Genomic DNA, 113,908 nt, shown 5'->3' on the forward strand with positions numbered 1-113,908 from the left:
TGCTCAATGTCGGCAATGCCGCCTGTGAGCCCTGCAAGGCGCTGGACGAGTTGATGGGCGGCGATGCGGAGCTGCGCAGCTTCCGCGACGCGCACTTCGTGGTGGTCAAGGTCAATCGCGATGCAGCCAACGAGAACGCTGCCTTCCTGTCGGCGTTCGCCCAGCTCAACGACGCCCCGTCGCTGCTGGTGCTGGACAGCGACGGCAAGCTGCTGACCACGCAGTCCGGCCCGGAGTTGCGCAAGGGCGAGGGTTTCGACCGCAAGAAGCTGTTCGATTTCCTCAAGCAGTGGGCGCCACCGCAGGCCTGACGTTGCGCGAACGCGTCACACAAAAACCCCCGCATTGCTGCGGGGGTTTTTATTTGCATCGTGCCGATGGCTATCGCCCGGCGCGAACTCAGCCTGTGACTTCCACGCGCGCAGCCCTGGCGCGATGTGATGAGGCCTTGCTGGCGACGGCAGCCACACCGGCATGCGATGCGCTGCGTCAATGCGTGATTTGCGAGCCAGCGAACAGTCGTTTCCGAGCGCGCCGACAATCTATCGAAATCACGCGAGGGCGCCGCGGCACGGCATCCAGGCCAGTGCTGCGCCAGCGCCGATTGCAACCGGATCCGATCCTGTGCGGCGCCAAGGCACCACGCATTGGCTCCCGGCGTAGCGCTGCTCAGTCCTTGCTGGCCATGCGCGGCAGCCCGTCCTTGGCCAGCCGGTCGATCAGCGTTTCCAGGACCTGCTGTTCTTCGGCGCTGAACACCGACATCAGCCGTTGTTCCATCTCGTTGACCAGCGGCGCGACGGTCTCGTAGACCTGCCGCCCGGCCGGCGACAACGCCAGCATCGAGCGGCGGCGATCGTCGCCATGGGTCTCGCGGCGGATGAAGCCGCGCTCCAGCAGGCGCGCCACGGCGCGGCTGACTGCCACCTTGTCCATCGCCGTGCGGTCGGAGACCTCGCTGGCCGAGGAACCCGGATACAGCGCCAGGATCGTGATCACCCGCCACTCGGGAATCGCCATGCCGTAACGATCGCCGTATACCTTGGCGATGTTGCTGCTGATCCGGTTGGACAGCACGCTCAGGCGATACGGCAGGAACTGCTCGAGGTTGAGCAGCACGGGATATTGCGGCGGGTGGGGGCTGTCGAGATCGCTCATGTTGCACTGTGTCTTGATTTTGGTTTCATTTGCAACTACAAACCGAGGGTGGCCTGCGCATTCTCGCGGGTCTTCTGCTACTCCGCATAGCCCTGCGGCCCCCCAAGCGTGGAGAAACGAAGATGAGCGCACAACCGAACACCACCGCAACCCGCCCCGATCCTGGCATGCAGGTCACCACCTTCGACAATCCGATGGGCATCGACGGCTTCGAGTTCGTCGAATTCGCCGCACCGGCCGGCCAGGGGGAACAGCTGCACGATTATTTCCGCAAGATGGGCTTCAGCGCGGTGCTGCGTCACCGCAGCCGCCCCATTACCGTCTATCGCCAGGGCGGGGTCAACTTCCTGCTCAACGAAGATCCCGATTCGTTCGCTGCCGATTTCGCCGCCGCGCACGGCCCCTGCGCCTGCGGCTTTGCCATCCGCTTCCGCACCCCGTCCGAGACCGTGCTGCAGACGGTGCTGGGCAACGGCGGTGAAGCCGTGCAGAACAAGCCCGACACCCGCGCGGTTCCGGCGCCGGTGGTCAAGGGAATCGGCGATTGCATGCTGTACCTGGTGGACCGTTACGGTGAGGCCGGCAGTATCTACGACGCCGATTTCGAGCCGATCGACGGTGCCGACCAGCACCCGGCCGGCTTCGGACTGACCTTCATCGACCACCTGACCCACAACCTGTATTTCGGCAACATGCAGCGCTGGTCGGACTATTACGAGCGCCTGTTCAACTTCCGCGAGATCCGCTATTTCGACATCAAGGGCGCCAAGACCGGCCTGGTGTCCAAGGCGATGACCGCGCCGGACGGCATCGTGCGCATCCCGCTCAACGAATCCTCCGACCCCAAGAGCCAGATCAACGAGTATCTGGACGCGTATCAGGGCGAAGGCATCCAGCACATCGCCTGCTTTACCGACGACATCTACACCAGCGTGGAAAAGATGCGCGCCGCCGGCGTGAGTTTCCTGGATACGCCGGACACGTATTTCGATGTGGTGGACCTGCGCATCCCCGCGCATGGCGAAGATGTCGAACGCCTGCGCCGCAACAAGATCCTGATCGACGCCGACCCCGATACCAAGCAGCGCAAGCTGCTGCAGATCTTCACCACCAACTGCATCGGCCCGATCTTCTTCGAGATCATCCAGCGCAAGGGCAACGAAGGCTTTGGCGAAGGCAATTTCCAGGCGTTGTTCGAAAGCATCGAGCGCGATCAGATCAAGCGCGGGGTGCTTTGAGGGCGGGGATTGGGTATTGGTGATTCGGGATTCGGGATTCGGGATTCGCTTGGAGCAAGACCCTCGAGCGCCACCTCAGCAAGACCAGGCTGTCTGATAAGAAAAGCCCATGAAAACGGACGTGCTTGAAGCCCCTCTCCCCACGGGAGAGGGGTTGGGGTGAGGGTACGGTGGAGCGATGAAAATCAAACCGCCATTGCCTACCGTCACCCGTGCCCACGCCCGTGCATCGCGTCGCCACATGACCGAGGCAGAGCGTGCACTTTGGCGCCGTCCGCGTGGGAATCAGCTCCAAGGCTTCAAGTTCCGAAGGCAGCATCCGATTCCACCGTACATCGCAGACTTTTGTTGCATTGAAGCTAAGGTGATTGTTGAGTTGGACGGATCGCAGCATCAGGCATCCTTCGATCAGGCAAGGACGCGGTGGCTTCAATCGAAAGGCTGGATCGTGCTGCGCTTTTGGAACAACGATGTGCTGCTTTCACTCGATGCTGTGGTTGAGGCGATCTTCACGATAGTCGCGACGCCGTACCCTCACCCCAACCCCTCTCCCGGTGGGAGAGGGGCTTGAACATTGCGTTTCTCTAACATCGCACCTCCCTGCAATCATCGCACCTCCCTGCAACGGTGGTGCCGCAACCAAAGAGCCCACGCCCATGCATGACCAGACTTCCTACATGACCGGCTTCGGCAATGAGTTCGCAACCGAGGCGGTGGCCGGCAGTCTGCCGGTCGGGCAGAACTCACCGCAGCGCGTGGCGCATGGCCTGTACGCCGAGCAGTTGTCCGGCACCGCCTTCACCGCGCCACGCGGCGAGAACCGGCGCAGCTGGCTGTACCGCATTCGTCCTGCAGCGGTGCATGGGCGTTTCTCGCTGATCGAGCAGTCTCGGCTCCACAACGACTTCGGCGGCGGCCCGGTGCCGCCGGACCAGATGCGCTGGAGTCCGTTGCCGTTGCCGTTGCCGGCCACGCGCACCGATTTCGTCGATGGCCTGTACACCATGGCCGGCAATGGCAGCCCGGAGGCGATGACCGGCGTGGCCGTGCATCTGTATGCGGCCAACGCCTCCATGCGCGATCGTTTCTTCTACGACGCCGACGGCGAGCTGCTGCTGGTGCCGCAGCTTGGCCGGTTGCGGGTCTGCACCGAACTGGGCGTGCTTGAACTGGAGCCGCAACAGATCGGCGTGATACCGCGCGGTGTGCGTTTCCGGGTGGAACTGCTCGATAGTGAAGCGCGTGGCTACGTCTGCGAAAACTTCGGCGGCCTGCTGCGCCTGCCGGACCTGGGGCCGATCGGCGCCAATGGCCTGGCCAATCCGCGCGATTTCCAGACCCCTCGCGCCGCCTTCGAACAACGCGAAGGCAGGTTCGAACTGGTGGCCAAATTCCAGGGCCATCTCTGGCGTGCCGACATCGGTCACTCGCCGCTGGATGTCGTCGCCTGGCACGGCAATTACGCGCCTTATCGTTACGACCTGCGTCGCTTCAACACCATCGGCTCGATCAGTTTCGATCATCCCGATCCCAGCATCTTCACCGTGCTGACCTCGCCCAGCGACACGCACGGGACGGCAAACATGGATTTTGCGATTTTCCCGCCGCGTTGGCTGGTGGCACAGCACACCTTCCGCCCGCCGTGGTTCCATCGCAACGTCGCCAGCGAATTCATGGGCCTGGTGCATGGCGTCTACGATGCCAAGGCCGAAGGCTTCGCGCCCGGTGGCGCCTCGTTGCATAACTGCATGAGCGGGCACGGCCCGGATGCGGCCACCTTCGACAAGGCGTCACAGGCAGATCTCACGCGCCCGGACGTGATCGCCGACACCATGGCCTTCATGTTCGAAACGCGCGCGGTGTTGCGCCCTACGCAGCAGGCATTGAACGCCGCCCATCGGCAAGCCGATTACCAGCAGTGCTGGTCCGGATTGCGCGCTGCGTTTCAACCGCCGACAACGGAAGACGCAACCTAGCGCGTGGTCAAGACCTCGCAAGCAATTGGCAGATGGTGCGGACGATGCTCAGGCACACGGTGCCTGGAGTGGATGACGGCCAGATGCCTGCCCCGAGTACCAGCCGGCTGCACCTGGCGGCTGAGCGGCAGGTTGTCCGACGCTCTCAAGCCGGACTGCAGCTGCTCTGTCAGCGCGCCAGCGATGTGATGCGAGCGGTGGGTGCGCGAGCGCGGCCGTTGCGGTGATGCGGCGCTCGGCTCCAGCCCCTGCGCATGTTGAGCGACTCGGCACGAGCCGGTCGGCGCGCGCTGGCCACCACTGCCAGATCACGCGGATGTATCACGCGGCTTGCAAGGTCTCCGGCAGCAGCTCGCCGATCCGTGTACGGACACGTTCGGCGTAGCTCGCCGAGGTGATCTGCGGCAGCGCGTGCAACGCCTCGGCGATGGTCGTGCGGATCTGATCGTCGTCGCGCGCGGCGTGCAGTTGCCGATGCAGCGCAGCGGCAAGGGCATTGCGTTGCAACTGCAGGATATCGAGCAAATACAGGCGTGCATTGGTCGCTGCACGGCGACGCAGGCGCCGCAGCTCTTCTTCGCTGGGCCCTGCGTCCGGTAGGGCCACGGGTGCTTCGTGCACATCGGGCAGCGCGGCAGTGGCTGCCGTGCGCGTTTGACCCGCAGCACCGCCTGCAGCGGGTCCAAGATCCAGATACCCCATCGCGCACAGGCTCTGCACCAAGCCGGTGCCGTCGCCGCCCAGCAGCATGGCGAGCGTGGCCAGATCGCGCTGGCCGTCGGCCAGGATCAACGCGCGCCGTTGCAGCAGCGTCAGCGGGCTGCGGTGCGATTGCAACGTGGTTAAGGCGAGCTCGGTCTTGCGTGGGATCATGGCGGCGGTCCTGCGAAGCCAATAGCGTGACGCCCGCCAATGAAGCGCCGATGACATGGCGGCGACGGTGTGTGGCCACGCTCTGCACATGGTCGCGATGGTGGCTGTGTACGCTGTACTGCAACTCTAGGAAACGCGCAGATGACATACAGACTATTGGGCCTGATGAGCGCATTGCTCGTACTGACCAGCTGCAACCGCGCCGACCAATCGCCCGCGCCGGCCGCGCCCGCCAACGCCGAGCACGTACCGGTTGCGGCCGCTGACGATCAACCGGCGGCCACTGTCCCGCCGGCCACGGCGCCAGCTGGCACATTTCCTCCGCGCACCCAGCAGGACCCCGCTGCGCTTGCGCGCATGGATGGCTATGCCGACTTGCGCTTTGGGATGGATGCCGGCCAGGCGCGGGCTGCCTGGGGTGGCGATTTGCAGGGCGAGGCGGCACCCGATAATGGCTGTTACCTGCTGCGCCCACGGTGGGCCAGCGATGCGCGTCGCTTGGGCTTCATGTTCGAAGGCGGGCAATTGGTGCGCTTGCAGACCAACGAAGCGAAAGAGACGGCGCCGGGCGGCGGCAAGGTCGGCATGACATTGGCGCAGCTGCATGCGTTGTACCCCGACGGCCTGACCGAGCAGCCGCATAAGTACATTCCAGGCGCGCTGACGCTGCGTCTCCCCGACGCTGCCACGCAGACCGCGCTGGTATTCGAGACCGATGCAGACGGCAAAGTCACCAGCTGGCGCGTGGGCAAGCCGCCGCAGGTGGATTACGTCGAAGGCTGCGGCTGACATGCAAGGTGCGATGGCGGTGTCGTCTTGCGCAGGCGTTTGTATCCTGCGCTAGCGGAGGGTGTGTCATTCCTGCTGCGGCCCATGCGTCGCGCCGGTGGGCGATGGTGGGCGGTCGCAGAATCGCTCTGCGCAACGGTGGCACAGCGCTGCGCGTGGTTGTTGAGTCGCGCCACACTGCAGTTGCATGCCCATCTGTGGTTGGCGAACGCACGAAGTGAGCGCTCGTGAGTCGATACCCCATGTGCCGGCGACCGGCTCAGCCAGTTGCGCCGTTGAGAAGGTTCTGGGCAGCAACCGGACCTGATCGGCAAACAATCCACGCCGGGCAGCAACGCCTCAGCCACCCTCGGACGCAGGCCCCGGATGCTGCTTCTCGGTTTCTTCGTTCTCGCCAAGATCGCCTTTGACCTGCGGCAATCCTTCCTGCTGCGCGTCGCCGTGGTTCGGTACTTCCGGGCGGTTTTCCATCATCAGCGACAGCGCTGCCTTGGCCATCAAGTGCGCGCTGATCGGTGCGGTGATGAACAGGAATACGGTGATCAGCAATTCGCGCGGCTGCGGGTCCACGCCGAGAAACAGGTGGTATCCCACCGAAGCCAGCAACACGCAGCCCACGCCCAGCGTGCTGGCCTTGGTCGGTGCATGCAGGCGCTTGAAAAAGTCCGACAGCTTCACCAGGCCGAAAGCGCCGATCAGGATGAAAAACGTGCCCGCCAGCAGCAAGGCGCTGAGCAAGTATTCGGTGAGGGCGATCATTCGACGATACTCCGCCGCAACACGTACTTGCTCAGTACCACGGTGCTGCCGAAGCCGAGCATCGCAATGACCAGGGCCGCCTCGAAGTAGATCGGCGAATCCAGGTACATGCCCAGCAGCATCAATTCGGCAATGGCGGTGACCGAGAGCGTGTCCAGCGCCAGGATGCGGTCTGGCACGGTCGGCCCGCGCAGCAGCCGCCACAAGGCCATCAGGATGGCCAGGCCCACCGCGTGCATGCAGATCACGATGGTTGATTCGATGAACATGTGGCCGGTCATGGAAAGATCTCCATCAGGGGCTTTTCGTAGCGGGTCTTGATCTCGGCAATCAAGGCCTGCGGATCGTCCAGATGCAGTACGTGCACCAGCAGATATTTGCGGTCGTCCGACAGCGCGGCCGAGACGGTCCCCGGGGTCAGCGTGATCATGCTGGTCAAGGCGGCAATGCCGTGGATGTTGGCGATGTCCAGCGGCACCCAGATGAAACCGGGATGGATACGCGATTCTGGCCCGAGCACCTGCGCAGCGACCTTGATGTTGGAGCGCACGATGTCGCCCGCGGCCACCAGCAGCATGCGTGGCACCGAGCGCAGCGAGCCGATCTGTGCGAACTCGCGGTCCAGCCGCGCTGCAAAGATCGGTACCACCACGCCCAGCAGCATGCCCAAGACCCATTGCTGCGGGCCGAAGCTATCGCTGAGCAGCAGCCAGAACACGAAGACCGTCACGCTCAAGGGCGGCGAGGGAAACAGGCGGCGACGCAGTGGCAGACGCGTGTTCATGGCTGCCTCCGTTGCGGCGTGGTGGCGCGGACCTGGTCAACATACGCGCCGGGGTCGCGCAACTGCGCAGCGGCCGCATCGGTGTAATGCATCAGGGGACCTGCGGCGCCGGTCATCGCAACCAGCCCGCTCAGCAACAGCACCGTGGCGGCGGTCTCCACCGGACGCATGCGGCCACGCCGCGGCGGCTGCAGTTCCGGCGCATTTTCCGCCGCCGCCGGCACCCGCCAGAACAAGCGTACGCCGGCGCGGGTGAGGCCGATCACGATCAGCAGGCTACTGCCGAGCACCGCGATCCACACCGGCCCGACCAGCCCTTCAGGCACGTGTTGCAGCAATGCGGCCTTGGCCAGAAATCCGGAGAGTGGCGGCAACCCGGCCACCGCCACCGCGGCAATCATGAACATCGTGCCCGGAATGGCCCGCCCCGGCAGCGGCGCCACTACTTCCTTGCGGTCGCTGGCACTGCCGCGGCGACGGCGGATCAGGTCAGAGACCATGAACAACGCAGCGGCGACAAAGCTGCTGTGCGGCAGGTAATACAGCCCCGCGCCCAGTGCGCCGGCATCGTCCAGCGAAAACGCGATGAACAAGGTCGCTGCCGAAAACACCACCAGGTACGACACCATCACCCGCAGCCGCGATGCGGCCATCACCCCGAACGCGGCCATCAGCAGCGTCGCGATGCCCAGCCACAACAGCGCGTGGCTACCGAAGCCGTGCAGCGCGCCGGCACCGGCGCCGAACCACAACGACGATACCCGCAGCGCTGCGTACAACCCCACCTTGGTCATGATGGCGAACAATGCAGCCACCGCCGCCGGCGCACGCGAATAGGTTTCCGGTAGCCACAGATACAGCGGCAGCAGCGCGGCCTTGCTGCAGAACACCAGCAGCAACAAGCCCAGCGTGGCCTTTGCCAACGGCACGTCCTGCGCCGGCAGATCGGCAATGCGCTGCGACAGCTCGGCCATGTTGAGCGTGCCGAACACACCGAACAGCAGGCCCAGCGCAATCAGGAACAACGTCGACGCACACACGTTGAACACCACGTAATGCAGGCCCACCCGCATCTGCAACCCGCGCCCGCCGCTGAGCAGCAGGCCGTAGGAGGCGATGAGCATCACCTCGAAGAACACGAACAGGTTGAAGATGTCGCCGGTCAGGAATGCGCCGTTCAAGCCCATCAACTGGAACTGGAACAATGCATGGAAATGCGGTGCGCGCCGGTCCCAGCCTGCGCATGCATGTAGCAGGCACGCAGAGCCCAGGATCAAGGTCGTCAGCAGCATCCATGCCGACAAGCGGTCGCCCATCAGCACGATGCCGATGCGCGCCGGCCAGTCGCCGAGCAGATAGACCAGGATCTGGCCGTCGGCCGCGCGTGCGAACAGGGCGATGACCGCCGCAGCCAACAAGGCGATGCTGACCCACGCCACGCTGCGCTGCACGCGCGGCCCATAGCGGCGGTGCTCGACGAACAACGATGCCGACGCGCCCAGCATCGGGATCAGGATGGGCAGGATCAGCAGATGGTTCATCGCCGGGCCTGCCGCGTATCCGTGCCGGTCGCGGCATCTTCGTGCGCATCCACATGGTCGCTGCCATTGTCGCTACGGCTGCGGATCGCCAGCACCAGGCTCACCGCGGTCATCGCAAACGCGATCACGATGGCGGTCAGCACCAGGGCCTGCGGGAGCGGATCGGTGTGATGCATCAGCTCGGCCGGCACGCCGTCGCGCAACACCGGCGCCTGGCCACTGCGCAGGCGCCCACCGGCAAAGATCAGCAGATTGGTCGCATACGACAGGAAGGTCATGCCCAGGATCACATCGAAGCTGCGCGCGCGCAGCAGCAGATAGATCGCCAGTGCGGTGAGGACGCCGATCGCGCTTGCCATTGCCAATTCCATCAATGCTGCTCCGCGGTGCGTGTCGAACGTTGGGTGGGGTCGATCTCGCCGCGCTGCGAACTGCGCGTACGCGAGGGCTTGATCGTGCCCATCATCGACAGCATCAACATCGCCGCACCGAACACCACCAGGTACACGCCGGTATCGAAGCCCAGCGCACTGGCCAGTTCCAGCTCGCCCAACAGCGGCAGCGGAATTTCCAGATGTCCGCTGCTCAGGAACGGCAGCCCGAACACCAGCGAGCCGGCACCGCTGACCAGCGCGCACAACAAGCCGATGCCGATCAGGCGGATGTAGTCGAAACCAAAGCGCGACTCCACCGAAGCCGTCCCCTGAATCACGTACTGCATCAGCAATGGCACCGCCAGCACCAGCCCGGCAATGAAGCCGCCTCCCGGCGCGTTGTGCCCGCGCAGGAACAGGAACAGCGACACCGTCAATGTCAGCGGAAACATGATCTGCGCCAGATCGGCCGGCACCGGCAACTTGATCGGCGGCCCCGGCATGGTGCGCTCCGGTGCCATGCGCGCGCGGCGCAGCAAGGCGTGCACCACCAGCCCGGCGATGGCGAAGACGGTGATCTCGCCAAAGGTATCGAAGCCCCGGAAATCCACCAAAATCACGTTGACCACATTGCGCCCATACGCTTCGGGCAAGGCGCGCTGCAGCAGTTCGCCGGCGACCGAATGGCTGGGTTGCGTCATCAAGGTATACGCCAACGCCGCAAGACCGGCGCCGCCGGCAATGGCAATTGCGGCATCACGCATCTTGCGCAGCCGCGCACGTTCGGGCAACGAGCGCTCGGGCAGGTAGTTCATCGCCAGCAGCATCAGCACCAGCGTGACCATTTCCACCAGCAACTGCGTCAGCGCCAGATCCGGCGCCGACAAGAACACGAACGTCAGGCTGACCGCCAGCCCGGTGCCGCCGAGCACCAGCACCGCCAACAGGCGCTGCTTGTACAGGAACAGGCTGCCCAGGGCGCATGCGATCATCAACAGCCACACCATCCACCCCAGCGCCGGCATTGGCATGGGTGCAGGCCATTGCGGCAATGCACCGCCTTGCAGGAACGGCACCAGCGCCACCACGACCGCGCTTAGCACCAGCAGCATCAACATGCGCTGCAGGTTGCCGTTGGTGACGGCGTCGGTCATGCGTGCGGTGGCACTGAACAAGGCACGCAGGTTCCATTGGAACAGTGCCTTGCCCGGCGAACGGTTCTGGATCGCATACAGATCCAGCGTGCGGCGCAGCGCGATGTACAACAACGCACCGCCGACGATGCCGGCAACGCTCATCGCCAGCGGCAAATTGACGCCATGCCACAGCGCCAGGCTGTAGTCGGGCAGCCGGTCGCCCAAGATCGCGGTGGCACCGGCGCGCAATACGGGCGTCACTGTCCATGCCGGCACGATGCCCACCGCCACGCAGGTAAGTACCAGCACGTCGACCGGAATCCGCATCCAGCGCGGCGGCTCGTGCGGCGTGGTGTCCAGCGCGCGCGGGCCTTCGCCGAAGAAGGTGTCGTGCACGAAGCGCAGGCTGTACGCCACGCCCAGCAGGCCGGCCAGCAGCGCAGCGGTGCTGGCCAGGATGCGCATCAGTTGCGGCGCTTCGGTATCCAGCGCAACCGCGAAGAACATTTCCTTCGACAAGAAGCCGTTGAGCAGCGGAATGCCGGCCATGGCCAGCGAAGCGGTGATGGCCAGCGCGCTGGTCACCGGCATCAACCGGCGCAGATTGCCCAGCTTGCGCATGTCGCGCGTGCCGGTCTCATGGTCGATGATGCCGGCGGCCATGAACAACGACGCTTTGAAGACCGCATGGTTGATGAGGTGAAACACGCCGGCCACCACCGCCATCGGCGTGGACAGGCCGAACAGCATCGTGATCAGGCCCAGATGCGAAATGGTCGAGTACGCCAGCACGCCCTTGAGATCGTGCTGAAAGATAGCGTGCCATGCGCCCAACAGCACCGTGATCGCGCCGATGCTGGTCACCGTATAGAAAAACAGATCGGTACCGGCCAGCGCCGGATGCAAACGCGCCAGCAAAAATACGCCGGCCTTCACCATCGTGGCCGAATGCAGATACGCCGACACCGGCGTGGGCGCCGCCATTGCGTGCGGCAACCAGAAGTGGAACGGGAACTGCGCGCTCTTGGTGAAGATGCCCAGCAACACCAGGCCCAGCGCGTACGGATACAGCGGGCTGGCGCGGATCACATCGCCGGCGGCCAGGACGGCATCGAGCTGAAAACTGCCCACGATGCGGCCGATCATCAACACGCCGCCCAATAACGACAGGCCGCCGCCGGCAGTCAGCACAAAGGCCATGCGTGCGCCTTCGCGCGCGTCCTTGCGGTGCGACCAGAAACCGATCAACAGGAACGAGCTGATGCTGGTGAGTTCCCAGAACACCATCAGCAAGAGCAGGTTGCCCGACAGCACCATGCCGAGCATCGCGCCCATGAACAGCAAGAGATAGGCAAAAAAACGCGACGCGCTATCGCGTGGGCTCAAATAGTAATGCGCGTACAGCACCACCAGCGCACCGATGCCCAGCACCAGCAGTGCGAACATCCAGGCCAGGCCATCGAGCCGCAGCGAGAACATCAGGCCAATCTGCGGCAGCCACGCGTGATCGCTGGCAATCACCTCGCCGCGCAGCACCGCGGGCGTCAACAGCGCCAGCACCAGCAGCCCGGCCAACGGCGCGGCCGCAGCCAACCACGCAGTGATCGAACGGGAGGCGCGCCAGAGCAGCGCAGCGGCAGCGGCCATGACAAATGGCAGCGCCAGCAGAATTTCCAACGAGAAAGGCATGCAGGGAACACAAGATTCGCGAGCAGGCCCGAGAGCTTAACAAACCGTTGACTGACGTCCGCGTCAACGCCGCCAGCGCACATGGCCTGCCATCGGCCCCACTGGGCTGCACATCGCAATGCCGCACTCGCTATGCTGCAGGCATGCATGCATCGATAATTGCCCCGTGACTGCCGCCAATCCCGCTCCGTCCACCGCTGCATCTGCGCCGCGCGCCCTGGTCTTCGGCGGCAGCGGGCAAATCGGCGAGCGCTTGCTGATCCGCCTGCTGAGCAGCCGATGGCAGGTGACGGCGTGGTCGCGCCAGCCGCGCGCAGCGCGCTCCGGTCTGATCTGGCGGCAGGGCGATCTGGCTGTGCCGGCAGCTGCCGGCGAGGCGTTCGAGGTGATCTTCAGCTGTGGTCCGCTGGACCACTTCGCACGCTGGTATGCCGAAAACCCGGTGGTAGCGCCGCGTATCGTGGCGTTCGGTTCCACCAGCGTTGAGGTCAAGGAACACTCCATCGACGCGGCCGAGCGCGACGTGGCCCAGCGTCTGGCCACTGCCGAACAGGCGCTGTTTTCCGCCGCGCGTGCGCGTGGCGCTAGTGCCACCGTGCTGCGGCCGACCCTGGTCTACGGCGCGGGACGCGACAAAACCTTGACCCAGATCGCCGGGCTGGCGCAGCGCACCGGCGCGTTCGTACTGCCCGCCAACGCCACTGGCCTTCGCCAGCCCGTGCATGTGGAAGATCTGGCCAGCGCCGCTCTGGCGGTGGTTGGCCAGCCGGCCACCCAGCAGCGCAGTTATGCCGTGGGCGGCGGCGAAGTGCTGGCGTACACGCAGATGGTAGAGCGCGTACTGGAAGCGCTGCCACGGCCTGCACGTCTGTACCAGGTGCCGCCGAGCCTGTTCGGTCTTGCACTCACCGCAGCGCAACGCCTGGGCCGCCTGCGGGGCTTGAATGCCGCCGCGCTACAGCGCATGCGCGAGGACCTGGTATTCGATCTGGAGCCGGCACGCCGCGATTTCGGCTATGCGCCGCGTGCGTTTCGCCCACTGCCCGAAGAGCTCGGGATCGGCGCGTGAGGCCTGGCTGGTCTGTCGGCGACGCTCAGTAACGCCAACCCAGCTGGCGATACGCCTTGGCCAGCACCCAGATCGGCCCGATCAGCAGATAGGTCAGATCGGTCAGGAAGCTCGGTTTGCGGCCTTCGATCTTGTGGCCGACGAACTGCGCAATCCATGCCAGCACGAACACCGTCAGCGCGGTGGTGAACAGGCCGCCAAGCCCGATGCGGCCTTCGATCAACCGGCACAGACAGCCGAAGAAGAAAAAGATCCCCAGCATGCCCAGCCCCAGCGGGCGCGACAGCCGGTTGTAGTACGACCACGTCGCAAACATCGACAGCGCGGCCCACACGCCGCTGCTGAACCAGCTACCGCCGACCGGGATGCACCACAACAGCGCCACCACCGACCACAGGATGGCAGGCACCGCCAGCACGTGGATCTGCTGATTGGTCGCGTTTTGATGATCGTCGGAATAGCTGGCGAAATAGCGCTCGATCGGTCGCGCGGTCGTGGTGCTTTGGCTCATGTTCCCTCCCAGGAATGATCCAAGCATACGCGCGCGGATGGCGCCATGGCAGATGTGCCCTCGCCACGCCTTGGTGGCGTGGCGAGGGACGCACCGTCAGTTCACCGAGACCGCGCTCCACGCCGCCGCTACCGCGCGGTATTGCGTGGACGTGCTGCCGTACAGATCGGTGGCCGCGCTCAGCGTGGCCCGACGGGCCGCCGCGTAGTTGGTGGACGAGGTCATGTAGACCGTCAGTGCGCGATACCAGATGCGGCTGGCCGCGGCGCGGCCGATCGCGGTGAGCGCCGTGGAGCCGCTGCAGACCAGACTGGTCGGGGTCAGGTTGTAGCTGGTGCCCGAGCCGAACCCGCTCGGCACCACCGCCCCTTCGGCCAGCAGATAGTAGAAGTGATTGGCCACGCCCGAGCTGTAGTGCACATTGAGCGAGCCCAGGCTGCTGCTGTAGCAATCGGGCGATTTGCCATCCAGGCTTGGCTTGAACATGTAACGCAACGCCAGTGTGCCGGTGCTGTTGTTGGGGATGATCTTCTCGCCAATCAGATAATTGCCCGGCTCGGCGCTGTTGGCAGCGGAGTACTCCACCATGGTGCCCATGATGTCGGACGTGGCTTCATTCAAACCGCCCGATTCGCCCGAGTAGGTCAGCGCGGCGGTGCGGCTGGTCACACCGTGGGTCATCTCGTGACCGGCCACATCCACCGACACCAGCGGCGTGAACGTGCTGCCATCGCCATCGCCGAAGGTCATGCAGAAACAGCTGTCCTGCCAGAAGGCATTGTTGTAGCGGCTACCGTAATGCACCCGGCTCCGTGCACCGGCCCCATCGTTTGCAATGCCTGTGCGCGAATGCGTGGTGCGGTAATAGTCCCAGGTCAACGCCACGCCGTAATGCGCATCGACCGCTGCGGTGACCGTATCGCCGGTGGTGCCGCTGCCCCAGGCATTGTCGGCATCGGTGACCAGCGTGCCATTGCCGGAGGTGCTGTTGCGCATGTTGTAGGTCGCACCGCTGCCGCGACTGAGATCGGTCATTTCGTAGCTGGTGCTGCTGCAGCGCGTCGTGTTCACCGTCACGCTGCCCGCATACAACGAACGTCCTGTGCCAGCGGCGCTGGTGCCGCCGCTACATGCGGTATGCACGGTATCCCAGGATTCGAGGATGCGCTGGTTCACCGCATCGACGATGTAATGCATCTCGGTCGGTGTCTGGTCGGGTTTGACGCCGCTGTAAATTACCTCGTACACCAGGCGCGGCGCGCCCTGGCGTGCATACAGCGCCAGACTCGCACGCGGCGCGGCATCCTGCGCCACATCGAAGTGCGAACCGGCCACACGCAACGCGGTTGCCGCATCGATTCCCGGCACCAGGCTCGGACGCACCGTGGTGTCCATGGTCTGGCTCAATTCACGCATCACCCCGCGACGCGAGTGCACCACCACGTCGCCGCCGATCACCGGCAGGCCCTGATAGGTGCGATCGAAACGCACATGTTCGGTACCGTCGGCATCGACGATGCTGTCGCGTGCGATGAAGGCGTCGGCCGGCGCGCGATTGGCCAATGCAGACGCGTTGTTCCCCAATAACGATTGCGCGCGCGAAACAGCGGCATTTGCCGACACATCGGCAGCATTCGCGGCAGCAGAAAACGAGAGCGCGCAGCAGATTGCCGCGCCCAGGACATGGAATTGCATGACGACTCTCTCCAGAAAACGTGCAATGCAAAGACCGGCAGCCCCCCGACAGCCGGTCGCCGATGGCACCTTGGGTGCCGGCAGTTACGCTTGCACAGTCACGAACTGGACAGTAGTAAAAATTACGGATGTGTTGCGTTCTGTGCGCCCGGCCACTTTCCGCTGTGGCGCACATCGCAGAGGCGCAGCGGATGCATGGTGTCATTGGCCGCTGCGGCCAAGCATGCGCGCAATGCAGTGGTGTCAGGCAGGGTTGCGCCGTATCGTTGCGCCAGCGCGGGGTGTTGCGGTGTCCCATCACCACGCGCGCTGGCCGTTGAATGACGATCAGCTTGCGCGATGTGTCGTGACTCCCACGGTGCATCTGGAAACAAGAACGCCGGCCAATCTCCTGGCCGGCGTCTTCTTGATCTATCGCTGAAAGATCAGCGACCTCCCATCGCAACCTTCTGCTGTTCTTGCTGGGCCTGTTGCTGCTGCGAGTGACCAGCCAGCAACTGCGCGCTGGTTTGCTCAAGTGTCGGAGCAGGTTGGTTCAGGTCCACCGCCGCACGGAAGCCCGGCGTGGTGCCCATGACGAATGCCTTGCCGTCCTGCACTGTCACGTTCTGCAACTTGTCCGCGCTGTCGATCCCATTCTGCTTCGCCTGCAGCGTGACATGTGCCGCCGTCTCGTTGGAGATCATGCTTGGCAGCCTGCTGCGGATTGCGTTATGTAGCGCGTGGTCGGGATGCGATGCATCGTTGAGCGAAGGCCCTTTCGGCCCAGCAACCTGCGCCTCGCGGGTCTGCGCCGGTTGTGCAGCCAATGCTGCACGCGTATCGCGGCCGACAACACCGTCCTGCTGCAGCCCATGCTGCTTCTGGAACGCCATTACCGCCTCACGCGTGTTGTCGCCGAAGCGCCCGTCTTCGGCCAGGCGGTTGCCTTGTGCATCGCGTACACCGAGACGGTTGAGGTCCTGCTGCAGCTTGCCCACATCCTGACTGTTGTCGCCATGCCGCAGGGCACCTGTGCCGCTTGCCGCTGCTGCCTGGGTGTGGCGCGCACCCGCTTCGTGTTGGTGACCCTGATTCCAGAAGGTCTCGGGGCTGGTCAATTTGCCGTTGGCATCGCGCAATTGGTAATGCACATGCTGCGCATATTGGCTTGCGCCATTGGGCCCACGTCCCCCCATCGTGCCGATCGCGTCGCCTGCCGACAGCGTTTGCCCTTCTTTGACCTTGACGCCATCCAGATGCAGGATCTCGTGCGAGTTGCCTTGTGCATCGCGAATCTTGACGGTGCCGTAGCTTCCGCCGGCAAAGGTCACCGTTCCGGCGACCGGCGAATGCACGGTTGGATGCTGCAAATTGCGTCCTGCCTGACCGCCCTGATAATTGAAGTCGGTGCCGCCGTGGTCGCGCGCGCTGCGGTGCTCGCCGTAATGTCCGGTGATATGCGGCGCGGTGCCGTTCTGCGGCGGAAGCATGCGCTCCATGGTGGCCTGGAACGAATGCGCGTTCGAACCGGCATGCGGTGCTTGCGTCGGTGCCGAATGCTGCGCGGGCGCGACGGTCTGTCCGAGTTGACCGTGTTCGAGCTTGTGCATCACATCGGGCGTGAGGTCGCGCTGCCAGCGCGCGAAGCGGCTTTCGCGGTCAGCCAGTCCATTGGGCGGATCGCCGCCGTTGATCGCAACGCCTGCTGCATGCGCATCCTGCCTGGCCGCTTGCGGCACATTGTGCTGCCAGTACCAGGTTGCGATCCGCGACGCGTTTTCCGGTTGCGCGGCCAGTTCGGGGTGCGCGACCAGGTCGAGTTTCAGCGCTTCGCCGGCCTCGCGATACTGATCTTTGCCGGTGAGCTGGATGTAGCCGCGACCACGGTAAAGATAGCCATCGCCGGGCTCGTTGTTGCCCATGCGCCCGCCATACATCAATTCGGCGAGTTTCTCCGGCTGGCCGCGCAATGCCTCAAGGCGCGCTTCTTCCAGCGCCTCCGGTCCTTCGCGCAGTGCAGAACGCACTTTCGAGCTCACTTGCGAGAGGCCGCGGGTATAGCGGAACCCTTCTTCCAGGCGATTGAGTCCGCCCGATTCGTGGCCTACCTGGGCCATGAAATTCGCCAATTCGTTGGGCCGGGTGATTCCCGCTGCATAGGCTGCCTGCAGCAGCCCAGTTTCGCGATCGGTTGCCATGGTGTAACTCCTCATTTCTCAGCAACATGAAAAGACGGACCCATCCTTGTCCGCGTCAGCCATTACTTCCCTTTAATTTTGTTTCTGGGCTCCAGCCTCATCCAGCGCCGCGACTTTCTTGAGCGTGGCGGGGTCGAAGTCCTGGAACGTCACCGTCCCAAAATCCTTGTCGGTTAATTCCAGGGTGTTGTGTTGTTCGGTCTCGGTATCGGAAAGATCGCGCACGACCTTGTCCAGCAACCAGGTCTGCTTGTCTGCCGAATACTTGAACGTGAAGTCGTCGGCCCAGCGCTCGCGCGAGCCGCCTGAGATGGAGATGGTGAATTGCCCGGGCTGGACGCGCGAAAACGCATACGGGTCGCCTGCCAGACCGCCGCAGCGGGCACAGGGCACGATGCGATTATTTTCAGCGGCCTTTTGCAGGCTGCCATCGGCGTTCTGGGTCAGCAGCAGGACGCGACGTGGCTGCCCTTCGCCGAGCTTTTCGTTGCCGGTTGCCGGCGGAGAAATCACGACAAGTGCGTCCGAATGTCCGGCGCCAGTCAGGTCGCCGCGTTGGGTATCCAGCGCCTTCGATCCTGCTGGAACGAAGGAGTCGATCGTTGCCATGGGTACAGTCCCTTGTGTCGGTGTGGCAGGAGGTGTCGCGGCCGGTGCGGGTGGGCCAGCCGCGGCTGCGGGTGCATTGGCCGGCGTTTCAGGCGCATCGGCTGCCTGCGGACCGTTACACGCGGCAAGCGCTACTGCCAGCACGGGGATGAGCACTCTGAAGGGGGGCACGGCCGTCTCCTGATTTGGGTTTTTGCGTGGCGCGGTGTTGGCCGCGCCGTTACTTGCCCGCGCCGTTACAGCGACTGGTCGTCGACCTTGACCAAGGTCCAGCATGGGCGCTGGGCGAAGTGGTAGACCTGTTGGTCGCCGCTGTCAGGTGTACGCACCAGCACCTGGCGACCGCCTGCGTTCTCGGACACCACGACCTCGCGGCCCGCGGAGCGGGCCACGTCCAGGTTCGGGATAACCGGCCATTTGACGTCGGCCAGCGCAACCTCGCGAGTGACTGGCGCCGGTTCCGGCTGCGCATCCGGATCGATCCGGATCATGGTCAGCGGGTCGGCCGTGGCTTTCTCCTGGGCCGCGATGTCTGCACTGAAGCTTTTTAGAAATGCAGAGAAGTCGGCGGTCGGGCAGGTCGTCGGCTGAGCGGGCGTGGCCGACGCCGTAGCAGGGGTTGAGGCGGCAGGCGCGGTACCCGCTGCCTCTGCTGTCGCCGCGGGCATTGCTGCGCCTGCTGGCTCTGCTTGCGGTTTGCAGGCAACCAGCGCCAGGCTCAGTGCGAGGGCATGCAGAGATGTTCGTAAAAGGGCCAACGGATCCTCCTGATCGTATCGGGCGATGTGCGAGCGCGCAGGATGGTATCTGCGCGCTGTGTGCAAATGCGTGAAGGCTTGTGGGGCCAGAGTGCGGCGAGCCGGCCGGACGCAGCAGGCCCGCACCCTGGGAGCGTGACCGGAATGACGGTGGCCGATTGCTCAAACGATGCCAAGGCCGGTGAGTGTCCTCAACACGGGCCGGGTACCTCATCTGGATCCATTGCAGCAATCGTCATGCAGTGATGGATGGGTTGCCTGCAAATCACCCGTTTGGTGCGCGCAACTAGATTCCGTTGGAAAATACTTCGAGTGCGTCCGCACTCACCCATCCTTGCGCGCAATTGCCAGTGGATTGTCCTGGTGCTGCGGCGTGGCAGTGCTCGCCACTTGCAGGCTTGATCTGCTTGATCGGCCTGTCGCCGTAGGTTTTGCACAATGCGGTGTTCTCGCACCTTGCAACGGTGCTCGCTGGAATTGCGGCGACGTAGTAATACCGCGGGTTCTGTCCGGCGCGGCCGATCGCCTGGACGCAGACGAGCTGGCCTTGGGCAAGATTGGCTGTAGCCGTTGCGCTGCTGCCGGTGACGGGAACGGCATCCAACAGATCTGCTCCGTTCGCCTGGGCGACGCCGGCGAAGAAGCCCTTATCGCCACAATCGGGCAAAAACTCCACATCGTAAAAATCACCCGTGTCGACATTGCCTGCTGTGCATCCTGTTGCAGTCATTGCATCCGTGCAGGTTGCGCCAGCGGCCTGTATCAGCGCGCCAAGTCTGGCGTTGACCTGCAATGCTGCGGGTGCGTTGTTCTTCGCAGGTGCTGCCGGTGCTGATGAGGGAACGGCGTGGGGTGCAGATTCGCCGGCAGTGCAGGCGCTCAGTGCGAGCGCTAGACCGGGAATTAGTGCGCTGCGCAAGGCAGGCAGCACGCGACACAAGTGACTTGACATGGTCATTGCGGCCTTGCTGGGCAAGAGAACACACCATCGCAGTGGGCGCGGTGGGGATGCTGGTGGGCGAGTGTGTGCGATAGCCGTCATGAAGCTTCACGCTTGATCACCAACCTGGCCTTCAGTCGGTAGTCGAGAAATCGACGCGCCGAGAATGTCGGCGCTCGCAGGCATAGGCGTCTGCGTACTGCGCCGCCTCGCCCTTTCACCGGGCGCGTGCAATCAATCCACCGAAATATCCGCCAGCCGCTGCAGCGCTTCGGCATATTTCGCACGCGTGCGATCGATGACGTCGGCCGGCAGGCGCGGGCCGGGCGCGGTCTTGCCCCAGTCCAGGGTTTCCAGATAATCGCGCACGAACTGCTTGTCGTAGCTCGGCGGGCTGGTGCCCGGTTCGTATTGGTCGGCCGGCCAATAACGCGAGGAATCCGGAGTCAGCATCTCGTCCATGATGTACAGGCGGCCATCGGCATCGGTACCGAATTCGAACTTGGTATCGGCCAGTAATATGCCGCGTTCGGCAGCAAAATCGGCTGCGAACCGGTAGATGCGCAAGGTGGCATCGCGCACGCGTTCGGCCAGCTCGGCGCCGACCGTCTTGACCATTGCATCGAAGTCGATGTTTTCGTCGTGGTCGCCAACCGCTGCCTTGGTCGAAGGAGTGAAAATCGGCTCGGGCAGTTTCTCGGCCTGACGCAGGCCGTCGGGCAATTCGATACCGCTGATCTTGCCGGTGCGCTGGTAATCCTTCCAGCCGCTGCCGATCACATAGCCGCGGGCGATGGCTTCCACCGGCACCGGCTTGAGCTTGCGCGTGACCACGGCGCGTTTGGCGTACAAGGCCGGATCGACACCCTCGGGCAATACCTGCTCCACGCGGATGTCCACCAGGTGGTTGGGCATCAGGTGTTCGGTCTTGTGGAACCAGAAGTTGGATACCTGGCACAGCATCTCGCCCTTGCCGGGAATCGGGTCGGGCAGCACCACGTCGAACGCAGACAGGCGGTCGGTGGCCACCATCAACAGATAGTCGCCCGGGGGCGCATCGGCGGGCAGGCGGTCGCGGGGAAGATCGAAGACATCGCGGACCTTGCCACGGTGACGCAACGGCAGGCCGGGCAGATCGGATTGCAACAGCGTGGTCGACACAGGCACTCCTAAGGACGTCGCTATGACGCTGTCCCCGGGACCCGGCGGGCCCGCGGGTAGGCAGCGGGCCGCGTAGTGTACGGCGCTTCGCCGCCTCCCGCAGAATTTATTGGAAGCCCGCGCGGTGGGGCTTGTGCAGGAGCCGTCAGCCAGGCCGGGCGGGCGTTCGGGTAAGATCGCCAGCCCGCCTCCCGCCCCCGATCGCCCCCATGTCCTGGTACGGAAAACTGCTCGGCGCATTGGCCGGTGCCTTGCTGTTTCGCGGGGCGCCGGTGGTGGGGCTGCTGATCGGGCTGGCGATCGGCCACGCGGTCGACGCCGGCTGGTTCAAACGGCGCGCGGAAAATCCGTACGAGGCGCTGGGCCTGGAGCCGGACGCCACCACTGCCGAGATCGACCTGGCCTATCGCCGGCTGATGTCCCGCTACCACCCGGACAAGGTCGCCAACGCCGACCCGGAAGCCCGCCGCCAGGCCGAAAAGAAGGCCAGCCAGATCAACGCCGCCTACGACCGGATTCAACGGCAGCGCAAGCACTGAAGCCAAGGCTGCACGCCGAAAACCGCTGTGTTACGCAGTGCCGGGCGTCGACGCAGCGCGCTGTACATCGAAAGCCCCAGCGCCCAGCGGCATCCGGCTTTCCTCGCCGGGCCACGGTTGCGACAATGGCGCTCCTGCATTTTTCCGAGCTGCCCATGCAACCGACGGCGATCGCCCCGTCCATCCTGTCCGCCGATTTCGCCCGTCTGGGCGAGGAAGTGAACAACGTCCTCAAGGCTGGTGCCGACTGGGTGCACTTCGACGTGATGGACAACCACTACGTGCCCAACCTCACCATCGGCCCCATGGTGTGCCAGGCGCTGCGCAAGCACGGCATCACCGCGCCGATCGACGTGCACCTGATGGTCGAGCCGGTGGACCGCATCGTGCCGGATTTCGCCGACGCCGGTGCCACCACCATCAGCTTCCACCCCGAAGCCAGCCGCCACGTGCACCGCACGATCCAGCTGATCAAGTCGCACGGCTGCCAGGCCGGACTGGTGCTCAACCCGGCCACGCCGGTGGACATCCTGGATTGGGTGCTACCCGAGCTGGACCTGGTATTGGTGATGTCGGTCAACCCGGGCTTTGGCGGGCAGGCCTTCATCCCGTCCGCACTGGACAAGCTGCGCGCCATCCGCCGCAAGATCGACGCGACGGGCAAGCCGATCCGGCTGGAGATCGATGGCGGGGTCAAGGCCGACAACATCGGTGCGATTGCCGCGGCCGGCGCCGACACCTTCGTCGCCGGCTCGGCCATTTTCAATGCGCCCGACTATGCGCAGGTGATTGCGCAGATGCGCGCGGCGGTGGATGCGGTGCGATGAGCCGGCCCGCACCGCAGATCCGCAGCGCCACGCCTGAGGATGTGCCGCTGCTGCATGAACTCATCACCGCGCTGGCGGTGTACGAGCGCGAGCCGGACGCAGTCAAGGCCGGCCTGGAGGAGTTGCGCGCCAGTCTGTTCGGCGACGGCGCCACCGCGCATGCGCTGATCTGCGAGCAGGACGGTCAGGCGCTGGGCTTTGCGGTGTATTTCTTCAACTACTCCACCTGGCTGGGCCGCAACGGCCTGTACCTGGAAGACCTGTTCGTCCGGCCGGAAGCGCGCGGCAAGGGTGCGGGCCTTGCGCTGTTGCGGCACCTGGCGCAGCTGGCCGTGCAGCGCGGCTGCGGGCGGTTCGAATGGTCGGTGCTGGACTGGAACCAGCCGGCCATCGACTTCTACAAGGCAGTCGGTGCGCACCCGATGGACGGCTGGACCGTGTACCGGCTCGACGGCGAACGGTTGGCCGCATTTGCGGCAGGCGCCTGAGCCAGGCACGCCGCGCAATCCAGCCTCATGCAAAAGGAAGGCCGCTCCTATCGGGGCGGCCTTCAAGAAAATTGGAGGCTGATCCTGCCTCCGCCCGTCGTCCCTGCTATGGCCTTCCACTCTCCGGGTCATCGATGACACCGCAATGACAGTGCGCAGCCAGCGCCTATTCACGATCTGCCCATTGGCCCGCTGCTAGCCTGCGGCCATTACCCTCACAGCATCGGCAGCGCGCATGGCCCCGTCCCACTGGCGTGTGATCCTCAACGGCAAGTCCACCGACAACATGGACCTGCGTGAGGCGGTGGGAACGCTGCGCAAGCGCGGCATCCAGCTCGATGTGCGGGTCACCTGGGAAGACGGCGATGCCGAGCGTTACGTGGGCGAGGCGGTGGCCGATGGCGTGCACACGGTGGTGGCCGCCGGTGGCGACGGCACCCTGAGCGAAGTGGCCGCCGCCCTGGCGCACCACGAGGGCGATGCGGCCTCGCTGCCGTCGCTGGGCCTGGTGCCGCTGGGCACCGCCAACGACTTCGCCACCGCCGCCAATCTGCCGATCGCCCCGCTGGAGGCGTTGACCCTGATCGCCGAGCGCGTCGCGCAGCCGGTCGACCTGTTGCGGATCGACGCCGACCACGGCCCACACTGGTGCGCCAACGTGGCCAGCGGCGGCTTCGGCACCCAGGTCACGGTGGAAACCGACGAAGGCCTGAAGAAGATGCTCGGTGGCCTGGCCTATCTCATCACCGGCATGTCGCGGCTGGGCCGCATCGACCCGATCAGCGCCCGCTTCAGCGGCCCGGAGTTCAGCTGGGAAGGCGAATTCATCGCACTTGGCCTGGGGAACGGGCGCCAGGCCGGTGGCGGCCAGGCGCTGTGCCCGGAGGCACTGATCGACGACGGCCTGCTGGATGTCACCATCGTCCCTGACCTCGACGGGGAAGTGGCCGCCACGCTCGGCACCCTGGTCACTGGCGGCAAACAGGCCGCGCTCGAACGCGTGGCCGTGCGCGCCCGCGTGCCGTGGCTGGAAATCGTTTCCCAGCAACCGCTGACTTTGAACCTGGACGGCGAACCGGAAACCTCGCGGCACTTCCGCATCGAATGCGTCCCGGCGCGTCTGCGAATGCACTTGCCGGGTGAGTGCCCTTTGCTTGGCCGGTGAGAATCGGGAATCGGGGATGGGGGGATCGGGAAAGCTTCGCATGCGTTTCGGGTGGGCCAGGCAATCGCCACAGCCCACCTTCGCCGTTGTTGAACGACGTTCGCCCCCGGCTGCTGCCCTGGGCCAGCAGTTGCGCTACAGTAGCCGCGTGTCCCGCCTGACGACCCCACGCTCCTTCTCTTTCGCTCGCCGCTGGTGGCGATGGTGGCCCGTTGCCGTCGTCCGCCCCGCCACAGAGTCCCGGAAGGAAAGTCGTCTTGATCACTGCAGAGCAGTTCCAGCGCCAGGCCGCTGAAGGCCACACCCGTATTCCCGTTGTCCGCGAAGTGCTGTCCGACCTGGACACGCCACTGTCGGTCTATCTGAAGCTCGCCGACGGCGCCTACACCTATCTGTTCGAATCGGTCGAAGGCGGGGAGCGCTTCGGGCGCTACTCCATCATCGGCCTGCCGGCGCGGCGCGTGTACAGCTTTCGGCGCCACACGCTGGAGGTCAGCGAACACGGCGAAGTCGTCGAGACCCGTGAGGTCGCCGACCCGTTGGCTGAAGTCGATGCGTTGCGCGCCGAACATTCGGTGCCGCAACTCGATGGCCTGCCCGGCTTCACCGGCGGGCTGGTCGGCTGGTTCGGTTTCGAATGCATCCAATACATCGAACCGCGCCTGGGCAGTGGCGACAAACCCGACGAACTCGGCACGCCCGACATCCTGCTGATGCTCTCCGAAGAGCTGGCGGTGTTCGACAACCTCAAGGGCCGTCTGTACCTGATCGTGCATGCCGACCCGCGCCAGCCGCAAGCCTATGTGCGCGCCAATCGGCGCCTGGACGAGCTGGCGCATCGCCTGCGTCAGGGCGGCGCCGGTTATCCGCGGGCGCAGATTTCCGATGCGATCGACGAAGCGGACTTCCATTCCTCGTTCACCCGCGAGGAGTACCACGCCGTGGTGCGCAAGGCGCAGGAATACGTGCGCGCCGGCGACATCTTCCAGGTGGTGCCATCGCAACGCTTGCGCGTGCCGTTCCGCGCGCGCCCGGTGGACGTGTATCGCGCGTTGCGTGCGTTGAACCCGTCGCCGTACATGTATTTTCTCGATGTCGGCGGTACCCAGGTGGTTGGTTCGTCGCCGGAAATTCTGGCGCGCCTGCGCGATGGCGTGGTCACTGTGCGCCCGATCGCCGGCACCCGCCCACGCGGCGCCACGCCCGAACTGGACAAGGCACTGGAAGCCGAACTGCTGGCCGACCCGAAGGAACGCGCCGAGCACGTGATGCTGATCGATCTGGGGCGCAACGATGTCGGCCGCGTGGCCGAACCGGGCACGGTCAAGGTCGGCGAGCAGTTCGTGATCGAACGCTATAGCCATGTCATGCATATCGTCAGCGAAGTGACCGGCACCCTGAAGGCCGGTCTGAATTACAGCGATGTGCTGCGCGCCACCTTCCCGGCCGGCACCGTCAGCGGCGCGCCGAAGATCCGCGCGCTGGAAATCATTCGCGAGCTGGAGCCGGTCAAACGCAATGTCTATTCCGGCGCGGTGGGCTATATCGGCTGGCATGGCGATGCCGACACCGCCATCGCCATCCGCACTGCCGTCATCCAGGACGGCTACCTGTATGTGCAGGCCGGCGGCGGCGTGGTCTACGACTCCGACCCCGACCTGGAGTGGCAGGAGACCATGAACAAGGGGCGCGCGCTGTTTCGCGCAGTTGCCCAGGCGGCCAAGGGCCTGTGATGGACGGGCAGGGCAGCACGACGCGCATCAGCTTTCGCAACGACTACAGCGAAGGCGCGCATCCGCGGCTGTTGCAGGCGTTGGCGCAGGCCAGCGCCGATCAGCACCCCGGCTACGGCACCGATCGGCACACAGCGCATGCGGTTGCCTTGATCCGCCATGCCGTCGCGCAGCCGCAGGCCGACGTGCATCTGCTGGTCGGCGGCACGCAGACCAATCTGATTGCGATCAGCGCGTTCTTGCGCCCGCATCAGGCCGTCATCGCGGTGGACGCGGCGCATATCGCCACGCACGAGACCGGCGCCATCGAAGCGACCGGCCACAAGGTGCTCACTGTCCCGGCGCTGCACGACAAGCTGACGCCTGCGTTGATCCGGCCGGTGCTGGCTATGCATGGCAACGAACACATGGTGCAGCCGCGCCTGGTCTACATTTCCAACAGCACCGAAAGCGGCACCCTCTATACACGTGCAGAACTCGAAGAATTGTCTGGCTTCTGTCGCGCGAACGATCTGCTGCTGTACCTGGATGGCGCGCGCCTGGGGGCGGCGCTGACCGCCGACGGCAACGATCTGGATCTGCCCACCATTGCCGCGCTGACCGATGCGTTCTATATCGGCGGCACCAAGAATGGTGCGCTGCTCGGCGAAGCGCTGGTCATCGTCAATCCGGCGCTGCAGCCCGATTTGCGTTACCTGATCAAGCAGCGTGGCGCGCTACTGGCCAAGGGCATGGTGCTTGGCGCGCAATTTGCGGCGTTGTTCGAAGATGGTCTGTTCTTCGAACTGGCCGCGCATGCCAATGCCATGGCGCAACGCCTGCGCGCCGGCCTGCTTGCGGCAGGCGCGCATTTCACCAGCGACTCGCCGACCAACCAGCAGTTCATCGCCGTCAGCGCGCAGCAGGCCGCGCAGCTGGCGCAAGGCTACGACTTCGAGCGCTGGGAAGTGCGCACCGATGGCAGTCAGGTGATCCGCTTCGTGACCTCGTGGGCGACCACGGCCACGGCGGTCGATCGGCTGTGTGCGGACGTGGCGGCCCTTTTGCAGCAGCACGCAGTGCAGGGCCATGACTAGACCTCAAGGACGACAACGATGAACACAATCGCTGGTTGGATGCTCGCCGCTGTGCTGACGCTGCCCACTGTTGGAATGGCGCAGATCAATGCCCTGCCGTCGCAGCCGCATTTGTTGGTCAAAGGCCAGGCGTTTCGCACGGTCGATCCAGACCGCTTTATCGTTGACCTCAAGATCAGCAAGACGGAATTACAGCCCGACTTGGCGCGGAAGTTTGTCGAAGGCCGTGCCAGGTTGGTTCTGGATGGATTACAGCGCGATCACGTTCTCAAGGACTCCCTTTACGCCTCTGCACTCTCGATTTCTCCGCAATCGCGTTATGAGGCGGGCAAATCCGTCTTCGAGGGGACCCGGGTGGAGCGCAGGATTCGTGGCGCCTTTACTTCATTGAAAGATGTGCGTGCCTTCCTCGGCGACTTGGACGCCAACGAGAATGTGCAGGTGTTATCGATGCAAACGGCCTACGCCGATGCTGCCGCGTTACGTGCGGAACTCAAGCGTGAAGCCGCGACGCAGTCACGCCAGTCCGCTCAGGGGCTTGCCGCTGCGTACGGCGTCCGGCTCGGCGGCATTTACAGCATTTCGGATGTCGCTCCCAATTTTGCCTATGGCGTCGAAGCAGGCACCTGGTCGGCCGCCACAGCGGCAACGCCAGGCTCGATCGTGTCTCCGCCTTCGCCGCCGGCTCCACCGTCGTCGCCTGCGCCAAGCGCAGTGGGCCAGGGAGTCGGCGAGAGCCTGATGACCGGCACTATCACTTATACCGAAAACATCTATGCGGTCTTCCTGATCGCGCAATGAGTCCTTTGCCATGCTGCTGATGCTCGACAACTACGACAGCTTCACCTACAACCTCGTGCAGTACCTGCAGGCGCTGGGCGCCGAGGTTATTGTGGTGCGCAACGACGCCATGAGCGTCGACCAGATCGCCGCGCTCAAGCCCGAGCGCATCGTCATCTCGCCCGGTCCGTGCACGCCCAACGAAGCCGGAATCTCGCTGCAATTGATCGAGCAGCTGGGTCAGACCACGCCGATCCTGGGCGTGTGCCTGGGCCATCAAAGCATTGGCCAGGTCTACGGTGGCGATGTGATCCGCGCCGGCAACATCATGCACGGCAAGACCTCGCCGATTCGTCATCAGGGCAAGGGCGTGTTTGCCGGCCTTCCGGACAGCTACGAGGCCACGCGCTACCACTCGCTGGTGGTGGACAAGACCACCTTGCCGGACGCACTGGAGGTCACCGCCTGGACCGAAAATCCGGATGGCTCGATGGAAGAGATCATGGGCCTGCGCCATCGCCAGTTTCCGGTCGAAGGCGTGCAGTTCCATCCCGAATCGATCCTGACCCAGCACGGACATGCCTTGCTGAAAAACTTTCTGCAGCGTTGATTGCGATGTGCCTGTGTCATCGTGACGTATCGCATTGCGGCATCGGTGCAGCGACGATGCGACATCGCGACATCGCCCGACGCGCGCCGTACTGTGCTACGTGTTCAAACACCGCGCCGCCTTCCACTGCATTCGGATCACGATGAGCACACCCGACGACAGCATCCATTTCTACGAGCCGACGCAGGGTCACGGGCTGCCGCACGATCCGTTCAACGCCATCGTCGGCCCGCGTCCCATCGGTTGGATCGGCTCGCGCAGCGCCGAGGGCATCGCCAATCTGGCGCCGTACAGCTTTTTCAATGCATTCAACTACATCCCGCCGATCGTCGGCTTTGCCAGCATCGGTCGCAAGGACAGCCTGCGCAACATCGAAGCCACCGGCGAATTCACCTGGAATCTGGCCACCCGGCCGTTGGCAGAAGCAATGAACGCCAGCGCGGCGATGGTGCCTGCGGAGGTCGATGAATTCGGTCTGGCCGGCCTGCAGGTGGCGCCATCGCGGCTGATCGCTGCGCCACGGGTCGCTGCCAGTCCGGTCAGTTTCGAATGCCGGCTCAGCCAGCTGCTGCCGCTGCAAACCGCTGCCGGTCACGCCATCCAGACCTGGTTGGTGCTGGGCGAAGTGGTCGGCGTGCACCTGGCCAGGTCGGCGCTGCACGAGGGCATCTATGATCCGGGCGCAGTGCAGACGATTCTGCGCGCGGGCGGGCCGGCCGATTATTACGAAGTGCAGCCGCAGGCGCGTTATCGCATGACGCGTCCAGGCCAGTGATCGTCGCAGCTGCCACGGCAGTCGCGTCGCCTGGCGCTTGCGCTTTCCTGCATTGATCGCGCGCGTCGCAAGCCGCCTGCGTCTCCATCCATCACGTTCTGCCACGGTTGTTTCCATGCCCATCACGCCGCAAGAAGCCCTGCAACGCACCATCGAACACCGCGAAATCTTCCACGACGAAATGGTCGAGTTGATGCGGCAGATCATGCGCGGCGAGGTCTCCGACATGATGGTCGCGGCCATCCTCACCGGGCTACGGGTCAAGAAAGAGACCATCGGCGAAATCGCCGGTGCGGCCACGGTGATGCGCGAGTTCTCGCGCCGCGTGGACGTGGCCGATCGCCAGCACATGGTGGACATCGTCGGTACCGGCGGGGACGGTTCGGATACCTTCAACATCTCCACCTGCGCCATGTTCGTCGCCGCAGCCGGCGGTGCCAAGGTGGCCAAGCACGGCAATCGCAGCGTCTCGTCCAAATCCGGCAGTGCCGATGCACTGGAAGCATTGGGCGCGGTGATCGAGCTGCAGCCCGAACAGGTTGCCAGCGCGTTGGCGCACACCGGCATCGGCTTCATGTATGCACCAGTGCATCACCCGGCCATGAAGGTGGTGGCACCGGTGCGGCGCGAAATGGGGGTGCGCACCATCTTCAATATCCTGGGTCCGCTGACCAATCCGGCCGGCTCGCCGAACATCCTGATGGGCGTGTTCCACCCCGACCTTGTCGGTATCCAGGCGCGTGTCTTGCACGAACTCGGCGCCGAACGCGCGTTGGTGGTGTGGGGGCGCGACGGCATGGACGAACTTTCGCTTGGCGCTGGCACGCTGGTTGGCGAATTGCGCGATGGCCAAGTGCGCGAATACGAAGTGCACCCGGAAGATTTCGGCATCGCCATGTCGGCCAGCCGTAACCTCAAGGTGGCCGATGCTGCGCAATCGCGCGCGATGTTGCTGCAGGTATTGGACAACGTGCCCGGCCCCGCGCTGGATATCGTGGCGCTCAACGCCGGTGCTGCGTTGTACGTGGCCGGCGTGGCCCACAGCATTGCCGATGGCGTGCTGCGCGCACGCGCGGTCATCGCCGACGGCTCGGCGCGCGCGCGGGTGCACGCCTATGTCGCCTATACCCGCCAGCTTGCCGGGCAGGCCTGAGCCATGCCGGCAACCGCCACGCAGCGGCCATCACCCGCCGGCGTCCCCACCGTGGCGCTGGCATGCTGCGTGATGGCGCGCAGCCGCGCTGCAGTACGCCCGTCTTGACCGATAATGCCCGCCCGCCAGGACCCGATACGATGAGCGACATCCTCAACACCATTCTTGCCCGCAAGGCCGACGAAATCGCCGAGCGCAGTGCGCGCGTGCCGCTGGCCGAGTTGATCGCGCGCAGCGCCGACCTGCCGCTCACGCGCGGATTTGCAGCTGCCATGCAGGCCAGCATCGCCGCAGGCGACCCGGCCGTGATTGCCGAAGTGAAGAAGGCCAGCCCGTCCAAGGGTGTCATCCGGCCGGACTTCCAGCCGGCCGATATCGCGGTCAGCTACGAATTCGGTGGCGCGACATGCCTGTCGGTGCTGACCGATGTGGATTTCTTCCAGGGATCGGATGCCTATCTGCGCCAGGCGCGCGACGCCTGCACGCTGCCGGTGCTGCGCAAGGATTTCACCGTCGACCCGTATCAGGTCTACGAAGCCCGCGTGCTCGGCGCCGACTGCATCCTGCTGATCGTGTCCGCGCTGGAAGACGCCCAACTGGCCGATCTATCGGGCCTGGCCATGCAGCTGGGCCTGGACGTGCTGGTGGAAGTACACGACATCGACGAGCTCGAGCGTGCGGTGCAGGTGCCGGTGCCCTTGATCGGCATCAACAATCGCAACCTGCGCACCTTCGAAGTGACGCTGCAGACCACGTTGGACATGCGCGCGGCGGTGCCGCGCGATCGCGTGCTGGTCACCGAGAGCGGCATCGTCACCCAGGCCGATGTGCAACTGATGCGCAGTCACGATGTGAACGCATTTCTGGTCGGCGAGACCTTCATGCGCGCGGCCGAACCCGGCGAGTCGCTGCGTCAGCTATTCTTCGCGCATGACTGAGCCGTATCCCGTTCCGCGCGAAGACGCACCGCTGGTGGTCTTCGACTTCGACCACACGTTGTACGACGGCGATTCCGGCAGTCATCTGTTTGCCTGGCTGATCAAGCGCAACCCGTTGCGCTTGCTGGTTGCGCTGTTGGCCTCGCCAATTCTCGGTCCGATGGTGGCGATGCTGCCAACCCGGCGGCGCGGCGTGTCCGGCTATGTGTGGATCGCCACGTTCGGCCTGCACCGCGCGCGCGAGTTCAACCGTTTCATCGACGCATACGTGCTCAAGCATGAAGCGCAGATCCGCCAGCGCCTGCTCCCGCATGCCTTGAAGGTCTTCACCCAACACCGCGCCGCCGGCGACCGTGTGGTGGTCGCCACCGGCGCACCGCCGGAGTTGGCGCGCGCCATTCTCGGTTTCGTGGCCCACCAGGACGTGCCGGTCATTGGCAGCCTGGTCGGCCCGCGCCTGGGCGCAGTCACTGCGCGACGTCACTGCCATAACGAAGAAAAGATGCGCATGCTGCGCGAGCGCGGCTACGCCGATATCGCCATCGCCTACTCGGACAGCACCGCAGATCTGCCGCTCTTGAAGGCCGCGCGCGCGCCGGTGGTGGTCAATCCCAAGGCCAACCGCGAAGCGCTGTTCCGCCAGGTACTGCCGACAGGCACGCCCATCCTCAACTGGGGTTGCCGCGACCGCGGCGGCAAGGCGCTGTAGGCGAGCGCAACATTCAGGCAGCTAGGTCGTTTCGCGCGGAGCGCAACGATTGCGCAGTCCAGCTTGCGATGGCGCATTAGGGCTGCGGATCGCTCGGGCAGGCGGATGCGATCTGCAGCGCAACGAATCTTCAGGATCGTGACGCAGTCGCGATGCAGAGCGTGCGGTTCGACGGCGCGAAGACTCTCTTATAAGAGGTATCGCGCAAAAGTGCCGCTGCAGAGGGCATGAAGTGCCGATGTTGGCACCGTCGCAATCGAATCCATCGGAGCCGAAACCGGCATGCAGCCAGTGCACAAGGCACTGGCTGCACAGCGCCGTCAGCGGGTGCCGTACAGCACGACGGTCTTGCCGCGTGCATGCAGCAGGCCGTCGGCCTGCAGCTTCTTGAGCACGCGGCCGGCCATTTCGCGCGAGCACCCGACCAGGCGTGCCAGCTCCTGGCGCGAGACACGCAGCTGGGTGCCCTGCGGGTGGCTCATCGCTTCCGGCTCCTTGGCCAGGTCGTGCAGCGTGCGCACGATGCGGTCGGTCACGTCGAGGAAGGCCAGGCGGCTGGCTTTCCTTGTGGTATCGAGCAGCCGTTTTGAAAGCTGAACACCGATCGCATACAGGATCTTCGGCGCATCCGGCGACAGGCTGGTCTGGAACAGCTGCTGCAGCCGCTCGTAGCTGATCTCGGCAAGCTCGCACTGGGTGCGGGTGCGCAGGATCACCTCACGGGTATCGGATTCGATGAACAACCCCATCTCGCCGACGAATTCGCCGCTGCCGAAGTAGCCCAGCACCAACTCACGGTCGTCATCTTCCTCGGCGATGATGCTCACCGAGCCGCTGATCACGTAGTAGAGGGTGCCGGCCGGGTCTCCTGGCCGGAACACATCGGTCCGGGTCGGATAGCGCCTTCGATGGCTGTGCGCCAGGAAACGCTCGATGGTGCCCGCGTCCAGCGCCAGGGAAGGGGTAGCGTTACGTACCGTCGTAGTGACAACCGTCGTATTTCCTGGGCTCATGGTAGTTCCGCGTGTGATTCCTGAAGCTTAACGGCATGAGTCATGCAAGGTAAACCACTCTTAACATCGGCATTTCGTTGCTGGGATCTTTGGCTCATAATTGACTCCTTTCCCGCTTTCCATAAGGACAGACCGACGTGGTCAAGCCGTTGCCTCGTCTGAGGCTACAGGGGTTCAACAACCTCACCAAGGCGTTGAGCTTCAACATCTACGACGTCTGTTATGCGCGTACCGAAGAGGAGCGTCAGCGCTACATCGAGTATATCGATGAGCAATACGACGCCGATCGTCTGACGCAGATCCTGACCGATGTGGCCGAGATCATTGGCGCCAACATCCTCAATATCGCACGTCAGGACTACGATCCGCAGGGCGCATCGGTGACGATCCTGATCTCCGAAGAACCGGTGATCGACAAGAAGCAGGCCGGCAAGGAGTTGATCTCCGATGCCGTGGTTGCTCATATGGATAAGAGTCATATCACTGTCCATACATATCCGGAAACGCACCCGCAGGAAGGCATCGCCACGTTCCGCGCCGACATCGACGTCGCGACCTGCGGCGTGATTTCGCCGTTGAAGGCGCTCAACTACCTGATCGAGAGTCTGGAATCGGACATCGTGATCATGGATTACCGCGTGCGTGGCTTCACGCGCGATGTGAAGGGCAAGAAGCATTACATCGATCACAAGATCAACTCGATCCAGCAATTTCTCGCCAAGAACGTGAAGTCGCGCTACGAGATGTTCGACGTCAACGTCTACCAGGAAAATATCTTCCACACGAAGATGCACCTGAAGGACTTCGACCTGGATCAGTACCTGTTCGAAGAGCGCGCCAAGAACCTGTCGTTCAAGGAGCGCATGAAGATCGAAACGCTGCTCAAGCGCGAAATCGAAGAACTGTTTCACGGACGCAACCTGAGCGAATAAGCGCAGGCGCATCCTGTCGCGTGCTTGCTCGCAAGCGCGCAAACGCCTTAAGGCGGGACGGCCCGCCACGCGACGACCTCGCGTTCCACAGCCGACGGCGGCCCAGTGTGCAGACACTGGGTCGCTTTTTTTTTGTCCGTTTTTTCTGTGAGGAGTACTGCAATGCCCTGGATCTATCTGTTGCTGGCCGGCCTGTTCGAAATCGGCTTTGCCATGGGACTGAAATACAGCGACGGGTTCACTCGCCTGTGGCCGACCGTGCTGACAATCGGCCTTGCCGGCATCAGCCTGTGGTTTCTGACGCAGGCGCTGAAGACCATTCCGGTGGGCACCGGCTATGCGATCTGGACCGGCATCGGCGCCCTGGGCGTGACCATTGCCGGTATCGCGCTATTTGGCGATAGCGCCTCGTGGTCGCGATTGGCATGCATCGGTCTGATCGTGGCCGGCGTGATCGGGCTGAAGCTGGTCGGGTAGTCAGTCCTCCAGCGTTTGCTGCGCAAACGCTGGGCTCCGACTGGAGGCTGCCTATCCCCGCGCATTCGGCCGTAGCTGCACGCGCAATGCGGGCACAGCCCCAGGTTTGCGGCGCAAACCTTGGGACCCCGACTCAGAGGCTGCCTATCCCCACGCCTTAGGCGCGCCCCCCCTCAACAAGGGGGGGCTGTGCTTCAGTGGTGTGCCGGCCAGCGGTTGATCGCCGTGTCGGGTGTACTCGGGTACGGGCTAGATTCTGGTCGTCAGTCCCCAATCCCCGATTCCCAATTTCCAATTTCCAATTCCCAACTAGAGGCGGTAAGCAACCGTCTTCATCAGCTTGGAGGCCAGGGCCATCGCGCTTGGGATCGGAGCCGGGAGCGGGCGGGCGCCAGCCTGCTCGGCCTGGTCGGCATGGCGGGCCTCGTCGATCTTCATCACGCGCAGGATGGCGCGGCTGCGTTGGTCGTTCTGGGGCAGGGTTTCCAGATGCTCGTCCAGGTGCGCTTCGACCTGGCGTTCGGTTTCGACCACGAATCCCAGGCTCCAGTCGTCGCCGCGCAGCCCGGCCAGCGCGCCGAGCGCGTAGCTGCCGGCGTACCACACGGGGTTGAACAGGCTGGGGCGGCTGTCCAGCTCGTGCAGGCGGTCGGCGCACCAGGCCAGGTGATCCGTTTCTTCCTGGGCAGCTTCCAGCAGATGGTGCTGGGTGTGTGCGTCGCGGGCGACGGCGGCCTGGCCGAAATACAGGCCCTGCGCGCACACCTCGCCAACATGGTTGATGCGCATCAGGCCGGCCGCATGGCGACGCTGCTCCGGGTCCAGGACGACGTCGGGCGTGTCGGCGGCGGGATTGGGACGCTCGGCCGGCGGATTGCCGAAGACGGTGTCCAGCGCGCGCTGGGCTTCGACCAGCAGCCGGTCGAGCGGGCTATGCAGGCGGGTGGGGGGGATCTGGGTCATACGGCGATTCTGGCCCCGCTCCGCCGTGCTGCCAACCGCCATGGCGCGGTTGTTGCTGCAACTTGCGCCGCCGCCGAACGTCCCGTACAATCCCGCCTCTTCTGTTTCGCCTTCACAACGCGTGGCAAAGTTCCAGTGGTCATCGGCCGCTGCAATCCGCCCGACCACTCAAGAGTTTTCTCATGACTACGTTCACCGCCAAGTCCGAGACCGTCCAGCGCGACTGGTATCTCGTTGACGCCGCCGGCAAGACGCTCGGCCGTCTGTCCACCGAACTGGCCCGCCGCCTGCGCGGCAAGCACAAGCCGGTTTATACCCCTCACGTCGATACTGGCGATTACCTGGTGGTAATCAACGCCGAGAAGATCGTCGTCACGGGCAACAAGCTGAAAGACAAGAAGTATCACCGCTTCACCGGCTACATCGGTAACTTGAAGACCGAGAGCCTGGAGCAGGCGCTGCAGCGCCACCCGGAGCGCGTGATCGAAATCGCCGTCAAGGGCATGCTGCCGAAGGGCCCACTGGGTCGCACCATGTACCGCAAGCTCAAGGTCTATTCGGGTGCCGAGCATCCGCACGCCGCCCAGCAGCCGCAAGTTCTGGATATCTAATCATGGCTATCACGCAAAACTACGGCACTGGCCGCCGCAAGTCCTCCACCGCTCGCGTTTTCCTGCGCAAGGGCACCGGCAACATCACCGTCAACGATCGTCCGCTGGACGAATTCTTTGGTCGTGAGACTGCGCGCATGATCGTGCGCCAGCCGCTGGAACTGACCAAGAACACCGAAAGCTTCGACATCATGGTCACCGCCTCCGGCGGCGGCACCACCGGCCAGGCCGGTGCGATCCGTCTGGGCATCGCCCGTGCGCTGGTCGAGTACGACGAAACCCTGAAGTCCGAGCTGCGCAAGGCTGGCTTCATGACCCGCGACGCTCGCGAAGTCGAGCGCAAGAAGGTCGGTCTGCACAAGGCCCGTCGCGCCACCCAGTTCTCCAAGCGCTGATCCAAGGCGTTTGGTGCATCCCGGTTCGCCGGATGCCTGCTTCAAGAGCCCGGCCATGCCGGGCTTTTGTCGTTTTGGGTCCTGGTGTGTGCCCTGTACGAGCGCGTGGCCAGGATCGCCCTGGAGGCCGAACGCGATATGCATGAACGCAGATGCGCCATGCGTCGCCGCCGGACGCCGGGCAACAAAAAAGGCCCGATCTTTCGATCGGACCTTTTGAGTTTGGCTGCCCCGGATGGATTCGAACCACCGAATGCCTGAGTCAGAGTCAGGTGCCTTACCGCTTGGCGACGGGGCAATAAAACGCGTTGGCCCAAGATTATTGCATGCCGGTGAGGGCGTGAACACCTTGGTGGCTATGGGTGGACTCGAACCACCGACCCCAGCATTATGAGTGCTGTGCTCTAACCGGCTGAGCTACATAGCCTAGGGAGCCGGCAATTCTCACGATGCGTCGTGCTGTTGTCAAGCATTTCGTTTTCAGCTTGTGAGCCGGGCGTCGCCGTGGCAGAGTCGGTGGCAGTAGATTTTCAGGAGTCCGCATCGTGATCGATCCGGACGGTTTCCGGCCAAACGTCGGCATTGTGCTGATGCGGCAGGACGGTCAGGTGTTCTGGGCACGACGCGTGCGCAGGGACGGCTGGCAGTTCCCGCAGGGTGGCATGAACACCGATGAGACGCCCGTTGAAGCCATGTACCGCGAGTTGCGCGAAGAAACCGGGTTGTTGCCCGAGCATGTGGAATTGCTCGGCGCCACGCCTGGCTGGCTACGCTATCGGCTGCCCAGCAGGGCAGTGCGCCTCAATGAGCGGCAGGTGTGTATCGGGCAGAAGCAGGTCTGGTTCCTGCTGCAGTTCACCGGCGATGAATCCCATCTCAAGCTCGACCATACCGACACCCCGGAGTTCGACCACTGGCGCTGGGTGGATTTCTGGTATCCGGTCGAGCACGTGGTGATGTTCAAGCGCGGCGTCTATGCGCGCGCGCTGCGTCATCTGGCGCCGCTTGCGCAAAGCCTGGCCGGCCCGGCGGCAGTCGGTGCGATGCCCCAACGTGCGCTGGAGGCGTGGCTGCCGGGCAGCAGCGCGGCGGGGCACGACAGCCCACGCAAGCGGCCACGCAAGCGCAGCGGGGCTCGCGCGATGCGGATTAATAATGATTAACGGATGGAATTGACACCTATTCTCGTTTGCGGTGCAATCAGCGCCGGTCCTTTCCGGATCGCCAACACCCGACCGATACTGTGTACGTCTGCATCTGTAATGGGGTCACCGACCACCAGATCCGCGAAGCGGCCGAGAATGGCTGCGCCAGCCTTGCCGAACTGACCATGCGTACCGGCTGTGGCTCCAATTGCGGCTCATGCCTGGAGATGGCGGGCGATCTGTTGAACCAGGCACATGCCACCCGCGCATTGCCGTTGCCGCTCCTGGGGCTGGCTAGCGCTGCCTGAGGCAGGCGCTCGGGGCCGATGTCCCGACGATGGCTGTTCCGGGATTCCCACGCGGTACCTGATGCCAGATGCATCTGCCGGCCCGCGCCGCGAATGCCAGTTCCATCCTGCCTCGCCGGCGCCACCTGCGGCAAAGTGGTCGCCCGTTGATAGCCGGCACAAGACTGCGGCCTTCCACGCCTGATTCGCGATTGCAGCTGGCAGCTGCCCGCGGCGCGTCCCGCAACTGATCACGATTCGCGTTCCTTCATGTGCCGCGCCAACGCGCTAGAGTGCGGCCGGCTCACTGTCTCGGAGACATCGCATGAAGGGCGATACCAAGGTCATCGAGTACCTCAACAAGGTGCTCTACAACGAACTCACTGCGATCAACCAGTACTTCCTGCACGCCAAGATGCTGAAGAACTGGGGCCTGAAAGAACTGGCCGAGCATGAGTACAAGGAATCCATCGACGAGATGAAGCATGCGGACAAGCTGTCCGACCGCATTCTGTTTCTCGAAGGACTGCCCAATTTCCAGGCCTTGGGCAAGCTGCGCATCGGCGAGAACCCCACCGAGATGTTCCGCTGCGATCTGACCCTGGAGCGCGAGGCGGTTGTCGTGCTGCGCGAGGCGGTGGCGTATGCGGAGACCGTCAAGGACTACGTGAGCCGCCAGTTGCTGGTGGACATCCTGGAGTCCGAAGAAGAGCACATCGACTGGCTGGAAACCCAGCTGGACCTGGTGGCGCGCATCGGCGAGCCGAATTACCTGTTGACCAAGCTGGACGACTGAACGCGCATGGTCAGGGCTGTCTTGTTTGGCCCTGAATTTGCGGATGCGCGGTACTGCTGCCGGTCGGGGTTCTCAGCGATTGTTCGCTGATGATTTGCTTCTACAGATTCTGTTGCCGGGTGAGAGTGCGCGGCTTCGTCCTTACCCTCGCCCCAACCCCTCTCCCGCAGGAGAGGGGCTCTGGTGTCCTTTCGGAACCAGGATCCCGGGCCGCTCACCGCGCTGTCAGGGCAGCGGCCGAATAACGTTCGTGGTTAGGGCGGCTCTACCCGAGCGTGTTCGCGGCCGGGATGGCATCCCTCAGCAGTTCGATGCAGGTGGCGGCGCCAGGCGTCTGCTGCTGCTTCGACAGCGCTGATGCGACTACGGATTTGTGGCGCTGGCAGCGGCTTGCAGGCGGGCGACCTGGCCTAGCAGCGCCAGGCGGGCGCGGGCGTATTCGGCGATGACCAGGGCGACCATGACTGAGGGGCGTTCGATAGTGCCGGTGCGGGCGGCCAGTTCGATGCGCCGGGCCGCGTTGGACACCGCCTGCGCACCGACGTTGGCGCTGGAGGACTTGAGGGTGTGGGCGAGGTCGCGCAGCTGCATGCTGTCGCGGTTGGCGGCGGCCGCTTCCAGTTGCTCGATGATCAGCGGTGCGTCTTCCAGGAACAGCTGCAGGATGGTGATGGTGTCCGCGCCGGCCACTTCGTACAGCTCGTCGATGACGTTGTTGTCCAGGATCGGCAGTGCGCGTGCCTGGGCAGCGGCGCTGGCGCTTTCGGGGTCGTGGGTCGCCTGGCCGGCGCTGCTTGGGCCGGGCAGCAGCGCCTGACGCGGCAGCCAGCGCTGCAGACAGGCGTCGAGCTGTTCGCGTGCGACCGGCTTGGACAGATAGTCGTCCATGCCGGCGGCCAGGCAGCGTTCGCGATCGCCGGCCATGGCGTTGGCGGTCATGGCCACGATCGGAATCGGGCGGCCGCCGCTCTCGGTTTCCATCGCGCGCCAGCGGCGGGTGGCGGCATAGCCATCCAGCACCGGCATCTGGCAATCCATGAAGACCATGTCGTAGCGGGTGGATTCCATGCTGGCCAGTGCGGCTTCACCGTCGGTGGCGGTGTCGGCCTCGAAGCCAAGCACGGCCAGCAGCTTCTGCGCGACCAGCAGGTTCACCGGGTTGTCTTCGACCAGCAGGATGCGCACCTCGCGCGCATTGGCCATCGGCGGCGGCAATGGCTCGGGGATCATCGCCGAGGCCAGCGTGGTGACGTGGGCGGGCTTGGGTTCGGGCGGCAGCACCAGGGCGCGCAGGGTTTCGTCCGGGCTCTGGCGCGGCACCAGGGTGGCGTGATCCTGCAGTTCGGCCGGCACCGGTTCTTCGCCGTACAGCCAGATCAGCCGCGCGCTGTTGGCGTTTTCCGGGCGGGCGAGCGCGCGGTGCACCGCGCGCGCGCTGTAGCGCAACGTGTCGTGGTCGGCGATGACGCAGCGGAAGCCCTCGCTGTCGTTGTGCCGGCGCACGCGTTCGAGCGCTTCCTGGGTGGTTTCCATGAGCACGTGCGACACCCCCCAGCTGTCGAGCAGGCGCTTGAGGCGTTGCGACAGGCGCGCATCGGAGCTGATCACCATCACCCGTGCGGCATCGGCGCCGGTGGCCTGCTGGAGATCGCCGATGACCTTGAGCAGCGGGATTTCGAACCAGAAGGTGGAGCCGCGCCCGGGTTCGGATTCCACCCCGATGCGGCCGCCCATCAGGTCGATGATGCGCTTGCAGATCGCCAGGCCCAGGCCGGTGCCGCCGTACAGCCGCGTGGTGGAGGCATCGGCTTGTGCGAAGGAGCGGAACAGGCGTGCCTGCTGGTCCGGGGCGATGCCGATGCCGGTGTCGCGCACCTGGAAGCGCAGCAGGTGTTGGGCGCGCGTTTCGCCCAGGCGGCGCAGCTGGATGTCGACGCTGCCGCGTTCGGTGAACTTGATGGCGTTGCCGATCAGGTTGCCCAGCACCTGGCGCAGGCGGATCGGGTCGCCGCGCACCAGCAGCCGTACCGACGGTTCGATATCCAGGCTCAGGCGCAGTTGGCGGCCTTCGGCGGTGCGCTGCAGCAACTGGATGACGCCGTCGAGCAGCTCGCGCAGGTTGAAGGTGGTGATTTCCAGTTCGAGCTTGTTGGCCTCGAGCTTGGAGTAATCGAGGATGTCGTCGACGATGCGCAGCAGCTGCAGCGAGCTGCCGGTGGCGGTCTGCAGCATGTCGCGCTGGTCAACGCTGAGCTGGCCGCTGGAGATCAGCTCCAGCATCGGAATGATGCCGTTGAGCGGGGTGCGGATCTCGTGGCTCATGGTGGCCAGGAATTCGCCCTTGGCCAGGGTGGCGGCCTCGGCGGCCTGCTTGGCGCGCAACAGTTCCTGTTCGAGTTCGCCGTGGCGCCGCAGTTCCTGCTGCAAGCGTTCGCGGGCCAGGTCGGCCTCTTCCAGGCGCTGTGCCAACGCATGCTGCGCCTGGGCAGCCCGGTGGGCCGCAAGTGCGGCGCACAGCCCGCAGACCACCGCCAGTACTGCCGACGCCGCGCTGACGGCGCGCCAGGGGCCTTGCAGCGACGACCATTGCAGGCCTGCGCCGAGTGCGGCCGCCAGCGCGGCCAGCACTGCCAAGATGCTCCAGGCGCGAAGACCTGCTGCCCGCTCTCTCACTCAGAGCACCGCGCTCGTGAAGTCGAAGTCCAGTTCCTTGCCGACCGTCTGCACCAGGTTGCCCTGGATGAAATCCACGCCGCTCATCCACATCGCAGCCGCGGCCTGCGGATCTTCGATGCGTTGGCCGATGATCAGCAGGCCGCGCTGGTGGGCGATGTCGATGACGCCGCGCAGTTCGTCGCGCACCGCCGCGTTGCCGTGCGCATCGGCGAAGCGGTTGGCCATGCGCACGAAGCTCAGCGGCAGCTGGGCCAGCAGTGCGTTGGCTTCGTCGCCGGGTTCGAACTGGCTGAGGCAGAACTGCACGCCGGCCGGCATCAACTTGGCGCAGAACTGCTGCACGGTGACGGCATGGATCAATGCATCGTCCAGGCGCAGATCCACGATCAGCGACTGGCCGGCCACGCCACGTTCGACCAGCGCCTTGAGCAGCCAGTCGGCGAACGCGTCGCGGGCCAGCGTGCGCGGCGATTGCGAGACGAACAGGCGCAGCGGCGGGCTGGCGTGCTGGTACAGGTGCAGCAGGCCCAGCGCGTGGTCCATGACCTGCTGGTCCAGATCGGCGATGCGCCCGGCGGCTTCTGCGGCAGGAATGACCTGGCCTGCCGAGAGCAAGGTGCCGTCAGCCTGGCGCAGCCGCAGCAGTACCTGGTACTGCGCGGTGTCGCCGCCGGCCACGGCCACGATCGGCTGATAGGCCAGTTCGAGCTGGCCTTCGACCAGCCGCAGTTGTTCCTGCTGTTCGGCCTGGCTGGGCGCCAGGTAGGTCTGCACGCCGTCGCTGCGCAGGCGTGCCTGCAGCGCGGTGCGTTCGACCGCTTCCAGCGCGCTGCCGGTGTCATCGAAGCCCACGCCCAGCGGTGCCACGCCGATGGCGCAGCGCACGTGCACGGATTCTTCTTCGCGCACCGGGAAGGCGTTGGCAGACAGCCGCTGGCGGATCTCCAGTGCCTGCTGTTCCAGGCTGGCTTCGGGCATGTCGACGGCCAGCAGCAGGAAGCTGTTGTCGTTCAGGCGCGCCAGCGGGTAGGGCTGGGCAGCGCTGGCCAGGCGGTGCCCGGCCTGGGTCATCAGGCGCTCGTAGGCGGCATAGCCGTAGCGCTCGCGCAGGCCGAGCGCGCTGGCGATCTCGATGAAGAACAGGCCGCCGGACTGCTTGCGCTCCAGCGCATCGGCGAGCAGGTCCATCACGTGGCCGCGGGTGGGCAGGCCGGTTTCCGGATTGCTGCGCGCGCTGACCTGTTCGCCGGCTTGCTGCAGCGCCTGTTGGCGTGCGCGCCGGATGCGGTTGGACACCGCAGCGATCAGATGGCGCGGGCGGATCGGCTTGGTGAGGAAGTCGTCTGCGCCGCTGTCGAGCACTTCGAACTGGCGCTCCGGGTCCGGGTCGCCGGTCAGGAACACGATCGGCAGCAACTGCTGACCGGGCTGCTGGCGGATCAGCGTGGTCAGGCGGATGCCGTCCAGCTCGGGCATGTGCAGATCCATCAGGATCAGATCCGGGTGATAGTCCTGGATCGCCTGCGGCACGCTGGCGGCGGTCATTTCGACCTGCGCATGCATGCCGGCGCCGTGCAGCACGCTCTGCGCAAACAAGGCCTGCGAGCGGTCGTCCTCGACGATGAGGACGCGGTACGGCGCATCGGCGGCGACATTGTCCTCGCCGTCGTGCGGCGCGGTGGCCGCTGCCGATGTGGGTAACGCCGTGGGCGCCGATGCTGCGGCAACACGCGCGCTGCCGCTGGCCGCCGACGCGCGCGGCGCCGACACGGCCGCGGCCGGGCTGGGCACCGCTGCAGTGGCAGGCGCAGGAATGATCGCCGCGCTCACCGGCACAGCGGTGTCGACCGGCGACGCAACCTCATCGGCCCAGCGACGCCAGTGGTCGGCCGGCGGCGTCTCGGCGCGAAGTGGACGATTACGCGTGGCGGTGTCGTCACGTGTGGTGGAAGAAACCGGATCTCGGGCGGCCATCGATACTCCCTACAGTCGCTGTGATTATGCGATGAACTTCACGGTAGCGGGGAGCTGCGTGCAGTTGGCGTAGCGGCGGGGCGCATCGGCGCAACCAGCCGACGCATGCCCCGCCACAGCAATCGCCAGACCCACCACACCACCAGCCCCGCCAGCAGGCTGGAACCCACCGCAAGACCCAGTGCCAGCCAGGGGTGCGCCAGTGCCAGTGCCAAGGCCGTGGTGGCGATGGTGTCCTCGGCCAGCGAGGCGATCCAGTTGCTGGCCGGTTCGGGCGAGGTGTTGAGCAATGCGCGCGTGCCGGCCTTGAGCGTGTGGCTGGTCAGCGCCACGCCGGCACCGGCCGCCAGGGCGCCCGCGCCCAGGTCGCCGTCGGGCGAGAGCGTTGCCGCGGCCAGGAAGGCGCCGGCGGGCACGCGGGCCAGCGTCTGTAGCAGGTCCCAGCCCGAATCCACCCCCGGGATCTTGTCGGCGAAGAACTCGGCCACTGCCAGCGCGCCGGAGGTGCCCAGGACCCACCACGACTGCGCCGGATGCAGCGCCGGCGGCAAGTCGATCCAGCCCAGCAGGCCGGCCAGGCCGACGCCGAACACGGTGAGATAGACCCGGATGCCGGCCAGCCAGGCCAGCAGGATGCCGATCACGAACAGATGCGCTTCGCTCATGGCGTGGTTCCCTGCAAACAATTGCAGAACTATCGCAGAACTTTGGGATAACCGCCGGTCCAACGCCAGCGCGACCATTGTCTGGGCTCTGGCACACTACGCCGCCCATGATTGCGCCGGCCCGTCCGGACCCGATGCCCATGAGACCAGCCGCACGCGTGCAGATCGTCCAACGTGCCTCCGGCGGCGGCCGGCCCGGTCGCCGCTGGTTGTGGCTGCTGCTGGCCATCGTGTGGCTGGCTTCGCTGGGCGGGGTGTGGTGGATGGCCACGCGCACGGCTGCACCGCGGCTGGTGAAGGCCGAGGCAGCGCTGCAGCAGGCGCAACGCAGCCAGGCCCAGCAACGTCGGCAGATCGAGCAGTTGCAGCAGCGCCAGGTCAATCTGGCGATGTCCGACAAGATCAGCCGCGCGGCCAATACCGAAGTGCAGGCCTCGCTGGCCGAGCGCGACGAGCAGATCGCCGCGCTGCGCGCCGACGTGGCGTTCTACGAGCGGCTGGTGGGCTCCACCGCGCAGCGCAAGGGGCTCAACGCGCACTCGGTGCAATTCACTGCCGAAGCCGGCGGCACCTGGAATTACAGCGTGGTGCTGACCCAGAACCTCAACCGCGGCGCGATCAGCCAGGGCCAACTGCGCTTTGCGGTGGAAGGCGTGCGCGCCGGCAAGCTGGTGACGGTGAGCTGGAACGAATTGCACCAGAAGCCCGATGCCGCCGGGCAGCCGTACTCGTTCCGCTATTTCCAGCAGCTGGACGGTAGCGTGATCCTGCCGAAGGATTTCACCCCGCAACGTGTCAAGATCTCCCTGAGCGGCGATGGGGCGCCGGTCAGTCAGACATTCGATTGGAAAGTCGCCGGCAATGGCGCGGGGGAGTAGCTCATGTTCGGAAACAAGTCCAACCGTGGTGCGCAGACCGTGGTCGATACCTTGATCGGGCCGCAGGTGGTCATCCGCGGCGACCTGATGTTCAGCGGCGGGCTGTATGTGGAAGGCCGCATCCTGGGCAAGGTGATCGCCGAAGACGGCGCCAGCGCGACCCTCACGGTGGCCGAGCAGGGCAGCATCGAAGGCGAGGTGCGTGCGCCGGTGGTGATCATCAACGGCCAGCTGACCGGCGATGTGCATGCGGCCGAGCGGGTCGAACTGGCCGCCAATGCGCGCGTGCAGGGCAATGTGCACTACCAGGTGGTGGAAATGAGCGCCGGCGCGCAGCTCACCGGGCGGCTGATCCATGCCGCGACGGCCGGTGCAACCGCGGCGCTGCCGGCGCCGGAAGCCGGCCGTGCCGAGCCGGCCACGGCGTTGCAGGCCGAAACCGCCGACGCCTGAGTGCGGCATGCGCGGTGAATGCCGCGGCAGCCGATGCGGCGGCCTGGCTTGAAGTAGGACCGTCTGGCCCCCATGCTGGCGCCATGAGTACGCTCGTTTCGCTTCCTACTGTCGCCCCGGCGCCGGACTACCAGTCCATCGACCGGCCACTGAACTTCTCCGTGGCCGCTGCCGCCAAGGTGCGCGAGCTGATCCAGGAAGAAGGCAACGCCGACCTGGCATTGCGCGTGTACATCCAGGGCGGAGGGTGTTCCGGTTTCCAGTACGGTTTCGAGTTCGACGAGAACCGCGCCGAGGACGACCTGGCCGTGGCCACCGATGGCGTGACGCTGCTGGTGGATCCCCTGAGCCTGCAATACCTGATGGGCGCCGAGGTGGATTACACCGAAAGCCTGACCGGCGCGCAGTTCGTCATCCGCAATCCCAATGCGAAGACCACCTGCGGGTGCGGAAGCAGCTTCAGCGTCTGATTGCCTCTGGATAGATGCGGATTGTTCGATGCATCTGGGCAAATGCGAATTGCTGGCGCGTAGCGCCTATTCCTGCAGGCACCTGCGTTGATGCCAAGGCGATTGCCGAACGTGTGATCGATTGCGGTACGGCTGCGCGCTGTTTGCGCGAGATGTTGACCGGCTCGCGATGAGGTGGGCGTTGCAGGTGGCGGGACTGGCCGGTATGCCTCGCTCGCCTTGCAGTGCGCGCTGTGATGAGGGTGGTGCATCGCTTGTTGTGCGGCTGCGGCTCGTCGGGCGACCGCCGGCCGCCATCACGATGAGGCGGCCAACCCGAGCTGCGCAGTGCGTACATGGCCGCCACTGGTCAGGCATGCGTGTGAGTGCTTCCACGTTGCGCAATGACTGCGGCAATGCTTCAAGACGATGACAGCGCTGTGCGCCACGTGGAGACGAGCGAACCGCGCGCGTCGTTGCGAGCCACGTGCGTAGTTGAAAATGCCTGCGTCATGCGCGGCGCTGCAGGGTGCTTCAGCACGACGGCAGGAATGCAGCGAGTCGCTGGCGGTCGATCGCCGGGCACGCACCCGATTGCTTGGGCTGCGCCCGCAAGGCGGGTGATCTGCACGCGCGCGTAACGCGCCACGCCACTTTCTGCGCTGCAGGTTTCGCGGCGCGCGCGCCAGCTTCGTGCGTGCGCGATGGCGCGCAGATCCGGATGACCATACTGCGTGCGTGCTTACCGCTGGCGCCACGATATGCGCGTTTTTTTCAGGCATTGCCGCTTGTCCACGCTGATCCACCGCAGTCGTGTGCGACACCGTGCTGATGCGCATGCCATGCCTTGTGTCGATTCCACGCCGTGGTGCAGTGAGCGTTCCCGCTCGTTCCGCACCTGGATCGGGCACCGGCACCGATCCGGTGTCGGCTGATTGCTGCGCGTCTGTTCCGTCCTTCCCCAAGAGAGCATTACTTCATGTTGCAGATCAACTCCCGATCGGCGTTTGGCCTGGCGGCCATGTTGGGCATCGCCAGCGCAGTGCTTGCACCCGCCGCGCAGGCCGCGCCCGCGCGCGGTACCTTGCTTACCAGCAATTTCCTGACCAGCTACAGCCGTGACGCGATCGGCGCGATGCTGGCCTCCGAGCCGCAGGCCGAACAGCCCAAATGCAATGTCCGTGTCGCCGAATTCACCTATGCAACCGTCGGTGTCGAAGGCGAACCTGCAACCGCATCTGGCGTGCTGCTGGTTCCAGATGGCGAGCGGTGCGTAGGGCCGTATCCGTTGCTCGGCTGGGGACGTCCGACCGGAACGGTTCGCACTGAGGAGCAGGCCAAGGACATCCGCGATGCCAAGGGCAACGACCCACTGGTCACGCGCCTGGCCAGCCAGGGGTATGTCGTGGTCAGCAGTGATTATCTGGGGCTCGGGAAGTCCAACTACGGTTATCACCCGTATTTGCACAGCGCGACCGAGGCGAGTGCGACCATCGATGCGATGCGTGCGGCGCGCAATGTGTTGCAGCGCTTGAACACGCCGCTGTCCGGCAAGGTGATGCTGTCGGGTTATTCGCAGGGCGGCCACACGGCGATGGCCACCCAGCGTGAGATAGAGACGCATCTGTCCAAGGAATTCCATCTGGTGGCCAGTGCGCCGATCTCCGGGCCTTACGCGCTGCAGCAGACATTTTTGGACAGCTGGAGCGGCAGCAATGCGGTAGGCGAAAGCAGCTTCGGCATCATTCTGGGCAGCTATGCCATCGTCGCGATGGAGCACACCTACAAGAACATCTATCTGGAGCCCGGACAGGTGTTTCAGGAGCCGTGGACTGCCAAAGTGGAGCCCTTGTTCCCGGGCAAGCAAAGCCTGACCGATCTGTTTCTCGGCGACACCTTGCCAGGCATCGATCAAATCAAGGCGTATTTCCAGCCTGGCTTCTACCGCGACTTTGCCAGCAACCCCGCCAACCCGTTCCGCCAGGATCTGGCGCGCAACGATCTGCTGGCGTGGGCGCCGCAAACCCCGACCTTGCTGTGCGGTTCGTCCAACGATGCCACCATTCCGCTCAAGAACGCGCAGACCGCCATCGCCAGCTTCAAGCGGCGTGGCAGCAACCAGGTGGCGTTGGTGGATATCGGCACCGGCAACTCCAGCGACAACTCGGCCTTCGCCCATCTGTTGACGAACGAGCCGTGCATCGTGGCGGTGCGGCATCAGCTGTTGGACAAGCAGCGCTGATACAGCGCTCGTTGCTTGACCCTGCCGAAAGAACCGTGCAGGTGCGGGCGTATCCCAAGCCCGCACCTGCACGGTTCTTCACTGCAGCCGGTGCAGCGCACTGCCGTGACCATTGGCGAACGTGCGTGTACTGGCATGGCCGCGCCTGCGCGCGGTCCCGTGATGGGGGCCGCGCGACCAGGCGTGAACCACGTTCCAAGCCGGTGGCCAGCGCGGGCGGCGCCCGCGTCTGAACACGCACCGCAGGCGCGCTCGGTCGAGTGCGTACGATGGTTGCAGGCGCTGCCGATTATCGGCAGGCTTGCGCCGATGTCAGAGTCTCTTTTTTCATCTTCCGGTTTTGCCTTCACCCACGCGCCGCTCGATCGCGGCGATATGTTGCGTGACGATCCCGACGCCCTGGCGCGTCTGTGGCCGCAGGGCCGTGTGCTGTTGATCGACGCCAAAGGCGCGGCGCTGGCCGATGCCGATGGCCAGCCATTGTTGCTGGATGGCGCCGAACTGGGCGACGGGCCGGAGGCTGCGATCTTCCTGGGTCTGCGCGATGCGGTGGGCTGGTTTTGTGTGCCGGCCGACATTGTCGCGGTGCAGGCGCCGCAGCGGATCGATCTGCGCCAGGCCGCCGCCGACTGGCCTGCCGAGATCGCTACCGCCTTCGCCTATGCACGCGCCATGTTGCACTGGCAATCGCGCACGCGCTTTTGCGGTGTCTGCGGCGGTGCGATCGCGTTCCGGCGCGCCGGCTTCATCGCGCACTGCACGCAATGCCAGACCGAGCATTACCCGCGCGTGGACCCGGCCATCATCGTGGCGGTCAGCGATGGAGCGCGCTTGCTGCTTGGTCGCCAGGCTAGCTGGGCCCCAGGACGTTATTCGGTGATTGCCGGGTTTGTCGAACCGGGCGAGTCGCTGGAGCAGACCGTGGCGCGCGAGGTGTTCGAGGAAACCCGCGTGCATGTACAGGACTGCCGCTACCTGGGCGCGCAGCCGTGGCCCTTCCCGGGCGCGCTGATGCTGGGCTTCACCGCGCGTGCCGCAGCGACCGAGGTGCCGCAGGTCACCGGTGAGCTGGAAGACGCGCGCTGGGTCAGCCATGCGCAGGTCAGCGCTGCGCTGGCCGGCGAGGGCGACATCGGGTTGCCGCCGCGCATTTCCATTGCGCGTGCGTTGATCGAGCATTGGCATCGTGCGCATGGCTGAGCCAGGCCGGCTTTTGCAGTGTTGCAGCGGCGCTCGCGTCCGCTCGGCTAGACTCGGCTGAGGAGGCCTGCCCATGTTCACCACCTTGGTTGCCGTCGTCGTCGCGCTCACGCTGGGCCATCTGGTACCGGCGCAGGTAGCCAGGCTGCGCAATTTCGCCTGGTTCGGCCAATGGCTGCGCCGGCTGGACGGTTACGCGGCCGGGCGCGGTGCGTGGCAAGGGCGCTATGGCGTGCTGCTGGCGGTGCTGCCGGCGCTGGTGGTGCTGCTGGTGCAGTGGCTGCTGGACGATGTCTGGCACGGTTTTCTGGACTTGCTGTTCGGCGTGGCGGTGCTGGCCTGGACCTGGGGCCCGCGCGATCTGGATCGCGATGTGGAAGCGGTCATCGACGCCGACGAGCCGCACACGCGACGCGAAGCGATTTCGCACCTGCAGGCCGCCGGCGGCAGCGTGCATGAAGATGCGCCATCGCTGGTGGAAGCGGTGGTGGTCAACGGCCTGCGGCGCTGGTTCGCGGTGCTGTGGTGGTTTCTGCTGCTGGGGCCGTTCGGCGCGGTGCTGTATCGGCTCACTGCGCTGGCGGTGGAAAGCCCGCTGGCCGTGTTGCTGCCGCCCCGCAATCTGGCTGGCGCGCGCTGGTTGCTGGCGGTGCTGGAATGGCCGGTGGCGCAGTTGATGACGATATCGATGGCGCTGGTGGGTAACTTCGATACGGTGTTCCGCGCCTGGCGCGAGGCGCACGGCAATCGCTGGTCGCTGGAGCCGCATTTTCTCGGCGCGGTGGCGCGCGCCAGCGTCAGCGCCGAGCTGCGCGAGGAAGCGCACGACTACACCGATTCGGGCCTGGTACCGGTGTGGCGCCGCCTGCCGGAAGTCCGCGATGCGATGAGCCTGGTGTGGCGCGTGCTGCTGCTGTGGTTGGTGGTGCTGGCGTTGTTGGTGATTGCGGGATGGGTGCGGTAGCGCCGCGCATGATGTCGTGCGAAAGGATGTGTAGCGCGCGTCCGCGTGGGAACCTCGGCGCATCGCGCTTGTTTGCGGTCTAACCCGGCGCCAGCAGCGTAAACGGGTACCACGGCAGATTCCTTGCGATCCAATACATCGGCAAGGCCCATAACCAGAACTTCGGTTCGGACATCACGGCCACCACCGGGGCAAACCAGCGTGCGCGCCAGCCGGCTTTCCAGGCGATCAGGCCGGGCAGGGTGAACAGGCCGAGCACGGCGGCCGGATTCATTGCGAAGGCGCCGGGCAGGTCGAAGTGGACCAGCGCATACAGTGCGCGGGTCATGCCGCAGCCGGGGCAATAGCAGCCGGTGACGGCGCGGAACACGCAGGGCGGGAACGGGCTGTTGCCCGCATTCGGATCGAAGCGATACAGCAACGACACGCCAAGGGCGGCCACGCTGGTGGCCGCCCCCAGTCCAAGCCAGTGGCGTGGACGCAGTTCCATTACTGCATGTGCTGCAACTGCTGCATGTAGTCCATGTAGCCCTGCATGCCGCCGGTGGCCACCATGCCGATGTTGATCAGCAGGCCGATCGCGGCCAGCACGCTGGTCACGATGCACCAGGTCTTGGCGGTGTTGGAGGCGCGACGTGCGCCGTCGATGTCGCCCTGGTTGAGCAGGCCGTTGACCTTGCTGGAAAACACGATCGCCACGATGCCGGAGATCAGCGCCGGGCAGCACAGGCAAAAGCCCAGCACGGTGGAAACGATCGCCCAGATCAGGTGATTCGGTACCGGGCCGGGCGCGGCGCTGGACGAGGGATGGATCGGCGGTGGCATGGCACTCATGGTGAAGCTCCTTGGGTGGTAAACAACAGCGAACTGATGGGTGAGTGGGGTGGATTATCGGGCGCCATGCGCGGCGGCGATGCGCCCGGTGTGCGCTGACGACGGCCGAGTGACTCTCATGCGCGCTTTGGCGCGCGTGGGAGCCGGGGCCCGCGTTCGGTCGCGGCAGCGGCGAGTAGCGTTGCGCGGTGCCGGAGGGCTGCTCGCGCTAGCGAACGGGCGCTCCACGCCTGCGCAGCGAACGAACGCGGTGGCATGCCCATCGCTGCCGGCACAGCCAGCCGCTGGAATGCGTCACGCCCGCCGGTTACGGCAGACGCCTCAGGCGCGATGATGTTGAGCACAACGACGTCCCCCCGGTACGACCGGCCGCGTCCGCTTGGCGGCTGCGACGGCAAAGCGTGCAATGGCGCACAGGCTACTCGCGGCGCGCCATGGACGCAAAGCCTGCACCGGCCGGGCTCAGGGCTGATCCTGCCGCAGCGCGCGCACCTGTTGTTCGAGCAGCGCGGCACTGGCCTGATCGCCGGCCACTGCTGCCCCTGCCACCACGTCGATCTGCGCGCGCATCCGCCGCGGCACCCGCATGCGGCCCAGGCGCGTGTCGCGCCGGCTCCACATGCTCGACCACATGCCGCGCAGCGCCATCGGAATGACCGGCACGTTGCGGCGCTGCAGAACCTTTTCCACGCCGGATTTGAAGGGGGCGATTTCGCCATCCTTGGTCAACGCGCCCTCGGGGAAGATGCACACCAGCTCGCCATCGGCCAATGCGGCATCGATGCGGTCGAAGGCCTGCTGCATCAATGCGGGGTCTTCGCGCGCGCCGGCGATCGGGATGGCCTTGGCGGTGCGGAAGATCCAGCGCATGACCGGGATGCGGAAGATCTTGTAGTACATGACAAAGCGCACCGGACGCGGGATCACCGCCGACAGGATCAGCGCGTCCATGTAGCTGACGTGGTTGCACACCAGCAGGGCGGCACCCTCGTCGGGCACGTGCGCGTCGATGTTGCGCGCGCGCAGGCGGTACAACACGCTCACCAGCACCCAGCTGAGGAAGCGCATCAGGAATTCGGGCACCAGGGTGAAGATCCACAGTGCCACCAGCGTGTTGGCGATCGCCAGCGCCAGGAACACTTGCGGAATGCTCAGGCCCGGCAGCGGAATCCGCACCCCGAACAGCACCACCTGCGGCAACTGCAGCGCGATACCGATGACCGCCGCAGCCACGATGAACAACGAGTTCTGGATATTGAGCCCGGCGATCACGCGCGAGAGCTCGGCCTTGGGCGTGCGGCTCTGGATCAGCGCAAACAACGGCACCACGAACAGGCCGGTGAACAGGCCGATGCCGACCAGGTCGATGATCAGCCGCACGCTGCCGGGCTGCTGCACGAACTGGCCGATCGACAGGCCGGTGGCCGGCGCCGCGCCAGGCCGGGCGAAGTACAGGTCCAGCAGGAAGGCGCTGATGCCGAACGCGCCCAGCGGCACCAGGCCGATTTCCACGGTGCGGCCAGACAGGCGTTCGCACAGCAGCGAGCCGGCGCCGGTGCCGATCGAAAACAGCGCCAGCGCGAACACGTACAGGTCCTGCTGGCCGCCCAGGTTGAGCTGCGCATAGGTGGGCAGCTGCGCGGTCAGCACGGTGCCGACAAACCAGAACCACGACACGCCCAGCACCGCGTTGCGCACCGCCAGCGTGCGGCGGGTCAGGCGCATGATGGCGCGCGATTCGGGAATGGGGTTCCAGTTGATCTTCAGCTCGGGCGCGCCGGCGTCCACGCGCGGTACCAGCCGCGCCACCAGGTTGCCAGTGACGGCAATCGCGATCACCGCTGTGGCGGCAGCCTCCGGCCCATGACTGCCGGCGATCTGGAAGATCAGCCCGCCGAAGATCATGCCGCACAGGATCGAGATCGAGGTGCCCATCTCGACCAGGCCGTTGCCGCCGGTGAGTTCTTCCGGCTTCAGCACCGACGGCAGGATCGAATATTTCACTGGCCCGAACAGCGTGGACTGCAGGCCGGTGCAGAACAGCGCAATCAGCAGGATCACCATGTTCTCGGTGATGAAGCCGACGGCAGCCAGCGACATGATCGCAATCTCCATCGTGGTGGTGATCACGATGAGCTTCTGCTTTTCCAGCTTCTCGGCAATCTGCCCGGCCAGCGCGGAGAACAGGAAGTACGGCAGGATGAACAATGCCGGCGCCAGGTTGGTATACAGCGTGCGCTGGGCGGCATCGATGCCGAGATAGAACAACAGGCCGATGATGGCCTGCCGATAGACGTTGTCGTTGAACGCGCCCAGCGCCTGGACAGCGAAGAACGGCAAGAAGCGGCGCTGCCTGAGCAGGGCGAACTGACTGTGACCGGACATGCAGTTTCCTTTGCGAACGCGCGCAGCCTAGCAGGCTTCCACGGCGTGCTGGTGGATGGCGGCTGCGTTCAGCGGCTTCTAGGTGCCGGCGGCCTGCGTTGCGCGTGCTGGGCGCGCAGCAAGGCCACGAAGGCGCGTGCGGCCGGGCTGGGATCGGGCCGCCACACCGCGTAGGTCAGAAAGCGGTAACGCTCCTTCAAGGCCACCGCGACCACGCCGTGCATGGCCCCGGCCATGGTCTGCGGGACGATGCCCACGCCCAGGTTGGCGGCGACCAGTTCGCGCACCAGATCGGCGTGGGTGACTTCGTACTGCTGGCGTTGCCGCAGGCCCCCCTGCGCAAACGCAGCATCGATGATGCCGCGCACGCCGGCACCGGGAACCAGCCCGGCCATCGGTTCGTCGTCAAGCTCGGCCAGTGCCACCCGTTTGCGTGCGGCAAAGCGGTGGCCCGGTGCCACGATCAAGGCCAAGGCCTCTTCATGCAGCAGCAGGCGCTGCGCCGGCACCGCAAGCTGCGGGCCGACCCCCACCAGGGCGACATCCAGCCGGCCTTCGCCCAGATCGTGCAGCAAGGCCTCGCTCATGGCGGTGCGCAGATGCACGTCCACCCGCGCATGCGCGCTGCGGAACTGCTGCAGCAACGCCGGCAGTTGCACGGTGGTGAGCGAGGAAATCTGCCCCAACGCCAGCCGCCCGCGCACGGTACCCAGGGCCTGTGCCATTTCCTCGTGCAGGCGCTCGGCAGCGCGCAGGGTCTGGCGGGCATTGTGCAGGAACACCTCGCCGGCGGCGGTGGGCCGCACCTGGCGGGTGCCGCGTTCGAACAGGCGTGCGCCGAAGGTCTCTTCGATCTTGGCGACCTGGTGGCTGAGCGCCGATTGCACGGTGTTGCAGCGGCGCGCAGCAGCGGTGAAGCCGCCTTCTTCGGCCACGGCAATGGCAAATTCCAGTTGGCGCAAGGTCAGCATGCAATCTCGAAAAAAGATGGCGATGGTGAAAACAATACATTGGAAAGATGCGTGCCGGCTGCCCACACTGTGCACATTCCTTGACCAGGCAGCAGCCATGCAGACCGAGCCCACCTCCCACCCGCCCTTGCCCCGTCGCCTGGTGCTGCTGATGGCTGCCGCCACCGGGTTGGCGGTGGCGAGCAATTACTACGCCCAGCCTCTGCTGGAAACGCTGGCGCAGGCGTTCGGCATCCAGGTGCGCAGTGCCGGTGCGGTGGTCACCGCGGCGCAGCTGGCTTACGCGGCAGGGTTGCTGTTGCTGGTGCCGCTTGGCGACCGGCTGGAGCGCCGCGGCCTGATCGTGGGCCTGTTCGTGCTGAGCGCGCTCGGGCTGCTGGTGAGCGCCAGTTCGCACAGTTTTGCGATGTTGCTGGTCGGCACCATCGTGACCGGCGCCAGCTCGGTGGCGGCGCAGATCCTGGTGCCGTTCGCCGCCACGCTGGCGGCGCCCCACGAGCGTGGCCGGGTGATCGGCACGGTGATGAGCGGGTTGCTGCTGGGGATCTTGCTGGCGCGCACCGCGGCCGGCGTGCTGGCCGGTGTCGGCGGCTGGCATACGGTGTACTGGATCGCCTCGGTCGCGTTGTTGCTCACCGCCGGGCTGTTGTGGCGCGGGCTGCCGCGCCATCCCGGCAACGCGCAACTGGCGTATCCGCAGTTGGTGGGCTCGGTGCTGGCGCTGCTGCGCGACGATGCGGTGCTGCGTTCGCGCGCGGTGCTGGGCGGGCTGATCTTTGCAGGATTCAGCATGTTCTGGACCACGCTGGCGTTTTTGTTGTCCGGGCCGAGTTATGGCTATGGCACTGCGGTGATCGGCTTGTTCGGCCTGATCGGTGCGGCCGGTGCACTGGCGGCCAATCGTTCCGGGCATTGGTCCGATCACGGCCATGGCGACCGCGTGAGCTGGGGCGGGCTGGCGATGTTGCTGCTGTCGTGGGGCTTGCTCGCGTTTGCGCCGCAGTCGATCGGGCTGCTGATCGTCGGCGTGCTGCTGCTGGATATCGCAGTGCAGGGCGTGCATATCGCCAACCAGAGCGTGATCTATCAGCGCAACCCGGCGGCGCGCAATCGCATCACCTCGGCCTACATCACCTGCTATTTCATCGGTGGTGCCGTGGGGTCGACGTTGGGCACGGCCGCGTATGCGCAGGCCGGGTGGATGGGTGTGGTGATCGGCGGCGCGGTACTGGCTGCAGCGGCACTGGGTTGGGTGGGGCTGAGCGTGGCGCGCAGGCAGTGGAAGTGAGCGTGGCCGGTGGGGCGACGACGCAGCGGTTGCACGCAGTGGCGAATACGCGGCATGGCCGTGTTCGACATCGCTTACCGCATCGAGGCTGCATGTACGGCGCGGCGCCCATGCCTGTCGACCGCTGGCGGCTAGGTCTTGCTGGCCGCCAGACGCGGCGTGTTCTCCGCCGGCGCCGTTGTCACCGCCAGCGCTGCAGCGCGGAGCTTGGGCAGCAGGCGCAGCGTCAATGCCAGTTGGTCGCGCACCAGGCGTTGCTTGGGCGGTAGTTGCACCGGATGGTGTTCCAGCGCTTCGGCGGTGGCCAGTTCTTCGCTTTCGTCGTGCGCCGGCAGCGGTTGGCGTTGGCCAAGGGCGCTGGCGATCTCGCTCAGTGCGCGCTGCAGATATTCGCCGGCTTGCGCGATGGTGGCGTCGTGTTCGCCCTCCAGTGCGGCGCGGTGCGCGCCCAGTGCCGACAGATAGCCGAGCAAGGTGTTGGACAGCGCCAGGAAGCGAAAGCCCGCATCCAGATTGCGCCGATAGCGGCCGGGTTCGCGCAGCATGTTGGATAAGGCCACCGACAACGCAGCATCGGCGTTGTGCATGTCGCGGCGCGCAATGCGGTAGGGCAGGTCGTCGCGCTTGCCGCTGGCGTACTGCTCCAGCACCTGGGCCAGATAACGCGCGCAGCTGGCCAGCACCGTGGCCATCACCTGGTTCAGCCGGCGGCCCTGCCAGTCCGGCAGGATCAGGAACGAGGCGGCCGCGGCAATCGCGCAACCGATCAGGGTGTCGATCAGGCGCGGCCAGATCAGCACGAAGCCATCGCCCAGCAGGTTGAAGCAGAACAGCGCCATCACCGTGATGCCGGCGGTGGCCAGCATGTAGCGATCGGTGCGGGTGATGAAGAACACCAGCGCGCCGGCCAGCGCCAGCAGCAGCTGCACTTCGGTGGTGGGGAACAGCTGCATCAGCGCCCAGGTGGCGACCAGGCCGATCAAGGTGCCGGCAATGCGCTGCACCAGCCGCAGGCGCGTGGCGCCGTAGTTGGGCCGGCACACGAATGCGGTGGTGAGCAGGATCCAGTACCCGTTGTCGGCGTGGATGGATTGCATGATGGCGTAGCCCACCAGCAGCGCGATGGCCATGCGCAGGCCATGGCGGAACAGCACCGAGCCGGGCGTGAGTTGTTGCGCCAGCCGCGCGCCCATTTCGCGCAAGGTGTGCGGCGAGGAATCGCGTAGCCGGGTGTCGAGGTTGTCGCTGGTGGAATCGGATTGCGCCGCTTCCGACAACCTGCGTTCGATGCTCTGCAGATTGGTCACCAGCAGCTCCAGCGCGCCAAGCAGGCGGGCCAGTGCGGGGTCGGCGCGCGCGTGCAGATAATCCAGCGATTGGCGCAGGTCTTCGGTGGCCAGGCGGCTGCTGTCGCCGTAATCGAACGGGTGGCGCAGGCGAATTGCCTCGCCCAACGCCGCGCACGCCTTGCCTTGCAGGGCGAGCAGGCGCTGGCAGCGATACAGCACGTCGCTGTGGAAGAACGCGTCGGTGAGCGCCTCGTAGGGATAGTGCGAGGAGCTGGCGCGCTCGTGGAAGTCCTGCGCCATGTAATACAGCCGGAAATACAGGCCCGATTGCACGCCCGGCCGCCCCGAGCGGCCGAAGCGGCTCATGATGGCGGTCTTGGCCGCATTGAGCGCGCCGACCACCTTGGCGTTCTGTTCGGCCAAGGCCAGCCGGCGTGCATGCAGGTCGCTCTGGCGCACCGGTTCGAACAGATCGGCCTTGAGCTTGAGGTAGCGGCCCAATTCGAAAAACAGCCGCGACAGCCGCTCGCGCACCGGGCGATTGGCGAACAGGATGGTCCACAGGATCGACAGCACGCCGTACCAGGTGGCGCCGATCAGCAGCAGCGCCGCGCCGTGCCAGGCGACCAGCGGATCGCGGCTGCCATGCTGGTCCATGCCGATCATGGCGTAAATCGACAAGGCCACCGTGGCCTGCGCGATCGAGGCATAGCGCTCGCCCAGCGCGCCGAGCAGGGTCAGCGAGAACGTAGCCAACGCCATGCCCAGCACGAACGGCAGCGGATACGGAAACAGCACCACCACTGCGGCGGCGGCGGCGGCGAAACACAGCAGCGAGAGCAGCACCGATTTGATGCGGCCCAGCCAGTTGTCGTCGGTTTCGGCAATGGCGCTGGCGATCGCGCCCAGAAACAGCGCCGGCACCGCAGTGAGCTGTTGCCAGTGCCAGCACACGCCCATCGCCACCGCCAGCGCGATGAACACACGCAGGCCATAGCTGGCCTTTTCATGGGCCCACAAGCGGCTTAAGCGGGTTTCGAAGGAGGGAGTGGCCACAGTCTCTACAAGGCAGGGAGCCCGGGCATTATTGCCGCAGCCACGCGCCGCCGGTGTGGATGGCGGCTAGTTCTTTGTCAGTAGCCGCACGGTGCCAGGCGCCGCAGGTGGCCCGCGCCGGTATCGGCAGGATGCCTGGTGGTGCGCAGGAACCTGCAACCACCGCGTGGCGACAGCGCGCAACGCGGTGGTTGCAGGCGCGAGGCGCTTAGCCCTGCGCCGCCTGCTCGCGGGCGATGGCCCGCCAGCCGATGTCGCTGCGCTGGAAGGCGTTGGGCCAGTGGATCGGCTCGAGGCCAGCATAGGCGTTGCGCTGGGCGTCCTGCACGCTGTCGCCGAGCGCCGCAACGCACAGCACGCGGCCACCGGCGCTGATGACCTCGCCGGCAGCATTCAGCGCAGTGCCGGCATGGAAAACCTTGGCGCTGGCCGGCACCGCGTCCAGCCCGGTGATGACCTCACCGGTGACCGGGGTGTCCGGGTAAGGCTTGGCGGCGATGACCACGCCCAGCGACGGGCGCGGGTCCCACTGCGCGTGCGCGCCATCGAGCTTGCCGTCGATGGCCGCGTCGAGCAGATCGACCAGATCCGACTGCAGGCGCAGCATCACCGGCTGGGTTTCCGGGTCGCCGAAACGCACGTTGAATTCGATCACCTTCGGCGCGCCGTGCGCGTCGATCATCAGCCCGGCATACAGAAAGCCGGTGAACGGCACGCCATCGGCGATCATGCCCTGCACGGTCGGCTCGACCACCTCGCGCATGACCCGCGCATGCACCTGGGGCGTGACCACCGGCGCCGGCGAGTAGGCGCCCATGCCGCCGGTATTGGGGCCGGTGTCGCCGTCGCCGACGCGCTTGTGGTCCTGGCTGGTGGCCATCGGCAAGGCGTGTTTGCCATCGACCATGGAGATGAAGCTGGCCTCTTCGCCGTCGAGGAATTCTTCGATGACCACGCGTGCGCCGGCATCGCCGAACGCATTGCCCGAGAGCATGTCGCGCACCGCGTCTTCGGCCTCGGCCAGGGTCATCGCCACGATCACGCCCTTGCCGGCAGCCAGGCCATCGGCCTTGACCACGATCGGCGCGCCTTTCTCGCGCACATACGCCAGCGCGGCGTCGACTTCGGTGTGCACGGCGTAATACGCGGTGGGAATGCCGTGGCGGGCGAGGAAATCCTTGGCGAAGGCCTTGCTGCCTTCCAGCTGCGCGGCCTTGGCGGTGGGGCCGAAGATGCGCAGGCCGGCGGCATGGAAGCGGTCGACCACGCCCAGCACCAGCGGCACTTCCGGGCCGACCACGGTCAGCGCGACGGCTTCGCGCTGCGCCAGCGCGAGCAGGCCGTCCAGATCATTGACCTTGATCGCGACATTGCGGCATTTGGCTTCGGTGGCGGTGCCGGCATTGCCCGGTGCCACCAGCACCTCGCGCACGCGCGCGGACTGCGCGATCTTCCAGGCCAGGGCATGTTCACGGCCGCCGGAGCCGATGACGAGGATTTTCAAGGCAGTTGCTCGCTAGTACGGGGGAAGGGGCGTTACCTGCAGCCTTCGCGCTGCAGTGCATTGGGAAACGGGTAGGTCCAGGTCTTGGTGTCGAGCGCGAACACGTGGGTCTTGTCCAGGGCCACCCCGCAATCGCTGCCGTGCTCGCGGATGCGCAGCGGCCAGGTGCGCGCCTGCGGCGCGCTGTTGTCCACCTCCAGCGCGAAATCCACGTCGAAGGCCTCGGCAAGGCATTGCGCCTGGGTCTGGTCCGGCTCGCGCGCGTCGTCGTCGCAGGCCAGTGCGCCGCTGTTGTCGATGTGCGCCCGCAGCGAGCCGGCATTGACCAGGCCCTTGGGCCCGGGCACGACCAGATCCTGCGATTCGAGGATCAGGCCCTGGCCCATCCAGAAACTGTGCACGGCAAAGCCGTAGAAATCGCTGCCCAGGCGCAGGACGTCCACGCTGCCTGGCTGGCCGGCGCTGCCGTAGCCGTCGGCGAGCCGTTCGGCCACGACCTTGAAACCGTCGCCATCGCCGCGCAGCACGAAGAAATCGATGAGCCCCGGATTGCCGTGGCCGGCATCGCTGAGGCTGTGGCAGACCGCCAGCAGTTGCTGTACCTGGTCGCCCACCACCACCGGCTGTTCGGCGCAGACTGCGCTGTCGGCCTTGAAGCCGTCGGCTTCGCCGCTCCACTGCGCGGCCAGGCCGGCCTTGCCGCCGTAGCGCGTGCGCAAGAACCCGTCCAGCCGCTCGGTGCGGCTCAGACGGGGGCCGTCGCTGGATGCGGCAGGTGCCGCGGCGCCCGGCGCCGCAGCAGGCGCAGGCGCCTGCCTGCAAGCGCTCAACAGCGCGGCGGTGGCAAGAAACGCGGCAAAACAACGCAGACGCTGCATCGACCTATCCCTGTGCCGGTGACATCAATGCCGGAAGTGGCGCACACCGGTGAACACCATCGCGATGCCGTGTTCGTCGGCGGCGGCGATCACCTCGCCATCGCGCATCGAACCGCCCGGCTGGATCACCGCCTTGATGCCGGCCGCAGCCGCCGCATCGATGCCGTCGCGGAACGGGAAGAACGCATCGGACGCCATCACCGAGCCGGCCACGGTGAGCTTGGCTTCTTCGGCCTTGAGCGCGGCGATCTTGGCGCTGACCACGCGGCTCATCTGCCCGGCGCCCACGCCAATGGTGCGGCTGTCCTTGGCATAGACGATCGCGTTGGATTTGACGTACTTGGCCACGCGCCAGGCAAACAGCAAATCGCCCAGTTCTGCCTCGTTGGGCGCACGTTGGGTGACCACGCTCAACTCGCCCAGCGACATGCTGCGGTTGTCGGCCGACTGCATCAACAGGCCCGAGCCGATCCGCTTGGTGTCGTAGTTGTTCAAGCCATTGCCGTGCGGAATCTTGAGCACGCGCACGTTGGCCTTCCTGGTGGCGTATTCCAGCGCGCCGGCCTCGTAGTCGGGCGCGATCAGCACTTCGACGAACTGGCGGTCCAGAATGGCCTTTGCCGTCGCTGCGTCCAGGGTCTTGTTGAACGCCAGGATGCCGCCGAACGCGCTGGTGGGGTCGGTGGCGTAGGCCAGTTCATAGGCATCGCCGCAGCCCGCGCCCACCGCCACGCCGCAGGGGTTGGCGTGCTTGACGATCACGCAGGCCGGCGCGTCGAACTGGCGCACGCATTCCCACGCTGCATCAGCATCGGCCAGGTTGTTGTAGCTCAGTTCCTTGCCCTGCAACTGCTGGAAGGTGGCCAGCGTGCCCGGCACCGGATACAGGTCGCGGTAGAACGCGCCGGACTGGTGCGGGTTCTCACCGTAACGCAGGTCCATCACCTTGACGAAGTTGGAATTGATCTGCGCCGGGAACGGGCTGCGCGTGGGCACCGCCTCGCTGCTGTCGGCCACTGCCGAGAGATAGTTACTGATCGCCGCGTCGTACTGGGCCACGCGATTGAACGCAGCCACCGACAGCGCAAAGCGCTTGGCCGCCGACAGCTGCCCGTCGTTGGCTTCCAGCTCGGCCAGCAGGTCGGCGTACTGCGCCGGGTCGGTGGCCACGGCCACGCGCGCGAAATTCTTGGCCGCGCTGCGCAACATCGCCGGGCCGCCGATGTCGATGTTTTCCACCGCATCGGCCAGGGTGCAATCGGCTTTCACCGTGACCGACTCGAATGGATACAGGTTCAATACCAGCAGGTCGATCGGCACGATGCCGTGCTCGGCCATCACCGCTTCGTCGACACCGGCGCGCCCGAGCAGGCCGCCATGCACCAGCGGGTGCAGGGTCTTGACGCGGCCATCCATCATTTCCGGGAAACCGGTCAGCTCGGCAACGTCCTTCACCGGCAGGCCGGCCTCGCGGATCGCCTTGGCGGTGCCGCCGGTGGACAGCAGCTCGACGTTGCGCGCCACCAGCGCGCGGGCCAGGTCGATCAGGCCGGTCTTGTCGGAAACGGAGAGCAGGGCCCGGCGCACGGGCAGGAAATCAGAGGCCATCGGTGGGGGATGTCGTTGCGGAGCAGCCGATATTGTAGGCTGCGCCAGCGCTCGAATGGACTCAACACCCCGTATGGCCTCGATCTACGCATTGAAGGGACGCTTCCAGGCGCTGCTGCGGCCGATGGTGGGCGCGCTGTATCGCGGTGGCATCACCGCCAATCAGGTCACGCTGGGCGCAGCGGCGGTGTCGCTGATGGTGGCGGCGGTGGTGTTGCGCGGCGGCCCCAGCTGGCCGCTGCTGTATCTGCTGCTGCCGGTGTGGATGCTGCTGCGCATGGCGCTCAATGCGGTGGACGGCATGCTGGCGCGCGAATTCGGCCAGCAGTCGCGGCTGGGCGCTTACCTCAACGAGCTGTGCGACGTGGTGGCCGATGCGGCCTTGTACTTGAGCCTGCTTGGCGTGCCCGGTGTGAGTGCGCCCTGGCTGTGGATCTTCGCGCTGCTGGCCGCGCTGACCGAGTACGCCGGCGTGCTCGGCCTGATGGTCGGCGCCAGCCGCCGCTACGACGGGCCGATGGGCAAGAGCGACCGCGCCTTCGTCATCGGCGTGCTGGGCGTGGGCCTGGCTTGTGGCTGGCTGGGTGCGCGCGGCGTCACCTGGGTCGCCATTGCCGTGAGCCTGGCCTGCGCGGTCACGGTGTGGCGGCGGGTGCGCGCCGGCCTGGCGCAGGCGCCCGCAGGCACCTAGCGATCCATTCCCGCAGCAACGCCGCTGGCCGCTGCGCTGTGGTGATCTCTGCGATTCAACCTTTCGACTTTTCAGGATGCTTCGATGCGCACAGTGCTAGAGCGCGAGTTCGTCAGTTTCGATGGTGTGCCGCTGTTCTACCGGCACTGGCCGTTGCACGATGCCGCTGCCACCGGCACGCCGAAGGCGGTGGTGCTGCTGCATCGCGGCCATGAGCACTCTGGCCGTGTGATGCATCTGGCCGAAGAACTCGACATGCCCGACGCCCAGTTCTTCGCCTGGGACGCACGCGGCAACGGCCGCTCGCCGGGCGTGCGTGGCGATGCGCCGGGCTTCGAAGCGCTGGTGCGCGATCTGGACAGCTTCATCGCGCATCTTCGCGCCACCCACGGCATTGCGGTGCAGGACATCGTGGTGATTGCGCAGAGTGTGGGCGCGGTGGTGGCCGCCACCTGGGTGCACGATTACGCCCCGCCGCTGCGCGCGCTGGTGCTGGCATCGCCGGCGTTCAAGGTGAAGTTGTATGTGCCGTTTGCACGCCCCGGGTTGGCGTTGCTGCATGCGCTGCGCGGCAACTTTTTCGTCAACAGCTACGTCAAGCCGCAATGGCTGACGCATGATCCGGCGCGCGTGGAAAGCTATCGCACCGATCCGTTGATCACCCGTCCGATTTCGGTGCGCGTATTGCTCGGTCTGTATGCGGCAGCCGATCGCGTGGTGGACGATGCACAGGCCATTACCGTGCCGACCCAGTTGCTGGTCTCCGGTGAGGATTTTGTGGTGCATCGCGGCCCGCAGGACCGCTTCTACGAAAACCTGCGCTCGCCGATCAAGCAGCGCCACTGGTTGCCGGGGTTCTTCCACGACACTTTGGGCGAGCGCGATCGCGCGATGGCCATCGCGCACATTCGCCAGTTCGTCCAGGCGCGTTTTGCGCAACCGCCGGTGCGCGCCGCGCTGGGCGATGCACACCGTGCCGGGCCCAGTTTCGAAGAGGCCGAACGGCTGGCCTGGCCGCCGCAGCGCAATAGCCTGCAGGACCTGCGCTGGCGTGGCGTGCGTGCCGGCCTGCGCCTGGGTGGCAGGCTCTCCGAGGGCATCGCGCTTGGTCTGCAGACCGGTTTCGATTCCGGCAGCACATTGGATTACATCTACCGCAATCAGGCGCGTGGTCGCGGGCCGTTGGGGCGCATGATCGACCGCACGTATCTCAACGCGATCGGCTGGCGTGGCATCCGCATCCGCGGCAGCCATCTGGGCGAATTGCTGCGCGATGCGGCGGCGCGCTTGCGTGGCGCCGGCAAGCCGGTGCGCGTGCTGGATGTCGCTGCCGGGCACGGCCGCTATGTGCTCCAAGCGCTGGGCAGCGGCGCACAGCGTGCCGATGCGATCGTGCTGCGCGACTTCAGCCCGCTCAACGTGACCCAGGGCACGGCGCTGATCCAGACGTTGGGCGCAGGCGATATCGCCCGCTTCGAACAAGGCGATGCGTTCGACCCGGCAGCGCTGGCCACAGTGCAACCGGCACCGACGCTGGCGGTGGTGTCGGGCCTGTACGAGCTGTTTGCCGACAACGACCAGGTCGCGCGTTCGCTGGCCGGCCTGGCCGCGGCGGTGCAGCCGGGCGGTTATCTGCTTTACACCGGCCAGCCCTGGCATCCGCAACTGGAATTCATTGCGCGCGCGCTGACCAGTCACCGCGATGGCGTGGCCTGGGTGATGCGCCGGCGGAGCCAGCAGGAGATGGATGGCCTGGTGGAAGCGGCGGGCTTTCGCAAGGTGGCGCAACGCATCGATGCGTTCGGCATCTTCACCGTCTCGATGGCGCAGCGAATCGACGCATGAGCCACGTTGCCCGCCCATCCGGCCGTGCCGCGCTGTGGCTGGCGTTGCTGGGACCGTTTTTCTTCCTCAGCTACGGCCTGGCCAACACGCTGGCCGGGCGGGCGACGCATGTGCCATCGGTGGTGTTCGGCTGGGAACACGGCATGCCGTTCTGGCCGTGGACCATCGTGCCGTACTGGTCGATCGATGTGTTCTACGCGGTCTCGTTCTTTGTCTGCCGCAACCGCCGCGAGCTGGACACGCATGCACTGCGCTTGCTCAGCGCCCAGCTGATCTGCGTGGCGTGTTTCGTGTTGTGGCCGCTGCGCTACAGCTCCGTACGGCCGCAGACCGAGGGCGTGTTCGGCTGGTTGTTCGCGGTGCTGCTGGGCTTCGACAAACCCTTCAATCAGGCGCCGTCGCTGCACATCGTGCTGCTGGTGGTGCTGTGGGTGCGCTATGGGCAGCATCTTTGCGGGGTGTGGCGCTGGTTGCTGCATGCCTGGTTCGCATTGATCGGTGTGTCGGTGCTGACCACGTATCAGCATCACTTTCTCGATATTCCTACCGGACTCGCGGTGGGCTGGCTCTGCGTGTGGCTATGGCCGGAGCGGGTCGCCGCACCATTTGCGCAGGCACGGTGTGCACGCGACCTGCGCCGTTGGCGCCTGGCCGCGATGTATCTGGCCGGCGCGCTGGTCAGCGCTGCGCTGGCGCTGTGGAGCGGCGGTGCAGCACTGTGGTTGCTGTGGATCACCCTGGCCTTGCTGCTGGTTGCCTTGAATTACGCGCTGCTCGGGCCGGGCGGATTCCAGAAGCGCAGCGATGGGCGCCTGAGTCTTGCAGCCCATTGGTTGTATGCGCCGTATCTGTTGGCGGCATGGTGCAACTCCCGGCTCTGGACACGGCGTGCGCCGTTGCCGCGCGCGGTGTGCGATGGCGTGTGGCTGGGGCGGATTCCGTTGCCCGGCCAGCGCGACAAGCGTGCCGCCGTGGTGGACGTGTCTGCAGAGCTCTCGTTGTACGCCGCGCAGGCGCAGGACCGTGTGGTGCCGATGCTCGATCTGGTCGCGCCGTCGCCGGCGCAGCTGCGCGAGGCCGCGCAGGCGATCGCGCAGGCGCAGGCGATCGGGCCGGTGCTGGTGTGTTGTGCATTGGGCTATTCGCGCAGTGCTGCCAGTGTGGCCACCTGGCTGGTGCGCAGCGGTCGCGCCCAGGACGTGGATGCGGCCATCGCACAGTTACGCGCCGTGCGGCCGTCGATCGTGCTCGGGCATGCGCATCGCGCGGCGATCGTGACGGCATGCGACGGTCATGACGGTGGCGACGACATCCCCGAACGGAGAGCGCAATGAATATCGCCCCGCTGACCTTGGCGGCCATGCGCGCAGTGCTGCGGCAAGGTGCAGCATTGGACCGCCTCTCACTCCTGCTGCTGGCAGCGGCCATCGGCTTGCTTGGTGTTGCGCAGGCGCCGCCGTTGATGCAGTTGAGCTATGCCATCAGCATGCTTGCGGGCGTGCTGCAGCGCTATTGGGCGTTTCGCGTGGGCCTGGATGCCGACCTGCTGGCAGCCTCCATCGCGCATCTCGAACGCTGCGGTGGCACCGGGCAAGACGCCGCGCACCAGCTCGATGCGGCGATGCATGCGATTGGCCTGATACCAAAGCTTTCGCCCACCCGCGACTGGGCATCGCGCTGGACCGGCATGCGCCGCCTGCTGCGTTGGCAGCTGGCAAGCGTGGTGGTGCAACTGCTGTTGGTGGCTGCCGCGCTCGCTCTCAGGATATTCGGATGAGCAACCAACCCGATTTTGCTCGGCGCGAACCGCGCCATGCCACGCCAGCGCAGCGAGCGCTGTGGCAACGGCTGCAGGGCTATCGTTTTGGCCAGGACGAAGCAGCGTTTGCCGCCTTCGTTCGGCGCGTGGCCAAGCAGGCACAGTGCAGCACCGAACAAGCGCAGGCGTTGGTGGAGGAGTACCGCCGGTTCTGTTTTCTTGCCTGCACCGACACCGTCGACGTCACCCCCAGCCCGTTGGTCGACCAGGTCTGGCACACGCATCTGACCGACACCCGCGAGTACTGGCAGCAGTTCTGCCCGCACGTGCTGCAGACTACGCTGCATCATCAACCCGGACGCGGCGATGCCGGCGAAGAGGCGCGTTTCCAGGCGCAGTACCGCCAGACGCTGGAGCGTTACCGCACGCAGTTCGGCGAGCCGCCGGCGCAATGGTGGCCTGTGGCGCGACCGCCGCAATCGACGCTGGATCCGCTGCACGGCCACACTGCCGAACAGACCTTGCAAGCCTTGCGTGGAGCGCCGCGGTCAGCTGGGCCGCAGCGCGGTGTGCCGTATGCCGTGGTTGTGTGGGCAATCATCGCGGTGGCAGTGGGCATGGTCTGTCACTCAGCCAATGGCGGGGCGCTGTCGCCGCTGCACTGGCGCGGTGTCTATTTCCTGCCGCTGTTCATCGCGCTGATCGGTCTGGCCTGGTCGATGGCGGCATGGTTGCGGCGGGTGCTGCGACGCGGTCGCACCGCAGCAGCAGTGGATGCCAGCGAGCTTGCATATCTGGGCGGCGGTGCCGATCGCGTGGCCGACCTGTGGTTCACCGAATTGCTGGTGCGCAATGCGGTGTATCTGGAGCGCGACGCAACCGAACCGGCACGTCGCTGGGTACGTTGCCACCGGCAGATTGCAGTCCCGCCTGCGCTGGAGCCGGCACTGGAAGCGGTGCGCACCACCGAAGACCCGGTGTGGGCCTTACGCGCGTTGCGCGCGCTGGCCGCACCGCTGGAGCAGCGCTTGATCGACAAGGGCCTGTGGCTGAGCCAGGCGCAGGCACGCGCGGTGCGCCTGGCATGTACCGTGCCGGTGGCGCTGGTATGGGGGCTTGGCCTGTGCAAGCTGGTCATCGGCGTGCAGGGCAACCATCCGGTGGGCTACCTGCTGTGTCTGATGGTGCTGACCACATTGCTGGTGCTGGGCTTTGCGCTGGTGCCCGTGCGGCGCACGCTCGGCGGCGAGGCCCGCCTTGCGACACTGCGTCAGACACGGCGACGCGATGCGGCGCGCACCGGCGGTGATCCAGGCGAGGCGGTGGCGCTGTACGGCACTGCGGCACTGATCGGAACCGCTTGGGCCGACTACCACAGCCTGCGTGCGCCGCATGGCCACGCCGGTGGCAGTGGCAGCAGCTGCGGCGGGGGTGGCGGCGACTGCGGCGGCGATGGTGGTAGCAGCGATGGTGGCGGCGGCTGTGGCGGCTGCGGCGGAGGAGGCGACTGATGCAACACGGACAGCGACAGCGGCAGTTGCTTTGGGCGCGCGTGCTGCGCGGACGTGGCGCCACGCCCAATGGCGTGTCGTGGGTGGGCATCGCATGTGCGGCGTTGGCCGGGCTGATGTTCTACATCGGGTTGAGCGCGCCTGCGCGCGAAGGGGCCATGCCGCTGCTGCTGGCGGTGCTCGGGATGCAGGGGCGGCTGTGGTGCAACCGCATGGATGGCGTGCTGGCGCGCCAGGCGCGCATGGTCGCGCGCGCCGGTGAGGTCTACAACGACGCGCCCGATCGGTTGTCCGATGTGCTGGTCTGCGTGGGCCTGGGCTATGGACTGCAGGCCGGTTTGCCGTGGGCTGCGCAACTGGGGTGGGCGGCGGCGCTGTGCTGCGTGACCACCGCATACGTGCGCATGCTGGGCCTGGCCTGCGGCACGCCAGAGCCGCGGCAGGGGCCGATGAGCCGCGTGCAACGCATGCAGTGGTTGTCGCTGGCAGGCGCGCTGGCCTTGCCGCTGCAATGGATGGGCCAGCCGCGTCTTGCGGCCTGGCTGCTGATCGGAGCACTGGCGGTGTTGATCGCCGGTGCCTTGCTGACGGTGGCAGTACGACTGCGCACGATCGTGCGCACCCTGGAGCAGAAATGATTGCCCGTTTGATCGCGCGCGCTTGCAGCGGCGCCATTCGTACCTTGACCGGCGCGCGTGCGCTATGGCGCGGTTGCGCGCCCTCCAACGAGCGTCGCGTGTATTACGGCAACCATGCAAGCCACGGCGATTTCGTGCTGATCTGGTCATCGCTGCCAGCCAGCCTGCGGCATGAAGTGCGCCCGGTGGCGGCGGCCGACTACTGGCAGCGTACCGCCCTGCGGCGCTACCTGATCCACGCGGTCTTCAACGGCGTGTTGATCGAACGCGACCCGGCGCAGCGCACGCGCGACCCGATCCAATGCCTGTGCGATGCGGTGGACGCCGGCGATTCGTTGATCCTGTTTCCCGAAGGCACGCGCAACCCGGACGACGGCGTGCTGCCGTTCAAGAGCGGGCTGTATCACCTGGCACGGCAACGCCCGGAACTGGAGTTCGTGCCGGTGTGGATCGATAACCTCAAGCGCGTGATGCCCAAGGGCAAGTGGTTGCCGTTGCCGCTGCTGTGCACCACCACCTTTGGTGCGCCATTACGCCTGGATGCGGACGAAACCAAGGATGCGTTTCTGGCGCGTGCACGTGCGGCGTTGCTGGCGTTGTCGCCCGATCAGTTGGAGGCGCGCGCATGAGCCTATATGTGTACAGCGGGCAGCTGCAGCAGTCTTCGATGCATCAGCAGACGCTGTGGCTGTTCAGCGGTATCGCGCTGGTGCTGGTCATCGCCACGCTGATTTCCGAAACCCTGCGTTGGCGCGCACGCGAACGCCCCAGCGCAGTGCTGGACAACCTGGTCGCCCGTATCCGTGCGTGGTGGGTGATGGCTGCGGTGGTCGGCCTTGCGTTCGTGTTTGGCCGCGCCGGCGTCATCGGCTTGTTCGCGCTGGTGTCGTTGTTTGCGCTGCGCGAGTTCATCACCTTGACCCCGACCCGGCGCGGCGATTACTACGCGTTGCTGGCCGCGTTCTACATCGTGCTGCCGTGGCAATACGGCCTGGTGTGGACCGGCTGGTACGGCATGTACACCTTGCTGATTCCGGTCTACGCGTTCTTGGTGTTGCCCATCCTGGCCACCATCGGCGGCGACACCACGCGCTATCTGGAACGCACCGCCAAAGTGCAGTGGGGCCTGATGATCTGCGTGTTCTGCATTTCGCATGTGCCGGCGCTGTTGAACCTGGACATTCCCGGCTATGCCGGGCGCAATCTGCTGTTGATCGCCTTCCTGGTGATCGTGGTGCAGTCTTCGGATGTGCTGCAGTACGTGTGGGGCAAACTTGCCGGCCGCCATTTGATCGCGCCGAAATTGTCGCCGTCCAAAACGGTGGAAGGATTCATCGGCGGCGTGTTGTCGGCCAGCCTGCTCGGGATGGCGCTGTGGTGGATCACCCCGTTCGCGCCGTGGCATGCCTTCGGCCTGGCGTTGGTGGCCAACCTGATGGGATTTTTCGGCGGGCTGGTGATGTCGGCGATCAAGCGCGATCGCGGCATCAAGGACTGGGGCCATATGATCGAAGGCCACGGCGGCGTGCTCGACCGCCTGGATTCGGTGTGCTTCGCCGCGCCAGTGTTCTTCCACCTGATCCGCTATGGATGGGCGTGACCGCTTGTCACATCGCTCGTCATGAAATCGCAACACGTGCATCGCGTGCGGTTGGCAATCTGCAGCATCGGATCGGCGCAGCGCGCGTCGGTCAACCACCGCTCTGGCCAACCGGAAGGCTGACCCGTACGAAACCACGCTGTGACCGGTAACCCGTGCGCGCACCGTCTGCCAGAAGCACGCTTTTACGATTCCCGATTCCCGATTCCCAAGCCTACGTCAGCCCGTACTCTTTGAGCTTCTTGCGCAAGGTTGCCCGGTGAATGCCCAGCATCGCCGCGGCGCGGCTCTGGTTGCCTTCGCAGTGGTTGAGCACTTCGACGAACAACGGGATCTCCATCTCGCGCAGCACGATTTCGTAAACATCGTCCGCGTCGCTGCCGTCCAGGTCGCGCAGATAACGGCGAACGGACTGGGCCACGTGTTCGCGCAGGGGCGACTTCGGGGCGCCACGACTGGTGTCAGGACGAGAGGGGGCTGCGTTCAAAGGAGGTTCCCAGTGTCACGAAGCCGGGACGCGTGGCCGGCGAGGGGGAGTGAGTCTAGCGCGTGACCTCATCGCTCGCCACGCCCATGTGGCGGTCGCGCCCGTTCACCGGAAGTCGAAACTGAAGGCGGCGGTGCTCGCGGCCGGTTCGCGTACCCGGAACGCGACCTGCACCGCCTGACCCGGCGCCAGCGTGTCCTGCGCCGGCGGCGATGGTCCCAGATACTCCTGCGGCGACAGGATGCGGGTACCGATCACCCGGCCGTCGGCATCGGACAGCGACAGCTGCAGCCACGGCCAGGCCTGTGCCCAGCGCGCGTCGTTGCGGAAGCTGGCCTGGATCTGCAGCACCCCGGCCACACCGGGCAGCGGCCGCACCTCGCGGTTGAGCAGGGTCAGCGCCTCCGGCTCGCGCCAGGCCGGCAAGCTGCAGCGCGCCAGCGTGCAGGCCGCGCCGACCAGCGGCCGCAAGCGCGCGTTGGCGGCCAGGTGCGCGCGGTCGGAGATGACGATCTGCAACCCGAGCACGCCGACCAGCCCGACCAGCAGCGCCCACTGGCGCCCGCTGGCGCGTAGCCGCGGGCGGGTGACGCCACGCCGCGCGAAGGCGGGTGCGGCCAAGGCGGGCGCGGGCAGGGGCTGCAGTTGCACGGCAGTGGTACGGGGCTGCGCGATGCCGGCATCGGACTGCGCGTGCTCGCCTGCCAATGCGCTGGCTGCGCCGGAATCGGTGGTTGCCGGGTCGGGATGGCTGGAGGGGCGGCCCGGGTGTGACTGGCCGTCGGCTGTGCCCGCCGACCGCTCGCTGGCGCTGGTGTCGGCCTGCGTTGCGGCTGCCGCCGTTGCCACAGCTGGGGTAGATCCCGCAGACGCTGCTGGCGTTGCGACTGAAGCCTGGCGCGCGGGCGTTTCTGCCAGCGCCTTCGGCGTGCCCGGCGCATTCTGAAATGCCAGATCTGCATCCGCCGAGGCGCGTAGTGCCCGTTGCTGCGCTGAATTCGATGGGCCAGGTGCCGCCCGCGCGGTTGGGTGCCCGAGGTCGTCAGCATCGGTCGCGGCCAGCCCGTCGTCGGCCCGGGTATCGGTGGCGGCCGACGCCGAGCGAGGTGGATCGAGCATCGCATCAGGAACGTGTCCGGCCGCGGGCGCGCTCGCCGAAGCGGACGGCGTCGCGGTGCCGGGCGCGGGCAGTGGCGTCTGGCCGGACACCGGCGCCTGGAGACCATCGTGCCCGGACATGCCCGTTGCGCGCTGCGGCGACGAAGCCACCGCGGCAGCAGGCAATGGCACACGCGGTGCCGGCTGCGCATCCACCTCTGGCGCTGGCGCCGGCGGCAACGCAGAGCCCGGGGCCGATGTGGCCTGCTCGGCCGGCTCCGCAGGTGGAACCACCGGGGTCGGAACCAGCGGCGGAGCAGCCGGCGTCGCACGCAGGAACGTGGCCAGGGGGCGGCGCGGTGGCGGAGTCTCGGACATCGGCAGGCGTGCAGCGGGAAGACCCCTATTCAACCACGCGCACGTCCAGGGGCGAACCTGTGCCGACGGCGATGCGGTCAAGCCGCCGCGCGCATGCCTGCAGGTGTTCGTCTCCGGCCCAGGTGGTCATGGCGGCGTCTGCGTCGATGCCCACGCAACGCACGCAGCGCATGCCTTCTCCGAAAACGGCCGCCGCCACGCCCATGCAAGCCGACGAAGACGCCCGGGCGCATCCAGGATCAGGAGGCCACAGCCAGCGGAATATCGCCTTGAAATCTCGGTGCCGGTTGCGTCGGCTCGCCGATTCCCGATTCCCGATTCCCGATTCACCGCCTGCGCCGCGTCTTCCCTTCAGCCAGCAACAGATCCAACAGGCCGGCGCGCTGGCGCGGCGTCAGGGTATCGAAGCGCGTCAGCAGCACGCGTTGCTGGTCATCCAGGCGGCGGTACTGCGCCGGTTCTTCGGCGATGGCCGACACCGGCGGGCCGAACACGCGGTCGCCGCGGCCGGTGGCCAGGTATTCGAACGCCATGCCGCTGCGCCTGGCCAGGCCGATCAGGTTTTCCACCGACGGTGCGGTGCCTTCGGCCATCTCCCATTGCGCCACCGCGCTGCGGGTGACACCCAGCTCGCCGGCCAGGGCTTCCTGGGTCAGCTTGGTGAGGCTGCGGGCTTCGCGTACTCGTTCGTACAGCTTGCTCACACGGCACCGTTGGAGGGCAGGCAGGGGCGGGAGATATAGCCCTAGCAGCGCCTGGAGATAGTTCGTATAACTTTCATATCGCCATATGTTTGCGATACTGTCGGTGGATCAATGATGGCTACATCACAGCGAACTCAAGGAGGATGTTCATGGTCGAGCCTGCCGGTCGAAAACCCGACCCCCAGCGGCGCAGCCCGCCCCCGCACGCCGCGCCCGCAGACGTGCCGTGGCCGGCCCATTCGCCGCTGGACCCTGCGGTGAGACGTTTTCGGGGCGCGGCCCGGTACGCGATCTGGCGGCGTGGCCACGAGTGGACGGCCGTGGCCGATGGTCCGCAGTGGTCAGCGGCGCTGGCACCGCGGGTCTGGGCGCTACGGCAGCGGCACTGGCCGCTGCTGGCGGCGAGCGCGCCGATGCTTGTGGTTGCCGGCGCAGTGGCGCTTGCAGGTGTGCGGGCGTGGTCGCCGGTGGCCTGGACGGCGCTGCTGGCGGCTGAGGTGCTGCTACGGGTCTGGGTGGCCCGGCAGGCCGGGCCGTGGCGCACGGCGGCACTGCAACGCGACGGCTGGCAACCGGTGACCCGGTTGCGGGCGATCAGCGTGGCCGATGCAGTGACCACCGCGCAGATTCGCGCCGGCCGGCCACAGCGCTAGCCGGCGTGGACGATACCCCGGATCAGCCGCGGCGCACGCCGTCGATCCGCATCCAGTCTTCGTCGCGTTCGCAGCGCAACTGGTCGAACCAGGGGGCGTAGCGTTTGAGCAAGTCGTCTTCTTGGCCGTGCAGGATGCCCGACAGCGCGATCCGTCCGCCCGGTGCCACGCGCGCGGCCAGGGTGTCGGCCAGGGCGTCCAGTGCCGAGGCCAGGATGTTGGCCACGACCACCTGGTAGGTCTGCACCGGTTCGTCCTGCGGCATGTAGACCGTCAGCTGCGCGTCCACACCGTTGCGTTGTGCATTGTCGGCAGTCGCCAGCAGCGCCTGCGGGTCGTTGTCCACGCCGACCGCGCCGGCGGCGCCCAGCTTCAGCGCGGCGACCGCCAGGATGCCCGAGCCGCACCCGAAATCGAGCACGCTGCGGCCCTGCAGCTCGCCGCGGCCGGCCAGGCTGTCCAGCCAGCGCAGGCACAGCGCGGTGGTTTGATGGGTGCCCGAGCCGAACGCCAGGCCCGGGTCCAGCCGCACCACGGCGGCCCCCGGGGTGTCGGCGGCTTCGGGCAGCGCGTGATTCCACGGCACGATGAAGGTGCGTTCGCCAAACTGCATCGGCTTGAACAGGTCCATCCAGGCGCGTTCCCAGTCGCTGTCTTCGACCATGCGAAACGCCACCTGGCTCCAGTCCAGGCCCGGATCGAAGGCTTCCAGCGCTGCCAGCACCACCAGCGCGTCGCTGTCGCCATCGAACAGCGCGGTCATCGTCAGCCGGTCCCACAGCGGCATTTCGCCCACGCCCGGTTCGAGAATGGCGCGCTCGTTGCTGGTATCGGCATCGGCGTCGAGCATGGTCACCGCCAGTGCGCCCACATCGTCCAGGGCGTTCTGGAAACGGGGCAGGGTGACCTCGGAACAGGAAAGCGTCAGTTCAAGAAACGGCATCGTGGCGGTCGGGCAATTCGAAAGCACGCATCCTAGACCATTCGTGCCGGCGTGCCTGCCGCGCTGCAGGCGACGGCGTTCGCAGGCGCCGTCGCTTCGGCGGTGCGTCTTGCCCATGCGTGCGGTGAAAACTGCCTTGCTGATCAAGATGCGTCCGCCGCCAGGCAGACGGCTGCTGCTGGCGAATGGACGACTGCCCGGTGCGACGCTGCCAAACAGCGCATCTGCGGCTGGATGTGGTGCCCGGCGGATGGCTGTAGGCCGATGCCGCCACGCCTGGGACTGAACCGATGATGCTGCTGCGCAATCGGGCACGGGCTTGGTCGACGGCCGCGTCGAGCAACCAGGAAGAGGCGCTGCGTCTTTGCGACCACGCGCAATCGCGTGCGCAGACAGCTGCGTGATGTGCTGCCGTGTTGCGTACCACCGTGCAGCGCGATGTGTGCGGCACGCTGCGTCCACCGATGACGCAATAGCGCTGCAGCTGGGCATCGCAGCGTCGGCGAGTGATGTTGCCAGAGGACAGGCTCGCTCGAAGCGGCGCTCTCCAACATGCGCTGCTATCGGATGCCCAACCGGCGAAGATCGATGCCGCATCCGGCAATCGGCAACCGATCAACTCAACCGCAAGCCACACGCAGCTGAGCAACACCGACACCACACCAACACCCAACACGCAGCACGGCACGGCAAACACCACAGCGCAGCACACCGCACAACCGAACGCATGCAGCGCGCCACTCACGTGCAGTCCGTTCAGGCCGTGACGCATGTCGCTCCCTTCCCGCCACCTCCACTGGCAGCGTCTGCTTGGCGGCGGCTGTGCGCGTGGGTGGGTGCTAGACTCCGCGCCGTCGCTGCGGGTGGTTCCGCAGCAGGGTCGCCGCCATCCATGCCGCTTGCTCGTGCCCGCCATCTCTGGCTGCTGCTCGCTCCCGCTGCGCTTGCGGCGGCCGCGTGGTGGCATGTGCGCGCGCAACCGGCCGAGCGTGATGTTGACCGCGCAGTGCCGGTTGCTGCAGAGGCGGCGCCGGTCAGCGCTGCCACACCGCAGCTGCATGCGGCGGCCGAGCACGGCGCCGCGTTGCAGCTGCCGCATCGCGATGCGGTGGAAGCGCAGCCGGATCTGTATCGCTACGCGCAGCAATTGCAGCAGCAGGTGCGTGCCGGCGACGCACAGGCCGGGTGGCGGTTGAGCCGTGTCTACGATTACTGCGCGCCCTATGCGGCCAGCCCGTCCGGCTATGCCGCCGATAGCGCATGGATCGCCGCGCAACGCACGCCGGGAGTGGCAGCGATGCATGCCGCACGCGAGCGCCTGGCGCAGCGTTGCGCCGGCTTCGCCCCCACCGACGGGCTGAGTCCGCGCATGGTTGCGCAGCAACGCCTGGCCGCGGCGCGCGCCGGCAGCCTGGCCGCCGAGGCCGCCATGCTGGCGTTGGGCGAACCGTTGCACGCATCGCCCGGCTACAAGCGCGCGCTGGTACGACGCGTGCTGGCCTCGCGCGATCCCGAGGCCTATCTGGCCCTGGCCCCGGCGATGGGCGCGCGGGCCAGCGGCGATGACAGCCTGCAAGGCTATGTGGCCGGCGATCAGTTCGCCGAGCTGGCCTGGCAAGTGGCTGCGTGCCGGCTGGGGCTCGATTGCAGTGCCAGCAGCACCTTGGTCACCAGTTATTGCGCCAACGCGGGCATCTGCTCGCGCAACAGCGCACAGGATTTCGTGTCCTTCGTATTCGATGCCGCGGTGCCGCGGCAGGGAGCAGACAGGGTGGATGAGATGGTCGATACATTGGTCTCCGATGCGGGAGCGCAGTCATGAATTACCGTCGGTTGGCGCACGGCGCCAAGTTCTGGTTATGGGTGGCGTTGTTCGTGGCGTATTCGGCGGCGGCAGTGAGCATCGTGATGATCGATACCGCCGATCACCGTTACCAGCCGCTGTCGGTCAAATCCACCAGCGTCACCGCCGACGAACAGCAGCGACGGCATGGCGCAAGCCAGGTCGCCGCGGTCTACCGCGCCAGCAGTGCCATGCCGTTTTCCACCTTGCCGGCCGGCTCCACCTTCCAGGTGGTGTGGCCGGACGGCTCCACCGAAACCATGACCGTGGTCGACCCGTCATCGGCCAGCGGCATCGTGCCGGTGCCCGGCAGCCAGCAGGCGCCTGCGCCGCGGCGGTGAGGGGCGCAGGAGGTCCCGCGCCGACACCACTGCCGGCGTGGCATCTGCCGTTGCTCGCCACCGCAGCGCACCACCACACTGCAACGCAAGGCAACGAAAAAGCCCGGTTTCCCGGGCCTTTTTGCTTCATCGATACGGTGGCAAGTGCGATCAGGTCAGCGCGATCGACTTGTTCTTGCGCTCGGCCAGGCGCTTTTCCAGGTAGTGGATGTTCTGCCCACCGGCCTGGAAGCCCTTGTCGCGCATGATGCGCTGCTGCAGCGGGATGTTGGTCTTGATGCCGTCCACCACCATCTCGCTCAGCGCCACGCGCATGCGCGCAATCGCGGTTTCGCGATCGGGGCCATGCACGATCAGCTTGCCGATCATCGAGTCGTAGTTCGGCGGCACCTTGTAGCCGCTGTAGATGTGCGTATCCACACGCACGCCAGGGCCGCCTGGCGGATGGAAGGCGGTGATCAGGCCCGGGTTGGGCATGAAGGTTTCCGGATCTTCCGCGTTGATGCGGCATTCGATCGCATGCCCGCGCAGCACGATGTCGCTTTGCTTGATGCTCAGCTTGTGGCCGGCGGCGATGCGCAGCTGCTCGCACACCAGGTCGATGCCGGTGATGCGCTCGGTGACCGGATGCTCCACCTGGATACGCGTGTTCATTTCGATGAAGTAAAAACGCCCGTTCTCGAACAGGAATTCGAAGGTGCCTGCGCCGCGGTAGCCGATGCGGATGCAGGCGTCCACGCAGACCTTGCCGATCTCGTTGCGCAGTTCTTCGGTGATGCCCGGTGCCGGCGCTTCTTCCACCACCTTCTGGTGGCGACGCTGCATCGAGCAATCGCGTTCGCCCAGATGGATCGCACCGCCCTGGCCGTCGGCAAGCACCTGGATTTCCACGTGGCGCGGATTTTCCAGGAACTTCTCCATGTAGACCTGATCGTTGCTGAAGGCGGCCTTGGCTTCGGACTTGGTGGTTTCGATGGCAGCCTTCAGCGCAGCCTCCGAATGCACCACGCGCATGCCGCGTCCGCCGCCGCCGCCGGCCGCCTTGATGATCACCGGGTAGCCGATTTCGCGCGCGACCTTGGTGTTGGCGACGATGTCATCGCCCAGCGGGCCACCCGAGCCGGGCACGCACGGTACGCCGGCGGCCTTCATGGCGCGGATCGCTTCCACCTTGTCGCCCATCAGGCGAATGGTGTCGGCCTTGGGGCCGATGAAGATGAAGCCGGATTGCTCCACGCGCTCGGCGAAATCGGCGTTTTCCGACAGGAAACCGTAGCCGGGGTGGATGGCCTGCGCATCGGTGACCTCGGCCGCGGCGATCAATGCCGGAATGTTGAGGTAACTGTCGCTGGAGGCGGCCGGGCCGATACACACCGACTCATCGGCCATGGCCACGTGCTTGAGGTTACGGTCGACCGTGGAATGCACCGCGACCGTGCGGATGCCGAGCGTGTGGCACGCGCGCAGGATGCGCAGCGCGATTTCACCTCGGTTGGCGATGACGACTTTATCGAGCATGGGAATAGGGAGTCGGGAATGGGGAATGGGTAGATGCGGGCTTCATGATGCGGCTCCACGTCTGCGTAAGGCATTCATCAAGGCGGTGAGCTTGGCGAAGACCTGGTCGACCTGCTGGCTGACGATGTCTTCGTCTTCGGTGTTGCTATAGCCCAGTCGTACGGCGATCTGGACCTGTGTATCCAGTTCGGAGAGCGAGCCGCGCGCGATCGAGAGAAACCGCGCGTAATCGGGAGTTGAGCGTCGCGCCGCACCTTCGGCGATATTCGACGGGACGCTGATGGCCGCGCGGCGCAGTTGCGCCGTCAGGCCGTAGCGTTCCTGCTCGGGAAAGACCTCGGTGAACCGGTAGATCATTTCCACAAGCTCCATGGAATCGCGCCAGGCCTCCAGGCGTTCATGAGGCCGCTTTGCCGATTCCCGATTCTCCACTCCCGATTCCCGGCTCTCAGCCAATCACAAACAACGGCTGGTCGAATTCCACCGGCTGGCCGGTTTCGCCGAGGATGGCGACGATGGTGCCGGAGGCGTCGGCTTCGATGGGGTTGAACATCTTCATTGCCTCGATGATCGCCAGGGTATCGCCGACCTTGACCTGCTGACCGACGGTGACGAACGCCGGCTTGTCCGGGGAGGGCGAGGTGTAGAACGTGCCGACCATCGGGGCGCGCAGCACGTGGCCTTCCGGCAGTGCGGCGGCCTGCTTGGCGCCGCCGGTGGAGGCTTCGGTGGGCGATTGCATCGGCATGGTGGCCGCGGCGGCCGGCGCCTGGACGGGGGCCGGCGCGTACTGCTGCTGCACCGGGGCGCTCAGCATGGCCGCGCCCTTGGGTACGCGCGCCAGGCGCACGCTTTCTTCGCCTTCCTTGATCTCGATTTCGGCGAGATTGGATTCTTCGAGCAGGTCGATCAGTTTCTTGATTTTGCGGAGATCCATAAGGGCCTCTGGAAGTGAAACGGTGGGGAGTGCCGGCGGATGCCGGCGGAATGGGATCAGGACGCCGGCGCGCTGGCCGAGGTCATGCGGCAGGGGTCATGCGTCGCGCTCCAGACGCGCGATCACCGCTTCCAGCGCCAGCCGGTAGCTGTCGGCGCCGAAGCCGCAGATCACCCCGTCGGCCTTGTCGCTGAGATAGCTGTGGTGCCGGAACGGCTCGCGCGCGTGCGGGTTGGACAGATGAATTTCCACGAACGGCAGCCCCACGCCCAGCAGCGCATCGCGCAGCGCCACCGAGGTATGGGTGAAGGCGGCCGGGTTGATCAGGATGTAGGCGGTGCCGTCCTCGCGCGCGGCGTGGATGCGCTCCACCAGCACGTGCTCGGCATTGGACTGCAGGCAGTGCAGCACGTGCCCGGCCGCCTGCGCGCGGTCCACCAGGGCTGCGTCGATTTGCGCCAGCGTGGTACGCCCGTAGACCTCCGGCTCGCGGGTGCCGAGCAGGTTGAGGTTGGGGCCATGCAACAGCAGCAGATGGGCCATGGGATCCGGAAGAGCGGAAAGGCCGGAAGTCTGCGCGATGTCGCCGATGCTGTCCAGTTCGACGAACTTAGGTCTGTTTAAAACGATTGTTTTAAATTTCGAATGGTTTGGGCGGTGGCTAATGGCGGCGGGCAATGGCGTGTCGGAGGTCATCGTGCCGGCCTTGAATCGCCCGGACCGCTGCGAGCGGAACCGGCAGCCGGCCGTGCGCATCCGGAGCGCAGCGTTTGCGCCTGACGCGATGGAGACAGCCGTCCCGGCCGGTTACGCGGCAACAACTGCTGGCGGCATCCTCTCCTGTCGGGCGTCGGAATGTTGTGCCGGCGGCAGCAATTCGGTGAGTGCCCGGCTTGTTCATGGCAAGGGCGCAGGAGGTGACGCTGCGGCGGCCGCGATCTGCGTTTTGTGCGGAGATGCAGGCTCCCAACAACGTGGCGTCGGGCCGGAACGGCCGGCGTGCCAGATGAAGGGCGATCAGCGCGATCGCCCCCCTCTGTTGCCTCGCTTCCTGCAGCTTCCCGCCGTGCAGGCCGCGGCCACGGTCGCCTGCTGCGCATCGCATGCATCAAGGCGTTGGAGGTGCCAGGGGCACCGAACAGGCGAGGCCGCGCGCAGCCTGACGCCACCTGACGCCATCTATGCGCATGCCAACATCGGCCGGTCAGGTCTGCAGGGCGCCGGCAGCGCGGGGCGTGCAGACCCCGGCCAGGAGGGGCCGAACCCGTGCTTGGACCTGTCGCAACACGCCCATGGCACGGGTGTCGGCCCACACGGTTCGCAAAATCTTCGGCCTGGCCCGCCAACAGACGGCCGCCCAGGCCACCGGCCGCAGCGAAGGCGCGCCTTACCGCGCAGCGCGCAGCAAGGCGTCTTCGGTAATCGCGCCGGTCAGCACGGTCGGCAGGATCGCCGGCGGGGCGCCGGGGCCGTAGACCACGTACAGCGGCACGCCGACGGCCTGGTGCTGGTCCAGGAAGGTGCTGATGGCGGGGTCGACATTGGTCCAGTCGCCCTTCATGTAGACCGCATCGACGCGGCGCAACGCGTCGCGGAATTCGGCGCTGCTCAGCACGTTCTTTTCGTTGGCCTTGCAGGTCACGCACCAATCGGCGGTCATGTTGACGAAGACCACGCGGTTGTCCGCACGCAGGCGGTCCAGCAACTGCGGCGAGAACGCCACCACGCCCTCGGCCGCGGTGGCCGCCGGCAGGCTCAGGCGCGTGACCGCGACCACCGGCACCAGGGCCAGTACCAGCATCGTCGTGGCCAGGCCCAGGCCCAGGCGGTGGCTTTTCCAGCGGCTGCGCTCGAAGCACCACAGCCCCAGGGCCAGCAGGGTGGCGCCCACCAGCATCAAGGCCAGCGCATCCACGCCGCGCTGCTTGCCCAAGACCCACAGCAGCCAGATCGCGGTGAGATACATGGGGAACGCCAGCACCTGCTTGAGCGTTTCCATCCACGCCCCGGGGGTAGGCAGGCGCCGCGCCAGCGAAGGCACGAAGCCGATCAGCAGGAACGGCAGCGCCAGGCCCAGGCCCAGCACCAGGAACACCAGCATCGCCAGCAGCGCGGGCGCGGTGAAGGCGTAGGCCAGTGCCGTGCCCATGAACGGCGCGATGCAGGGGCTGGCGACCACGCAGGCCAGCACGCCGGTGAAGAAGTCGCCCAGCGGCCCGTTGCGCGCGGCCAGCGACTGGCCGATGCCGCCCAGGTTGGTGCCCAAGGTGAACACGCCCGACAGGCTCAGCCCCACCGCGAACATCAGATACGCCAGCGCCGCGACGAACCACGGCTGCTGCAGCTGGAAGCCCCAGCCGGCAGCCTGCCCGGCGGCGCGCAAGCCGATCACCAGCCCACCGATGGCGGCAAAGGACACCAGCACGCCCAGCGAGTACCAGATCGCATGGCGACGCGCATGGCTGCGGCTCTCGCCGCTGTGCGCCAGGCCCAGCACCTTCAGCGACAGGATCGGCAGCACGCAGGGCATCAGGTTCAGCACCAAGCCGCCAAGCAGGGCCAGCGCCAGCATGCCCAGCAGGCCCTTGTCGGTATGCGGCGGCGGCGTGCGCTCCGGGTTGCCGGCCGAGGCATCGGCGACCGGGACGGCCGTGCTGGCGGCCGGCGCCGGCTCGACCGGTGCCTGACCGGCGGCCAGCGGCGAAATCATCAACGGCGCGGCCTGCGCCTGGTTCTGTGGCGACACGGTGCCGGCCGGTACATCCAGGGCGACGCGGCGGGTCATAGGCGGATAGCAGATCCCGTCGGTCTGGCAGCCCTGGAAGGTGGCCACCAGGGTCACGTGGGCCGGGTCAGGGTGGTCGCGCAGCAGCGGCAAGGTCACTTCGGCCTGGTCGAAATACACCACCACATCGCCGAAGTGTTCGTCGCGGTGCGCCTTGCCTTGCGGCCAGCGCGGCAGCCCGGTGCGCACGCCGCTGGCGCCTTCCAGGGCCAGCGAGGTGCGGTCGCGGTAGATGTAATAGCCCGGCGCCGGGGTGAAGCGCAGCAGCAGGCTGTTGCCGTCGCCGACGATGGCTTCGAAATTGAACGCCTGCTCGGCCGGCAGCGGCAACGCGTCCACCCCGGCGGTCTGGCCGGGGGCGCCGAACAGGCGCGGGGCGGCGGCGTTGCGTGGCACCAGCGCGCCCAGGTTTTCGCGTGGCGCGGCGGTGGCCTGCGCCCCGGTGGCATCGGCCGCGGGCAGGTCGAGGCGGATTTCGCGCCGCTGCGGTGGATAGCACACGCCGGCATCGGCGCAGCCCTGGTACTGCACCTGCAGGACGGCGGTCTGCACTGCCGGGTCGGCCTTGCCGGCCAGGGTGGCCTGCAGTTGCTTGCGGTAGGTCTGCACCTGGCCGAAGAACTCGTCGTGCTTGCTCTCGCCTTCCGGCAGCGCCAGTTCGCCCGCGGCAAACCCCTTTCCGGCCTTGACGCTGATGCGGTGGCGATACAGGTAGTAGCCCGGTGCGATCTTCCAGTGCAGCGCGATGCGGTCGCGGCTGTCGGCGGTGGCGCTCAGCGCGAAGGCCTGGTCCACCGGCAGCAGGTCGGCTTCGGTTACGGCGGCCTGCGCGGGGGCGGGCGCCAGTACCGCCAGCGGCGCGGCGAGCAAGGGGGCGGCCAAGAGCGCGCAGCGGGCGATCCAGCGGGACAGAGACTTCATGGACGTCAGAATTCCTTGCGGGTTTCGGCCCGGACCCAATCGAGATATGCCGGCAGCCCGGCGCTGGCTTGGACAGCGACCGCCTCCGGCAGTTCATACGGATGCAAGGCCTGCAGCCGCGCGATGGCGTCGGGCAGGCAGTCGTCCCAGGTCTTGATCAGCAACTGCACCTCGGTGCTGCGCTCGATCGCGCCCTTCCAGCGGTACAGCGATTGCACGCCGGGCAATAGGGTGACGCAGGCGGCCAGCCGTTCGTCGAGCAAGGCCTGCGCAATGCGCTCGGCGCTGTCGGTATCCGGGCAGGTGCTCACTAACAAATGGAGGGAAGGTGCGCTCATTGGACCCGGCAGTGTAATCCCCTGTTTGCGGGGGATCGACCGCCGATTCCGGAACAAGACGTTAACTTCGTGGCCCCGGTGAGATGGCGTGCTCAAGCGACCCTGCGGTCAGCACGCGGTGCCTCGGGTGGTTCCGGGTTCGCTTGCGCCCTGCCGTGCACGGCAAGGCGGCTACCCGGGTTTGGCCAATGGGGGATCAATGCCGTGGCGCCTGCCGGCAACGCATGCCGTCTGTACAGACGCCCGGCGTCACCGGTTGGGGGCAAGGCGCCCGGCGCGATCTGCTCCGGGCCCCGCGCCTCACCCGCCCGGCCGGTGCAGCCCAGGCCAACAGGCAACACGGTTGCGCTTGCCGCCAGGCGGGTGCGGCGGGCCCGGAATCGGCATGTACCACGCGTACAGTGCGGTTCCGAGCGTGCCGTTCACCCCGCCTGGCGACTGCGCGCGACGTGCGTGAGCCGGTCTTAGTTGGCCAGCTGGCAACTGGCCGGCTTGGCCGAGTTGAACAGGCTGGCGGTGGCCCATTCGGGGTGATCCACGAACGGGTTGCGGTTGCCCTGGAAGCTGAAGATCACCTCGTTGCGGGCGCGCTCGGCATCGTCCGGCGGGTCGGCCTGATGCCAGGCCAGCAGGGTGGAGAGCAGGCCCATGTAGGCCGGCGAGGCCGCGGTCTGCACGATCTTGCTGCGGTCGTCGGTCAGCTCCAGGTCCGGCTCGGATTGTCCGGTGGCCGCATCCAGCCCGCCTTCATAGCGGATGGCCATGTACATCACCGCGCGCGCCATGTCGCCCTTGCGCCGGCCCCACACCTCGAAGGTGCCGCTGTTGCCGTCGGGCGTGCGGACCCAGTTGGAATTGCCCGGGTATCGTCCGCTGCCGCCGCCACTGCCGTCGTTGACCTCGGTCACCCGCTCGCCGCAGCTGCTGGTGCAGGTGGCATAGGGCTTGTTGCCGCGGTCTGCGTTGAAGCTGGTGTCGGTCAGGTACAGCATGTGGGTGTCGGTATAGGGCGCGTACGGCAGGCCGCGGTCGCCGGTGGCGCTGCCAAAGCCCAGCGAGTTGGGCCAGGTGTGCTCGCGGTTGTAGGTGAGCCCGCTGCCGGTGCCGGCGCGGTCGCTCACCTTGGCGTAGCTGCGGTTGCGGTAGGCGTCCAGGATGCGGCCGCTGTTGTTGGGATCCTCGTCGGCCATTTCCAGGATGGTCCAGGTGCTGGTGCCGCTGCCGCTGTACGGGTAGACCGTGTGCCCCTTGATGGTGGCGTGCAACGAGCAGCGCAGCTGGCTGGCGCTGGCGGTATTGACCCGCGCGTAGTACCCGGTACCGCCGCCGCTGGCGGTGGCCACGGTGAAGGCGATGGACTGGTTGGCGGCCGGGCTCAGGCCGCTGGCATCGCGGATGGCGCTGGCGGTGATGGCCAGCGTGCAGCGCTCGCCGCCGACCAGCGCGGTGTTGGTGGACAGGGTGAAGCGGTTGCCGCTGGTCGGGTATGTCAGCGCCACGTTGCCGGAGCTGGCGCAGCTCAGCGCAAACGCACCGCTGCCCAGCGTCACCGCTTCGCTGAAGCCCACGGCCAGATCGCCGGCAGCCGGAAAGCCGGTGGCGCCTTGCGTTGGTGTGGTGCTGCTGATGGTGGGAGCACCGGTGCTTCCACCGCCGTCGCTGCCGGTGAAGGTCTGGCCGCGGTTGCAGGCGCCGAAGGTCTGCGCCGCCGAGCCGGCCCAGCTGAAGTTGGCCGCGCTGCTGCCGGTACCGGTCAATTGCAGCGAACTGCCGACCGCGGTGCTGTTGCTCTCGCTCACCGGCAGGTTCTGGCTGGTCACGCCGGCCGCCGGGCCGCCGCTGCCGGTGATGGCGCCTTCATAACTGAGGAACTGCACCAGCTGCCCGTTGGGGTCGACCAGCGCCACGCCGTCGTTGGGGCCGTTCTGCACGCCGTTGCTGGCATAGCTCACCGTGGCCATACGCACCTGGCTGCCGCAGCTGACCACCGTGCCGGCCGGCACCGCCGTATTGGCGTACACCACTGCCGCACTGGGGCTGTTGCCGTTGTACAGGTAGATGCGGTAACCGCTCAGCGATTCGCCAGCAGTGGCCACCACTTCCACACCCTCGCCGCTGTCGCCGGAGGCGCCCGCGTCGTCGTAGTGCAGTTCGTTGATGAAGACCGCCGCATTGGCGGAGGTGGCACCGAGCGCGAACGCGCAGGCCAGGGGAAGGGTGCAACGCAGGGACACGAAACGGGACGGCAACCTCATCGACAGCTCCTTGTGATCGGGGAATGCGTTCCCGACTGTAAGGCGCGCGCATGACAGGCGATGGAACCTGGTTCCATTTCTAGAGCATTGGACCAGACCGCTATACGCCTGCCAGGTGGGCGCGCCCGGTGCCCGTGGGCATGCACTCCATTCCGGTTCCTCCGCGATGTCCGCGCCCACCTGACAACCGCTCGCTCCGTTTTGTCGGCCGCCCCGGTGGTTCGGAGAGAAGCGGTCGGCGAAAAATTTTTGCCGCCAGCCCTTGAAAGCCGCCCGCGCAGCACAATCTCTGGCCCGCACCCGCTTGTCGGGTTTTTTCCGCGCGCTGTGCTGGCAGTCGTCATGTGCGAGTGCTAACATCGCCGATAATTTCCAGGCCAATCAAACACTTAAGAGGTCTTCTCTCTATGAGCATCAAGCCGCTTCACGACCGCGTTGTAGTCAAGCCGATCGAAGCCGACGAAGTTTCCGCCGGCGGCATCGTGATTCCGGACTCCGCCAAGGAAAAGTCCACCAAGGGTGAAGTCGTCGCGATCGGCGCCGGCAAGCCGCTGGACAACGGCAGCCTGCGCGCGCCGGTGGTCAAGGTTGGCGACAAGGTCATCTACGGCCAGTACGCCGGCAGCAGCTACAAGTCCGAAGGCGTCGAGTACAAGGTGCTGCGCGAAGACGACATCCTGGCCGTCATCGGCTGATAGCCGTTGCCGGCGGGATTCGGGAGTCGAGATTCGGGATTGGTCACCGCGGCTTGCCGCACCAATCCGCCTCTCCTCCGGATCCCGCTCTAGCCAATCCCCAATCCCCAATCTCAAATCCCGGAGTAACAACCAATGGCTGCTAAAGACATTCGTTTCGGTGAAGACGCACGTACCCGCATGGTTCGTGGCGTCAACGTGCTTGCCAATGCCGTGAAGGCCACCCTGGGCCCGAAGGGCCGCAACGTCGTGCTCGAGAAGAGCTTCGGCGCGCCGACCATCACCAAGGACGGCGTTTCCGTCGCCAAGGAAATCGAACTGGCCGACAAGTTCGAGAACATGGGCGCGCAGATGGTCAAGGAAGTCGCGTCCAAGACCAACGACAACGCCGGCGACGGCACCACCACCGCCACCGTGCTGGCCCAGGCCCTGATCCGCGAAGGCGCCAAGGCCGTGGCCGCCGGCATGAACCCGATGGACCTCAAGCGTGGTATCGACCAGGCCGTCAAGGCTGCGGTCGTCGAGCTGAAGAACATCTCCAAGCCCACCACCGACGACAAGGCGATTGCCCAGGTCGGCACCATTTCGGCCAACTCGGACGAGTCGATCGGCAACATCATTGCCGAAGCGATGAAGAAGGTCGGCAAGGAAGGCGTGATCACCGTTGAAGAAGGCTCGGGCCTGGAAAACGAGCTGGACGTGGTCGAGGGCATGCAGTTCGACCGCGGCTACCTCTCCCCGTACTTCATCAACAACCAGCAGAGCCAGTCGGCCGACCTGGACGACCCGTTCATCCTGCTGCACGACAAGAAGATCTCCAACGTGCGTGACCTGCTGCCCGTGCTGGAAGGCGTGGCCAAGGCCGGCAAGCCGCTGCTGATCGTCGCCGAAGAAGTCGAAGGCGAAGCGCTGGCGACCCTGGTGGTCAACACCATCCGCGGCATCGTCAAGGTCGTGGCCGTCAAGGCGCCGGGCTTCGGCGACCGTCGCAAGGCGATGCTGGAAGACATGGCCGTGCTGACCGGCGGTACCGTGATCTCCGAGGAAGTGGGCCTGGCGCTTGAGAAGGCGACCATCAAGGACCTGGGCCGCGCCAAGAAGGTGCAGGTCTCCAAGGAAAACACCACCATCATCGACGGCGCCGGCGACACCGCGGCGATCGAATCGCGCGTGGGCCAGATCAAGACCCAGATCGAAGACACCTCGTCCGATTACGACCGTGAGAAGCTGCAGGAGCGCGTGGCCAAGCTGGCCGGTGGCGTTGCAGTGATCAAGGTCGGCGCCTCGACCGAAATCGAAATGAAGGAAAAGAAGGCACGCGTCGAAGACGCCCTGCACGCCACCCGTGCAGCCGTCGAAGAAGGCGTGGTCCCGGGCGGCGGCGTGGCCCTGGTGCGTGCGCTGGTGGCCGTGGGCGAGCTCAAGGGCGCCAACGAAGACCAGACCCACGGCATCCAGATCGCCCTGCGCGCCATGGAAGCCCCGCTGCGCGAGATCGTGGCCAATGCCGGCGAAGAGCCGTCCGTGATCCTGAACAAGGTCAAGGAAGGCAGCGGCAACTACGGCTACAACGCCGCCAACGGCGAGTTCGGCGACATGGTCGAATTCGGCATCCTGGACCCGACCAAGGTGACCCGTTCGGCACTGCAGAACGCCGCCTCGATCGCCGGCCTGATGATCACCACCGAAGCCATGGTGGCCGATGCGCCGAAGAAGGACGAGCCGGCGATGCCGGCCGGCGGCGGCATGGGCGGCATGGGCGGCATGGATTTCTGATCCACGCCACTTCGGCTGTTGCAGCAAAAAAAACCCCGCCCAACGGCGGGGTTTTTTTATGCGCGTCGCTTGCGCAGGCACGCGGCAGTTGCCGATGACCGGCGGCCGTACCGTCAGGACGAAGGTGCAGTGCTGGCTGCGGCCTGATCCGGCGACGGATGGGTGCGCGCAGGCGAGCGTTGCTCAGGCGATGCGCTGGCTGCGGCGAGCGCCTCCTCCTCGTTTGCCTCGGTGATCTCGGTGATGGTGACGCTGCTGGCGGGCCTGGTCTGCGCGCCGGCGTCCTCGATCCCCTGCAGGGCGCTATCGGCAACGGTCTGCGCGTACTCCTGCGCCTGTTCCGGCGACAGGCTTTGCACATATCTGGCGGTGTCCTGCACGTGCTGGATGAGTTCCTCGGGCGAGGACGGCATGCGGGTTGCGAGCGCGGTACCGTCGGGCCCCCTGAAGACACGCATGATCTGACCGCCGCCCCAGTTCATCGCCAGCTCTGCGCCACGCGCCATGGGGCCGGGCATGGTCATCGACATCAGCGACATGATCGCGCCGGCGTAGTAGGGCGATGAGGACGAGGCTTCGATCAGGCTCTTGTCTGCGAAGGTCTTGGACAATTTCTCCACGCCCAGGGCCAGCGCCATGACCAGGCTGCCGGAGCACATGGCCTTGAAGCGTTCCATGGCGTCCTGACGGGTCGCATGTGCGTTGAGCGCCGACTGCATCATCACGGTCGTTACAAGGATAGAGTCGGCCACCAGGTCGACCGTGCCGATGCGATCGGGCTGGATCAGGTAGACCGTCAGCCCGGTCACTCCGGCTCCCAGCAATGCCAATGCCAACTTGGGGGCGATGTCGTGGTTGGTCACCTGGCGCGGGAGGGTGGCTGGCTGGTCCTGGTCCACTTGTAGCGCAGCGCTCAGTCGCTTGCTGCATCGGTCCAGGGTCTCCAGCAGGTGCGTGCACTGGGCATTGAGCGTGCGGGTCAGCTCGCGCCCTTGGCTTGGGTCGGTGAAGTCGCGACGTGCCTGTTGAAACGCTTCCCGGCCGTGCTCCAGAGCGGCGCAGATCTCGTTGAGTTGCGTGCGCAGTTGCGCGCTGACCTGGCCGGGCGTCAGGCGTGCACGCAACCGCTGCGCCTGGCTCTGAAAGCCGGCGTTTTCTGCAATGCCGGCGCCCAGATGCGACAGCTTGTGCTGCAGCCGGTTGCCCAGCACGTTGAGGCTGTTCCAAAGGAAGGGCGTCAGCACCATCGCCGCGCATGCCGTCGATGCGGCCGCGGCAAATCCCAGGTTGTTTTCCACTGCTTCGGCTTGGTGCCGCATGGAGGGGGTGCCGAATTTCTTGGGCAGTTCGGTGGTGAGAAACAATCCGTTGAGCAGAACGGAATAGAAGTGCATTTCGTTGGCGTCGCGCCCCAGCTGCCCGCCCATCAGCGGGAACGGAAGCCCGTCGGCGGTGGGGCGCAGTGCAGATGCCGAGAGCGTCATCACGCCCTTGGTTGCCGCGGCGATGGAATAGGCGAAGGTCTTGGCCTGGTTGCCCAGCAACGGACTGGGGACCATCAGTGGCCAGAGATTGACCAGGTTGGCCAGCGACTTGAGCGCCCGCCCGGTCGCAGGTGTGCCGTGCTCCAGCGGCTGCAGGGCGTCTTCCACGGCCTTGATGTCGCCGAGCAACTGCTGCCTGAAGCGTGCTTCCAGGCCGGTTGCCGCTTCGATGGCATCGCGCAGCTGCGTGATCTGTTGGCGGCACGCGGCCAGAGTGTGCGGGGCGCTCTGTTCCGGGTCGGTGTGACGCACCATCTGCAGGAATGCGGGATCGTCCGCATGGATCTGCAGCATGGTGCGCAGGTCCGCCAGCGACCAGAGATTGGACGCCCCCTTCGATACCGCAGCGTAAGCCTGCTGAACGCCGCTTGCCAATGCGGCGTTTGCGCGTGCGGCAAGCGTTGCGGCGGTGGACGGGCCGGAGGCGCGTTCGGGTGAGTGGGCCTGCGGTTCGGGGTCGTGCGAAGGCACCGGCGAAGCGCCGTGCTCGGAGTCGGCGCTGGATGCGCGCGAACGGCTGCGCGGAGTGAGCGCAGCCAGGCTGGGGTGGAGCGGGGTTTGCGTCGGCGATGTGGCGTCGGCGACGGGGGCATTGTCGGTATGGATGTCGTGCAATGGCGCCAGAGAAGAGGGGCCTGCGGTTTGCTGTTTCTTGATCTCCATGGTGGGTTTCCTTGATGAGGGGGAGCGGCCAGCGCGTACTGGCTGGCGCGCCTGCATCATTCGAACAAGCCTGCCCGGCCGGCCTAGCGCGATGCGAACTACTGCGTTGCAGGAAGAACCAACCAGGCAGGACGATGGCAACTTGTGATCGCATGACCTGTTGCCAGCTGCGCAGGGTCGAGTGCGCTGGGAGCGCAATCATCGCAGTGAGGGCAGCCCCAGCCTGCCGGATAGTCGATCGCCGTCACACTCCGCGACCACCTGTTGACACCGATGTCATCGCAGCTTTAGCGTCGCTGGGCAGGCGTTTGCGCCGAGCGGTCGGGGGGCCATCGGACAAGGGGCAGCGGTGCACGCATCGCTGGCAGGCGTCGTTGCAGCGCATTGCCACGCCGGCCACGTCCGGCCTCTCCCGGGGATCTTATGAACTGCCGCAGTCATCGCCTTGCCTTGTCGATTTCCGTCTCCCTTGCCGTGACTGCCGCGTGCGCGCCGCCGCTCATGGCCCAGCAAACCGAACCCGATGCCACGCGCGCCACCTCCACGCTGGATGCGGTCAGCGTCACCGGCTCGCGCATCAAGCGCGCGCAGGTCGAAGGTGCGCAACCGGTGGTCACCATCAGTGCGCAGCAGATCCAGCAGGAAGGCTTCGCCACCGTCTACGACGTGCTCAACAGCATGAATCAGCAGGGCTCGGTGGAAGCCGATACGCAGTGGGGCTCGCATACGCCCAACGCCTCGCCGATCAATCTGCGCGACCTCGGGCCGGGACGGACGCTGTTGCTGGTCAACGGGCACCGCGTGGCCGATTACCCGCTGCCCTACGGCGGCGAGAGCAACTTCTCCAACTACAGCAATATTCCTTCCGCTGCGGTGGAGCGCATCGACATCCTCACCGGCGGAGCGTCGGCGATCTACGGCTCCGATGCAGTGGCCGGCGTGATCAACGTGATCCTCAAGCGCGACTATCAGGGCGACCAGGTGCGCCTGCGCGGCGGCACCGCCACCGAAGGTGGGCGCGACAGTTTCGACGTGTCCTGGGCCGGCGGGCGCACCGGCGAGAACTGGAGCCTGACCTACGCGCTGCAGGCCACCAAGCGCGACCCGTTGAGCGGGCGCGATCGCCCTGAAATGGACGATTCGGACGACATGTCCTATTCCAACTGGACCGGCCAGAACCGCCTGTACGGCTTCAATCCGTTCACCGGCTTGAGCCTGATCGACGCCAATACCAACGAGCGCCTGGCACCGCCGGCCGGCACCTGCGCGCGCTTTGGCGGTGAGTTCATCGACGGGCAGCGGCTGAGCTACAACCAGAACACAGGCGCGCTCACCAATGCCGGCGATTACTGCGGCGTCGCGCGCGATTACGGCGACTGGGGTCTGGTCACCGGCAGCGAGGATTATTCGGCATATCTCTACGGCACCTGGAAATTCGGCGAGCACACCGAGGCTTGGGCCACGCTGTCTGCCAACCGCAGCATCGGCCGCTGGACCTACGACCCGCCGTACGCGTACCTGGGCCCGTTCCAGGACGCGGCCACCGGGCGTTCGTTGAACCTGATCCGCCAGCTCACCCGGCGCGAAGCCGGCGGCTGGGACCGGCTTGCCAACTACAACAAGGAGCAGTCCTGGGATCTGAGTGCCGGCTTGCGCGGCGTCTGGGCCGACCGTTTCGATTGGGAATTGAGCGTGGGCCGCTCGCGTTACACCGTCGACGAATACATCCGCACCGTGGACACCGCGCGCGCCACCGACTACTTCCTCGGCAGCTCCCTCGGCACCGCCGCCGATGGCACGCCGATCCATGCGATCAACGAGGCGCGCCTGTACACGCCGCTGTCGTCGGACCAGTACGACGCGCTGGTCGCCAAGTCGCATAACTCGGCGTATTCGTGGGTGAATCAAGCCAGTTTCAGCGTGAGCGGCGATGTGGTGCAGGGCTGGGCCGGGCCGATCCGCTTCGCCACCGTGGCCGAAGTGGCAAAGCAGGGCTATCAACTCTCGCCCGATCCCTGCGCCAACGAGTGCTACCCGGTGGATGTGGTGGACAGCGGCGGTGGCGAACGCATGCGCAGTTCGGCCGGTCTGGAATTCCAGATTCCATTGCTCTCCACGTTGAGCGCGAATGTGGCCGGCCGTTACGACCGCTACGGCAATTACCGTTCTTCGGCCGCCATCCCCACCGATGTGGGCACGCAGAGCGACACCACCTGGAGCGCGGGCCTGGAATGGCGGCCGGTGGAAAGCCTGCTGGTGCGCAGCACCGTGGCCACCAGCTTCCGCGCACCCGACATGCATTACGTGCTGGGCGAACCCAGCTCCACCAACCAGACGGTGATCGATCAGTACCGCTGCATTTCCTCGGGCGCGTATTTGACCGGCGGCTGCAACGACGAGAACAACAACATCTTCTACACGGTGGACGTCAATCGTCGCGGCACCCCGGATCTGCGCTCGGAAACCGGCCGCTCGTTCACCGGTGGCGTGGTGTGGGACATCGCCCAAGGGCTGTCGTTGAGCGTGGATTACTACCGCATCCAGCTGGAGGAAATGATCAAGGACCTGGACCGCGACGAGATCCTGTCGGCCGAAGCCGGCTGCCGTACCGGCACCACCATCAGCGGCGGCACGTGGAATAACCCCGGCGGCGCGGGCTATTGCGACACCATCACCTCGCGCGTGATGCGCAATGCCGACGGCACCATCGCCAGCATCGAGCGCGGCCCGATCAACCTGGCGCAGATGGAAACCTCCGGCATCGATGCGTCGCTGAAGTATCGCCTTGCCACCGCAGGCTGGGGCAACTTCCAGCTGTCGCTGGACTACAACAATCTGATCGCCTACCGCGAGCAGATCTACCGCACCGACAGCGACGAAAACCGCCGCGACGAACGCGTGCGCAGCCGCGTGCGTGGCAGCGTGCATTGGGACAACGGCGGCGCCTGGGACTGGACCGTGTATTTCCGCCGGATCGGCTCCATGCGCGCGGTCAACTGGGGCACCTGCGAACGCTTCGACGACGGCTATCAACCCAGCGCCTCCGATGCGTGCCTGGTGACCGACACCGCCAACGTGCATCTGGGCGAAACCAGCAAGCGTTACTTCGGCCGCTTGGGCCCGGCGATCTACTGGAACCTGAGCACCGGCTACAGGATCACCGACCACGCCAAGGTCAATTTCTACGTCAACAACGTCTTCAACGAAGTGGGCTACGACCACAAGGAACGCTTCTACGGGTATGGCTTCTACAACACCACGCTGTTCAACCCGATCGGCCGCGAAGTGGCGGCCGAATACGTGTTCACGTTCTGAGCGAGCGCGGCGCTTGCGCACGCCACGGTGGCGGCCGTGGCGTGCGCGCGTCTGCTGTCTGCACTGCTTTCGGCATGGCCGCAGGACCTGGCGAGACGACCAGCTCGATCAGCGCGTCATCGATTGTTTGCATCGCGCCGATTGGCGACAGCGCCATCGTCACCCGTTGGATTGGCGGCCGCCGCGGGAACCTGTGCCGACTTCACCGCTGCGGCCGTATGCATTTCAACGCGGGGAGGTGTGCCGGAGCCAGTGGAGGGGCGTTCGCTTCCACCTGTGCCCGGTCCGTTGCCGATGAAACAGTGGCAACGCGCAAAAGTGCGTGGTATCAATGCATCCCATGAACGCACCCCGCAGCCAGTTTTATTTTTGGTACTACAGTTTTCCGATGCCGCTGGCGGAGGAAGGATTGCGCTCACCCTGAAGGCAACTTCAGCAGCATTCCCGAAAAGCCGCCAGCGCACACCTGGCGGCTTTTTTGTTGCCGCCGCGCCTGGCTCCCCGATGCAACACCGCCCACCGAGACACTGTGATGCCGCCTGTAACCGATGACCTGCGTATCCGCAAGATCGAAGCCCTCGCACCGCCTGCGCAACTGCTGTCGCTGCTGCCCTGCGATGAGCGCGCCTCCGAAACCGTCACCAATGCGCGCGCCGCGCTGCACGACATCCTGCACGGGCGCGACGATCGCCTGGCCGTGGTGATCGGCCCCTGCTCGATCCACGACCCGGTCGCGGCGATGGAGTACGCACAGCGCCTGCGTCCGTTGCGCGACCAGTTCGGTGACGCGCTGGAGATCGTGATGCGGGTGTACTTCGAAAAGCCGCGCACCACCATCGGCTGGAAGGGCCTGATCAACGATCCGGACCTGGACGGCAGCTTCCAGATCAACAAGGGTCTGCGCGTGGCGCGTGGCCTGCTGCGCGATATCAACAATCTCGGCCTGCCGGCCGGCGTGGAATTTCTCGACATCATTTCGCCCCAATACATCGCCGACCTGGTGGCCTGGGGCGCGATCGGCGCACGCACCACCGAGAGCCAGGTGCATCGCGAAATGGCATCCGGGCTGTCATGCCCGGTGGGCTTCAAGAACGGCACCGGCGGCGACGTCAAGATTGCGGTGGACGCGGTGGGCGCGGCCTCGCATCCGCATCATTTCCTGGCCGTGACCAAGGACGGACACACCGCCGTGGCAGCGACGGCGGGCAACCCGGATTGCCATGTGATCCTGCGCGGCGGCAAGCAGCCCAACTTCGATGCGGCCCATGTGGAAGCGGCCAGCCAGGTGCTCAATGCATCCGGCCTGCCCGCGCGCCTGATGATCGATGCCAGCCACGCCAACAGCAGCAAGAATCCCGAGAACCAGCCCAAGGTCGTCGAGGACATCGCCCATCAGCTGGAAAACGGCGAAACGCGCATCGTCGGCGTGATGGTGGAAAGCCACCTGGTCGGTGGGCGTCAGGACCTGTTGCCGGGGTGCGAGCTGACTTACGGCCAGAGCATTACCGACGGCTGCATCGGCTGGGACAGTTCGGTGCAGGTGCTGGAACGCCTGGCGAGCGCAGTGCGCGCACGGCGCATGCGCCGGATTGCCGAGGCTGCGTGAGTGGCGACGCAGCAGCATCGGCAGAACATGTGCTGATGCTGCGTGGGGCATCGCCAACACGCAATGATTGCCAGGCAGCGCGTTGGCTGGTCTGCGGTGAGCGTGAGGCCTCGCGCGTCCCCTCATCCGGCGCTGTGGGGCATCTTCTCCCGATGGGAAAAGCGTCTTGCGGCTGGCACGTGCGTCGGTGCAGCGGGCGTCGGCAACTGCGCAGGCGATGAAGTGGATGCGCCGAACGCTCGTCCACGCCTCACCGAGGAGAAAAGGCACAGCTGGCGCGCCGATCTCGTGCAGGTGCAGCACGTTCAAGGTGACGCGCAGCGGTGCCATCGGCGACGACGCTCAGCGACGACCAATGGCGACATTGATCGGCTTTGGCAGTGAGCGCAGGCGTCTGGCAGGCCGCTGCAGGCCAGGAACGTCGGGCCGGCGCAGGGAGCCGGCCCGACGGATTGGACACCACCCAGTGATGGCCCGTTTCGCTCAGTGACAGAAGGGGGAGAGAGCCTTCCTGGCACAGGAAGCGAGCGGGCAGGACCGTTATCCACCCGGCACGTGACCCTGCGATGTCGCTGCATGTCGTGCGCAGCAATGAAGTTCGAGAAGCGTTAAACGCCGGGATTGCGCGATTGCAGCGGTTCAGCGCATCGCCGGCGCAGCACCGGTCACCGGCTGCGCGCCAACTTCCAGGCTCGCCGCCGATTCCCGATTCCCGCAACGGCACCAGCCTCGTTCACGCGTCGCGGTCAGCGCAACCGGGATAGTGGCGGCAGACTCTTTCCTGCCTGTGCCCATGCCCTCACTTCGCGACCGCTTCCAGCGCTGGCCACGGCCGTGGCGTCGTGCAGTGGGCGTGGTGTTGGCGCTGTACGCGCTGTATCTGCTGGCCGGCAACCTGTATCTCAATACCCCGCTGTTCGACGCCAGCACCAATCGGCAACCGCACAAGTTCACCATGCAGACCGGCCCGGCAGTGACGCTGTTTCCGGGCGAGGTCATCGCCTGGAACGTGCGCATGCGTGGGCAGGCCAACCGCACCGTGTACGTCTTCCACGCCGACCGCGCACATGCGCGTATCGCCCTGCTGGCCTTGTTTCGGCGCGAAGTGCGGCTGCCCTGGCTGCATGCCACCGGCGTGAGCGCGGAAGTGGAAACCTCCGATACGCCGATTCCGCCACCGCCGCGGGGCAACCAGGGCTGGACGTTGCGCTTTGATGCAATCACCAGCAACAGCATTCGCAGTGCCCGGCTGGGCAAATTGCTGATTGCCGGGCAAGGGCACGGCAAGGTTGGTTTCCTGAAGCAACTCAAGGGCGGGCCGTCGGAACTGTTTCCTTCCGAAGCGGGCTTTACCGACGCGGTGGTCAGCTACGACGGGGTGCAGGTGTTCAACGGTGCGCAGCTGGATGCGCAGTTCCAGTTTCCACGCCATTACCGCGACCAGGCGCCGGGCTTGCGCAAGCTCGGCATCACCGCCGCACGGCTACAGCTCAAAGCCAATTCCGTGGCGCTGAAGATCGACACCGGCGCGCCGCATGTGGACATCGGCAGCGGGCCATCGGCCGCGCGCGTGGAGGCCGATATCCGCCTGGCCAGCGGCGCGCTGCAGCCGGGCAGCCGTGCGGTGTGGCGGCTGCCATTGCTTGCGGGCGTTGGTGCCACCGACCGCGGCATGCTCGCGCTGCAACTGGACGTGGCGCAGGACATCCGCGTGCAGGCGCGGCTGCCGCGCGATGAGAAGACCGGCAGCGAGCTGCACGCCGATCTGCGCGTCGCCGGGCGCAGCGTTCCGTTCGAACGGCCTGCGCAGCTGTTGCCGCGCCTGTCGGGGCAGGTGCGTGGGCGCTGGAAGTTCGAATCGTTGAACTGGATCGCCGAGCTGTTCGTGCGCAAGCCGTGGTTCCAGCTGGAAGGTGGCGGTCTGGTCGAAGCGGACCTGCGCCTTGCACAGGGCCGGTTGAGTGCCGGCAGCACGCTGGATATTCCGCGCGTGGAGGCCGTGGCGCAGGTATTTGACACGCGCCTGGCCGGCGTGGCCAAGGCGCACGGGCGCATCGACGATGCCGCCACCCCGCAGGCGCATCTGGATGTCAGCATTCCCACCTTCAAGGCGGCGCCGCGCGATGCGCCCAAACAGCTCCTGCTGGACGGCCGCGATCTGCAACTGGCCATGCATGGCGATGCCGAGCTGGCCCGCCTGAGCGACACGCTCAAGGCGCAGCTGCGTTTCAGCGATGCGCGTGTGCCCGATCTCACCGCCTACAACCGCTATCTGCCGGGCAATAACGTGCGCCTGCTCGGCGGCAGCGGCAGCCTGACCGGCGATGTGGCGCTCAATGCCTCCGGCGATGTCGGTAACGGGCATGCGCATCTGCGCGGGCAGGGCGCGCACCTGGCGTTGGCTGGCGTGCAGATGCGCGGCGATGCCGAGTTGCAGGCAACGCTGCAGCGCGCCGACTTCAAGAACAAGTTCTTCGACCTCAGTGGCACACGCATACGCCTGCGCAACATGCGCGTGGGCGACGACGGCAAAGACGCCGATTGGTGGGGCGAATTGCAAGTGGGTGCCGGCACCATCCAGGCCGAGGCACCGTTCCAGGTGGATGCCGAGGCAGCCCTTCGCATGCGCGATATCGCACCACTGCTCTCGGTGTTCGCCCAGCGCGCCGACTATCCGCGCTGGGTGCTGGGTTTGCTGGATTCGGGCGAACTGGATGCGACCGGCCGGCTGCGTTGGCGCAAGCAGCAGCTGCTGATCGACGACCTGCATGCGGAAAACGCGCGCTTGTCGCTGCGTGCGCGGCTGGCCTTGAACGATGCGCAGCGGCGCGGCGATCTGTATCTGCGCTGGGGTGTGCTGGGTGCCGGCATCGAACTCGATGGCAAGCAGCGGCAGTGGCATCTGGCCGGTGCGCGCCAGTGGTATGACGCGCAGCCCGCACTGTTGCCGGCGGTCTCCAAAACCAAGTGATGCGGCCGCTGGCGTGAGCGTGCTGCGCCCTGCTCACGGCTGGCTTGGCACACTGTGCCCAGCCGCGTGCGCGGTTTCCAGGAGCCTGCCGTCATGACGATGCCTGTTCGCGCCCGCTGGCGCGCCTTGCCACGCTTACTGCGATGGCCGCTATCGGCGCTGATTGCGCTGTACGCAAGCTATTTGCTGCTGGGCAACCTGTTGCTCAACACGCCGCTTGGCCCGGCTGCGCTGAATCGCTCGCCCGACAAGTTCACGATGCACTGGGGCCCGGCGCTGACCTGGTGGCCGGGGCGTGTGGTGCTGTGGGATGTCGACCTGCAAGGCCATTCGGCACGCACGAAGTGGAATGTCAGCGCGCAGCGGATGAGTGGACAGATTCGGCTGCTGCCATTGCTGCACCGCCAGCTGCTGGTGCCGCAGTTGCATGTGCGCGGTGTGCGTGGCGGTATGCAGGCTGCAGCCGCAACGCCCGGGACGGGGGCGATGCAATCCCCTGCGGCGGCGCAAGCGACGCGTGCTGCTGTTGCTGCGGCGAAGGGGGCCGCGGATACGCCGGCAGCTTTAGCAAACGAGCGGGCGCCCACAGCAACGCCCAATGCCGAACACTCGGCGACGACGCAGCCGCCCGCGCAGCATCTGCGCGTGACGACTGCAACGACCACGACGGACGCGAAGCCCGCAACGCCTACCACCAGCACACCGCAATCAGCCAGGCGCGCCGACACGCAAGCCGGTACACCCGCCTCGCCAACCGCCTGGACCCTGCAATTGGACCGCATCGTTGCCGAGCAGGTGCAGGCCGTGTCGCTGCGTCAGCTGCACATCGAAGGGCAGGGCCAACTGCAACTGGGCCTGTTCAAACAACTGCGTGGCGGGCCGATGGAAATCTTCCCCTCCCATGCAGTGTTCGAATCGGCGCGTGTGCGGTGGGGGCAGGACGAAGTGATGCGCAATGGGCAGCTGCGTATCGACGCCAGCATCGCGCGGCATGCACCGGATCAGGCAAGCGGACTGGCGGTGCTGCAACTCACCGACGCGCTGATCGCCGTGCATGGCGACACCGCAGCGCTGGATGTCACCCGTCATGCGCAGGGCCGGCACACGCTGGCGACCCGTGCCGGCAAGGGGCGTGCAGATGGCGAGCTGCGCTGGATACGTGGCGCGTTGCAGCCCGGGAGCCAGCTGCAATGGCGCGCGCCGCTGCACGACAGCACGCGCACGCCGGCCGCATTGCTTGGCGAATTGACGGCGCAGTTACAGGTCGATCAGGACATGCGGCTCAAGGTCAGCATGCCCGAGCCGGCCGATGCCGGGCTGACGCTGGACGCCGACCTGCGCGTGCAAGGCAGGCAATTGCCGGTGCAATCCATGCGCAGCCTGTTGCCGCGCACGTCCGGGCATGCGCGGCTGCATTGGCAGCTGTCTTCGTTGCGCTGGATTGCTGCGCTGTTTCCGGATGTGGATTGGCTGACCCTGGAGGGCGAGGGCCTGGTCGATGCCGATCTGCGGATCGATCACGGCCAGCTTGCTGCCGGCAGCCGCCTGCAGGTGCCGCACGTGCACGCGCAGGTGGGCGTGATGGGGCATGCGATCACGGGACAGGCCAGTGCAGATCTGCGCGTGGACGCCGATGCCAGTGGACAGTTGCTGCCGGCGCTTGCACTGCAGATGCAGCAGTTTTCGATCGCGCATACCGACGCACCCGCGCGCCCGTTCGTGCAAGGCCGCGATCTGCGCCTGGATCTGCGCACACGCGCCGATGCGCGCAACCTGAGCAGCCTGCGCGATGCCACGCGCGCGCATCTGGTCTTCGCCAATGCCCGCGTGCCGGATCTGCGTGCCTACAACCGCTATCTGCCGCAGCAGCAACTGCGCTTTGACGGCGGTAACGGCGTGCTCAGCGGCGATCTGCAGATCGAGCCGGGTGGGCGCATCGGCAAGGGCGGTGTGCGCATCGGGGCGCGTGCAGCGCGGCTGCAGTTCGCCGGCCTGGCGTTGCGCGGCGATGTGGATGCGGATCTGCGCCTGCAGCGCGGCGATCTACGCGCCGAACAGTTCAGTCTCGATGCCAGCAGCATCCAGCTGCGCAATGTCGGATTCACCGGCCCGGATGGACAACATCGCGATGGCTGGTGGGCGCGCATCGTGCTGGACGATGCGCGCATGCAATGGCGACAACCGGTTGGCGTGGATGGGCGTGTACGCATCCAGGTGCGCGATCTGGCATTTCTGGTGGCGTTGTATGCACGCGACCGCTCGATTCCGAACTGGATGCTCCGGCTGGTGGATGCAGGCCAGGCGCAGCTGACCGCACGCGCGCACTGGCAAGGCGAAACGGTCATCGTCGATCGCTTGCAGGCGCGCAACGAACGCTTTCAGGTCGATGCGCGCCTGCGCCTGCAGGGCAATCAACGTCGCGGCAGTCTGCTGGCCCGCTGGGGATTGCTGAGCGCTGCAGTGGGCTTGCGCGGCGACACGCCCGAATGGCATCTGCGAGGTGCGCCGGAGTGGTATCGCGCGCAACCTGACCTGTTGCGCTGACGCCTGCATCGCGCGCGCAGGCGTGAAGAAAAAACACCAGTTCTGTACTGCCTGGTATTGTTTTGCAGTGCAGCGTGCAAGTCCGATTCGGGGCGCGCACTATGATCCTGCATCCCGACGTGGGGGAGGGAGCAAAGCCCGCTGGCAGTTCGCTGCAAGCGGGCTTTTTTATGCCTGCAGGTTGCCGGGTCAAGCGCCAATCCGCGCGAGATCCGTTGCAAATGAAGGCCGCACCTCATGCCGTGGCTGCCGCCTGCGCGCATCGCGGCGAGCAGGCTTGCATGGCGTGGCGCTGCGCCCAAAACCTGGCGAGCGATCATGCTGCTGGATGTGCACGGCGTGCGTGCAACCGTTCGTACGCGTGATCCCTGCCATCGCGGGCAGCGGCCGCGTCCGCCTGGCGGTTTTCGTTAACCGTTCTTATTGCTGCAACTCCAGCAGCCAAAGCGTGCTGCCGCCAGTGATGAACAATCGTTTTTGCTCCAGGTCGAAGCTGCAGTTGGACGCCGTGGCCGGTGTCGGCACCAGGCCGAGGTATTGGCCATCGGTGTCGAAGACGCACACGCCCGCGCCGGAGCTGCTCCATAGCCAGCCCTGGCGGTCCACGCAAAAGCCATCCGGCAGGCCGTCCGGCACCACCGCGAAGCGGCGCCGGTTGTGCAATGCGCCATCGCGCCAGTCGAAGGCGGTGATCTCCGGCGAGGTCGTGCCACCTTCGGGCGTCTGCGAGACGTACAGCACGCGTTCGTCGGGGGAGAACGCCAGCCCGTTGGGGTGATCCAGGCCGACCATGCACTGCAGGGCACCGCCATCGGGCGGCAGCCGGTAGACGCCGTGATGGTCCAGCTCCTGTGGGCCCGGGCAGCCCTGGCTGGGCTTGAGCAGCCCGAACGGCGGGTCGGTGAACCAGATCGCGCCGTCGTGCGCCACGATCAGATCGTTCGGCGAATTGAGCCGTTTGCCCTCGAACCGCCCGACCACCAGATGCGCCCGGCCATCGACATCGCTACGGGTGATCGCGCGGCGCCCGTGTTCGCAGTGCACCAGTCGCTGTTGCGCATCCACCGCATTGCCATTGGTGAAGGCGGTGGCATCCAGCAGCACGTCCACCGCGCCGTCCTCGCGCCAGCCAAGCACGCGGCGGCCGACCACATCGCTCCAGACCAGCGTGCGCTGCGCCTCCCACCAGGCTGGCCCCTCGCTCCAGGTCGCCTGGTCGTAGAGGGTCAGCAGGCGCGCGTTGCCCAGGCGCGCCGCCAGCCCGGCGTGGCGCGTGGCGGGGGGCGGGCACTCGGCCGGCCGGGCGGCGCCGGGCGCGCGGACGCGGCAGTGGCGGTCCATCAGCGCGGCGCCGGATGGCCGAACGGATGCGCGGTGGCCGCGCCCGGCGATTGCGCAAACTGCACCATCATCTGCAGGCAAGGTTCATCGCCCAACTGGCCGGAGCGATGGCCGCGCTGATCGGTGGTGCCCTGGTCCTGGCCGAAATGGATGTCGCCAGGCCCCATTTCCACGCGTGTGCCGTCGCCGGTTTCGATGAACCAGCGGCCACGCAGCGGAATCACCCATTGCGGGTGCGGGCTCTCATGCCAGTCGCCGACCCAGCCTACCGGCAGCACCGCGAACTGGATGCCGAGCACCTCGCCGGGAAACGGTCGCAACCACTGCGGTGCGGCACCGCCACCCACGCTCTTGCGACCGAAGCCGGGCAGCTGCGAGGCGTTGAGGCAGCTGTTGCCATCCGGCCCGGTCCATAGATGCAGAAAGGGCAGGCTGGGCGGCAGCGCAGGATCGTTGCCATCGGTCTGGAGCGGAATCTGCGAGGGCAGCAAGTGAGCAGGCAAGGTGGTGGGCGACATGGCGGGACCTCGTGCGAAAGCCGCAGTGCAGCATGGCTGTCGTCAGGGCTGCGTAAGCGAGATGTTCAAGGCGGCGAAATGCTGCACGCCCTGTTGCAGTCGCCCTGCGGGATGTCGCGCATGCGTGTACTCCCCGCGTGGCGGGGATGCCAAAATCCGGTCATGCCGATGCCGACCGTTTCCATGTCTCCTGCGCTCACCGCCCTGATCGAGCGGGCCGTGGCGCGTGTCCGTCAATCATTGCCTGCCGAGCAGGCGTGGCCGGGCGGCGGGTTCGATCGGCAGCTTGCGCAGGTCGCACTGGCCAGCGGGTTCGCGCTCGATACCTTGGCGCGGCAACCGGCGTTGCTGCAGCACCTGGCCCAACCCGATCCGCCGCCACTGCCACTGCCGCAGCTGGATCCGGCCCAGCCACCGCTGTGGCCTGCGCAATTGCGACGCTATCGCAGCGCCGAGTCCATGCGCCTGGTCTGGCGCGATGTGCTCGGTCTGGACAGCGTCGAAGCCACCCTGGCCGGCGCCACCCGGCTGGCCGAGCACTGCCTGCAATGCGGCCTGCAAGCGCTGGAGCAGCAGTTCCACACCCGCCACGGCAAGGTCGTTGCTGCAGACGGCAGCGTGCAGCGCCTGGTGGTGTTCGGGCTGGGCAAGCTGGGCGGTGGCGAGCTGAATTTTTCCTCGGACGTGGATCTGGTGTACGCCTATCCGCAGGGCGGCCAATCCGATGGCGCGCGTCCATTGGCAGCAGAAGAGTATTTCGCGCGATTGGGCCAGCAGCTGGCCAGGTTGCTGGACGAAACCACCGCCGACGGCTTCAGCCATCGCGTGGATCTGCGCCTGCGTCCATTCGGCACCGCCGGCCGCGTGGCGTTGTCGTTCGCCGGCATGGACCAGTATTTCCAGCGCGAAGGTCGCGATTGGGAGCGCTATGCCTGGCTCAAGGCGCGCGCGGTGGCTGGCGATATCGACGCCGGCGAAGCCTGGCTGGAAACGCTGCGCCCCTTCGTCTACCGGCGGTATCTGGACTTCACCGCACTGGATGGCTTGCGCGAAATGAAGGCCGCCATCACCGCCGAAGTGGCGCGGCACGATCGTCTGGACGACATCAAGCGCGGGCCCGGCGGGATTCGCGAAATCGAGTTCCTGGCCCAATCGCTGCAGCTGATTCGTGGTGGACGCGAACCGAGTCTGCGCGAACGCCGGCTGCTGCCCGCGCTCCAGGCGCTGGTGGCCGCAGGCCAGATCGACCAGGAGAACGGCCAGGCGCTGTCGACGGCGTATCGTTTTCTACGCCGGCTGGAAAATCGCCTGCAGATGTTGCGCGATGCGCAGACCCACGCATTGCCGCAGGCGCCGCTGGATCGCGAGCGCATTGCGTTGGGCCTTGGGTATGCGGATTGGTCGGCATTGCTGGACGCGCTGGCACCGCAGCGCACACGCGTGGCCGCGGAATTCGCCGAACTGCTGGCCCCGCGCGTGCGCGCCACCGCACCGGACGCGCTTGCCGATTACTGGCGCGCGCTGCCGGAAGGCGATGCTGCGCCGTTGGCGGGGATTGGCTTGCACGATCCCGATGGCGCGCATCAGGCGTTGGCCGATTTCGCGCAGTCTTCCGGCGTGCGCGCGCTGTCCGATAGCGCGCGTGCGCGGCTGGATCGGGTGATGCCGGCACTGCTGCACGCGGCCACCCGCGCCAGCCAGCCCGACGCGGCAGTGCGTCGCATGCTCGGCCTGCTGCAGGCCACCTTGCGCCGCACCAGCTATCTGGCCTTGCTCGACGAGCAACCCAGCGCGCTTGCGCGCCTGGTCGATGTGCTCTCGCGCAGCGCGCTGCTGGCCGAGCGGCTGGCGGCGTATCCGTTGCTGCTGGACGAATTGCTCGACACCCGCATCAGCGGCCCGCTACCGGATCGCGCAGCGTTGCACGCGGCCTGCGCCGAGACCTTGCAGATCGACGACACCGAAGCGGCGCTGCGTGAACTCAACGAGCGCCGGCTTGCACTGAGCTTCCGTATTGCGCTGGCCACGCTGGATGGCCGCCAGCAGGCGGTGGAGAGCACCCGGCAACTGGCCTGGCTTGCCGAAGCGGTCGTGCAGACCGTGCTGCACCTGGCGCGCAGCGACATGCTGGCCGCGCACGGACACGTGCCCGGCGGCAGCTTCGCCATTGTCGGCTACGGCAGTCTTGGCGGGCTGGAGCTGGGATTCGGATCGGATCTGGATCTGGTGTTTCTGTACGATCATCCGCCCGAGGTGGACGCCTCCGACGGCAAGCGCCCGCTGGAAGCCGGGCGCTGGTTTGCCCGGCTTGCGCAGAAAGTGATGGCATTGCTGGCTGCCGAGACCGGCGCCGGCCGGCTGTACGACATCGATGTGCGACTGCGCCCGGATGGCGGCAAGGGCGCACTGGTGTCCTCGCTGGCCAGTTACCGCGACTACCAACGCGATCGCGCCTGGACCTGGGAGCATCAGGCCCTGGTGCGTGCACGCGCGGTGGCCGGCGACGCGGCGCTTTGCGACGCGTTTGCCCACGTGCGTCGCGACACGCTGATGCGGGTGCGCGACACCGCGCAGTCGCACGAAGACGTGCGCAAGATGCGGGCGCGCATGCGCGCCGAACTGGATCGCAGCGATGCCGGCCGGCTGGATCTCAAGCAGGGCGCTGGCGGCCTGGTGGATCTGGAATTCGTGCTGCAGGCCGGCGTGCTCGGGCTGGCAGCGCAGCAGCCGCAGCTGCTGGACGCCTGCGACACGCCAGCGTTGATCGACGCACTGGCGCGCACGCACTGGCTCCCGGACGAGAGCAGCGCACCACTGCATCAGGCGCACGCAGCGCTGGTCGATGCCGGCCTGAGCTGCACGCTGGACCGCCGCCCACGCCTGCTCGCACCGACGCCGGCCATCCAGCAGGCGCGCGGCATCATCTTCAACGCAGCACGTGGGCAGGGCCTGACGTTTCCGCTGGGCAAGGATGAAACAGCGCTGTAAGGGCCCCGGTGAGTGCGCCGCTTTCGATGCAGCTGCGGCAAAGGGCGGCAACGGTGCCTGGCTTTCCTGCCGGGAAGCCACGCATCCATGCGCGTCATGCGTTCTACCGACGCGGCGCACTCCGCCACAGCAGGGCGCGAAACGGGCCGAGCAGGAACACGCCCATGCCCAGTTTTACCGCCAGATCGCCTGCGGCCCAGCTGACCCACGGCAGGCTCGCGCCGGCAAACGCAATGCTCCAGAAGATGGTGGTATCCAGGGTGGCGCTGCAGGTGGTGGCCACGATCGGCGCGCGCCACCAGCTGCCGTCGCGCAGGCGGTCGAACACGCTGATGTCCAGCAATTGTGCCGCGATGAAGGCACTGCACGAGGCCACCGCAATGCGTGGCGTCGCCAGCCAGATCGACAGCAGCACCGCCAGCGCGAACCCGCACCAGGCAACGTGGCGCGCAGCGCGTGGACCGAAGCGGCGGTTGATCAGGTTGCTGACCAGAAACGCCAGCGGGTAGGAGAACGCACCCCAGGTCAGCCAGTCGTTGATCGGGTATTGCACCAGGATGTTGGACAGCAGGACCACCGCGCCCATTGCCAACACCGCCCGGATCAATGCACGGGAGGTGAGCGGGGCAAAGGCAGGTGGCGAGGCAGGACGCATGGCGACACGGTTGATTGGGCGCGCAATTATCGCTTCGACGGCAGGGCTGGACCAGCGCAGCGATGCGCGCCCCGACCACGGCGCCGCTGCGCGAAGACCCCTTCCCGTATCGCGCAGGCGCCTGGCGCCGGACCGTGCCTGTATCGTCGGCGGCGACGACCGAGCGCGTGCGCACATCGCGGCCGCAATACAAAAGCGCGTGCGTTCGTGGCGGCGGCGGCGCTCGGCAGCATCGTCGGCATGCGATGTGCAGAGCGGGGCAAGCCTGCGCCACGACATCGGGTCGTCATCGGTGACGCGTGCACATGACGCCTGACCGGCGGCATCGGCAGCACGCGGTGATCGCAAAGCAGGCGGCAGCCTCGACGCAGGAACTGCGGTGATGAGCGGGCGCAGGTGCGCGCAATGGGCGCTTGCAGGTACTCGCGGCAACGGCGCGCACCTTGAGGCAGCCACGCGCGGCGAGCTGGCACGCAGCGGCACCTGCTGCCGCAGGCGCGCGCACCTCGCTGATGGCGACACAACCTCGCCCGCTGGCATTTCAGCGGTAGACATCGCACGTATCGTCCCGGCTCCCGACCCGCCGTCTGAGTGATGGCAACCCTTGCAAGCCGCGCGACCTGCCGATGCCGATGGAGATAGCCGCCGAATGTGCAGTGTCGCGATGGTGCACCGGCAGCGCTCGGCCTTGCCGTGGTCTGTGTCAGCGGCCAGCCGCGTGGATCGCGGCCCGCGCGGCCATCGATCGCAGCCGGCATCTGTGTCCTGTTTCCGTGTCGACATGATCGCGCCGGTGGTCGCGAGCGGTCGTGCACGTCCCTGCGATGCCATTCGGCCTCGCTCACTGCTGTGCCCCCTGGAGAGATCCATGCTTACTCGCATCCGCTGTCGGCCGCTGCTGGCTGCCGTGCTGTCCGCTTCGCTGTTGGCCTTCGGTAGCGCCAACGCTGCCACCACCGTCCCCGATGCCCGGATTGACGCGATCACGGCCAGCTTGCGCACAGCGCCCGTGTCCTTCGACGTGCATCTGCCACCACGCGACCAAGTGGCCCTGAACGCCCTGCTGGCCGACATCCAGGACCCGCTGTCGCCGCAGTATCACAGGTGGCTGTCGGCGGCCGAATTCCAGCGGCGTTTTGGTCCGGCGCCTGCGCAGCTCGCGCAGGTACGCGCCGCCCTGCAGGCCGCACACATGACCGTGGTGCAGCAAGGGCCAACCCTGCATGTCAGCGCGAATGCCGACAGCGTGGAGCGGTTGTTTGCCGCGCCGCTGGTGGCTGATCTGAACGCCGGCCAGCAGGTACGCCTGGCGGCTGCCGCTCCGCTGCAGCTGCCGGCCGCGCTGCGTGCCAACGGTGTCACCGTCACCGGCCTGAGCCGCGGGCTGCCGGCGGCGCGCATGGACTCGCGCATGCTGGCCGGCACGCCCGGCAACCGCACCGGTGATGGCACCACCAGCTATTGGTACAACGATCTCAAGCAGGCCTACGGCTATCCTTCCTACCAGACGATGATCGGTGCGCCAGGCAAGCAACAGCGGCTCGACGGTAGCGGCAGCACGATCGCCGTCCTGATCGGCAGCGACGTGCTGGATACGGACATCGCCGCGATGTTCGACCACGAGCGCTTCAGCCGCTATGCCGGCAACCATGCCAACCCGACACTGTATGCACGCCGCTATGTGGCCGGGGCCAAGCCCGGGGTGCAGGACGGCAATCGCGCTGCGGTGCGCGAGGCAACGCTCGATGTGGACATGGCACTCGGCGGCGCACCGGGCGCGCACGTGCTGCTGTACGTGATCCCCGATCTGTCCATCGATTCCATCCTGGCCGGCTACCGGCAGATCGTGCAGGACAATGAGGCGGACGTGGTCAGCTCCTCGTTCGGGTTCTGCGAACAGATCTTCACCGCGGCCTATAACGGCAAGGACGCCACTTCCATCCTTGGCCTGTTCGATTCGGTCTTCAAGCAAGGCAATGCGCAGGGCATCAGCTTCGTCGCCTCCAGCGGCGACAATGCCGGCCTGGATTGCCCGGACACGCAATACCTGGTGGAAGGCAAGAACGGCCGGTACGTCCCCAGCGTGCATTGGCCCGCCGCCGATGCGCATGTCACCGCGGTCGGTGGCGGCAACCTGCTCACTGCCTACAAGAAGGGCAGCCTGGATTCGAGCTACCTCAGCGAAAGCGCGTTTGCCGACCCGTTGCAGGCCGAGGACCCGTATGGCGTCGGCGCGCTGCTCAGCGGCGGCTACTGGGGTGCCGGTGGCGGCGTCAGCACGCTGTTCCAGCGTCCGGCATATCAGCTGCGCGCGCTGGGCGGCACGCGCACCTCGATGCGCGCATTGCCCGATGTCGGCATGTTGGTCGGCGGCTGCCCGGGAATCGCCGTGCATCCCTGTCAGCAGGGCACAAGCTCGGTGTCCATCTACGTGGCCGGTGCCATCACCAAGGTGATCGGCACCAGCGTGGCGGCGCCGGAGTTCGCCAGCGTGGCCGCGTTGCTGGTGCAGAAGCAGGGCCGGCAGGGCAATCTCAACGATTACCTGTATCGCCTGGCCGCCAACGGCCCGCAGGCCTATCACCGCGGCATTCCCGGCAACAACGGGGTCGTCGGCAACGACGTGCCGATCGCCGGCAAGTACAACTACACCACCGGCTTGGGAACCCCGGTCGTGCGGCTGATGATCGGCGCGCTGGATGCGGCGCCTGCCGGCATTCCGCGTTCTCCCAGCAATCCGTAAACGCAGCGCGGTTGGAGGCATCGGCGTCGTGGCAACGCCGCCGATGCAACGACGATCGCGCTGCGGTCGATCAGAGGTGGCCCCGGCCTGCGGCGCAGGGCGTGCACGTCACCAGGTCTGGCTGCTGCCGTATGCGGCGGCCGCTTCTGTCGGTACGAACGCCAACGCCTGGCCTTGTTCCGCATGCACGGTCCAGCCGCTGCCTGCGGGGCTAGGTTGGAACGTCACCATTTCGCCGACGTGGAAGCCTGCGGCGGGGTCGTCCTGGCGTGCCTGCCATTGCAGCACTGCGGTGTTCTCGGCATGTTGCGGGTCCTGCAGGCGCACCTGGCGTGCACCCGCAGGCAGGGTGTCGACGGCTTGCACGCGCATTGGCGGCAGCTTGCCCGCGCGTGCCTCGCGACGTGATTCGGCCACTGCATTAGATGCAGCAACGGGTGCGGAAAACACAGAGCCCGCCACACCGGACGCGATCAGCACTGGCATGGCGAGCGACAGTGCCGAATAGAACTCGGATTTTTCGCCGGGTGTGGTCGCTTCACCGGCGTGTGCGCAGGGCAATGTCAAGGCGGCGAACAGGCATGCGCTGGCAGCGAGAAAAGAACGGGCATGCATCATGGTGTTGCTCCAGGAGTAGGGGCGGCGCGTGCAATCGACAGTTCCTTGTCCACCGCGTCGCGCTGATGCAGGAAGTCGAATACCGATTCGACCGTGACCACCGAATAGTTACCGGACACACGTTCGCTCACAGGATGATCGGTGACCGCCGCATTGGCGGCGACAAAGCGCGCGCCGATGCGCTGGCTCAGGTCCAGATGCAGGGCGCTTGGGTGATAGCGCGCGGTGCGCAGCCATGCCTGTGCATCACCGCTGTTGGCAATCGCGACCGCCGGTTGCGCGTCGGCCGCCAGCGCGACGGCCAGCACTTCCAGCACCCATTGGTTGGAGTTTTGATAGTCGGTGGAAAACGGATACGCCACGATGCTGTAGCGCGTTTCATGCAGGCGGTGCGCAAGATCGCCACTGCCAGTCAATCGCGCGTACAGACGTTGCTGCAGTGCCTGGGTGGGAATGCCCACGCGCAGATCGCTGCTCAACGCGCTTTCGCCGATGAAGTTGCTCAGGCCTTCCTGGTAAAGCTGTGACGCATCGCTCTTGCAGCGATTGAGCAGGTGGCGCACCCGCCAGCCGCCATCATCGTCGCGCACGGCAAATGCCAGGTGGCTATGTTTCAGGCCGTAGCGGCTTAGATCCTGGCCGCCGCGCGCCAGCAGCACCACCTTGGCATCGGGCAACGCATCCAGCGCCTGCGCGGTGGAGGTGGCCATGTCGAACATCGCGGCAGCGGTGTGCGGCGTGGGATAACGCGGCACGCAACGCGGTGTTGTTGCGTTGGACGCCAGCGGTAATGCGGCCAGTACCAGCAGCGCAATTGCCTTGCGCCGGGTTTGCCGCATCCATCGCGCGTGGATCGTCCCTGTCATGCACATCGTCCTTGTCTCGCTGGCCCGCTGGCGGGCGTTGGGTTATGGCAGCAGGCGCGCGCGTACCTGCATGGCGATGCGCTCGGTTTCGCGCACAGGAACGATATCGACAGCGCTGGCGAGAACTTCATCGACTAAGTGCAAGCGCTGGCGTTGCCGCAACGCTTGCAAATAGGTGTCAACGCGCCCACGTGCCTGCTCGCCGAACGCGGCAGCGACCGGTACGCGGGTGGCACAGGCTTCGGAGAGCAGATTGACCGAATCGGCGCTGGCCACGATGGCATCGGCCCAGCCGAGCAGTCCAGCGTAGGGGTTCGGCCCATCGCGCTCATCGCACCACAGCAGATGCGGCAGGCCGGCGCAGGCCGCGCGCAGCGTTGCGAGTGCATCGCCCGGTGTGCGGCGCGAGGTGGTCACCAGCAGGCTGCCGCCCAGCGCGCGCAGTTGGGCGCTCACGCGCGTGCACAGCGCCGCCAGCGCCTGTGGCGTCCACGGCACCTGGGCGGTGGGGCCACCGACCAGCAGCGCCAGCCGCGGGCCCGGGAAGCCGCCCAAGGCGGGGAAGGCGGCCCGCCCGGCCGCCAGCCACGCATCGTCCACCGGGTGCAGGCTGCCGAGCAGGGTGAGCACGTTGCTGCCGCGCAGTGCATCGTGCTCGGGCACCACCAGCAGGTCCCAGTGCCGCGGGTCCAGCCGCGGATCCAGGATCTGCACGCTGCGGCTGCCGTGGGCACGCAGCAACCGGGTGGCCAGCGCCGCCTGCCTGCCGCAGCCGATGGCCAGCGCCGGGGGCTGCTGCAGTTGCCGGGCAAATGCCGCGCCAAACGCCTGCCGTGCGCCGGGGAGCCGCCGCGGCGCCGCCCAACGCCACGGCGCGTTGGTCTGCAGGTGCAGTGGCTGGTAGGCAGCGGGCTGCAATGCACGCGCCAGCGCCTCGGCCTGGCGCGCATTGCCGGCACGGCCGTCGCTCAGTGCCCAGGTCAGCCCCATCGTTTCAGATCCGACATAGATTTGTTTCAGATTGAACGCGTGTGGCGGCAATCGCGCCACTCTACACTGCGGGTCTTCACACTGGCGCCGACGCCGCAGCCTACCGTCGCACCACCCCTTCCTCTGGAGTGCTCATGTCCGACTCGCTCAATGCCGCCGCACTGGATCAGCTGTTCCGCACCGCCCGCACGCAAAATGCGTTTGCCGACACGCCGGTCAGCCACGAGGTGCTGCGTGAGCTGTATGAGCTGGTGAAGTGGGGGCCCACCGCGGCCAATAGCGGCCCGGCGCGCTTTGTGTTCGTGACCAGCGCCGAAGGCAAGGCCAAGCTCAAGCCGGCGCTGTCGGAGGGCAATGCCGCCAAGACCCTGGCCGCGCCGGTGACGGTGATCGTGGCGCACGACGAAGACTTCCACGAGAAGCTGCCGTACCTGTTCCCGCATGCCGACGCCAAGAGCTGGTTCGACGGCCCGCGCGAGGGCCGCACCGAATCGGCGTTCCGCAATGGCTCGCTGCAGGGCGCCTACCTGATCCTGGCCGCGCGTGCGCTGGGACTGGACGCCGGCCCGATGTCCGGCTTCGACAACGCCAAGGTGGATGCGGCGTTCTTTGCCGGCACGCCGATCAAGTCCAACTTCCTGGTCAATCTTGGCTATGGCGACCCGGCCGGGCTGTTCCCGCGTTCGCCACGCCTGAGCTTCGACGAAGCGGCGCGCTTCGAGTAAGGCGATGCATGCGTGCCGGCTGCCGCGCAGCGCCGTGGACGGCGTGCGTCGGCCCGGCACACCGCGTGTGCCTGCCGCGTCAAGCGACGCAGTTGGCCGTTCGCCTGACGATCGCTTGATCTGGCTCGCCGTGTCGACGTACATGGTGTCTTGCGTTTCCTGCAGTCCTCGTCCGTCTGCATCTGTCCCACCCGCGTTGATCCGACGCGTCTCTCATCCCATGGAGTTCCAATGAAGACCACCCACAAGCTGTTGCTGCCGCTCGCCCTGACCCTGGCCATTGCCGCCTGCTCCAAGCCGGCCGAGAACACTGCCGCTCCGGCCGCCGAAACCCCGGCGGCGGCCACCGCACCGGCCGACGCCGCTGCTGCGCCGGCACCTGCACCGGCGGCTGCGGCCTCGACCGCCCCGGCCGTGGAAGTGGCGTCGGGCACCTACACCCTGGACCCGTCGCACACCGACGTGCTGGCGCAGTGGAGCCATTTCGGTTTCTCCAACCCGAGCGCGCACTTCGGCAATGTCGACGGCACCCTGGTGTACGACGCGGCCGACGTGACCAAGTCCACCGTGCAGGTCACCCTGCCGCTGTCCGGCTTGAACAGCTTCACCGCCAAGTTCGACGAACACCTCAAGAGCGGTGATTTCTTCGACGCGGCCAAGTTCCCGACCGCCACCTTCAAGAGCACCAAGGTGGAAGCTGCCGGCACCAACAAGCTGACCGTCACCGGCGACCTGACCATCAAGGGTCAGACCAAGCCGGTCGTGCTGGACGTCACCCTCAACGGTGCCGGCGAGCACCCGATGAAGAAGGTGCCGGCCGCCGGTTTCGACGCCACCACCACCATCAAGCGCAGCGATTTCGGCCTGGGCCAGTACGCCCCGAACGTCAGCGACGAAGTGAAGATCCGCATCACCACCGAAGCCCTGCAGGCCAAGGCGGGCGATGCTGCGGCGAAGGATGCCGCTGCCAAGTAAGCGGTCTGGCTGCTGTCCAGGCAAAGGCCCGCTTCGGCGGGCCTTTGTCGTTGAGGGTAACGGCCAAGTGAGATGCCGTCGGGCGTGGTCACGTCATGTTGGGGCGGCCTGCGTGCCGGGGCGAATCCTGGGAAACACCGCCGCTCACGGCATCGCCGGCAGCGTGGACTGCGTGACCGTGGCATCGGCAAACAGGTGGCCGTCGCGACGTTTGGCAAACCTGGCGCCGCTGCACTGTCTCGATAGATCGCGCCATCGCCATCGCCGCGAATCAACGGCCGGGCGCAACGCGCGGCAACGGAGTTGCGGCTGTCATCCACGCGTCATCCGGTCCACGCAGGCTGGGCGCATTTTTCTGGAGCGGTGATGTCTGTCGTGCGCTTGGGTAGATTGTTGCCGCTGTTCCGGCAAGGGCAGCCATTGCGCCACCGCGATGTCCGGCCTCGCGGCACGCGCACCGTTGGCGCGCGTTCCATCCATGCACCGCGGTATGCCGGTCAGCCTGGACGCGGGAGAGTGCTCGCGTTGTCGGCAACGTTATGAGGCAAGCCATGCACAATCGCTCTTTTGCCGGAACGATGCGGCACGCACTGCTCGGTCTGGCGCTCTGCCTGCCGATGGCAAAACCGGTCGTGGCAAAAGAGACCGCCGCTGCAACCGCGCACCTGCGCCTGACCATCGTGCTGGTGCGGCATGGCATCCGTGCACCGACCCAGCCCGGCAGCGAGCTGGATCGCTACAGCGCGCAGCCATGGCCGCACTGGCCGGTGGCCGCGGGCCAGCTGACGCCGCACGGACGAGCCGGCATGCAGGCGCTGGGCGCACGTTATCGCGCGTTATTCGCGCCGCCGCTCGGACTGGCGGCCAGTGGCTGCGCGGGCACCGAACAGATCGTCACCATCGCCGACAGTACCGCCCGCAACCACGCCAGCGCGCAGGCGCTGCTGCAGGGCATGGCGCCGGGCTGCGCAGTGCACTACCAGGCCCTGCCGGAGGGCGAGCGCACTGTATTGTTCGATGGCGGCAAGGCGCCCACGCCGCCGGTGCGGCTGGAAGCTGAGACGCGCGCGCAGCTGGCGCACTTGCAGGCGGTGTTGAGTGCCTGCCAGCACGGACGCTGCGCCACGCCGCCGCCTACCCGCCTGCTCTACGAGCCGGCTACGC

Annotated in this window: 100 protein-coding genes, 2 tRNA genes, 2 other RNA genes and 1 pseudogene (2 of these 105 only partly in view); 57 read left to right on the plus strand and 48 right to left on the minus strand. The window is 66.3% G+C overall.

What is annotated here, in order from left to right; translation table 11 throughout:
* A protein-coding gene (locus HLH45_RS07010; protein ID WP_008575538.1) for a thioredoxin family protein crosses the window boundary here: on the plus strand, positions 1-311 show its 3' portion. Its footprint begins 280 nt before the window's first position; 311 of the gene's 591 nt are visible here — the last part of the coding sequence; its start codon lies beyond the left edge, outside the window; its stop codon occupies positions 309-311.
* Between the two features lie 358 nt (positions 312-669).
* Here the strand turns inward: HLH45_RS07010 and HLH45_RS07015 are convergent, their stop codons facing one another.
* The gene (locus HLH45_RS07015; protein WP_008575539.1) at positions 670-1,158 is read right to left on the minus strand and encodes a MarR family winged helix-turn-helix transcriptional regulator; all 489 of its coding nucleotides are present in this window, start codon (positions 1,156-1,158) and stop codon (positions 670-672) included.
* A 122-nt stretch (positions 1,159-1,280) separates the two neighbouring features.
* On the opposite strand from HLH45_RS07015, the gene hppD reads away from it, so the two are divergent.
* From hppD to hmgA, 3 genes are all read left to right on the plus strand, one after another.
* Positions 1,281-2,396, plus strand: coding sequence for a 4-hydroxyphenylpyruvate dioxygenase (gene hppD, locus HLH45_RS07020; protein ID WP_008575541.1), 1,116 nt, complete (start codon positions 1,281-1,283; stop codon positions 2,394-2,396).
* A 178-nt stretch (positions 2,397-2,574) separates the two neighbouring features.
* The gene (locus HLH45_RS07025) at positions 2,575-2,967 is read left to right on the plus strand and encodes an endonuclease domain-containing protein (RefSeq protein WP_046932216.1); all 393 of its coding nucleotides are present in this window, start codon (positions 2,575-2,577) and stop codon (positions 2,965-2,967) included.
* Positions 2,968-3,052: 85 nt separating this feature from the next.
* On the plus strand, positions 3,053-4,372 hold the full coding sequence (gene hmgA / locus HLH45_RS07030) for a homogentisate 1,2-dioxygenase (RefSeq protein WP_014089175.1): 1,320 nt from the start codon (positions 3,053-3,055) through the stop codon (positions 4,370-4,372).
* A gap of 321 nt (positions 4,373-4,693) precedes the next feature.
* Here the strand turns inward: hmgA and HLH45_RS07035 are convergent, their stop codons facing one another.
* Positions 4,694-5,245 (minus strand): hypothetical protein, encoded by a 552-nt coding sequence (locus tag HLH45_RS07035; RefSeq protein ID WP_008575544.1) that lies wholly within the window; start codon positions 5,243-5,245, stop codon positions 4,694-4,696.
* Positions 5,246-5,410: 165 nt separating this feature from the next.
* Between HLH45_RS07035 and HLH45_RS07040 the strand changes: the two genes are divergently transcribed.
* Positions 5,411-6,034: a hypothetical protein gene (locus HLH45_RS07040; protein ID WP_008575546.1), complete on the plus strand. Its 624-nt coding sequence runs from the start codon at positions 5,411-5,413 to the stop codon at positions 6,032-6,034.
* A 339-nt stretch (positions 6,035-6,373) separates the two neighbouring features.
* Here HLH45_RS07040 and HLH45_RS07045 read toward each other — a convergent pair whose 3' ends face one another.
* Genes HLH45_RS07045 through HLH45_RS07070 form a run of 6 tightly spaced genes read right to left on the minus strand, consistent with a single transcriptional unit; the run spans position 6,374 to position 12,317 of the window.
* On the minus strand, positions 6,374-6,793 hold the full coding sequence (locus HLH45_RS07045) for a Na+/H+ antiporter subunit G (protein WP_008575549.1): 420 nt from the start codon (positions 6,791-6,793) through the stop codon (positions 6,374-6,376).
* Positions 6,790-7,074 carry a K+/H+ antiporter subunit F gene (locus HLH45_RS07050; RefSeq protein WP_003486364.1) on the minus strand — a complete coding sequence of 95 codons (285 nt, stop codon included), beginning with the start codon at positions 7,072-7,074 and terminating at the stop codon, positions 6,790-6,792. The genes HLH45_RS07045 and HLH45_RS07050 overlap by 4 nt, the downstream gene beginning before the upstream one ends.
* Complete coding sequence (locus HLH45_RS07055; protein WP_008575552.1) at positions 7,071-7,577, minus strand: Na+/H+ antiporter subunit E; 507 nt, start codon at positions 7,575-7,577, stop codon at positions 7,071-7,073. Before HLH45_RS07055 ends, HLH45_RS07050 begins: the two co-directional genes overlap by 4 nt.
* On the minus strand, positions 7,574-9,118 hold the full coding sequence (locus HLH45_RS07060; RefSeq protein ID WP_008575554.1) for a monovalent cation/H+ antiporter subunit D: 1,545 nt from the start codon (positions 9,116-9,118) through the stop codon (positions 7,574-7,576). The genes HLH45_RS07055 and HLH45_RS07060 overlap by 4 nt, the downstream gene beginning before the upstream one ends.
* Positions 9,115-9,489 (minus strand): Na+/H+ antiporter subunit C, encoded by a 375-nt coding sequence (locus HLH45_RS07065; RefSeq protein ID WP_008575556.1) that lies wholly within the window; start codon positions 9,487-9,489, stop codon positions 9,115-9,117. Before HLH45_RS07065 ends, HLH45_RS07060 begins: the two co-directional genes overlap by 4 nt.
* Positions 9,489-12,317 (minus strand): monovalent cation/H+ antiporter subunit A, encoded by a 2,829-nt coding sequence (locus tag HLH45_RS07070; RefSeq protein WP_008575558.1) that lies wholly within the window; start codon positions 12,315-12,317, stop codon positions 9,489-9,491. Before HLH45_RS07070 ends, HLH45_RS07065 begins: the two co-directional genes overlap by 1 nt.
* A gap of 166 nt (positions 12,318-12,483) precedes the next feature.
* Between HLH45_RS07070 and HLH45_RS07075 the strand changes: the two genes are divergently transcribed.
* The gene (locus tag HLH45_RS07075) at positions 12,484-13,386 is read left to right on the plus strand and encodes an NAD-dependent epimerase/dehydratase family protein (RefSeq protein ID WP_008575559.1); all 903 of its coding nucleotides are present in this window, start codon (positions 12,484-12,486) and stop codon (positions 13,384-13,386) included.
* 25 nt (positions 13,387-13,411) lie between these two features.
* Here the strand turns inward: HLH45_RS07075 and HLH45_RS07080 are convergent, their stop codons facing one another.
* The 7 genes from HLH45_RS07080 to HLH45_RS07110 form a co-directional block, all read right to left on the minus strand.
* Positions 13,412-13,897: an Mpo1 family 2-hydroxy fatty acid dioxygenase gene (locus HLH45_RS07080; protein WP_008575562.1), complete on the minus strand. Its 486-nt coding sequence runs from the start codon at positions 13,895-13,897 to the stop codon at positions 13,412-13,414.
* Positions 13,898-13,993: 96 nt separating this feature from the next.
* Positions 13,994-15,592 (minus strand): M4 family metallopeptidase, encoded by a 1,599-nt coding sequence (locus tag HLH45_RS07085; RefSeq protein WP_008575564.1) that lies wholly within the window; start codon positions 15,590-15,592, stop codon positions 13,994-13,996.
* Positions 15,593-16,017: 425 nt separating this feature from the next.
* A complete protein-coding gene (locus HLH45_RS07090) occupies positions 16,018-17,772 on the minus strand; it encodes a peptidoglycan-binding protein (RefSeq protein WP_008575565.1) in 1,755 nt (584 codons plus the stop codon).
* Between the two features lie 72 nt (positions 17,773-17,844).
* Positions 17,845-18,381 (minus strand): hypothetical protein, encoded by a 537-nt coding sequence (locus HLH45_RS07095; protein WP_008575567.1) that lies wholly within the window; start codon positions 18,379-18,381, stop codon positions 17,845-17,847.
* Positions 18,382-18,617: 236 nt separating this feature from the next.
* Positions 18,618-19,139: a hypothetical protein gene (locus HLH45_RS07100; protein ID WP_074053480.1), complete on the minus strand. Its 522-nt coding sequence runs from the start codon at positions 19,137-19,139 to the stop codon at positions 18,618-18,620.
* Positions 19,140-19,425: 286 nt separating this feature from the next.
* Positions 19,426-20,097 (minus strand): hypothetical protein, encoded by a 672-nt coding sequence (locus tag HLH45_RS07105; protein ID WP_074053258.1) that lies wholly within the window; start codon positions 20,095-20,097, stop codon positions 19,426-19,428.
* A gap of 216 nt (positions 20,098-20,313) precedes the next feature.
* Complete coding sequence (locus tag HLH45_RS07110; RefSeq protein WP_008575574.1) at positions 20,314-21,240, minus strand: phosphoribosylaminoimidazolesuccinocarboxamide synthase; 927 nt, start codon at positions 21,238-21,240, stop codon at positions 20,314-20,316.
* A gap of 209 nt (positions 21,241-21,449) precedes the next feature.
* On the opposite strand from HLH45_RS07110, the gene HLH45_RS07115 reads away from it, so the two are divergent.
* The 12 genes from HLH45_RS07115 (at position 21,450) to HLH45_RS07170 (ending at position 32,033) form a co-directional block, all read left to right on the plus strand.
* Positions 21,450-21,779, plus strand: coding sequence for a J domain-containing protein (locus tag HLH45_RS07115; RefSeq protein WP_008575576.1), 330 nt, complete (start codon positions 21,450-21,452; stop codon positions 21,777-21,779).
* 125 nt (positions 21,780-21,904) lie between these two features.
* Positions 21,905-22,606, plus strand: a complete 702-nt coding sequence (gene rpe / locus HLH45_RS07120) for a ribulose-phosphate 3-epimerase (RefSeq protein WP_008575577.1) — start codon at positions 21,905-21,907, stop codon at positions 22,604-22,606.
* The gene (locus HLH45_RS07125; protein ID WP_008575579.1) at positions 22,603-23,094 is read left to right on the plus strand and encodes a GNAT family N-acetyltransferase; all 492 of its coding nucleotides are present in this window, start codon (positions 22,603-22,605) and stop codon (positions 23,092-23,094) included. The genes rpe and HLH45_RS07125 overlap by 4 nt, the downstream gene beginning before the upstream one ends.
* Before the next feature lie 235 nt (positions 23,095-23,329).
* Complete coding sequence (gene yegS / locus HLH45_RS07130) at positions 23,330-24,259, plus strand: lipid kinase YegS (protein WP_033478975.1); 930 nt, start codon at positions 23,330-23,332, stop codon at positions 24,257-24,259.
* 257 nt (positions 24,260-24,516) lie between these two features.
* The gene (trpE, locus tag HLH45_RS07135) at positions 24,517-25,992 is read left to right on the plus strand and encodes an anthranilate synthase component I (protein WP_008575582.1); all 1,476 of its coding nucleotides are present in this window, start codon (positions 24,517-24,519) and stop codon (positions 25,990-25,992) included.
* Positions 25,992-27,068: a threonine aldolase family protein gene (locus HLH45_RS07140; protein ID WP_008575583.1), complete on the plus strand. Its 1,077-nt coding sequence runs from the start codon at positions 25,992-25,994 to the stop codon at positions 27,066-27,068. The genes trpE and HLH45_RS07140 overlap by 1 nt, the downstream gene beginning before the upstream one ends.
* Before the next feature lie 18 nt (positions 27,069-27,086).
* Positions 27,087-27,869, plus strand: a complete 783-nt coding sequence (locus tag HLH45_RS07145) for an SIMPL domain-containing protein (protein WP_033478977.1) — start codon at positions 27,087-27,089, stop codon at positions 27,867-27,869.
* A gap of 10 nt (positions 27,870-27,879) precedes the next feature.
* On the plus strand, positions 27,880-28,458 hold the full coding sequence (locus tag HLH45_RS07150) for an anthranilate synthase component II (protein ID WP_008575586.1): 579 nt from the start codon (positions 27,880-27,882) through the stop codon (positions 28,456-28,458).
* A gap of 142 nt (positions 28,459-28,600) precedes the next feature.
* Complete coding sequence (locus HLH45_RS07155) at positions 28,601-29,233, plus strand: flavin reductase family protein (protein ID WP_074053256.1); 633 nt, start codon at positions 28,601-28,603, stop codon at positions 29,231-29,233.
* A gap of 115 nt (positions 29,234-29,348) precedes the next feature.
* Complete coding sequence (trpD, locus tag HLH45_RS07160) at positions 29,349-30,386, plus strand: anthranilate phosphoribosyltransferase (RefSeq protein ID WP_008575589.1); 1,038 nt, start codon at positions 29,349-29,351, stop codon at positions 30,384-30,386.
* 140 nt (positions 30,387-30,526) lie between these two features.
* Positions 30,527-31,324 carry an indole-3-glycerol phosphate synthase TrpC gene (gene trpC, locus HLH45_RS07165; RefSeq protein ID WP_033478978.1) on the plus strand — a complete coding sequence of 266 codons (798 nt, stop codon included), beginning with the start codon at positions 30,527-30,529 and terminating at the stop codon, positions 31,322-31,324.
* Positions 31,317-32,033: a haloacid dehalogenase-like hydrolase gene (locus HLH45_RS07170; protein WP_008575591.1), complete on the plus strand. Its 717-nt coding sequence runs from the start codon at positions 31,317-31,319 to the stop codon at positions 32,031-32,033. The genes trpC and HLH45_RS07170 overlap by 8 nt, the downstream gene beginning before the upstream one ends.
* 320 nt (positions 32,034-32,353) lie before the next feature.
* On the opposite strand, the gene crp is transcribed toward HLH45_RS07170, so the two are convergent.
* Positions 32,354-33,046, minus strand: a complete 693-nt coding sequence (gene crp, locus HLH45_RS07175) for a cAMP-activated global transcriptional regulator CRP (RefSeq protein ID WP_005914205.1) — start codon at positions 33,044-33,046, stop codon at positions 32,354-32,356.
* Between the two features lie 137 nt (positions 33,047-33,183).
* Here crp and speD point away from each other — a divergent pair, with 137 nt between their 5' ends.
* Entirely contained in the window at positions 33,184-33,978 is a 795-nt protein-coding gene (gene speD, locus HLH45_RS07180) for an adenosylmethionine decarboxylase (protein ID WP_007967854.1), read from the plus strand.
* A 162-nt stretch (positions 33,979-34,140) separates the two neighbouring features.
* Positions 34,141-34,455, plus strand: coding sequence for a DMT family transporter (locus HLH45_RS07185; RefSeq protein ID WP_003483069.1), 315 nt, complete (start codon positions 34,141-34,143; stop codon positions 34,453-34,455).
* A 309-nt stretch (positions 34,456-34,764) separates the two neighbouring features.
* Here the strand turns inward: HLH45_RS07185 and coq7 are convergent, their stop codons facing one another.
* Complete coding sequence (coq7, locus tag HLH45_RS07190) at positions 34,765-35,418, minus strand: 2-polyprenyl-3-methyl-6-methoxy-1,4-benzoquinone monooxygenase (RefSeq protein ID WP_033478993.1); 654 nt, start codon at positions 35,416-35,418, stop codon at positions 34,765-34,767.
* 182 nt (positions 35,419-35,600) lie between these two features.
* Here coq7 and rplM point away from each other — a divergent pair, with 182 nt between their 5' ends.
* Positions 35,601-36,029, plus strand: a complete 429-nt coding sequence (rplM, locus tag HLH45_RS07195; protein WP_003483082.1) for a 50S ribosomal protein L13 — start codon at positions 35,601-35,603, stop codon at positions 36,027-36,029.
* A gap of 2 nt (positions 36,030-36,031) precedes the next feature.
* Positions 36,032-36,424: a 30S ribosomal protein S9 gene (gene rpsI / locus HLH45_RS07200; RefSeq protein ID WP_003483085.1), complete on the plus strand. Its 393-nt coding sequence runs from the start codon at positions 36,032-36,034 to the stop codon at positions 36,422-36,424.
* Between the two features lie 223 nt (positions 36,425-36,647).
* On the opposite strand, the gene HLH45_RS07205 is transcribed toward rpsI, so the two are convergent.
* Positions 36,648-36,722 (minus strand) — tRNA-Gln (locus HLH45_RS07205).
* Positions 36,723-36,774: 52 nt separating this feature from the next.
* Positions 36,775-36,851: transfer RNA gene (locus HLH45_RS07210), tRNA-Met, on the minus strand.
* 118 nt (positions 36,852-36,969) lie between these two features.
* Between HLH45_RS07210 and HLH45_RS07215 the strand changes: the two genes are divergently transcribed.
* The 3 genes from HLH45_RS07215 (at position 36,970) to bfr (ending at position 38,652) form a co-directional block, all read left to right on the plus strand.
* Positions 36,970-37,587, plus strand: a complete 618-nt coding sequence (locus HLH45_RS07215; RefSeq protein WP_008575598.1) for an RNA pyrophosphohydrolase — start codon at positions 36,970-36,972, stop codon at positions 37,585-37,587.
* Between the two features lie 80 nt (positions 37,588-37,667).
* Positions 37,668-37,877, plus strand: coding sequence for a (2Fe-2S)-binding protein (locus tag HLH45_RS07220; RefSeq protein WP_008575600.1), 210 nt, complete (start codon positions 37,668-37,670; stop codon positions 37,875-37,877).
* 304 nt (positions 37,878-38,181) lie between these two features.
* Positions 38,182-38,652 carry a bacterioferritin gene (gene bfr / locus HLH45_RS07225; RefSeq protein ID WP_003483093.1) on the plus strand — a complete coding sequence of 157 codons (471 nt, stop codon included), beginning with the start codon at positions 38,182-38,184 and terminating at the stop codon, positions 38,650-38,652.
* A gap of 363 nt (positions 38,653-39,015) precedes the next feature.
* Here the strand turns inward: bfr and HLH45_RS07230 are convergent, their stop codons facing one another.
* From HLH45_RS07230 to HLH45_RS07240, 3 genes are read right to left on the minus strand one after another with little or no spacing between them, the layout of a single operon-like run.
* Positions 39,016-41,286, minus strand: coding sequence for an ATP-binding protein (locus tag HLH45_RS07230; RefSeq protein ID WP_033478980.1), 2,271 nt, complete (start codon positions 41,284-41,286; stop codon positions 39,016-39,018).
* A gap of 39 nt (positions 41,287-41,325) precedes the next feature.
* Positions 41,326-43,302, minus strand: coding sequence for an EAL domain-containing protein (locus tag HLH45_RS07235; protein ID WP_008575603.1), 1,977 nt, complete (start codon positions 43,300-43,302; stop codon positions 41,326-41,328).
* Positions 43,303-43,340: 38 nt separating this feature from the next.
* Positions 43,341-43,967 carry a DUF4126 domain-containing protein gene (locus HLH45_RS07240; protein ID WP_011346185.1) on the minus strand — a complete coding sequence of 209 codons (627 nt, stop codon included), beginning with the start codon at positions 43,965-43,967 and terminating at the stop codon, positions 43,341-43,343.
* A 140-nt stretch (positions 43,968-44,107) separates the two neighbouring features.
* Between HLH45_RS07240 and HLH45_RS07245 the strand changes: the two genes are divergently transcribed.
* From HLH45_RS07245 to ampE, 6 genes are all read left to right on the plus strand, one after another.
* Positions 44,108-44,845 carry a DUF6776 family protein gene (locus tag HLH45_RS07245; RefSeq protein ID WP_033478798.1) on the plus strand — a complete coding sequence of 246 codons (738 nt, stop codon included), beginning with the start codon at positions 44,108-44,110 and terminating at the stop codon, positions 44,843-44,845.
* Positions 44,846-44,848: 3 nt separating this feature from the next.
* Positions 44,849-45,298: a bactofilin family protein gene (locus tag HLH45_RS07250; protein ID WP_008574004.1), complete on the plus strand. Its 450-nt coding sequence runs from the start codon at positions 44,849-44,851 to the stop codon at positions 45,296-45,298.
* 83 nt (positions 45,299-45,381) lie between these two features.
* Positions 45,382-45,768, plus strand: coding sequence for an iron-sulfur cluster insertion protein ErpA (erpA, locus tag HLH45_RS07255; protein ID WP_008574005.1), 387 nt, complete (start codon positions 45,382-45,384; stop codon positions 45,766-45,768).
* A gap of 958 nt (positions 45,769-46,726) precedes the next feature.
* Positions 46,727-47,989 carry a lipase family protein gene (locus tag HLH45_RS07260; protein ID WP_008574007.1) on the plus strand — a complete coding sequence of 421 codons (1,263 nt, stop codon included), beginning with the start codon at positions 46,727-46,729 and terminating at the stop codon, positions 47,987-47,989.
* Positions 47,990-48,298: 309 nt separating this feature from the next.
* Positions 48,299-49,189, plus strand: coding sequence for an NAD(+) diphosphatase (gene nudC / locus HLH45_RS07265; RefSeq protein WP_014089201.1), 891 nt, complete (start codon positions 48,299-48,301; stop codon positions 49,187-49,189).
* Positions 49,190-49,262: 73 nt separating this feature from the next.
* Positions 49,263-50,153 carry a regulatory signaling modulator protein AmpE gene (gene ampE, locus HLH45_RS07270; RefSeq protein WP_008574009.1) on the plus strand — a complete coding sequence of 297 codons (891 nt, stop codon included), beginning with the start codon at positions 49,263-49,265 and terminating at the stop codon, positions 50,151-50,153.
* A gap of 79 nt (positions 50,154-50,232) precedes the next feature.
* Here ampE and HLH45_RS07275 read toward each other — a convergent pair whose 3' ends face one another.
* The 4 genes from HLH45_RS07275 to HLH45_RS07290 all read right to left on the minus strand — a co-directional run bounded on the left by HLH45_RS07275 (position 50,233) and on the right by HLH45_RS07290 (position 54,343).
* The gene (locus tag HLH45_RS07275) at positions 50,233-50,643 is read right to left on the minus strand and encodes a DUF2752 domain-containing protein (protein ID WP_008574010.1); all 411 of its coding nucleotides are present in this window, start codon (positions 50,641-50,643) and stop codon (positions 50,233-50,235) included.
* Positions 50,643-50,987, minus strand: coding sequence for a CD225/dispanin family protein (locus HLH45_RS07280; protein WP_005920117.1), 345 nt, complete (start codon positions 50,985-50,987; stop codon positions 50,643-50,645). Before HLH45_RS07280 ends, HLH45_RS07275 begins: the two co-directional genes overlap by 1 nt.
* A 462-nt stretch (positions 50,988-51,449) precedes the next feature.
* Positions 51,450-53,372 (minus strand): MFS transporter, encoded by a 1,923-nt coding sequence (locus HLH45_RS07285; RefSeq protein WP_008574011.1) that lies wholly within the window; start codon positions 53,370-53,372, stop codon positions 51,450-51,452.
* A 68-nt stretch (positions 53,373-53,440) separates the two neighbouring features.
* Entirely contained in the window at positions 53,441-54,343 is a 903-nt protein-coding gene (locus HLH45_RS07290) for a LysR family transcriptional regulator (protein ID WP_008574012.1), read from the minus strand.
* A 97-nt stretch (positions 54,344-54,440) separates the two neighbouring features.
* Here HLH45_RS07290 and HLH45_RS07295 point away from each other — a divergent pair, with 97 nt between their 5' ends.
* Complete coding sequence (locus HLH45_RS07295) at positions 54,441-55,631, plus strand: MFS transporter (RefSeq protein WP_008574013.1); 1,191 nt, start codon at positions 54,441-54,443, stop codon at positions 55,629-55,631.
* A 131-nt stretch (positions 55,632-55,762) separates the two neighbouring features.
* On the opposite strand, the gene yccS is transcribed toward HLH45_RS07295, so the two are convergent.
* From yccS to purH, 4 genes are all read right to left on the minus strand, one after another.
* On the minus strand, positions 55,763-57,976 hold the full coding sequence (gene yccS, locus HLH45_RS07300) for a YccS family putative transporter (protein WP_014089206.1): 2,214 nt from the start codon (positions 57,974-57,976) through the stop codon (positions 55,763-55,765).
* Positions 57,977-58,184: 208 nt separating this feature from the next.
* Positions 58,185-59,480 carry a phosphoribosylamine--glycine ligase gene (gene purD, locus HLH45_RS07305; RefSeq protein WP_008574017.1) on the minus strand — a complete coding sequence of 432 codons (1,296 nt, stop codon included), beginning with the start codon at positions 59,478-59,480 and terminating at the stop codon, positions 58,185-58,187.
* Between the two features lie 32 nt (positions 59,481-59,512).
* Positions 59,513-60,358, minus strand: a complete 846-nt coding sequence (locus tag HLH45_RS07310) for a hypothetical protein (RefSeq protein ID WP_031420857.1) — start codon at positions 60,356-60,358, stop codon at positions 59,513-59,515.
* Positions 60,359-60,382: 24 nt separating this feature from the next.
* Positions 60,383-61,966: a bifunctional phosphoribosylaminoimidazolecarboxamide formyltransferase/IMP cyclohydrolase gene (gene purH, locus HLH45_RS07315; RefSeq protein ID WP_008571212.1), complete on the minus strand. Its 1,584-nt coding sequence runs from the start codon at positions 61,964-61,966 to the stop codon at positions 60,383-60,385.
* 73 nt (positions 61,967-62,039) lie between these two features.
* On the opposite strand from purH, the gene HLH45_RS07320 reads away from it, so the two are divergent.
* The 8 genes from HLH45_RS07320 to HLH45_RS07355 all read left to right on the plus strand — a co-directional run bounded on the left by HLH45_RS07320 (position 62,040) and on the right by HLH45_RS07355 (position 70,010).
* Positions 62,040-62,657 (plus strand): CDP-alcohol phosphatidyltransferase family protein, encoded by a 618-nt coding sequence (locus HLH45_RS07320; RefSeq protein WP_008571211.1) that lies wholly within the window; start codon positions 62,040-62,042, stop codon positions 62,655-62,657.
* A gap of 84 nt (positions 62,658-62,741) precedes the next feature.
* Positions 62,742-64,502, plus strand: coding sequence for a bifunctional alpha/beta hydrolase/class I SAM-dependent methyltransferase (locus tag HLH45_RS07325; RefSeq protein WP_008571209.1), 1,761 nt, complete (start codon positions 62,742-62,744; stop codon positions 64,500-64,502).
* A complete protein-coding gene (locus HLH45_RS07330; protein WP_008571208.1) occupies positions 64,499-65,836 on the plus strand; it encodes a phosphatase PAP2/dual specificity phosphatase family protein in 1,338 nt (445 codons plus the stop codon). The genes HLH45_RS07325 and HLH45_RS07330 overlap by 4 nt, the downstream gene beginning before the upstream one ends.
* Positions 65,833-66,279 (plus strand): hypothetical protein, encoded by a 447-nt coding sequence (locus tag HLH45_RS07335; protein ID WP_008571207.1) that lies wholly within the window; start codon positions 65,833-65,835, stop codon positions 66,277-66,279. The genes HLH45_RS07330 and HLH45_RS07335 overlap by 4 nt, the downstream gene beginning before the upstream one ends.
* Positions 66,276-67,772, plus strand: coding sequence for a TIGR04222 domain-containing membrane protein (locus HLH45_RS07340; protein ID WP_008571206.1), 1,497 nt, complete (start codon positions 66,276-66,278; stop codon positions 67,770-67,772). The genes HLH45_RS07335 and HLH45_RS07340 overlap by 4 nt, the downstream gene beginning before the upstream one ends.
* Positions 67,772-68,410: a CDP-alcohol phosphatidyltransferase family protein gene (locus HLH45_RS07345; RefSeq protein ID WP_008571205.1), complete on the plus strand. Its 639-nt coding sequence runs from the start codon at positions 67,772-67,774 to the stop codon at positions 68,408-68,410. Before HLH45_RS07340 ends, HLH45_RS07345 begins: the two co-directional genes overlap by 1 nt.
* Positions 68,407-69,039: a lysophospholipid acyltransferase family protein gene (locus HLH45_RS07350; protein WP_008571203.1), complete on the plus strand. Its 633-nt coding sequence runs from the start codon at positions 68,407-68,409 to the stop codon at positions 69,037-69,039. The genes HLH45_RS07345 and HLH45_RS07350 overlap by 4 nt, the downstream gene beginning before the upstream one ends.
* Positions 69,036-70,010, plus strand: coding sequence for a phosphatidate cytidylyltransferase (locus HLH45_RS07355; RefSeq protein ID WP_008571202.1), 975 nt, complete (start codon positions 69,036-69,038; stop codon positions 70,008-70,010). The genes HLH45_RS07350 and HLH45_RS07355 overlap by 4 nt, the downstream gene beginning before the upstream one ends.
* A 214-nt stretch (positions 70,011-70,224) precedes the next feature.
* On the opposite strand, the gene fis is transcribed toward HLH45_RS07355, so the two are convergent.
* The 3 genes from fis to HLH45_RS07370 form a co-directional block, all read right to left on the minus strand.
* Positions 70,225-70,497, minus strand: coding sequence for a DNA-binding transcriptional regulator Fis (gene fis / locus HLH45_RS07360; RefSeq protein ID WP_002804983.1), 273 nt, complete (start codon positions 70,495-70,497; stop codon positions 70,225-70,227).
* A 105-nt stretch (positions 70,498-70,602) separates the two neighbouring features.
* On the minus strand, positions 70,603-71,973 hold the full coding sequence (locus HLH45_RS21750; RefSeq protein ID WP_074053253.1) for a DUF3426 domain-containing protein: 1,371 nt from the start codon (positions 71,971-71,973) through the stop codon (positions 70,603-70,605).
* Positions 71,974-72,299: 326 nt separating this feature from the next.
* Positions 72,300-72,677, minus strand: coding sequence for a helix-turn-helix domain-containing protein (locus HLH45_RS07370; protein WP_008571865.1), 378 nt, complete (start codon positions 72,675-72,677; stop codon positions 72,300-72,302).
* A gap of 143 nt (positions 72,678-72,820) precedes the next feature.
* On the opposite strand from HLH45_RS07370, the gene HLH45_RS07375 reads away from it, so the two are divergent.
* Entirely contained in the window at positions 72,821-73,330 is a 510-nt protein-coding gene (locus HLH45_RS07375) for a hypothetical protein (RefSeq protein ID WP_008571864.1), read from the plus strand.
* 22 nt (positions 73,331-73,352) lie between these two features.
* On the opposite strand, the gene prmA is transcribed toward HLH45_RS07375, so the two are convergent.
* A complete protein-coding gene (gene prmA, locus HLH45_RS07380; protein ID WP_008571863.1) occupies positions 73,353-74,273 on the minus strand; it encodes a 50S ribosomal protein L11 methyltransferase in 921 nt (306 codons plus the stop codon).
* Positions 74,274-75,165: 892 nt separating this feature from the next.
* Here prmA and HLH45_RS07385 point away from each other — a divergent pair.
* On the plus strand, positions 75,166-76,095 hold the full coding sequence (locus HLH45_RS07385) for a hypothetical protein (RefSeq protein WP_008571862.1): 930 nt from the start codon (positions 75,166-75,168) through the stop codon (positions 76,093-76,095).
* A complete protein-coding gene (locus HLH45_RS07390; RefSeq protein WP_003483177.1) occupies positions 76,092-76,457 on the plus strand; it encodes a hypothetical protein in 366 nt (121 codons plus the stop codon). The genes HLH45_RS07385 and HLH45_RS07390 overlap by 4 nt, the downstream gene beginning before the upstream one ends.
* Before the next feature lie 150 nt (positions 76,458-76,607).
* On the opposite strand, the gene accC is transcribed toward HLH45_RS07390, so the two are convergent.
* The 6 genes from accC to cutA all read right to left on the minus strand — a co-directional run bounded on the left by accC (position 76,608) and on the right by cutA (position 82,956).
* Positions 76,608-77,975, minus strand: coding sequence for an acetyl-CoA carboxylase biotin carboxylase subunit (accC, locus tag HLH45_RS07395; RefSeq protein WP_008571860.1), 1,368 nt, complete (start codon positions 77,973-77,975; stop codon positions 76,608-76,610).
* 42 nt (positions 77,976-78,017) lie between these two features.
* On the minus strand, positions 78,018-78,347 hold the full coding sequence (locus HLH45_RS07400; RefSeq protein ID WP_008571859.1) for a four helix bundle protein: 330 nt from the start codon (positions 78,345-78,347) through the stop codon (positions 78,018-78,020).
* 76 nt (positions 78,348-78,423) lie between these two features.
* On the minus strand, positions 78,424-78,912 hold the full coding sequence (gene accB / locus HLH45_RS07405) for an acetyl-CoA carboxylase biotin carboxyl carrier protein (protein WP_008571858.1): 489 nt from the start codon (positions 78,910-78,912) through the stop codon (positions 78,424-78,426).
* A 96-nt stretch (positions 78,913-79,008) separates the two neighbouring features.
* The gene (gene aroQ / locus HLH45_RS07410) at positions 79,009-79,455 is read right to left on the minus strand and encodes a type II 3-dehydroquinate dehydratase (RefSeq protein WP_003483185.1); all 447 of its coding nucleotides are present in this window, start codon (positions 79,453-79,455) and stop codon (positions 79,009-79,011) included.
* Positions 79,456-80,299: 844 nt separating this feature from the next.
* The gene (locus HLH45_RS07415) at positions 80,300-82,618 is read right to left on the minus strand and encodes a protein-disulfide reductase DsbD family protein (RefSeq protein WP_046932211.1); all 2,319 of its coding nucleotides are present in this window, start codon (positions 82,616-82,618) and stop codon (positions 80,300-80,302) included.
* A 5-nt stretch (positions 82,619-82,623) separates the two neighbouring features.
* Positions 82,624-82,956 (minus strand): divalent-cation tolerance protein CutA, encoded by a 333-nt coding sequence (gene cutA / locus HLH45_RS07420; RefSeq protein WP_008571855.1) that lies wholly within the window; start codon positions 82,954-82,956, stop codon positions 82,624-82,626.
* Positions 82,957-83,341: 385 nt separating this feature from the next.
* Between cutA and HLH45_RS07425 the strand changes: the two genes are divergently transcribed.
* Positions 83,342-83,416: non-coding RNA, sX9 sRNA (locus HLH45_RS07425), on the plus strand.
* 4 nt (positions 83,417-83,420) lie between these two features.
* Here HLH45_RS07425 and HLH45_RS07430 read toward each other — a convergent pair.
* A complete protein-coding gene (locus tag HLH45_RS07430; RefSeq protein ID WP_046932209.1) occupies positions 83,421-85,211 on the minus strand; it encodes an endonuclease in 1,791 nt (596 codons plus the stop codon).
* 140 nt (positions 85,212-85,351) lie between these two features.
* Between HLH45_RS07430 and HLH45_RS07435 the strand changes: the two genes are divergently transcribed.
* The 3 genes from HLH45_RS07435 to groL all read left to right on the plus strand — a co-directional run bounded on the left by HLH45_RS07435 (position 85,352) and on the right by groL (position 87,682).
* Positions 85,352-85,421, plus strand: a non-coding RNA gene (locus tag HLH45_RS07435) — sX9 sRNA.
* Between the two features lie 197 nt (positions 85,422-85,618).
* Complete coding sequence (locus tag HLH45_RS07440) at positions 85,619-85,906, plus strand: co-chaperone GroES (protein WP_003483210.1); 288 nt, start codon at positions 85,619-85,621, stop codon at positions 85,904-85,906.
* A 135-nt stretch (positions 85,907-86,041) separates the two neighbouring features.
* Positions 86,042-87,682 carry a chaperonin GroEL gene (gene groL, locus HLH45_RS07445; protein ID WP_011346211.1) on the plus strand — a complete coding sequence of 547 codons (1,641 nt, stop codon included), beginning with the start codon at positions 86,042-86,044 and terminating at the stop codon, positions 87,680-87,682.
* Positions 87,683-87,795: 113 nt separating this feature from the next.
* Here the strand turns inward: groL and xopX are convergent, their stop codons facing one another.
* Positions 87,796-89,889, minus strand: coding sequence for a XopX family type III secretion system effector (gene xopX / locus HLH45_RS07450; RefSeq protein WP_008572846.1), 2,094 nt, complete (start codon positions 89,887-89,889; stop codon positions 87,796-87,798).
* Between the two features lie 501 nt (positions 89,890-90,390).
* Between xopX and HLH45_RS07455 the strand changes: the two genes are divergently transcribed.
* The 4 genes from HLH45_RS07455 to HLH45_RS07470 all read left to right on the plus strand — a co-directional run bounded on the left by HLH45_RS07455 (position 90,391) and on the right by HLH45_RS07470 (position 100,325).
* Complete coding sequence (locus tag HLH45_RS07455; protein ID WP_033478671.1) at positions 90,391-93,204, plus strand: TonB-dependent receptor plug domain-containing protein; 2,814 nt, start codon at positions 90,391-90,393, stop codon at positions 93,202-93,204.
* 532 nt (positions 93,205-93,736) lie between these two features.
* Entirely contained in the window at positions 93,737-94,810 is a 1,074-nt protein-coding gene (locus HLH45_RS07460) for a 3-deoxy-7-phosphoheptulonate synthase (protein ID WP_008572849.1), read from the plus strand.
* A gap of 793 nt (positions 94,811-95,603) precedes the next feature.
* Positions 95,604-97,781, plus strand: a complete 2,178-nt coding sequence (locus HLH45_RS07465) for a translocation/assembly module TamB domain-containing protein (RefSeq protein ID WP_014089229.1) — start codon at positions 95,604-95,606, stop codon at positions 97,779-97,781.
* Positions 97,782-97,874: 93 nt separating this feature from the next.
* Positions 97,875-100,325 (plus strand): hypothetical protein, encoded by a 2,451-nt coding sequence (locus tag HLH45_RS07470; RefSeq protein ID WP_008572853.1) that lies wholly within the window; start codon positions 97,875-97,877, stop codon positions 100,323-100,325.
* Positions 100,326-100,745: 420 nt separating this feature from the next.
* Here HLH45_RS07470 and HLH45_RS07475 read toward each other — a convergent pair whose 3' ends face one another.
* Complete coding sequence (locus HLH45_RS07475) at positions 100,746-101,666, minus strand: SMP-30/gluconolactonase/LRE family protein (protein ID WP_046932223.1); 921 nt, start codon at positions 101,664-101,666, stop codon at positions 100,746-100,748.
* Positions 101,666-102,184 carry a cupin domain-containing protein gene (locus HLH45_RS07480; protein ID WP_008577083.1) on the minus strand — a complete coding sequence of 173 codons (519 nt, stop codon included), beginning with the start codon at positions 102,182-102,184 and terminating at the stop codon, positions 101,666-101,668. The genes HLH45_RS07475 and HLH45_RS07480 overlap by 1 nt, the downstream gene beginning before the upstream one ends.
* Positions 102,185-102,346: 162 nt before the next feature.
* Here HLH45_RS07480 and glnE point away from each other — a divergent pair, with 162 nt between their 5' ends.
* Entirely contained in the window at positions 102,347-105,172 is a 2,826-nt protein-coding gene (gene glnE, locus HLH45_RS07485; RefSeq protein WP_033479252.1) for a bifunctional [glutamate--ammonia ligase]-adenylyl-L-tyrosine phosphorylase/[glutamate--ammonia-ligase] adenylyltransferase, read from the plus strand.
* A 103-nt stretch (positions 105,173-105,275) separates the two neighbouring features.
* On the opposite strand, the gene HLH45_RS07490 is transcribed toward glnE, so the two are convergent.
* Positions 105,276-105,827, minus strand: a complete 552-nt coding sequence (locus HLH45_RS07490) for a VUT family protein (protein ID WP_029818530.1) — start codon at positions 105,825-105,827, stop codon at positions 105,276-105,278.
* A 781-nt stretch (positions 105,828-106,608) separates the two neighbouring features.
* Here HLH45_RS07490 and HLH45_RS07495 point away from each other — a divergent pair.
* The gene (locus HLH45_RS07495; RefSeq protein WP_033479257.1) at positions 106,609-108,570 is read left to right on the plus strand and encodes a S53 family peptidase; all 1,962 of its coding nucleotides are present in this window, start codon (positions 106,609-106,611) and stop codon (positions 108,568-108,570) included.
* Between the two features lie 108 nt (positions 108,571-108,678).
* On the opposite strand, the gene HLH45_RS07500 is transcribed toward HLH45_RS07495, so the two are convergent.
* Genes HLH45_RS07500 through HLH45_RS07510 form a run of 3 tightly spaced genes read right to left on the minus strand, consistent with a single transcriptional unit; the run spans position 108,679 to position 111,044 of the window.
* Positions 108,679-109,188: a hypothetical protein gene (locus HLH45_RS07500; RefSeq protein WP_014089235.1), complete on the minus strand. Its 510-nt coding sequence runs from the start codon at positions 109,186-109,188 to the stop codon at positions 108,679-108,681.
* Positions 109,185-110,054 carry a DUF2145 domain-containing protein gene (locus tag HLH45_RS07505; protein ID WP_077708898.1) on the minus strand — a complete coding sequence of 290 codons (870 nt, stop codon included), beginning with the start codon at positions 110,052-110,054 and terminating at the stop codon, positions 109,185-109,187. Before HLH45_RS07505 ends, HLH45_RS07500 begins: the two co-directional genes overlap by 4 nt.
* Positions 110,055-110,096: 42 nt before the next feature.
* Entirely contained in the window at positions 110,097-111,044 is a 948-nt protein-coding gene (locus HLH45_RS07510; RefSeq protein ID WP_031420877.1) for a mitochondrial fission ELM1 family protein, read from the minus strand.
* Between the two features lie 134 nt (positions 111,045-111,178).
* On the opposite strand from HLH45_RS07510, the gene HLH45_RS07515 reads away from it, so the two are divergent.
* From HLH45_RS07515 to HLH45_RS07530, 4 genes and pseudogenes are all read left to right on the plus strand, one after another.
* Positions 111,179-111,769: a malonic semialdehyde reductase gene (locus tag HLH45_RS07515; RefSeq protein WP_008571724.1), complete on the plus strand. Its 591-nt coding sequence runs from the start codon at positions 111,179-111,181 to the stop codon at positions 111,767-111,769.
* A gap of 231 nt (positions 111,770-112,000) precedes the next feature.
* Positions 112,001-112,744 carry a YceI family protein gene (locus tag HLH45_RS07520; RefSeq protein WP_005920166.1) on the plus strand — a complete coding sequence of 248 codons (744 nt, stop codon included), beginning with the start codon at positions 112,001-112,003 and terminating at the stop codon, positions 112,742-112,744.
* A 127-nt stretch (positions 112,745-112,871) separates the two neighbouring features.
* Positions 112,872-113,111 (plus strand): annotated as a pseudogene (locus tag HLH45_RS07525) (hypothetical protein).
* Between the two features lie 184 nt (positions 113,112-113,295).
* Positions 113,296-113,908: the 5' portion of a histidine-type phosphatase gene (locus HLH45_RS07530; RefSeq protein ID WP_033479319.1), read on the plus strand. The gene runs 659 nt beyond the window's last position; 613 of the gene's 1,272 nt are visible here — the first part of the coding sequence; its start codon is at positions 113,296-113,298; its stop codon lies beyond the right edge, outside the window.

The organism is Xanthomonas euvesicatoria (assembly GCF_013112235.1).
Lineage (GTDB): Bacteria > Pseudomonadota > Gammaproteobacteria > Xanthomonadales > Xanthomonadaceae > Xanthomonas > Xanthomonas euvesicatoria.

Bases quoted from the DNA above. Each gene is read 5' to 3' on its own strand.
- HLH45_RS07015 (WP_008575539.1), bottom strand. From the start codon at position 1,158: ATGAGCGATCTCGACAGCCCCCACCCGCCGCAATATCCCGTGCTGCTC.
- hppD (WP_008575541.1), top strand. From the start codon at position 1,281: ATGAGCGCACAACCGAACACCACCGCAACCCGCCCCGATCCTGGCATG.
- HLH45_RS07025 (WP_046932216.1), top strand. From the start codon at position 2,575: ATGAAAATCAAACCGCCATTGCCTACCGTCACCCGTGCCCACGCCCGT.
- hmgA (WP_014089175.1), top strand. From the start codon at position 3,053: ATGCATGACCAGACTTCCTACATGACCGGCTTCGGCAATGAGTTCGCA.
- HLH45_RS07035 (WP_008575544.1), bottom strand. From the start codon at position 5,245: ATGATCCCACGCAAGACCGAGCTCGCCTTAACCACGTTGCAATCGCAC.
- HLH45_RS07040 (WP_008575546.1), top strand. From the start codon at position 5,411: ATGAGCGCATTGCTCGTACTGACCAGCTGCAACCGCGCCGACCAATCG.
- HLH45_RS07045 (WP_008575549.1), bottom strand. From the start codon at position 6,793: ATGATCGCCCTCACCGAATACTTGCTCAGCGCCTTGCTGCTGGCGGGC.
- HLH45_RS07050 (WP_003486364.1), bottom strand. From the start codon at position 7,074: ATGACCGGCCACATGTTCATCGAATCAACCATCGTGATCTGCATGCAC.
- HLH45_RS07055 (WP_008575552.1), bottom strand. From the start codon at position 7,577: ATGAACACGCGTCTGCCACTGCGTCGCCGCCTGTTTCCCTCGCCGCCC.
- HLH45_RS07060 (WP_008575554.1), bottom strand. From the start codon at position 9,118: ATGAACCATCTGCTGATCCTGCCCATCCTGATCCCGATGCTGGGCGCG.
- HLH45_RS07065 (WP_008575556.1), bottom strand. From the start codon at position 9,489: ATGGAATTGGCAATGGCAAGCGCGATCGGCGTCCTCACCGCACTGGCG.
- HLH45_RS07070 (WP_008575558.1), bottom strand. From the start codon at position 12,317: ATGCCTTTCTCGTTGGAAATTCTGCTGGCGCTGCCATTTGTCATGGCC.
- HLH45_RS07080 (WP_008575562.1), bottom strand. From the start codon at position 13,897: ATGAGCCAAAGCACCACGACCGCGCGACCGATCGAGCGCTATTTCGCC.
- HLH45_RS07085 (WP_008575564.1), bottom strand. From the start codon at position 15,592: ATGCAATTCCATGTCCTGGGCGCGGCAATCTGCTGCGCGCTCTCGTTT.
- HLH45_RS07090 (WP_008575565.1), bottom strand. From the start codon at position 17,772: ATGGCAACCGATCGCGAAACTGGGCTGCTGCAGGCAGCCTATGCAGCG.
- HLH45_RS07095 (WP_008575567.1), bottom strand. From the start codon at position 18,381: ATGGCAACGATCGACTCCTTCGTTCCAGCAGGATCGAAGGCGCTGGAT.
- HLH45_RS07105 (WP_074053258.1), bottom strand. From the start codon at position 20,097: ATGACCATGTCAAGTCACTTGTGTCGCGTGCTGCCTGCCTTGCGCAGC.
- HLH45_RS07115 (WP_008575576.1), top strand. From the start codon at position 21,450: ATGTCCTGGTACGGAAAACTGCTCGGCGCATTGGCCGGTGCCTTGCTG.
- rpe (WP_008575577.1), top strand. From the start codon at position 21,905: ATGGCGCTCCTGCATTTTTCCGAGCTGCCCATGCAACCGACGGCGATC.
- HLH45_RS07125 (WP_008575579.1), top strand. From the start codon at position 22,603: ATGAGCCGGCCCGCACCGCAGATCCGCAGCGCCACGCCTGAGGATGTG.
- yegS (WP_033478975.1), top strand. From the start codon at position 23,330: ATGGCCCCGTCCCACTGGCGTGTGATCCTCAACGGCAAGTCCACCGAC.
- HLH45_RS07140 (WP_008575583.1), top strand. From the start codon at position 25,992: ATGGACGGGCAGGGCAGCACGACGCGCATCAGCTTTCGCAACGACTAC.
- HLH45_RS07145 (WP_033478977.1), top strand. From the start codon at position 27,087: ATGAACACAATCGCTGGTTGGATGCTCGCCGCTGTGCTGACGCTGCCC.
- HLH45_RS07150 (WP_008575586.1), top strand. From the start codon at position 27,880: ATGCTGCTGATGCTCGACAACTACGACAGCTTCACCTACAACCTCGTG.
- HLH45_RS07155 (WP_074053256.1), top strand. From the start codon at position 28,601: ATGAGCACACCCGACGACAGCATCCATTTCTACGAGCCGACGCAGGGT.
- trpD (WP_008575589.1), top strand. From the start codon at position 29,349: ATGCCCATCACGCCGCAAGAAGCCCTGCAACGCACCATCGAACACCGC.
- trpC (WP_033478978.1), top strand. From the start codon at position 30,527: ATGAGCGACATCCTCAACACCATTCTTGCCCGCAAGGCCGACGAAATC.
- HLH45_RS07170 (WP_008575591.1), top strand. From the start codon at position 31,317: ATGACTGAGCCGTATCCCGTTCCGCGCGAAGACGCACCGCTGGTGGTC.
- crp (WP_005914205.1), bottom strand. From the start codon at position 33,046: ATGAGCCCAGGAAATACGACGGTTGTCACTACGACGGTACGTAACGCT.
- HLH45_RS07185 (WP_003483069.1), top strand. From the start codon at position 34,141: ATGCCCTGGATCTATCTGTTGCTGGCCGGCCTGTTCGAAATCGGCTTT.
- coq7 (WP_033478993.1), bottom strand. From the start codon at position 35,418: ATGACCCAGATCCCCCCCACCCGCCTGCATAGCCCGCTCGACCGGCTG.
- rplM (WP_003483082.1), top strand. From the start codon at position 35,601: ATGACTACGTTCACCGCCAAGTCCGAGACCGTCCAGCGCGACTGGTAT.
- rpsI (WP_003483085.1), top strand. From the start codon at position 36,032: ATGGCTATCACGCAAAACTACGGCACTGGCCGCCGCAAGTCCTCCACC.
- bfr (WP_003483093.1), top strand. From the start codon at position 38,182: ATGAAGGGCGATACCAAGGTCATCGAGTACCTCAACAAGGTGCTCTAC.
- HLH45_RS07235 (WP_008575603.1), bottom strand. From the start codon at position 43,302: ATGGCCGCCCGAGATCCGGTTTCTTCCACCACACGTGACGACACCGCC.
- HLH45_RS07240 (WP_011346185.1), bottom strand. From the start codon at position 43,967: ATGAGCGAAGCGCATCTGTTCGTGATCGGCATCCTGCTGGCCTGGCTG.
- HLH45_RS07245 (WP_033478798.1), top strand. From the start codon at position 44,108: ATGAGACCAGCCGCACGCGTGCAGATCGTCCAACGTGCCTCCGGCGGC.
- HLH45_RS07250 (WP_008574004.1), top strand. From the start codon at position 44,849: ATGTTCGGAAACAAGTCCAACCGTGGTGCGCAGACCGTGGTCGATACC.
- erpA (WP_008574005.1), top strand. From the start codon at position 45,382: ATGAGTACGCTCGTTTCGCTTCCTACTGTCGCCCCGGCGCCGGACTAC.
- HLH45_RS07260 (WP_008574007.1), top strand. From the start codon at position 46,727: ATGTTGCAGATCAACTCCCGATCGGCGTTTGGCCTGGCGGCCATGTTG.
- nudC (WP_014089201.1), top strand. From the start codon at position 48,299: ATGTCAGAGTCTCTTTTTTCATCTTCCGGTTTTGCCTTCACCCACGCG.
- ampE (WP_008574009.1), top strand. From the start codon at position 49,263: ATGTTCACCACCTTGGTTGCCGTCGTCGTCGCGCTCACGCTGGGCCAT.
- HLH45_RS07275 (WP_008574010.1), bottom strand. From the start codon at position 50,643: ATGGAACTGCGTCCACGCCACTGGCTTGGACTGGGGGCGGCCACCAGC.
- HLH45_RS07280 (WP_005920117.1), bottom strand. From the start codon at position 50,987: ATGAGTGCCATGCCACCGCCGATCCATCCCTCGTCCAGCGCCGCGCCC.
- HLH45_RS07285 (WP_008574011.1), bottom strand. From the start codon at position 53,372: ATGTCCGGTCACAGTCAGTTCGCCCTGCTCAGGCAGCGCCGCTTCTTG.
- HLH45_RS07290 (WP_008574012.1), bottom strand. From the start codon at position 54,343: ATGCTGACCTTGCGCCAACTGGAATTTGCCATTGCCGTGGCCGAAGAA.
- HLH45_RS07295 (WP_008574013.1), top strand. From the start codon at position 54,441: ATGCAGACCGAGCCCACCTCCCACCCGCCCTTGCCCCGTCGCCTGGTG.
- HLH45_RS07310 (WP_031420857.1), bottom strand. From the start codon at position 60,358: ATGCAGCGTCTGCGTTGTTTTGCCGCGTTTCTTGCCACCGCCGCGCTG.
- purH (WP_008571212.1), bottom strand. From the start codon at position 61,966: ATGGCCTCTGATTTCCTGCCCGTGCGCCGGGCCCTGCTCTCCGTTTCC.
- HLH45_RS07320 (WP_008571211.1), top strand. From the start codon at position 62,040: ATGGCCTCGATCTACGCATTGAAGGGACGCTTCCAGGCGCTGCTGCGG.
- HLH45_RS07325 (WP_008571209.1), top strand. From the start codon at position 62,742: ATGCGCACAGTGCTAGAGCGCGAGTTCGTCAGTTTCGATGGTGTGCCG.
- HLH45_RS07330 (WP_008571208.1), top strand. From the start codon at position 64,499: ATGAGCCACGTTGCCCGCCCATCCGGCCGTGCCGCGCTGTGGCTGGCG.
- HLH45_RS07335 (WP_008571207.1), top strand. From the start codon at position 65,833: ATGAATATCGCCCCGCTGACCTTGGCGGCCATGCGCGCAGTGCTGCGG.
- HLH45_RS07340 (WP_008571206.1), top strand. From the start codon at position 66,276: ATGAGCAACCAACCCGATTTTGCTCGGCGCGAACCGCGCCATGCCACG.
- HLH45_RS07345 (WP_008571205.1), top strand. From the start codon at position 67,772: ATGCAACACGGACAGCGACAGCGGCAGTTGCTTTGGGCGCGCGTGCTG.
- HLH45_RS07350 (WP_008571203.1), top strand. From the start codon at position 68,407: ATGATTGCCCGTTTGATCGCGCGCGCTTGCAGCGGCGCCATTCGTACC.
- HLH45_RS07355 (WP_008571202.1), top strand. From the start codon at position 69,036: ATGAGCCTATATGTGTACAGCGGGCAGCTGCAGCAGTCTTCGATGCAT.
- HLH45_RS21750 (WP_074053253.1), bottom strand. From the start codon at position 71,973: ATGTCCGAGACTCCGCCACCGCGCCGCCCCCTGGCCACGTTCCTGCGT.
- HLH45_RS07375 (WP_008571864.1), top strand. From the start codon at position 72,821: ATGTTCATGGTCGAGCCTGCCGGTCGAAAACCCGACCCCCAGCGGCGC.
- prmA (WP_008571863.1), bottom strand. From the start codon at position 74,273: ATGCCGTTTCTTGAACTGACGCTTTCCTGTTCCGAGGTCACCCTGCCC.
- HLH45_RS07385 (WP_008571862.1), top strand. From the start codon at position 75,166: ATGCCGCTTGCTCGTGCCCGCCATCTCTGGCTGCTGCTCGCTCCCGCT.
- HLH45_RS07390 (WP_003483177.1), top strand. From the start codon at position 76,092: ATGAATTACCGTCGGTTGGCGCACGGCGCCAAGTTCTGGTTATGGGTG.
- accC (WP_008571860.1), bottom strand. From the start codon at position 77,975: ATGCTCGATAAAGTCGTCATCGCCAACCGAGGTGAAATCGCGCTGCGC.
- HLH45_RS07400 (WP_008571859.1), bottom strand. From the start codon at position 78,347: ATGGAGCTTGTGGAAATGATCTACCGGTTCACCGAGGTCTTTCCCGAG.
- accB (WP_008571858.1), bottom strand. From the start codon at position 78,912: ATGGATCTCCGCAAAATCAAGAAACTGATCGACCTGCTCGAAGAATCC.
- aroQ (WP_003483185.1), bottom strand. From the start codon at position 79,455: ATGGCCCATCTGCTGCTGTTGCATGGCCCCAACCTCAACCTGCTCGGC.
- HLH45_RS07415 (WP_046932211.1), bottom strand. From the start codon at position 82,618: ATGAAGTCTCTGTCCCGCTGGATCGCCCGCTGCGCGCTCTTGGCCGCC.
- cutA (WP_008571855.1), bottom strand. From the start codon at position 82,956: ATGAGCGCACCTTCCCTCCATTTGTTAGTGAGCACCTGCCCGGATACC.
- HLH45_RS07430 (WP_046932209.1), bottom strand. From the start codon at position 85,211: ATGAGGTTGCCGTCCCGTTTCGTGTCCCTGCGTTGCACCCTTCCCCTG.
- HLH45_RS07440 (WP_003483210.1), top strand. From the start codon at position 85,619: ATGAGCATCAAGCCGCTTCACGACCGCGTTGTAGTCAAGCCGATCGAA.
- groL (WP_011346211.1), top strand. From the start codon at position 86,042: ATGGCTGCTAAAGACATTCGTTTCGGTGAAGACGCACGTACCCGCATG.
- xopX (WP_008572846.1), bottom strand. From the start codon at position 89,889: ATGGAGATCAAGAAACAGCAAACCGCAGGCCCCTCTTCTCTGGCGCCA.
- HLH45_RS07455 (WP_033478671.1), top strand. From the start codon at position 90,391: ATGGCCCAGCAAACCGAACCCGATGCCACGCGCGCCACCTCCACGCTG.
- HLH45_RS07460 (WP_008572849.1), top strand. From the start codon at position 93,737: ATGCCGCCTGTAACCGATGACCTGCGTATCCGCAAGATCGAAGCCCTC.
- HLH45_RS07465 (WP_014089229.1), top strand. From the start codon at position 95,604: ATGCCCTCACTTCGCGACCGCTTCCAGCGCTGGCCACGGCCGTGGCGT.
- HLH45_RS07470 (WP_008572853.1), top strand. From the start codon at position 97,875: ATGACGATGCCTGTTCGCGCCCGCTGGCGCGCCTTGCCACGCTTACTG.
- HLH45_RS07475 (WP_046932223.1), bottom strand. From the start codon at position 101,666: ATGGACCGCCACTGCCGCGTCCGCGCGCCCGGCGCCGCCCGGCCGGCC.
- HLH45_RS07480 (WP_008577083.1), bottom strand. From the start codon at position 102,184: ATGTCGCCCACCACCTTGCCTGCTCACTTGCTGCCCTCGCAGATTCCG.
- glnE (WP_033479252.1), top strand. From the start codon at position 102,347: ATGCCGATGCCGACCGTTTCCATGTCTCCTGCGCTCACCGCCCTGATC.
- HLH45_RS07490 (WP_029818530.1), bottom strand. From the start codon at position 105,827: ATGCGTCCTGCCTCGCCACCTGCCTTTGCCCCGCTCACCTCCCGTGCA.
- HLH45_RS07495 (WP_033479257.1), top strand. From the start codon at position 106,609: ATGATCGCGCCGGTGGTCGCGAGCGGTCGTGCACGTCCCTGCGATGCC.
- HLH45_RS07500 (WP_014089235.1), bottom strand. From the start codon at position 109,188: ATGATGCATGCCCGTTCTTTTCTCGCTGCCAGCGCATGCCTGTTCGCC.
- HLH45_RS07505 (WP_077708898.1), bottom strand. From the start codon at position 110,054: ATGACAGGGACGATCCACGCGCGATGGATGCGGCAAACCCGGCGCAAG.
- HLH45_RS07510 (WP_031420877.1), bottom strand. From the start codon at position 111,044: ATGGGGCTGACCTGGGCACTGAGCGACGGCCGTGCCGGCAATGCGCGC.
- HLH45_RS07515 (WP_008571724.1), top strand. From the start codon at position 111,179: ATGTCCGACTCGCTCAATGCCGCCGCACTGGATCAGCTGTTCCGCACC.
- HLH45_RS07520 (WP_005920166.1), top strand. From the start codon at position 112,001: ATGAAGACCACCCACAAGCTGTTGCTGCCGCTCGCCCTGACCCTGGCC.